Source organism: Rhodobacteraceae bacterium S2214 (genome assembly GCA_025141675.1).
Taxonomy (GTDB): domain Bacteria; phylum Pseudomonadota; class Alphaproteobacteria; order Rhodobacterales; family Rhodobacteraceae; genus Yoonia.
Window position 1 is genome coordinate 2,152,540 of sequence record CP081161.1, and the last position, 115,343, is coordinate 2,267,882.

The following is a 115,343-nucleotide window of genomic DNA, read 5'->3' on the forward strand; positions in this document are numbered from 1 at the left end:
CCGGGCAATGTGCGTCAGTTGAAAAACGTTGTCGAACGCGTGTTGATCCTTGGCGAAGGCAGCAGCGACATCAGCGCGAAAGAACTGCCATCCGCAGAAGAAGGCCCCGTTGACGAAGGTCGGATCGTGTTGTCAGGTGGTTTGGCGACATTGCCACTGCGCGAGGCCCGCGAATTGTTTGAACGTGAATATCTGTTGACCCAGATCAACCGTTTTGGTGGCAACATCAGCCGCACGGCGTCGTTTGTTGGCATGGAACGCTCTGCGTTGCACCGCAAGCTGAAGTCGCTCGGTGTGGCAACAACATCCAAAGCAGGCGCACGCGTCGCTTACGTGGAAGGTGAAGAAGCGTGAAGGTCATTATCTGCGGTGCGGGACAGGTCGGTTGGCAGATCGCCCGCCATTTGTCTGGGGAAAACAACGATGTAACAGTCGTTGATAACAACCCCGAACTGGTGCGCCGCGCCACAGATACGCTTGATGTGCAAGGGGTGGCGGGCTTTGCCAGTTATCCCGACGTGCTTGACCGCGCAGGCGCGCGCGATGCGGATATGATCATCGCTGCGACCTATTCGGACGAAGTGAACATGGTCACATGTCAGGTCGCGCATTCGGTGTTCAAAGTGCAGCGTAAAATCGCGCGGCTACGGGCACAAAATTACCTCGAATCCATCTATTCCGATCTCTATCGCCGCGATCATCTGCCCATCGACGTGGTCATTTCACCGGAAAAGGAAGTGGCAGAGGCCGCATTGCAGCGGCTCGCGTCTCCCGCAGCCTTCGACACAGAAAGCTTCCTTGAAGGCCGCGCTCAGTTGATCGGCATCACAATCGACGAAGACTGTCCGGTAATTAATACGCCTTTACGGCAACTTACGGACCTCTTTTCAACCTTGCGCGCCATTGTCGTTGGCATCAGACGTGATGGGGTTTTGTTCGTGCCAGCCCCCGGCGATCAAATCTTTCCGGAAGATGATTGCTACATTTTCACAGATACCAAAGACCTGACACGGACGCTCGAAATCTTCGGGAAAACACATGCCAAGCAAGAACGCATTGTCGTCGTCGGCGGCGGCAACGTTGGGCTAGGTGTCGCCAAAGTTCTGGAAGAGCGGACCGAACGTGTTCGGGTCAAAGTGATCGAAAAGGATCGCAGGATTGCCGAAAACGCGGCCGATGCGCTGAATCGCACAATCGTGCTGCACGGCGACGGGCTTGATTCCAGCCTTCTGGAAGAGGCGAACATCACCAATGCTGACGCCATTCTAGCCGTGACGGATGATGATAAGACCAACCTTTTGACGTCCGTACGTGCCAAGGAAATGGGCTGCAAAATGGCGATTTGTCTGATCAACGATCCGACGCTGATCCCATTGATGGGCCCGCTAGACGTCGATGCCTACATCAACCCGCGTGCAACGACCGTATCGTCTATCTTGCGCCATGTGCGTCATGGACGCGTGCGCGGCGTCTATTCGATTGGTGACGCCGAGGCCGAAGTCATCGAAGCGCAAGTGCTCAGCACATCGTCAATCGCCGGTAAAAAGATCAAAGACGTCGCATTCCCGGAAGGTGTCTTGGTCGGCGCGGTGCTAAAAGGCGATAAGTTTGTGAAACCAACCGGTGAAACGCGGATTGAAGAAGCCGACGTGATTTCCATTTTCGCGATGTCAGCCGACGTTCCAGAGGTCGAACGCCTGCTGCAAGTGACGATTGACTTCTTCTAATGATAAAAAGCCTGTCCCGCGTTCCATTTTTCGTCATCCTGATGGGGATCGGGTCGTTGGCGATGATCGTCCCCGCGGGCTTTGGCCTGTCGTTGGGGGATTACGTCACCATGCGTGTCTTCTTCTATGGTTTCATTCTGTTCGGCACGCTGACGCTTGTCATGGGGCTGGCCACCGCGGGCTATGAACCAAAGAACGTGGCGCGCAGCCAGCTTTTGTCGCTGCTTGCGGCGTTCACAGTCCTTCCGTTTATGTTGGCTATTCCGTTCTACGAGGCTGTCGGAAACACAACGATCCTCAACGCGTGGTTCGAAATGGTGTCGAGCCTGACAACCACGGGGGCGACACTTTACGATAACGCGGGCCAACTGACGCCAGCGCTGCACCTATGGCGGTCGCTTGTCGGGTGGCTTGGCGGGCTCTTGGTTTGGATCGCAGCGATTTCGATCTTCGCACCAATGAACCTTGGCGGTTTCGAAGTGCGTGCGACGTCGGTCGCGGGCAGGGGAACCGCTTATGGTGCCGCACAAGAAGCCCGTGCGGTTGATGCGGGCGAACGATTGACACGCTATGCGCTGCAACTGACGCCACTTTACGTGATGCTGACTGTCGCTCTTTGGGGCGGTCTGACGCTGCTTGGGGAATATTCCTACGTGGCCCTTTGCCATGCAATGGCGGTGCTATCCACGTCAGGGATCACGCCAATTGGCGGTTTCTATTACGCCGCTTCAGGGTTCTGGGGCGAAGTGCTGGTCTTTTGTTTCTTCGTGATCGCAATTAGCCGCCTTGTCTTTAGCAAAGGGCTCGCTGGTGAAAACGATGAAGGCTGGTTCCATGATCCCGAATTTCGCATCGGTATCACCCTAATTGTTCTGGCATCGGCGTTCCTATTTCTACGCCATTTTGTTGCGGCCATCGATGAAACCACCCAGACCGAACTTGGCGATAGCTTTCAGGCGATCTGGGGGGCACTGTTTACCGTTGCATCGTTTTTGACGACCACTGGTTTTGAGTCGGCAGATTGGGTGGAAACAACCAACTGGACAGGATTGCCGACTCCAGGACTATTACTGGCAGGCCTCGCCTTGATCGGTGGCGGGGTGGCCACAACGGCTGGCGGCATCAAACTGCTGCGTGTGTATGCGTTGTATCGTCACAGTGGCCGCGAACTCGAACGTTTGGTCCATCCATCTTCCGTAGGCGGTGGCGGCCGCGAAGCCCGCCGTATCAGACGGAAAGGCGCGTATATTTCGTGGATCTTCTTCATGCTGTTCTGCGTCAGCATCGCGGCGGTGATGGTTTTGTTGTCCTTGACCGGCGTGCAATTCGAAACCGCTATGGTTCTTGCCGTTTCGGCGCTTTCCACGACAGGCCCCTTAGCGATTGTGGCCGCAGAGACACCAATTGCGTATTCCGGCATCCCAGACCTCGCCAAAGTCATTCTTGCCATGGCAATGGTATTGGGTCGGCTGGAAACGTTAGCGATTATTGCATTGTTTAATCCAGAAATCTGGCGGAACTAATCAAAGACGGCCCTCAATTTCGGGGGTTTAACAATTTCGTAGCGCAGGACATACTGCCATTAACGAAGATGAGGACGGCCACGCGTGGCCATAATAACAATAAAGGGTTCACCTATGGCCTCAGATAAAGCCAACCTGCAAGACGCTTTCCTGAACAACGTGCGTAAGGCGAAAGTACCTGTCACCATATTTCTGGTGAACGGGGTCAAGCTTCAGGGCGTGATTACTTGGTTCGATAGCTTCTGCGTACTTCTGCGTCGTGATGGTCAGTCACAACTGGTCTACAAAAGCGCGATCTCAACGATCATGCCAGCGCAGCCGATTTCACTTTATGAAGGCGAAGAGTAACTTTGCTTGAACACGACCGGCCCATTACACGGGCTTGGGTGCTGCACCCAGACGTAAAGTCAAACCATTCACGCCGATTGGCTGAACCCGCTTTGGAAGAAGCGGTGTCTTTGGCCGCAGCTTTGCCTGACCTTCAAGTGGTCGGGTCTGAAGTTGTGCGCCTGCCAAAAATGCATGCGGGTATGTTGTTCGGCAAAGGCAAGATCGAAGAACTGAAGCAACGGATCAAATTAGCGGAAGTCGAGCTCGTACTTGTGGATGGCCCAGTTAGCCCCGTGCAGCAGCGCAACCTTGAAAAAGCGTGGGACGTGAAACTGCTGGACCGCACAGGTCTGATCCTCGAAATCTTTAGCGATCGTGCGCGCACCGCTGAAGGTGTTTTACAGGTTGAAATGGCCGCGCTGTCGTATCAGCGAACGCGACTTGTCCGTGCTTGGACCCACCTTGAACGCCAACGTGGTGGTCTTGGGTTCGTCGGTGGTCCGGGGGAAACCCAGATCGAAGCCGACCGTCGCGCCATTGATATGCAGTTGAAGGCCTTGCGGCAAAATCTTGATAAGGTTGTGAAAACCCGCACCTTGCACAGGGCAGGGCGCGCGAAGGTGCCATTCCCGATTGTAGCCCTTGTGGGCTACACCAACGCAGGCAAATCAACGCTGTTCAACAAACTGACCGGTGCGGAAGTTTTTGCGAAAGACATGTTATTTGCCACGCTCGATCCCACCATGCGCAAAATTACTTTGCCGTCCGGTGACGATGTCATCATGTCGGATACCGTGGGTTTTATCAGTGACTTGCCGACCGAACTTGTTGCCGCGTTCCGCGCCACCTTGGAAGAAGTGTTGGACGCCGATCTGATTGTGCATGTCCGCGATATTTCGCATGCGCAAAGCGAAGAACAATCCCACGATGTCATGCAAATTCTTGAATCACTTGGCGTCGCCGAAGGGTCACCGCTGATCGAAGTGTGGAACAAGATTGATCGCGTTGACGACGAAGCCCGCGAAGCGATGATCAAAACGGCAGACCGCACCGATGATCTCTACGCGGTATCAGCGATCACTGGCGAAGGAATGGCGGGTCTGCTGGATGATCTTGCCAGCAAACTGAAAGACCCGCGCAGTGAAGCCGTGCTTGAACTCAGCTTCGCACAGGGGCGCGAACGCGCTTGGTTGTTTGATCAGGGAATTGTCACCGATGATACCCAGACGGACGATGGGTACAAGCTGACGGTTTTCTGGACATCGCTGCAAAAAGCACGGTTCTCGCGTCTTTGATCACGATGCCTGCCGCATGGTGGACGGCACGTCTTTCCAATGCACAATTCGTCCGTGGCCAGCATCTTTTGCGCTGTAAAGTGCCGTATCCGCACGACTAAGCAACAGATCGATGGGATGATGCGGACCGGCTTGGACTACACCGATAGACATCGTTAACCGAACGCTGCGGCCCCCCATCGCATGCGTTTGTAGTGCCTTTAGCGATATCTCATCAGACATCGTATCGCACAATGCTCTGACATCAGTCTTTGACTGGACCGGAATGAAAGCCGCGAATTCTGTGCCGCTTAGCCTGCTGATCACATCTTGATCCGTCGTATTCTTACGCAGGACTTCGGCTATCTGACGCAAACACTGATCGCCGAACGCATGACCGTAGGCGTCGTTGATACGTTCGAAATTATCCGCGTCAAACAGTGCCATAACTCCTTGCGGGTATAGCAATCGCATCGTTTTGCTCCGGTTGATGAACGCAAGACGATTTGGCAAACCAGTCAGCGGGTCGCGCAATTCAGCTCCTTCAAGGCGGCGTTGCAGATGGCTTAGATATGTCACGACGCTCATTTGGAAGACCAGCACAGGTGCCGCCGCAAGTATGATAAGCCAAAATTCAGACGCCCAGCCCAACGCGCCAACGCTTGAAAACAGGTCGACATTGGACAGATAAGATACCGCAGTCACAAGCGCGCAGAACAGGATCAGCTTCAGTAAAAGATCCCGTAAGGATTTTATCGCAAAACCCGCCACGAGCCGCGGCATCAATTTGTCTAACCAAGTCATCCATTCCAGATAGCTTGGCGGTCTTAATAACTTGATAAGACTACTGCCCCGTTGGTGTCAGAGACGTCACACCTACCGCCGCCGCCCGTGCAAGTGCCGGATCAAGCGACATTGGCACGTATTCACCACGCCGCCATAGTTCACCCATGTTGTCGTAATAGCGCGATAGCGGGTGCCCTGATTGACCCGTGGCGCTGACAAAGACCGAACTATCGGGATCGGCAAAGTCATAGACACCGCGATACCCCGCCGCATGCACGTTCTGGAATGGGTTCGGTCCGGTGCCCGACGTTTTGCCCCGTTGCAAGGTATTATCACCGCCAGAGGTCGACTGCCGGATGTTCACAAACCAACTGAGCAGCGGCACATTCCCCAGAACTGGATGATCGTGTGTGGCTTGGTGGGCATCCCCCCAACGTAGCGCGGCGACTGTTGTTCCGTGGTTTTCATCAATCCAGATCAGCGCGTCATCAAGGGCTAGGCGTGAAATATCGGTGCAGGTCTCAACAGGTGCAGATTGTACAACGTCACACCATACAGATGCGCCGTCGATGTCGCGGAAAACGCGTTCAATAAACACGGGGTCTGCATGGGTGAACTCAGATGCAAGAGGCCCCAATTCATCGCGTGTCAGACGCTTGTGCAATTCACGCAGCCAAGCGGCGTAAATCAATGGTTCGGGCAGGTGTTCGTTCATTTCCCCGTTCCACGCGGCCAACAGCTCTAACGCTTGCTGTCTGCGGCGTTCAGGTGTGCCATCAGGGGCTGCTTCACCTGTGAACCATAGATCAGCGCCCATCAAAGGAAGCAGTGATCGCGCGGTATAGCTGACGGTATCCAACTGCGCCTCGATGAAGCTTTCACGGGTATGCACTTCGCGCGCTTGCATCAGACGTTGCCACCGTTTGATCCGCTGGGTGTCGCCCCACACGTAAGACACATGGTTCGGAAACGGGGCATCTGAGGTTTTGTTGTTTGTGTTACCCAAGATATCACCTGACGGATCGGTGAATTCAGGATTATCGGCATACGGCAGTCGGCCATACCAGCGGTTTGCATCGATATAACCGAAGCTTGGCAGGCGGCCTTGGCTTTGATGGTTGGGTGTACGGGCAGGGATCGCGCCAATGGTCTTTAGCCCAATCCGTGTGCGATCTGCGACCGTTAGGTTCTGCGACGGCGCGACGTAATCTTCTGCAGCTTCAAAAGCGTCCGCTATGTTCTTAGCCTGCATCATTTTGATCGCGGCGGACATCGTGGTGTCATCGCGCGACAATGCTGTCCACGCCAATGATACGACATGCCCCGGCGGCGTGATAGTCGACAGGTCGAACTGATCAGCTGGAATAACCGGCCCGTTCTCTGTCGCGCGCAAGCGGACAGTTACAGCTGATCCTTCACGGACGTTGATGATGCTGTCGCGTGTTGTGAAGGGCGCCCAGCCACCCGGCGTCCGGTATTCGCTGCGATCATCGGGGTTAACCTCTTCGATGAACAAATCCTGATCATCGAGGTAGCTGGACGTGATCCCCCAACCAATTTGATCACTCCGGCCAGTCATCACAGCGGGAACCCCCGGGATCGTGCCACCGATCACACCGCCCGACGCAAGCTCAAGCCGCGCCAGATACCAGACGGTCGGTGCGGTTAGTCCAAGATGCGGGTCATTCGCAAGCAAAGTACCGCCCGTCGCCGATCGTGTTGGTCCGGCAGCCCAAGCATTCGACGCACCTGCCAATGGGGCTGGTTTGACAGGGGACAACGGATCAAACGGCGCACGCGTGTTCGCGGCATAGCGCGGGACATTTGGGACAAGGGACGCATATTCGGGCAACATCGCAATGCCCATCCCGGGATCATCGGGCAGGATGTCGACGACCCGATCAGGCGGCAACATCAACGATGTGCGGGCCCGCAAAACTTCGTTCTCAAGATGCGACGACAGTTGCAATGCCATCAGTTTGATCACCGCAATGCTGTCTGCCGGCTGCCACGGCGCTATCGCATGGTTGAACATCCACATCTCGGGCGCACCGCGGCCTCGTGCGCCTTCACTCACTTTACCCAGCCAAGCGTTTACGCCGTCAGCATAGGCATCAAGCGCGACACGGGTCTGGTCGTCCTGATCTTCAACGGAATCAATCGCGGTCCGGTAAAGGTCGAGGTGGCGCAGCAACTTATCAATCGGCAGCGTCCGTTCCCCGAACAATTCGGACAACCGACCCTGTGCCGTGCGGCGCAGCATCGTCATCTGCCACATACGATCTTGGGCATGGGCATAGCCGAGCGCGAAATACACATCCGCGTCGTTTTCGCCAAAGATATGCGGCACATTCGCGTTATCGCGCACGATTTCAATCGGCGCGATGATGCCGGAGACGGCTTCGTCAGCTGTGTATTCCGGCAATGACCTGGACGCGAAGTAATAGGCGAGGACAAAAACGACCACACACAACGCAATCAGCCCAGTAATGAACCGCATCAGCCACCGAAAAACGAGCGCCATGTGTAACCCTTAACGTTATTTGCTTCGGGCCTTGTAACGCCTCGTGAAACCAAGGACCACTCCTTGGTTGCCACTACTTTTCGGGCATCAAACCACGCGGGCTAAACCGCAAAACCAACAGCATCACAACACCCATGGTCAACAGCCGCATATGCGCCCCAAATTCGGACATACGCACAGCGAACCAGTTTGTCGGATCAAGGCCAGCAGTAGTAACTTCCGCGACCCAAAGCCCCAAAGGTTCAACCATGACCCAAAGCCACCAGATCAGGAAACCGCCAAGCACGGCACCAAAGTTGTTACCGGACCCACCAACGATCACCATCACCCAGATCAGGAACGTAAAACGCAGGGGTTGATATGACGTTGGCGTCAACTGACCATCAATCGTGACCATCATCGCGCCAGCAATGCCGCAAATCGCGGACCCAAGGATGAAAATCTGCAAATGCCGTGCGGTGACGTTTTTACCCATCGCTTCAGCTGCGGTTTCGTTGTCGCGGATCGCGCGCATCATGCGGCCCCACGGAGAACTCAGCGCCAGTTGGGCCAATACTAACAGCACAACCAAGAACACGGTAAAGATCAATGAATACCCAACCTTGACCCACAACGTGGACGCTGTGACAGGATCAAGACCCCAGCTTGCAGCGCGTTCAATAAAGGTCGGATCACTTTGCAGATCGATCTCGTAAGGCACGGGACGGGGCAGGCCGGTGACGTTCTTCACGCCGCGCGACAACCAGTCTTCGTTCTTGATGACGGCAAGAATAATCTCGGCAATGCCCAAGGTCGCAATCGCCAAATAGTCTGACCGCAGCCCAAGCGCTGTCTTGCCAATGACCCAAGCGGCACCAGCTGCGAACAGACCACCAACAGGCCAAGCAACAATCGCCATCCAACCGTAGTCTTTGTAGTTTTCACCACCAAAATTCAGACCACCGATGTTGCCTGTCGATGCAGGATTGATCGCCTCAACACCCGCAACACCGCCGTCAAACACCCAACGAAACACGAAGAACCCGACGACGAGAATGCCAAGTGTGGTCAGTGTCCGCACGTGGCCCGGCGCCATTTTTGCACGGGCAAGGACCGTCAGCACAATCGTCGCAGCGCCCATAAGCAGACCTAGCAACACGCGCCAGCCACCTGCGGCCATCGCGCCTTCGGTTGGTGGCATCGAAATCAGAACGGCCGCCAAGCCTCCCAAGGCCACAAAGCCCATAATCCCGACATTGAACAAACCAGCAAAACCCCACTGCAGGTTGACGCCAAGCGCCATGATCGCAGCGATGAGGGCGAAATTCAGCATCTTAAGCGCGGAATCCGGCGATCCACTGAAAATCCAGAACTCGGTTGTGCCTTCCAGCAGGTATAGCCCTGCGACAAACAAAACGAGGAATGTGTTACGCAATGAAAGGCTCATATCGATTGCCCCTTAAACAGGCCGGTCGGTTTGAACAGCAGCACGATGATCAGGATCGCAAAGCTGACGGCAAATTTGTAATCGGTGGACATCAACTGGACGAGCCCATCGGGCTCGAGGTTCTCGGGCATGATGTAGACAAGGATCTTTTTCCAAGCGTAAGTGATCGTCACCTCTGCAAAGGCGATTGTGAAACCACCAGCAATCGCGCCCACTGGATTACCAATCCCGCCGACGATCGCAGAGGCGAATATGGGAAGAAGCAGTTGGAAATAGGTGAACGCTTTGAAAGACTTATCCAAACCGTACAACACACCCGCAGTCGTGGCCAAGGCAGCAACGATCAACCATGTGACCATCACAACCCGTTCTGGATTAATGCCGGACAGCAGCGCGAGATCCTCATTATCGGAAAAGGCCCGCATGGATTTACCCGTGCGCGTTTTGTTGAGGAAGTAGAACAACAGCGCCATGACGATGATCGCAACGACAAGCGTAATCGCCTGCGTGGATTTAATCGCCAAACCTTCGCGCAGGCCTGTCATCTCCTTGAAATCACGGGCGGAAATGATGAATCGTTCGCCATCTGCAAACCGAATATCGCGGACGCCGATCACGAAGCGTACGATGCCGTTCATCACAAACATCACACCAAGCGACACAATCACAAGGATCACAGGCTTGGCTTTCTGAGCGCGGTAGAACTTGTAGACCACTTTGTCCGTGCCAAGCAGCAACAACGCACAACCCGCGATCCCGAACGGTAGAGCAAGAAGGGCGGTCGGCAACGGCCCCAATGAGATGCCCCAAGACTGAAACAGCCATGTGAAAAGGATGGTGATCGCGGTCCCGAATGCCATCGTGTCGCCATGGGCAAAGTTTGAAAATCGCAAAATACCGTAGATCATCGTGACGCCCAAAGCGCCGATCGCAAGCTGGGCACCATAGGCCAGCCCCGGTACGATCACAAAATTCGCCAATGCGACTAGCGCGTTTAAATAGTCCATTAAATCAGACCCTTCGTCGTCATTTCTCATCCTTTCGGATGGTGCATTTTCCTGTGAGCCGCGTGCCGGCAAGGCTGTTGCTGACCACAGCATCGCCATTCGGTTGCATCACAAAAAGTGTTGTTGTTCCGCCTAGCCCCTCGGCCTCAAATCCGCGTGTGTCCCCGATTAGAAACGGGGTCGCTGGGAATTGCTGCGTACCATATGACACCACAGTCGCCGCACGGCGCGGTGGTTCATTAGCATCAACGGGGGCGGCAAAGTGGTTGCGATCTATGAAGAAATCCAAAGCCGCACCTTGCATATCACACAGCACAGTCTCGGCCGATACCGGACCCGCTGCCATCGCCATTGCTGATACCGCTTTCACCATCATCCGCCCAAGAAACTCGCGCGGACTTCGGGGTTGGCCAGTAGTTCTTTACCCGTACCTGTATGCGCATTGCGCCCCTGTACCAGAACATAGGCTTTATCCGCGATTTCAAGCGCTTGCCGCGCGTTCTGTTCCACCATCAGAATGGGGATACCTGTGCGGGCGACTTCGATGATCCGGTCGAACAATTCGTCCATGACGATAGGTGATACACCCGCTGTCGGCTCATCTAGCATCAAAACCTTGGGCTGGGTCATCAACGCCCGACCAACAGCAACCTGCTGACGTTGACCACCAGACAATTCGCCCGCGGCTTGATCACGTTTATCGCGCAGGATCGGAAACAGATCATAGATCTGTTCCATCGTCGGCTTGATATCGTCCGTGCGGATGAACCCACCCATTTCAAGGTTTTCTTCAACAGTCATCGACGGGAATATATTGCGAACCTGCGGCACAAACCCCATGCCCTTGATCACGCGGTCTTGCGGGGACAGGCTGGTGATATCCTCACCATCCAGACGCACGGATCCGGAATGCACGTTCAGCATCCCGAACACAGCCTTCATCGCCGTGGATTTACCCGCGCCATTCGGCCCCACGATCACAGCAATTTCGCCCTTTTCGACGGCAATGGTACAGCCGTGCAGAATATCAGGGCCTTTGCCGTAGCCGCCGGTCATTGTATCGCCAATCAAAAACGGCTCAGACATGTCGTGCTTCCAATTTCATCTGTCCAAAACAATCCACTGCGCACCCGATCACGTTGCAGCCAGCTTGTCTTTGTTCTTCAATCCAGTGCCCAAATAGGCCTCGATCACTTGTTCATTTGCTTTGATCTCTGCCAGTGTGCCTTCAGCGAGCACCTTGCCTTCGGCCATACAAATAACCGGATCGCAAAGCCGTTCGATGAAATCCATGTCGTGTTCGATGACGACGAAGGTGTAGCCGCGTTCTTTATTCAATCGGATGATCGCATCACCAATTGTGTTCAGCAGGGTACGATTCACGCCAGCCCCGACTTCGTCGAGGAACACAATTTTGGCATCGACCATCATCGTCCGGCCAAGTTCCAACAGCTTCTTCTGTCCACCGGACAAGTTGCCCGCTTTTTCATGGGTCAGATGATCAATTGTGAGGAATTCGAGAACTTCATCGGCTTTCGCGCCTAACGCTCGTTCTTCTTCGGCGATGCCGCGGCGCCCAAACCATGCGTTCCAGAGCGTTTCACCTGATTGGGCACCGGGCACCATCATTAGGTTTTCGCGAACAGTCATGGATGAAAATTCATGTGCGATTTGAAAGGTCCGCAGCAACCCTTTATGAAATAATTTATGCGGCGGCAGGCCTGTGATATCTTCACCCGCCATTGTCACACGACCCGCAGTTGGTTCATGTACGCCCGCGATCACATTGAAAAGCGTGGTTTTTCCGGCTCCGTTCGGGCCGATCAATCCTGTAATTGTCCCTTCGCCGATTTCCAACGACGCACCATCAACAGCGCGAAAACCACCAAAGGTTTTCACCAAATTCTCTACGACGATCATGATCCCCACCTACCCACGCAATCAGCGTGTCTTATCGTATGGGGCGGCGCGGGATAAACCCGCACCGTCCCAGTGTTTCAAGTCCGATTAACGGTAACCGATGGTGGAATATTCGCCGTCAGCGAATTCGATCTCTTGGTAGTTACCAGCAGATTCACCCGGTCCGATCAGTTCAACAGCGGATGCACCAACGTAGTCGATGTCTTCGCCAGCTGCGATCAGTTCAAGACCTTTGGCTAGTTCACCCGGCATGATTTCAACGCCCGGTGCGTTTGCGACGTCCATCACGTGATCTTTGAAGTCAGCAGAATCAGAAGACCCAGCCGCTTGCATCGCCAACATGATCAGGGCAGCAGCGTCATAAGATTCAGGTGCGAATGCGCCTGTACCGTCAAAGCCAGCAGCTTCAGCCAGTTCAACAAACTTGCCAGCACCTGCGTTGTCAGTACCCGGGTATGCGCCGTAAGAACCGTTCAGTTCCTCACCGAAGTTTTCGTTCAGCTTTGCGCCAACCATGCCGTCTGGGAAGTAGAACGTGTCAAACGCGCCAGAATCAAGCGCACCGCGCACAACGCCGGAACCGCCTTGGTCAACGTAGCCCGCAACAACCAGAACTTCGCCGCCAGCGGATGCCAATGCACCAACTTCAGCCGCGTAGTCAGCTTTGCCGTCTTCGTGTGCGGCAGAGATTGTCACCGTGCCGCCAGCTGCCTCAAAAGCACCTTGGAACGCATCAGCAAGACCCTTGCCGTAGTCGTTGTTTGTGTATGTCAAAGCAACTTCGGAAATGCCGCGATCTTGCAGGATTTCTGTGATGATCACGCCCTGACGTGCGTCAGACGGGGCTGTGCGGAAGAACAGACCGTTGTCTTCTGCTGTGGAGAGGCCCGGTGATGTCGCGGATGGCGAAATCATCACTGTGCCGTTTGGCAGTGCCACGTTGGACAGGATAGCACCTGTGACGCCGGAACAATCAGCGCCCATGATGGCGTTCACGCCTTCGGCTGTGATCAAACGTTCTGCAGCAGTTGTCGCCGCACCCGCATCGATACATGTGGAATCGCCGCGTACTGATGTGACGGTTGAACCGTCGAGCAATGCGCCGGATTCGCTGACTTCAGCCATGGCGAGTTCAGCACCAGCACCCATCGCAGGTGTGATGGATTCAAGTGGACCGGTAAAACCGAGGATCACACCAATTTTTACGTCTTCAGCAAAAGCCGCACCAGCAGTCATTGCAATGGCTGTTGAAGCCATCAAAAGATTTTTCATTTTTTGTCTCCCTAGTGGATGTATTTGTCATCCTGCCAAAAAGTTTACGCAGAGCATTTCAAAAAGGGAAGGGGAGCGCGTCTGATATGCCGTAGAAAGGCAGATTGACGTAAGGTTCACTCAAGATTGCGCGATTTTCCTAAAAGGGACGCATGCTTTAGACGGAAAACACTTTAGCGCAGCAGCGGTAAAACGTGGATTGCACGCCGTGTCGCCTGAAATGTCGCATCGGGACGTCCGCGCCGCGGCTCTCCTGGGGCTGCATAATTTAGTTCGTCATTCATGATCCGCGCACCATCGAAGAAGTCGATGTGATTGGTTCCACCGCTAAGTCGGTGAAAGTAGATGATTGCGGGTGTGTCGCGAATACGCGAGTAAATATCGCGGCCCGACATGCTGCGGTGGATGCTATAGGCCGTGAAATTCCAAAAACCCGAGATGTAATTGAAGACGCGGCGCGCACTTGCATCGTGCGCCTCCAAACCACCGCCGCACAGCGCAGAATTGGGGGAATGGACGTACAGTTCCCCGACGCGGCTTGGCGACAGGTGAAAGCCGATGTTGCACCGCGCCAATGCAATCGTCAGGCGGATAGCACATTGATGGGTGATTCCGCGTTGGCAAGGCTTGCCGCCAACCGCTGTGAATGCGCCGTATTGCTGGCGCAGTTGTGTACCAGTCGGCAATCTCGGTGTGCTGCGGGCTAATGTGGCCGGTGTCTCGACCGGTGGGGCTGCGGCGGCGGCGGTTGTGGGCGTTAAGGGGGCAATGTTTAGTGGAACAAGCAGGCTGTCCATCAACAACAACGTCTCGCGATCCGCAATGCCTGTGCCATTGCCTGTCGCACCACCGGCTGAATTATCGTGCTGGAATCTTTTGAGTGCGCGGAATGTTTCCCCGCCAAAGTCCCCGTCGAACATCCCGTCGGCCCCGATGGAACGCCGCATTGTGGCGACCTGCAGGTCGCGCAACGCTTGTTGCAACAACCGAACCGCATCGCGATCCGGCTCACCACGCCTGATCACCGGATTATTGTTGGCGGCGGCATTCAATCTTTGATTATTGATAAACAAACGGCTTCGCAGCATTGAGCAATCCAATCTGTGGCAGTGTGTATGCCAAGATCATTCAATGTGACGGTGCACCTGTAAAGGTCAGGAAATACTGACCCACGGACGATCACACGGGCGATGACGCCTGCGTTCCGCGTTCGCGGTAAGGTGTCGTATTGTAATGCGACCGATAGCATTTCGAGAAATGCGACGGTGACGCGAAACCACAGGCCAAGGCCACGTTAATCACCGTCATATCGGTTTGCATCAACAGGTTACGGGCACGGCCTAACCTTAGTTCCATGTAGTACCGTTTGGGGCTGCGGGACAGATACCGCCGGAACAAGCGTTCTAGTTGACGTGTCGACATGCCAACTTCTTTTGCTAGCACAGCAGGGCTGATCGGCTCTTCGATATTCTTTTCCATCATCTGAATGACACGGCTTAGCTTGGGATGCCGGACACCAATACGTGTCGGAACGGATAGACGTTGGGTATCTTGGTCGGTGCGGATGGACGAATAAATCAATTGATCGGCGACCGCGTTCGCCAAATCTTCGCCGTGGTCTTGGGCGATGATCTTGAGCATCAGATCAATAGATGCGGTGCCGCCCGCCGTGGTGATCCGGTTGCCATCAATCACGTAGACCGACTTCGTCAGTTCAATATCTTCGAATTCTTCGATAAAGCTGTCTTGGTTTTCCCAATGGATCGTCGCTTTCTTACCATCCAACAATCCGGCTTTGGCCAACGTATAACCAGCCGTACACAGCCCGGCCATCGTCACACCGCGTCTTGCTTCACGGCGCACCCAATTCAGAACCTTTTTCGTTGTGGCCGCTTGGATGTTCACGCCACCGCAAATCATGACGATATCGTCGCGGTTCAGCTCATCCAGATCGGCATCAAGCTGAAACGAACACCCGTTGGAACACGTCGCCATCCCGCTGTCTTCACCGATAAAACGCCAGTCATAAAGCGGCTGGCCAGCTGTCCGGTTTGCAATGCGCAAACTTTCAACAGCACTTGCAAAGCAAAGCATCGTGAATTGATCGAGCAGAACAAACACAAACCGTTTCGGTTTGCCCAAGTCATTCGTCAAAGTGGGGGTGTCAGAAACGCTCATATTTCACGCCTGTATCGTCGTTGTTCTGGCATCCTTTGCGACAAAATGCGCCTCTGACAAGTCATTTCGTCATGATGATGACATTTGACACCCTCAATTGCGGGACTTTGGCATTGGAAGCCTTGGCGTTACACAGTATAAGCAGAGACCGATCATCTTGGTCGTGTAGCAAAAACTGATAGAATTTGGAGCGAGACAATGACGACATGGCAAAAAACGGACTGGCGCAGCAAGCCCCGGATCCAAATGCCAACCTATACCGACGCGGCGGCTTTGAAAGCTGTCGAAGCGCGGTTGTCGTCATATCCACCATTGGTATTTGCAGGTGAAGCACGCCGTCTGCGCGATCATCTGGCAGCATGCGGACGCGGCGACGCGTTCTTGCTGCAAGGTGGGGATTGCGCGGAAAGCTTTGCTGAATTCTCAGCCGACGGCATCCGCGACACGTTCAAAGTGATGCTGCAGATGGCGATGGTGCTGACATACGGCGCAAAAGTACCTGTCGTAAAGGTTGGTCGCATGGCCGGCCAAATGGCGAAACCACGGTCCGCAGACACAGAGACAGTCGATGGCGTGGAACTGCCAAGCTACCGCGGCGACATCATCAACGGTTTTGATTTCACCGAAGCCGCACGTGTGCCTGATCCAGAACGCATGACACAGGCCTACATGCAGGCTGCTGCAACGTTGAACCTTCTGCGCGCTTTCTCAACTGGCGGCTACGCTGACGTGCACAAAGTCCACCAGTGGACATTGGGCTTCACAGACGCGGCTGGCGCTGCAAAATACCGTGATATGGCAGAGCGTATTTCAGATACGCTGGCCTTCATGGAAGCGGCTGGTATCTCAACAGAAACAAACCACGAGCTGAGCACTGTTGAATTCTACACATCCCACGAAGCCCTACTTCTGGAATATGAAGAAGCCCTGACACGTGTTGATTCAACATCTGGCAAAATGCTGGCTGGTTCCGGCCACATGATCTGGATCGGTGACCGGACACGTCAGCCTGACGGTGCGCATGTTGAATTCTGTTCTGGCGTGCAAAACCCGATCGGTCTGAAATGCGGTCCAACCATGACAACAGGGCACCTGAAGGCACTGATGGCAAAGCTGAACCCACACAACGAAGAAGGTCGTTTGACCCTCATCGCGCGTTTCGGTGCTGGCTCTGTTGGTGAACACCTGCCACGCTTGATCAAAGCCGTGCAGGAAGAAGGTGCGAACGTGACTTGGACGTGTGATGCGATGCACGGCAACACGATCAAATCGTCAACGGGCTACAAAACTCGTCCATTCGATAGCGTCCTGCGTGAAGTGAAGGAATTCTTCGGCGTGCATAACGCAGAAGGTACAATTCCGGGCGGTGTGCATTTCGAAATGACCGGCGCAGACGTTACTGAGTGCACAGGCGGTGTCCGTGCGGTGACGGACGAAAACCTAGCCGATCGGTATCACACTGCTTGCGATCCACGTTTGAACGCGTCTCAGTCTTTGGAACTTGCGTTCCTCGTTTCTGAAGAACTGTCCAACCGTCGCACACAGCTGAAAGCAGCTGCAGCAGGCTAAGCGCGCTGCGCACACGATATAAAAGAGGGCGGATCCAAATGGGTCGGCCCTTTTTCGTTTCAGGTGTTATCGACGACCAAACGCAAAGCTGGCGTAGGTGTCGAGGTAGGCTGTAACGCAGGCGGTTCCCATATCTGCGGGGAAGGGAGCGGCGGTGTGGCGACCGGTGCGACATCCGGATACTTCAGGATTTCGTGGACCGTGCGGATGACAGGCTGCACAGGTTCGCTGCGCAACGACTGTTCGCTATCAAATTCAAACCGAAGCGGACGCCGTCCCGCACGTCCGTCAATCACGATCGCGCCGAAAATACGGTTCACCGCCTCACCATCGTGCTTCAATGGCAGTAGCAACATCCGACCACGCAATGGGCTGCGGCCTAGGCCACGTGGCGCGACCAATGGGATTTCGCTAATTTCAGGCCCTTCACATACGTCGTAAATAATCGGCGCAACCATTTCACGGCCCATTGGTGTGAAAAGCGCGCTGATCGGCATGCCGCGTGGCTCAAGATTCAGTATTTGGTGAATAGCGCGACCAGCAACGCGAAAACGCGCGACGGACGGGGTGACACGTTCCAAGGTAAAACAATGCGCAAGGCTATCCGACAACGGTCCAGGTGTCATATCAACACGGTTTGGCAGGGCCGATCCTTTGCGCATATCCTGCCAATGCGCTTCGACACGCGTTAGAACGTCTTCGCCCGCCTGATCGTGAAACGGGGTGCGGTGTTGGGTTGTATACTCACGCTCATTGGGCATCTGACTGTCCTTCGTCGGCCTTCATCAATTGCGTACAAGTTAACAGAAAGTTACCACAAATCACTTAACAAAGGATTAATGGGTTAACGGACCACTGCGACGCCCCACCGCAAAAGCAAGCGAGTCTTGTTTGCCGACTCATTGATTTCGCAGTACGAATAACTGAGCCACACAGCAAAGCGAGACCACCATGATCCAATCAATGACAGCATTTGCCAGCCGGACAGGCCATGCGGATGGGGCAACTTGGGCGTGGGAGGTGCGGAGCGTGAACGCACGCGGATTGGATCTACGGCTACGACTGCCGGACGGCATTGATGGGCTGGAAGCCGACATTCGCGCGGCATTCACCAAGGCGATCAAACGCGGCAATGTCAGCCTGACATTGCGTCTTACAATGAATGATACAGCGCAAAACCTGTCTTTGGACGAAGCGCAATTGGACCGCGTGCTCGGCGCGCTGGACGTCATTCAGGAACGCGCATTTACGATGGGTGTGACCCTTGGCCAACCAACAACTGCGGATGTCCTGAACCAACGGGGCGTTGTGCAAAACGCGGGCAACGAAGGGCCGAGTGCTGAAATCGTGGCGGCGATCAAAGCAGATATCGGACCGCTTCTGCATGATCTGGTGAACATGCGGGAACGCGAAGGCCAAAGCCTGAACGCGATCATCGCAACACAATTGTCTGATATCGCAGGGAATATCGCAAACGCAGAAGCCGCTATCATCGAACGACGCCCTGAGGCGGAAAAAGCGCTGCAAACGGCGATGGAACGTGTGCTCAGCAATACCGACCTTGATCCGGACAAGCTGGCACAGGAAATGGCCGCATTGGCCGTCAAAACCGATGTGACCGAAGAAATCGACCGCCTGAAAGCACATGTCACCGCCGCGTCCGAACTGCTCGAAGTGGCGCAAAAAGAATATCACCCTGTGGGCCGGAAACTGGATTTCCTGTCACAGGAATTTAACCGCGAAGCTAATACGCTGTGTTCCAAAGCGCAGCACACAAAACTGACCGGGATCGGGCTTGAACTCAAAACACTTATCGATCAGATGCGCGAACAGATTCAGAATGTGGAGTAACTAATGGCGCGTCGTGGACTACTAATTATTTTGTCTTCTCCATCCGGTGCAGGCAAATCGACTTTGGCGCGCGCATTGCGGAAATGGGACGACACACTGCGGTTTTCCGTTTCGGCGACGACACGTGCTCCGCGTCAGGGTGAAGTCGATGGCCAAGACTATTTCTTCGTGACAGAAGAAACCTTTAAGCGACAGGTTTCAGACAAAGAAATGCTCGAACACGCTCGCGTTTTCGGAAATTACTACGGATCGCCACAAGGTCCCGTGTCAGAAGCAATCGAAGCGGGGCGTGATGTTTTGTTCGATATCGACTGGCAGGGCGCGCAGCAGATTTCCACATCTGCGTTGAAGGATCACGTGTTGTCGATCTTCATCCTGCCGCCGTCCATCACAGAACTGCACCGTCGCCTCGTCTCGCGTGGACAAGACGACGATGAGACAATCGAAAAGCGGATGCAAAAAAGCTGGGACGAAATCAGTCACTGGGACGGGTATGACTATGTTCTGGTGAACGATGATCTGGCCACCACCGAAGAACGACTGAAAACCATCATTTCCGCTGAACGTCTAAGGGCCAGTCAGCAACCTGATCTGATGGATCACGTCCGCACGCTGCAAGATCAATTCGAGGAACGCTAATGTTGTATGAAATCAATGACGTACGACCACAAGTCGATCCAACCGCATGGATAGCACCCGGCACGCATGTCATTGGTAATACGGCACTTCTTGCCAATTCATCGGTCTGGTTCGGGACAACGATCCGTGGCGATAACGAACCTATTGTGGTCGGTGAAGGCAGCAACGTGCAGGAAAACTGCGTTTTGCATACTGATCCGGGTAGCCCGCTGACCATCGGGACAAATTGCACCATCGGTCACAAAGCAATGCTGCACGGCTGTACCATCGGCGATAACAGTCTTGTCGGCATGGGCGCTACCATCCTGAACGGGGCCGTGATCGGGAAAAACTGCCTCATTGGGGCAGGGGCTTTGGTGACCGAAGGCAAGGTGATCCCGGATGGGTCGCTTGTCATGGGATCACCAGGCAAAATCGTGCGGGACCTTGATGCGGCTGCAATCAAAGGGCTGACGCTATCTGCAATCCACTACCAACAAAACGCAGCGCGTTTTCGGGATGGGCTGAAAGTAATCGCTGACTAATTCACAGACACCAATGTCGGCGGCATGATCACGATATCGAAATCAATTGCAGGTCCCACCGCCCTGATTTCATTACGGATCATCGTCAGATTCGGCAGCGTTTGTGAAATTGCGCGGTAACGTCCCTTATATGCGGCAGACGCCAAGAACCGAGTGACCTGATACGCATCAAAGCCGTCGGTCACGAGCGGTGACAGAACTACATCAGGTCGGATTGTCGCGATCGTGTCTTCGGATAGCTGATCGAAATCGACATAGGTCAGATCCTCGACATAAGGCATTGTCCGCCCTTCGGTCGTCCATTTGACAACATCACCCACGACAAGCGTCACCGCCCGATCTTCGCCAATGACGCGATCACGTAGGTTTTCTAGGAACTTCTTCCGTGGTAGTTGCTGCGCCGACATGGGATCTAATCCGTTTCAAACCGTAGGGTCATTGTAGATCGTTACATTGTTGAAACGAAACCGTGGTTAAGTTTGTTCCATTCAAGTGTGAGTTGATTCACACAATTTATGGATCGCTATAGAAAAGTGACATCAACATGTCGAACTTCCCGCTAAAGGTTCTGCTGAACTCAGTTAAATCACCTATCGTTATTATCGGTCCAGACCAACGGATCAGTATGCAAAACCCGGCTGCGACCGAACTACTCAATCTTGACTTTACGGGCCGCAATTATGTGACTGCTTTGCGGCAACCAGCGCTCTTGGATGCAATTGACCAAGCGCGACGCGATGGCTCTCAAAAGACGGCGCGATTTATCGTCCGTTCTGGCAATGCTGATCAAACATTCGAGGCAATCGTTGTGCCTGAATCCGGTCAAACGCTCATAATTCTTGAGGATCAGTCCGCAGAACAAGACGTCAATTCAGTCCGCCGCGACTTTGTTGCGAATGTCAGTCACGAACTGCGCACGCCGCTGACAGCGCTTCTTGGCTTCATTGAAACCCTGCAAGGACCGGCAAAAAATGACCCCAAAGCACAGGAACGGTTCCTTGGGATCATGGCGACTGAAGCGGACAGATTGCGCCGCTTGGTCGATGACCTTTTGTCTCTGTCCCGTGTTGAAGAAACAGAGCGCAGCAGGCCCACTGATCCCGTTGATCTGACAACCATCGTAGGGCAATCCGTCGACCTCCTTGACCCGCTTGCCTCAACCGCAGGCACGCACCTCACGGTTGAAGTGCCTGCGGACCCAGTCACTGTTCCCGGCGACGCGGCACAGCTACAACAAGTGCTTCACAACATTATCGAAAACGCGATCAAATACGGCGCCTCGGAAAGTGGAATCACCGTGGCAATCCACCCCGAACGGTTTGAGAAATCACTGCAACAGGACTGCGTTCGGATATCTGTGCAGGACTATGGCATCGGCATTCCGGCACGGCATCTCTTCCGGCTGACCGAACGCTTTTACCGTGTCGACGATCACCGCGACCGTGAAATGGGCGGGACGGGACTTGGCCTTGCGATTGTGAAACATATCCTTAACCGGCATCGCGGCCGGTTGGTGTTTGAAAGCGTCGAGGGGCAAGGAACAACTGTCACGATTCTCCTTCCAGTGAACGCCAAACAGGTCTCCCAGCAAATACAGGACGATTAACCGCATGGTTTTAAACAATTTCCGCCAAAAATCCGGACTGTCATAAAACCTTTACATTAGTGTCACAAAAGCTTTTGAAACGGGTCCTAAACGGTGCCCAAGGGTTCGGCGATACGCGCCTGCCTAACAAATGACTGACTTGGAGATACAAATGTCGTCTTTGAAAATTTCTGCTTCCGTTCTGGCTATCACGGCCATTTCTGCAACTGCTGCTGTTGCACGTGACAACGTTCAGGTTGCTGGTTCTTCTACTGTTTTGCCATACGCATCCATCGTTGCTGAAGCATTCGGCGAAAACTTCGACTTCCCAACACCAGTTGTTGAATCAGGCGGATCATCCGCTGGCCTGAAGCGTTTCTGTGAAGGTGTTGGCGAAAACACCATCGACATCGCAAACTCTTCCCGCCCAATCCGCGAAAGCGACATCGCGCTTTGCACCGAAAACGGCGTGAACGACATCATCGAAGTGCGCATCGGGTATGATGGCATCGTATTTGCATCCCAAATCGACGGTCCTGCATTCACTGCATTTGAAGCATCCGACATCTTCAACGCACTTGGCGAAAAAGTTCTGGTAGACGGCGCGATCGTTGAAAACCCACACACACAATGGGCTGACTTCAACGCTGAATTGCCAGCGGCTGACATCCTTGCGTTCATCCCGGGCACAAAGCACGGCACACGCGAAGTGTTCGAAGACAAAGTTCTGCTGCAAGGCTGTGAAGACACAGGTGCAATGGAAGCTATGATGGCTGGCGGCATGTCCGAAGACGACGCTGAAGACGCATGTATCTCCGTACGCGGCAACGGGATCACAGTCGACATCGACGGCGACTACACAGAGACACTCGCACGTGTAGATAGCAACCCGAACGGCATCGGCGTGTTTGGTCTGGCGTTCTACGAGAACAACACAGACTCACTGAAAGTGGCGACAATCGGCGGCGTTGAGCCAAAGACAGAAACCATCGCGTCCGGCGAATACCCGGTATCCCGTCCGTTGTTCTTCTTCATCAAGAAAGCGCACATCGGCGTGATCCCAGGTCTGAAAGAATTCGCTGAATTCTTCATCTCTAACGACATCGCTGGTCCGTCAGGCCCATTGTCCGACTACGGTCTGGTATCTGATCCAGAACTGTCCGCGACACAGGATGCTGTAGCGAACGAAGACACACTGTAAGGTGTACATGAACTTGGCCTTGAATTAGGTCACTGAAAAGACCGCGCCATGCTGACATAACGACAGCGTGGCGCATCATACTTAAAAGGGACGGGGGGTCCTGATGCCTGCAACTTGGCTTTTTGGTGTGTTACTGGTGCTGGCGGTTTTCGGCTATTATGCCGCAAAATCACGGGCCATGACCTCGGGCGGCGGTGACCGTCGCAATCTTCACTCTCTTCCTAGTTATTATGGCGCGAACACGGCGCTCGCGGCTGCGGTCCCAGCCATCGCTGTCTTGATGCTCTGGTTGATTACACAGCCAATGGCGATCAATTCGATGATCAGCGGCGACCTTGATCCCGCTGTTGCAACAGATGCGGGCGAACGGTCATTGGCCTTAGCTGATGTGCGCCGCGTTGCAGATGGCCTATCCCTCGCGGTAGAGCAGGGCGCATTGACCGCCGACCAAGCCGCATCGCTGAATGTGGAAACGGACGACATTCGCGGAACCTTGGGCAGCGTCGGCGTCGCACTCGGGTCTGACGTCGAACAGAATACGCTGGATATGGCGCAGCAATATCGCAGCCTGTCGGCCACGGGCGACACGCTACGCACCATCGTTGTCGTACTGATCGCGCTTGCTTGCGGGCTTGCCGCCTACATGATGACCAACAAAGATTTCCGGGCGCGCAACTATGTCGAACGCGCCGTGATGGTCGTTCTGATTGCAGCGGCCAGTGTCGCGGTTCTGACAACGATCGGTATTTTCCTATCGCTGATCACCAACACCATCGACTTTCTCGGACGTTACCCCTTCATGGACTTTTTGTTCGGCACCAAATGGGAACCGAGTTTTTCCGGTCGCGGTGGTCAATCTGATCTGGGGTTCTTGCCGCTGATCTGGGGTACGCTGTTCATTTCACTGATCGCGCTGATCGTGGCCGTGCCAATCGGGCTGTTTGCGGCGATCTACCTGTCCGAATATGCGTCAAACTCTGTACGGTCTGTGGCCAAACCAATGCTGGAACTGCTCGCAGGTATCCCGACCATCGTCTACGGTTTGTTTGCTTTGCTGACAGTCGGTCCATTGTTGCTTGATGCCTTCGGCGATGGCGGTTGGTTCGGCGTGGATTGGATGACCGGCGGGACTGCTGCGATGACCGCGGGTCTGGTCATGGGCATCATGTTGATCCCCTTTGTCAGCTCCCTATCCGATGACATCATTAACGCGGTGCCACAATCACTGCGTGACGGGTCCTTCGGCCTTGGGGCTACCCATTCCGAAACCGTCCGCCAAGTCGTCTTGCCAGCTGCATTGCCGGGCATCGTAGGCGCGATCCTGTTGGCCGCATCACGGGCCATCGGTGAGACCATGATCGTGGTCCTCGGGGCAGGGGCCGCGGCATCGCTGTCCATGAACCCATTCGAGGCAATGACAACCGTGACCGCCAAGATCGTCGCACAGCTGACAGGTGACGGGGAATTCAACAGCCCTGAAACGCTGGTGGCCTTCGCGCTTGGGATCACTCTTTTCGTTATCACACTAGGGCTGAACGTTGTCGCCCTGATCATCGTTCGTAAATATCGGGAGCAGTACGACTAATGTCTGACGCCACTGTGACACCATCCGCCGATCCGCACAAAAAGGGCAAATCGCTTCTCGTGAAGGATGCGCGCACCAAAAAGCGAGACGCGGCCGAAAAACGCTTCAAAGCCTACGGAATCGCGGCCATCATGGTGGGGGTTCTGTTCCTTGTTGCCCTGTTGTGGGCGATTATTCAGAACGGAACGCCTGCTTTCACACAAACCTATGTGACGCTCGACGTCGAATTGCTTGAAGAACGGCTCGATCCAAACGGCAATCGCGACATTGAAGAGCTAAAGAAGACGTCGACGTTTGGCTACAAACCGTTGATCGAAACAGCACTGATCAATGCGACCAGTGACATCGAAACAGAAGTTGACGACGGCGACCTTGCTAAAATCCTGTCATCGGGTGCAGCAGCAGTTATTCGTGATCACGTTCTGGCTAACCCAGCCACGATTGGTGAAACCGTCGCGTTTCGGGTCCTGACATCATCACGGGTCGATGGTTACATGAAAGGCCGCGTGCAACGTGAAGACCTTGCGCGGGACAAAAACCTTGATGCAGCACACCTCGATCTGATCGACGTGATGGTTGAACAAGGATCCGTCGAACGCGTGTTCAACTGGGCCTTCATCACAGGTGCCGACGCATCCGAAAGCCGACCAGAACAAGCAGGGATCGGTGTGTCCATGCTCGGGTCGTTCTTTATGATGATTGTTGTGCTGGTCTTGGCGTTGCCAATTGGTGTGGCCGCATCCATCTACCTCGAAGAATTCGCGCCGCAAAACTGGTTCACGGACCTGATCGAGGTGAACATCTCAAACCTCGCCGCTGTACCGTCAATTGTGTTTGGTATCCTTGGCTTGGCAGCGTTTATTCAAGTTGCACATCTACCGCAATCAGCCCCGCTGGTTGGTGGCCTGACCCTGACGCTGATGACTCTGCCGACGATCGTGATTTCGACACGGGCATCACTGAAATCCGTCCCACCATCCATCCGCGACGCGGCACTGGGTGTCGGGGCCAGCAAAATGCAGTCGGTGTTCCACCATGTGCTACCACTGGCCATGCCGGGTATCCTGACAGGGACCATCATCGGTCTGGCACAGGCGCTTGGTGAAACCGCACCGCTGCTGCTGATCGGCATGGTCGGCTACATCGCATCAAACTACCCCGACGGCGTGGCATCCGGTTTCTTGGACCCGAACTCTGCCATGCCTGCCCAAATCTACGAATGGGCAAAACGGGCAGACCCCGCTTATTATGAACGCGCATGGGGCGGCATTATCATCTTGCTCGTCTTCTTGATGACGATGAACCTGATCGCAATCATCCTGCGCCGCCGCTTTGAGCGCCGCTGGTAAGGGCAGGAGACAGAACAATGGAAGATATGTATCGAATGGATCGCGCTATGAGCACGCAACAGGACGTCAAAATCAGCGCCAAAGGCGTTCAGGTTCACTACGGTGAAACACATGCGATCAAGGACGTGAATGTCGAGATCGGCGATAAAACCGTAACGGCCTTCATCGGACCATCTGGCTGCGGCAAGTCTACTTTTCTGCGTTGTATCAACCGGATGAACGACACAATTGATATTTGCCGCGTGCAAGGTGACATCCTGATCGACGGCGAAGACATCTACGACAGCCGCGTTGATCCGGTCCAATTGCGGGCTAAAGTCGGCATGGTGTTTCAGAAACCGAACCCATTCCCGAAATCGATCTACGACAACGTAGCATACGGTCCTAAAATTCACGGCCTTGCACGTAACAAGGCTGATCTTGACGACATTGTTGAAAAGGCACTGCGCCGCGGCGCAATCTGGGACGAAGTCAAAGACCGGCTTCACGCACCGGGTACAGGCCTGTCAGGCGGTCAGCAGCAACGTCTGTGCATCGCACGGGCTGTGGCAACCGAACCCGAGGTTCTGCTGATGGATGAACCATGTTCAGCGCTGGACCCGATTGCGACGGCTCAGGTCGAAGAACTGATCGACGAACTGCGCCAGAACTACGCGGTGGTCATCGTCACACACTCTATGCAGCAGGCTGCACGTGTGTCGCAGAAGACGGCGTTCTTCCACCTTGGTAACTTGGTTGAATATTCCGACACCGACAAGATTTTCACGAACCCAGAAGACCCACGGACCGAGAGCTACATCTCTGGCCGGATCGGGTAAGGAGCAGGCATCATGGACAACCATATTTCATCCGCCTACGACCGCGATCTCGAAGAAATCCAGGCACTGGTGATGCGCATGGGCGGGCTTGTTGAACAGGCCATTCTGTCAGCTGCAGAAGCCTTGGCAAACCGCGACCTTGAACTGGCCGAAAACGTGCGGGCAGGGGATAAGGTTATCGACGCCCTAGAAATCCAGATCAACGACGAAGCGGCCCGCACCATCGCCCTACGCGCGCCTGTTTCCAAGGACTTACGCAGCATTCTTACAGTGCTTCGCATCGCAGCATCGCTCGAACGGATCGGCGATTACGCGAAAAACATGGCGAAACGGACTGGAACATTGGTCGATATGCCTGCGATCAACGGGTCAGACAAAGCGCTCCGTCGTATGGCCCGCGAAGTGCAGCTTATGCTCAAAGATGTGCTGGATTCTTACGTGCGTCGTGACGCGGATTTGGCTGAAGAAGTGCGTCAGCGCGACCACGAAGTCGACCAGATGTACAACGCATTGTTCCGTGAATTCCTGACCTTCATGATGGAAGACCCGCGCAACATCACAGCCTGTATGCACCTGCATTTCATGGCGAAAAACGTTGAACGGATGGGTGATCTGGCAACCAATATGGCCGAACAGGTGATCTATCTGGTCACCGGTGAAATGCCCGAAGAAGCACGGCCCAAGGGCGACGAAACATCCTTTGTTCGGACACCGGAGTAAGTCAGATGTCGCAGATTCCGCATGTACTTGTGGTAGATGATGAAGCGTCTCAGCGTGAAATGCTGATCTACAATATCGAAGCCGAAGGCTACCGCACGACCAAAGCCAGCAATGGCGAAGATGCGTTGCTCAGCGTCGCAGAAGATCCGCCTGACGTGATCATTCTGGACTGGATGATGCCAAAGCTGTCCGGTATCGAAGTGTGCCGTCAACTGAAGGTACGGTCAGACACACGCACGATCCCAGTGATCATGCTGTCAGCGCGGACTGAAGAAACAGACAAAGTGCGGGGTCTGGAAACCGGCGCCGACGACTACGTCGAGAAACCGTATTCTGTGACCGAACTGATGGCACGTGTACGCGCACAGCTGCGGCGCGCGCGACCAGCGACAGTCGGCCAGACGTTGACATATGATGACATCACACTGGACGCAGAAACGCACCGCGTGACACGTGGCGACGATGCGCTGAAACTTGGGCCGACAGAATTCAGATTGCTCAGCACGTTCATGGAAAAACCGGGACGCGTCTGGTCACGCGACCAATTGCTGGACCGTGTTTGGGGGCGTGACGTCTACGTGGACACTCGGACAGTCGACGTACACGTCGGACGATTGCGCAAGGCGCTGACAGTATCTGGTGGGCAAGATCCGCTACGGACAGTACGCGGAGCAGGCTACGCGCTCGGTTAATCCAGTGTTGGAACCAAGTAGAAATGTCCGTCGTTGCGCAAAGTAGAAATGTCCCACTTGGCGGAGTTCGAGCATGGCTGGGCAGGGCGGAGACTTCACATATCGCAGCCCGGACTAGCCATGCGGGCGTTGTTATTCTGCTGCTGTCTGCGTAGCTTCCGCCTGTTTCTTTTTGGCTCTAATGGCCAGCTTTGAACTCCAACCTTCTGTGTTGCGCCGCCCGGTTGGCTCGTAGCGTGTGCGCTGTTTGCCAGCGCGGCGCTTTTTAGGAGCGGCCTTGTCCTGTTCAGCTTTGATGTGTTCAAGCACGGCACCTAGGCGCTTGTTCTCAGTGATGGCCGCATGTGTGACGCGCTGATCCTTGTCGAAGACGGTGTAAGGGATTGAAACGCCTTTCCATCGGATGTCCAAGCTGCCGTCTGGAAAGGCGAAGGTATCCACATATTTGCCCGGCAGATCGCGGGTGATCTCATTCTCGGCCAGGATGATACGTTGGCGCTCATAGGAGAAGGCCAGTTGTTTGCTGACAAGCCGCTCGTCTCTGAAACAGAAGATGTCACGCAGACGATCCGGTTCGATGTTCATCGGACGGTGCAGGTTGTCGGCGCGACGGGGCACCTTTGCAAACTTGGCGTTATAGCGGTCCGTGAAGCCGGGCAGGAACGCATTCGCCTCCTCCATGTCTGAGATGCCTGCAAGCCTAAGTTCTTTAACCAAACGATCCTGCAAGGTGCGGTTGGCGCGTTCGACACGCCCTTTGGCCTGAGAGCTGTTTGCGCAGAGAATCTCGATGTTTAACGCGTTCAAAGCCCGACCAAACTGGGTCATGCCGTGCCCTGATTTGGCCGACTGATTGGCGACACGAAACACTGTGTGTTTGTCAGAATAGAACGCAACCGGCCGACCATGTGCTGCCAGATACAGATCCAGCGCTTCAAAGTAACTGAAGGTACTCTCAGAGGTCACAAACCGCAGTTGCATCAACGTACTGGTCGCATCGTCTATGAAAACGAGCAGAGTGCACGCTGGCCCGCGATTTTCGAACCAGCGATGATCTGAGCCATCAATCTGGATCAACTCGCCAAAGCATTCCCGGCGCAATCTGGGCTGATGGAATGTGCGACGTTGTTTGCGTGACAACCAGATTCCAGCGTCCTGCATCAACTTGCGAAGCGTCTCACGGGATACCTTCAGACCGTGATCCTCGGCCAGCTTCTCAGCTGCAAAGGTTGGCCCAAAGTCGATGTAGTTCTCTTTGACCAGCGTCACAGCAAACTCAAGCACCGCAGGATCAATACTGTTGTTCGATCTTCGGCCACGCGCTTTGTGACGGATCACTGCTGGGCCTTCTGCCTGGAAACTCTTCAACAGCCGATGGACTTGTCGTCGGCTCAGTCCCAGAACATTTGCCGCTGTCACTGCCGTCATCCGGCCTTGTGTCACTTGGCTCAGTACTTCTATGCGGTTCAGCTCGCGTTCGCTCATGATCACCAATCCCACGGCCACACTCCAATCCTGCTTCAACAGGGAAGTGTGACACTTCTACTTTGCAGATGTGAGACATTCTAACTTTGCAGCGACACCAGCAATCGTATAATCAGTATTATGTAATATATTTGGGTTGGAAGGCTGGCTGATTGCGGCCTCCCAGCATGACCCAACGTCAACTAAAGCGTATGCATTACCGGGTTTACTACCAGAGATTGATAATAACCTCTCACGGCTCAAAAATTGCATTTTCATTTTGCTAAACGCTAACAGACTGTTACTACCCATTTATGGGACACTCTTTCTTAGTACTTAACGGACCAAACTTAAATTTGCTTGGGACGCGTCAACCCGAGGTTTACGGGTCAACGACACTCGCTGATATCGAAGACACTTGCACAGCCAAAGCCACGCAAATGAACGTTGCCGTCAGCTTCCTGCAATCCAATCACGAAGGCGTTCTGATCGACGCAATCCACGCGGCACGCGGCGTGCATGACGGGATCATTCTGAACGCCGGCGCCTACACTCACACGTCGATTGCGATCATGGACGCGATTAAATCCGTTAGCCTTCCGGTGGTTGAGCTTCACCTCTCAAACATCCACCAACGCGAAGAATTTCGACACCTGTCCTATATTTCAAAAGTGGCCGTCGGCCAGATTTGCGGCTTTGGTGCAGCGGGTTATCCGTTGGCCATGGACGCGCTTGCCGGATACTTAGGGACAACTGAAACATGAGCCAGACAATTGCGAAATTGTACGAGCTAACGAATGCAAAGACTGTTGAAGAACTGTGGGAAATCCACACAAAACACATGGCAGCCTATGGGTTCAAACGGCTGATTTACGCCTTCACACGTTACTATTCATCTTCCGCCAAGGTCGCGATCGGAGACCCGCAAGACTGGGTTTTGCTGACCAATCTATCATCCAGTTACGTCGATAAGTTCGTCGAAGATGGTCACTACTTCCACGGCCCCATGATTCAATGGGCCTTGCGCAATGACGGCGCGTGTAGCTGGCGTTGGATGAAGGAAATGATCGGAACTGATCTGGAAAGCCAGAAAGAACACGAAGTCATTGAATTCAATAAATCTTATGGGATCGCAACCGGTTATACACTCAGTTTCCGGTCTGTTTCACAGCGCAGCAAAGGTGCCATTGCGCTGATCGGTGACGAAGGCATGTCGCAAGATAAGGTTGATCAAATCTGGGCTCAACATGGCGATGAACTGATGGTGTTGAACAACGTTATGCACCTTAAAATCCTCGCCCTGCCCCATTCCGGATCTCGCAAGTTGACGACACGCCAGCGCGAGGTGTTGCAATGGGTTGGTGATGGCAAAACGACGCAAGATATTGCGATCCTTCTTGGCCTCACGGCGGCAACCGTAGAGAAACATCTGCGTCTTGCACGTGAGTCTCTTGATGTAGAGACCACAGCTCAAGCGGTACTAAAGGCCGCCTTTTACAACCAGATGTTCGTCCTCGATAATTGATTTCCAGATAAAAGCCTGACCTTGCGGGGAAATTTTTCCAATTTTCGGCAAAAAGGTCAGGTTTCCCTTACTTTCCTTACGCAAGGTTAACGTCCATTGTGAAGGAGTTCCGTGAGTGGTGGCCTAAGGCCTGGGAACTGTGGGTCATACCCCCCGTTATTTCGGGGATAGGGTGATTTACGCGTCGGTGGTTTGGGGGTTTGCCTTCGGACGCCGGCAACCCGATCTTTTGCGCAATGTCCCCGTCCCAATGGACGCGCAAGGTATCATCGGTAAACACTGCGTTCTCCCGACGCTGTGTAGTTTTGGTTTCTTAACGAGTAGAACGATGGTCGCCCCCGGGCGACCATCGGCGTTTGTTAGACCATTAAGAAGTTAAAATCGTCTATGATGTCCGTCGGTGTTTCAGCGAAGGTATCGTAGTACGTTACAACCGGTGTTTCATCGGGCGCATAATCTGTGACCTTAAACAACCAGGTTTCAGAGTCGTTCCCATCATAATCGACACGCTGCTCTTTAGCGCCGTCGGCATAGTTGAAAACGAATTGATCGCCGGAATCCAGTTCCGTCCGCGTCTGCAGTCGTGTGCCATCGGCATCATACACAGTGGCCCGTTCCGAATAATTGTAGGCAAGACCATCCGCGGATTTGTCTTCGTCCGTCACAAACAAGACGACACCGTCTTCTTTTGCCTGTGTCCGAACGCGTCCATCATCGTAGGTCGTTTCACGGATTTCGATCCCAGCTGCCTGATCATAGAAAACATGCATCGCTTCGTAATTGAAGGCGTCAGTCGTATCCTCGATGACTGTGTGCGCCAAACGGCCCTCGTCGTAATAACTGTTCAGTGTCCGTCCATCATCATATGAGACGTTCCGCTCAGTCAGCACGCCATCAGCGCCGTAAACGGCTGCCTTCTGGATGTAATTGTAGGCGTCTGCCTGATCCTCTGTCACTTTGGCGGTCCGCACATTATCTTCAAAGTACTCGGTATCGTAGCGTCCGTCATCGTACTGGACGTATCGATTAACCAAGTCGCCATTCGCATCAAACACATCTGCCTTCAACACAAAGTCATACGCGTCCTGTTGATCGGTCGTGACACGGCTGTCACGAGTGCCGTTTGTATAACTGTCCACGACTTCACGGCCGTCATCATAGTGCGTGCGGCGTTCAGTTAACGCGCCAGTTTCGTCGTATGCATCCGCTTTTAGCGCGTAGCTAGCGATGTCCGGTGCATCAACGACAATTGTATTCTGCCGTACGCCCGAACTGTAGAAGAGCTCTGTCTGTTCTTGCCCGTTGTCGAAATACGTTTCGCGGGTGCTGATAACGCCGTTTTCATCGTAGTTTGTGTGTCGCTCTGAAAACGACTCAACATCGTAGCTACTATCAAATTCCATTGTTAATGTACGGATTCCATCCTCAAAACGTTCAACCTTCGAAGTGGTACCTAACCCAGACGCCGAAATTTCCGTAAGATTGCCGTTGTCATCATAGGAACGGCCTTCGCTGTAGATGTTTATACCGGCGGCATTCGTGATCCATATGGCCGAAGAACCCGACACGAAATTTTCATGTTTCATGCTTCCGTCATCATAGATCGTTTTGATTGACCCAGAGTAATCCGTGGCGAAGTCCGCTGTTATCGTTTCCCAATCATGGGCATCATTTTGGTCCGTGCTGACTTGATAATAGCCATACCCTCCCAGATCATCAGACGAATATTCGACGAGAACACCGTCATCATAAAGCGTTTCGGCTTCAATCAGATGGGTGACGTCTTCTGCCAGTGGATCAGTGAGGCTCAGGTCAACAATTAGGTGGACCTCGGTTTGATAAACGTAGTCTTGGCTGCCGCTAACGTCTTCCCGAGTGACAGTTTCATCGCGCCACGTCGGATGGTCAAATAGTGAAGAAATCTGAGACGTCTTTTCGTATACATCTCCATCATCATAAACGATCCGTGTCGATGAAATTCGAGGGTCTTGGTCATACGTCCGGACATAGCTGTCCCATGACTTCACGTCCCCCAAATCATATTGCGCGACACCCGTGATTGCGCCGTCTTCACCAAAGGTCGTGTTCTTTTCAAGTCCGGTGTCGTCGATTGTCTGTTGGAATAGACGTAGGCCAGGCGTGGTTTCTGAATAGTAGGTAAGAATGCTGTCCCAGCTATGCAGACTCCCTGCCCCGATCGGCAGATCCGACATCAACGTCACTTGGCCAATTGTCTCGGATACGATGTTCAGCGGATCGACATAACCAACGGGATAAAAGTCATCTTGTCGGGTCGTTCCACTATCATAAGTGGTCAATTTTGATGTCAGCAAACCACCGTCATCAAACGTGCTTTCAATTGTGGTCCAACCATAAATATCGTCCGGGTCGGTGCGGGTCTCAGTCGTTGGCATTCGTTAGTCTCCAAAAGGTTAACTCTTCCAGAGGTAGAACCGAAATGCGGTACGAATGTGGCAAACTAAACTTATGAAACCCCATAAAAAACGGCGCGTATGTCAAACATACGCGCCGTTTCAAAAGCTTGGAAAATGACAGCTTAGCTGTTCATTTTTGCAACTTCAGCGGCAAAGTCTTCAGCAACAACTTCGATGCCTTCGCCTTTTTCAAGACGCACGTAACCAGTGATTTCAACACCAGCTTCTTTGGCAGCTTCTGCAACTGTGTGATCAGGGTTCACAACGAACTGTTGGTTCAGCAGTGTCACTTCAGCCATGTATTTTTTCATACGGCCAACGATCATTTTTTCGATCACAGCTTCTGGCTTGCCAGACTCGCGTGCGATGTCCATCTGAACTTGCTTTTCTTTCTCAACAACAGCTGTGTCGAGGGATGCTTCGTCCAGTGCAGCAGGGTTCGTCGCAGCAATGTGCATCGCAACCTGACGACCAAATGCAGCGTTGTCGCCTTTCATAGCAACCAGAACGCCGATGTTGCCCATGTCTGTGGCAGCAGCGTTGTGGACGTAGGAAACCACGTTGTCGCCTTCCAGCGCTTCCATGCGGCGAACGCCCATGTTTTCGCCGATCACAGCAACAGCATCCGTCACAGTCTGCTCAACGGACTTGCCGTCCATGTCAGCTGCTTTCAGTTCTTCTGTTGTGTTCACGCCCAGTGCAACAGCCGCGATACCGCCAACCATTTTCTGGAAGTCAGCGTTTTTACCAACGAAGTCTGTTTCAGAGTTCACTTCAACAGCAACACCTTTGTTGCCGGAAACAGCAACAGCAACGAGACCTTCAGCAGCCGTACGGCCGGATTTCTTCGCAGCTTTTGCAAGGCCTTTGGTGCGCAGCCAGTCAACAGCCGCTTCCATGTCGCCGTCGTTTTCTGTCAGCGCCTTCTTGGCGTCCATCATGCCTGCGCCAGTGCTGTCGCGCAGTTCTTTTACCATTGCAGCAGTGATTGCCATCTGGTGTCTCCTAAATGGAATTTCGGGTCCGGACAGGAGATACCCCTGCCCGGTTACAATTTTGCGAAACGCAGTGCTTATTCAGCAGCAGCTTCTTCAGCTACAACTTCTTCAGCGAACTCTTCCATTGCGCCAAGATCAACGCCAGCCGCGCCCAGTTGAGCGGACATACCGTCAAGTGCTGCACGTGCTGCGAGGTCTGTGTACAATGCGATTGCGCGTGCCGCGTCATCGTTGCCTGGGATCACGTAGTCGACGCCAGCTGGGGAACAGTTGGTATCAACAACAGCGACCACTGGGATGCCCAGTTTCTGTGCTTCTGCGATGGCCAGGTCTTCTTTGTTTACGTCAATGACGAACAGAAGATCAGGAACACCGCCCATTTCGCGGATGCCGCCCAAAGACGCCTGCAGTTTGCCCTGCTCACGCTCCATGCCAAGACGTTCTTTCTTGGTCAGACCAGCAAAGCCGTTCTCGGATGCTTCGTCGATGGACTTCAGACGGTTGATAGACTGGGAAACAGTCTGCCAGTTTGTCAGTGTGCCGCCCAACCAACGGTGGTTCATGTAGAACTGAGCGGACTTTTCAGCAGCATCAGCGATTGGCTTTGCAGCCTGACGCTTTGTACCAACGAAAAGAACGCGGCCGCCTTTAGCGACTGTATCACGGATCACGTTCAACGCTTGGTCAAGCATTGGAACTGTCTGTGTCAGGTCCATGATGTGAATGCCGTTACGGGAACCATAAATGTATGGGCCCATCTTTGGGTTCCAGCGCGCTGTCTGGTGGCCAAAGTGTACGCCTGCTTCGAGCAGCTGACGCATGGTGAACTCAGGAAGAGCCATGTCTTATTCCTTTTCCGGTTTCTAACCTAGGACGGGGGTATCAATGCGGGTGCATCAACCGGTGGATTGTCTGGGATTTCTCCCCATTCAACCCGCCCCGTCTGGGGATTTCGTAGCGGTCCATTAGCGGTGGTTGGTGGGCATTGCAAGTGTCGGATGCCTCCGGCGGGGATATTTAGGGCCAAAAGAGGCCCGCGTCGCGCTGTAACGTCAAAATAGTTGATAATCGTCCCTGAAACCAGATCAACGATGGGTATGCGGCGAGCCATATCCAGAAGAATCGGTTCAGCCCGAACAGGCAGGCGTTTGCGAGGTGGAAACTGGCACCAATTCCCAGTCCTATGATCAGTGCGGTACCGTCCAACAAGGTCAATGGGAACAGAACCTCGAACAGCATCACCGCCCAGGACATCACCAACAGCAGCGATTTATGCTGCGCAAGACGGCGTAGTTGTTCACTGACCGGATAGGCCGAGAACGCGAACACGTCGACCAGCGCCTGACCGGATCGCCAAGCGGGGTTCACGATCTTGATCTGGCCCGAGATCAAATAGGATAGTGTTACCTGAACCGCGAGGTACGCCAGCGCCATTTCTTGCCAAAGCCGTACCGGCAGTCCGTGCGCCGCCGTCACACACCACAGGATCAGCAGGCTCATCTTATCGCTGCCGCCATTATATGGCCCGCCAAAACGTGACAAATTGCGCAGGCTGATAGCACAAAGCACCACCAGACAAAACGGCGTAGCTATACTAAAAAGCAACCCGACACAGGCGACAGCACGGCCCCCAAACCACAACCGATCACTGCGCGTACCGACGGCCAGATGTTCGGCGCACTGCTGGACGAAAGCCAAGGCCATCACGATCTCAGTTAGGCGCAACGCCACATCAAACTTCATGACGCTATCTCGGAGAACAACATCATTTCGGAGAGATAAGTCACCTCCGGCGCTGCCCGACTAACAAAGGCCAGCCGAAACTGGACCTGATCCGCAGGCTTCACACCCTGCCCCGCCAGATCACGTCCCAACCGGTTCCAAATCTCGTTCAGTGTCTGATCATCCGGCGCAACCGTCAGCCTCTCCGCCAAACTGACCATATAAAGCATATCATTCCACTGCGGGTTCCAGATCAGCCGTCGGGCCATCTGCCACCCCGAAACGGAAAAAGGACGCGGCCGGTATTCCCGCCACGTCCCTTTATTTATCATCCATTCCAGCCGCGGTGACGGTTCAACCGCTCTGAAGAACCGCCAAGACGGGATCAACGCAGGAAAAAGCAAGGACAATACGTGGGGCATGGCCTTGGCCTAACACCCACGCATTTACCAAGCCGTTAAGCGCTTAGAGGAACACCCGTTCGATGACCCAATAGATACCAATGACCGCAATAAACACGGACGCAGGGATCGTCACGATCCGGCGATACGCGTCGACGTGATCACGCATAACCACTGAACCAAAGCACAGAACGAAAATCATCAGCATTGGGGCCAAGAACACATATGGCGGGTTCTCGAGCACCTCGGCCATGCCGGAAGGCGACCAGACCAACAGCGCAATGGTTGCAGCAATCAGGACGGCGTAGACAGCCATACCCTGATTGGCCTCATTGGCACCGCGGTCGATACGGATCGCTTGCCAAACAGCCAAGAACATCACCGCAATTACAGCCAACTGACCAACTTCGACGCCGACGTTGAAGCCAATCAATGCAGGGACAAACGTCCCATCCGGCAGACCGAATTCCGCCAGAACGGACGCAAAGCCCAGACCGTGCAACAAACCGAAGCCAAAGATCACAACAGGCCGCCACGGGCTAAGATTACGCATAAAGATGTTTTCAATCGCAACATACGCGATGGACGCGGCGATCAACGGCTCAACAATAGCGCCGGAAATTGAAACGTAACCCAGTGCGGCAGCAGCTAGTGTGATCGTGTGGGCCAATGTGAACAATGTGACCTGTGTCAGCAGTGGGCGCATCCGTGTCGACAAGAAGAACAAGCCGAGGACAAACAGGATGTGATCCAAGCCCTTTGGCACGATGTGATCAAAACCAACGGGAATGTAGTTCACAAAGGTTTCCCAACCGCCGGCCTGATTGCCACCGGCCAATGCGATTGGATCCGTCAAAGCACCAGCTTCGAGGAAACCGTCATAGGGCGCATCGACGCCTTGCTGACGCAGCACAAGCGCGCCAAATTCTTTGGCCCAACCGACCTGTACAGTCTCAGGCGCAGTCCCATCCGGGAATGGCGCGATGAAAGAAACGTAAGTTTCACGGATCGTTTCAACATCGCCTGTTTCGGCGATTGTAAAACCGGACAACTCAGGCGTAACCGCTGCGCCGTCCATCAAAATCGTGACGCGATCCGCCATTTCCGGCCAGAACGCTTCAAACCGTGCGCCCAATTCTTCGGCGGACAACGCCCGCAAGGCGTCGTAGTCGGCGGCTTGTGGCGCATCATTTGTATCTGCGGTTTCGGTCAGATCGATTCCGGCGATAAAGCTTTCAACGTTCAAGCGAACATTGAACGCAAGACTATCATCAACCTGCTCCATATCCGCGATGGCAGGCAGAACTTCATGCGCTCGCGCCGGTAACGCTGTCGCGAGCCAGATCGCAATCATGGTTGACACGGCGGCCAGATGCCACAGGTTGTTGACCAAGTTAAAGGATTTTAAAATGCGCATCTCTGCCCTCGTTTTTGCACTGTCGTCTCTCACCGTTGCTCCAGCCGTTTCATCGGCGCATGAGCTTTGGTTAGAGCCACTTGCCTATCAGGTAGAGCGCGATGGTCAATTGCAAGCGCAGATCAAAAACGGCGAAGACTTTGCAGGGACAACCTTGCCCTATCTCGACCGCCGTTTCCGCCACTTCATCACCTTCAACGATGGCAGCGGGATCAAAGTGACAGGGCGCAATGGCGATATTCCTGCGCTGAACATGGCTGCCAGCCGCAACGGGCTTAACGTGTTGGCTTACCAGTCAACGCCAGCCACGATCACCTACGAAAGCTGGGAAAAGTTTCAAAAGTTCGTCGATCACAAAGATTTCGGCAATGTGCGGCCCGAGCATGACGCGCGCGGCCTGCCGGAATCAGATTTTACAGAAACATACGTGCGCTATTCCAAATCACTCATCGGCGTTGGCGACAGCACGGGTGCGGATCAACGGGTTGGGTTGGAAACTGAAATGGTCGCACTGACCAATCCATACACCGATGACTTGTCCGAAGGTTTCAAAGTTCAGTTGTTTTACGGACCAGACGTCCGTGCCAATGAGCAAATTGAAGTCTTTGCCAAAGCACCAGATGACACCGTGACTGTCAGCCTCGTGCGGACCGATGCAGATGGTATTGCCACGATTCCAGTGACGTCTGGCACAGCTTACCAACTGGACGCAGTTGTTTTGCGCGCAGCAACTGGTCAGGCCGAAGCCAACGGTTCGGCTTACGAAACGTTGTGGGCAAATATGACGTTTATGGCCCCCTGATCGTGCTTGTCCTTTCGTCTGCCCTAGGTCAGAAGTCGGGACATGACACAACAAACAGATATCCTTTGTATTGGATCGGTCCTGTGGGACGTGATCGGACGCGCAGCCAGCCATATGCGGGTCGGCAGCGATGTGCCGGGGCGGATTACACGTTTACCCGGCGGTGTGGCGATGAACATCGCAATGACGTTGTCGCGGTTTGGGCTGACACCTGCCCTTCTGACGGCAATCGGTAAAGACGCCGAAGGTGATGAACTCATCGCCGAAGCCATTCGTATGGGCATGATCACCGACTATGTGTACCGGTCCGACGATTTACCAACAGACGTTTACATGGCCATTGAGGGTGCGAACGGCTTGATTGCAGCCATCGCCGATGCGCATTCGCTCGAAGCGGCAGGCGCGAAAATCCTGCGTGCCATGGAAGACGGCCAGCTCGGCACGCCAGATGCGCCATTCGACGGACCCGTAGCACTGGACGGCAATTTGACGGAAGAACTGCTGCAACAGATCGCGACATCGCCTCTGTTCGCGAAGGCTGATCTGCGTGTGGCACCCGCATCACCGGGCAAAGCCAACCGCCTGCTTGCCCTGCTTGGTCATCCGTCAGCGACGCTTTACGTGAACCTCGAAGAAGCGGGTCTTTTGTGCCAGACGACCTTTGAAACCGCAAACGACGCGGTGCACGCCTTGTGCACGCGTGGTGCACACCGTGTGCTGGTCACTGATGGCGGTAAAACCGCAGCCGAAGGCACTGCTGGCGACGTGATCGAAGCAACCCCGCCCGCCGTTATGGTCACACGCGTGACGGGCGCTGGCGACACCTTTATGGCGGCCCATATTGCATCCGAAGTGCAAGGCATGGACCGCACCGCAGCCCTGACGCGCGCGCTGAACGCCGCCGCGACCTACGTATCCGGAGAAACACCCCTATGATCCCTATCAGCTATAGCGCCGAAGTCGCCGCAGCCCGTGAAAACGGCACACCTATTGTCGCGCTTGAAAGCACGATTATCACCCACGGCATGCCGTATCCGCAGAACGTGGAAACGGCACGGCTGGTTGAACAAGATGTACGCGATAACAACGCAGTACCGGCCACAATTGCGGTGATGAACGGCGTTCTGCACATCGGTCTATCTGACGACGAACTGGAAGCACTTGGCAAATCCGAAAACGTAGCAAAACTATCGCGCGCGGATATCGCCGCCTGTATCGCAACAGGTGGCACAGGTGCCACAACCGTTGCAGCCACGATGATCGGCGCGGCCCAAGCAGGCATTTCGGTCTTTGCGACAGGCGGTATCGGCGGGGTCCACAAAGGGGCCGAAGAAACCTTTGATATCTCTGCCGATTTGCAGGAACTGGCGCTGACACCCGTCACTGTGGTTGCAGCGGGTGCGAAAGCGATCCTCGACTTGAACAAAACCTACGAAGTCCTTGAAACCTTTGGTGTTCCCGTGATCACACTTGGGCAAGACATGCTGCCTGCATTCTGGTCCGCCACATCCGATTTGGCGTCGCCATTGCGTATGGACAGTGCAACCGACATCGCGAAATCACACGCGATGCGCGGTGAAATGGGCCTGTCCGGCGGTCAGCTTGTCTGTAATCCAATTCCCCAAGACGCCCAGATACCAGCAGAGGTTTTGGCACCCGTCATCGCACAGGCGCTCGCCGAAGCTGACGCGCAAAACATCAATGCCAAAGCGGTCACGCCATTCTTGTTGGGTCGCATTTTCGAGCTGACAGAGGGCCGATCGCTAACTGCAAACATCGCACTGGTGCGCAACAACGCACGGGTCGCCGCAGAAATCGCGGTCGCACTCAGCAAAACCTAACCAGCCCGCCCATCACTTCGGTCTGGCCTTGTGGCTTTCACTGCAAATCCCTACATCGATGGATAAGCAACTGGACCTCTTATGAAAAACGATCAAATTCCACAAACGCCTCCGCCCCCGCGCAAGCACGGTTTTTTTGCTGGTGTGCGGGGTAATTTTCTGGCCGGTTTGATCATCGTCGCGCCCATCGGGCTGACGTTCTATTTCATATGGACCATCGTTGGTTGGGTCGATGGGTGGGTCTGGCCGTTTGTGCCCAACGCCTACCACCCAGAAGCGCTAATCAACCGCTTTTTTGGTAATCCGGAAAACCCGATCAGTGTGAACGTGCGCGGGATCGGCGTTGTTATCTTCCTGCTGTTCACGATCCTAGTCGGTTGGATCGGTAAAGGGTTGATGGGTCGGTCGCTGATCCGGTTTGGCGAACGCTTTGTCGAACGGATGCCCGTCGTGCGTTCGATCTACAACGGTGTGAAGCAGATCGCAGAAACCGTTTTTTCCCAAAGAGATACGTCGTTTGATAAAGCCTGCCTGATCGAATACCCGCGCCGTGGCATTTGGGCGATTGCGTTCATTTCGACGAATGCAAAAGGTGAAATCCACACCAAACTATCGGATGGCGACGACATCGCGACAGTATTCCTGCCAACGACACCGAACCCGACATCCGGCTTTTTGCTGTTCCTACCGCGCAGAGATGTCAAAGAACTTGATATGACCGTCGAAGACGCGGCCAAACTGGTGATTTCTGCGGGTCTCGTGTACCCGAACACAACCGATCCAACAAAGCCGACATCACCATGATCTCAGCCGCCGTTACTGGGTTTGCCACTGCCTTTGCTTTGATCCTCGCCATCGGCGCGCAGAACGCCTTTGTCCTGCGGCAAGGGCTGCTGAAAACGCATGTTTTTCCATTGGCGTTATTCTGCGCGCTGTCTGACGCGGTTCTGATTATCGCTGGTGTCTGGGGCTTTGGGGCCATCGTCGCCCTCTGGCCAGCGCTTCCGACGGTCACGGCTTACGCGGGCGCCGCATTCCTGTTCTGTTATGGTTTTATGCGGTTTTGGGCTGCATACGTTGGCGATTATGACATGCAGCTCGCGGGTCAGTCAGGGACTTTGGCCGCGACCATTGCAACGGCGGCAGCCTTCACGTGGTTGAACCCGCATGTCTACCTCGACACGCTCGGGCTAATCGGCGCGATTTCAACGCAGTTCGAAGGCGCTGAAAAGCTTGGCTTCGGTATCGGTGCAGTCACGTCGTCCTTCGTGTTCTTCTTCAGCCTCGCCTACGGCGCGCGCCTCCTGGCACCGCTCATGCGATCCGCAAAAGCATGGCGGGTCTTGGACGTCCTTATCGGCATCGTCATGTGGGCTTTGGCGTTCAAGCTATTGTTTAGCTGAACATTTCTTCCAGATCGACGGTGCTGCGTTTGTTCAGATCAGCCTTGTGATTTTCCAAGAAGACCGTCGCCGCCGCCTGCCCGGCTTCAAACAAGCGTGCAAGAATAACTGGTGTCGGAATTGTCTTCGTCGCCACGTTCAATTCGTTCATCAATTCATCGTCCGCGATCATATGCACGAGCACGTTTTTCATGCTGCCTTCAGGCAGTTTGTGATCAACCAACAGTCGCTTCACAAACGCAATCGCCCGCAGTTCGCGCAGTAATGACGTATTAAAGCTGATTTCGTTGATCCGGTTCTGAATGGCCTGCGAATTCATCGGCAGTTCATGACGGCACAGCGGGTTGATGTTGATGACCAAGACGTCGTCGGGCAAATGTGGCTCAAACAAGGGAAACAGCGCAGGGTTTCCGGTATAACCACCGTCCCAATAGGCCTCCATCTTGCCCGTAGCGGGATCAACAAATTCGACGGCTTGAAAAAGGCTCGGCAGACAAGCTGACGCCATCAGCGCCTCGGGCGACACATCTTCCCCCGTGAACACACGGATCTTTCCTGTACGTACATTCGTCGCGCAAATGTTGATTTCCGGCCCTTCGGGATTGCACACCTCGTCGAAATGGAAATCGCGGACGATTTTTTCCAACGGATTCTGCAGCGCGGGTCCGTACAGGTACGGCGACATCAGTTTTGTCGTCAGATCAAAGGCTTGATACGCAGGTGACATCTCCAGCACCTTGGCCATAGCCGCAGCATTCGGTGTCAATCCGCTGATCCAACCGGTCCAGCGGTCGTCCGTGACCGCGCCGACCTGTTCCCAGAACCAACGCAAGTTGTCGCGGGCACCTTGGCGTCCCCCCGCGACCATACCGGCCTTAAGGGCGGCACCATTCAAAGCGCCCGCAGATGTGCCAGAAATGCCTGCAATTTCGATGTCTTCGTCTTGTAGGATGACATCAAGCACACCCCACGTGAACGCCCCATGGGCCCCGCCACCTTGCAGGGCCAGATTGATTTTCTTCGGTGCCATTACAGCGCCGTCCAGCCGCCATCGACGCTGATCGTTGTGCCGGTGATCTGTGCCGCAGCATCCGAGCACAAGAACGCGGCAGTGCCGCCCAGCTGTTCAGTGGTTGCGAATTCCTTGGATGGCTGACGTTCCAACAGAACCTCTTTGATGACAGTTTCGCGGTCCATGCCGTATTCCTTCATCGTCTCAGGGATTTGCGCATCCACCAGCGGCGTCAGCACGTAGCCCGGACAGATGGCATTTGCCGTGATCGGTTCCTGCGCAGTCTCAAGGGCCACCACTTTGGTCATGCCAACGATCCCGTGCTTCGCTGCGACATATGCGGATTTATACGGGGACGCTGTCAAACCGTGCGCGGACGCGATATTGATCACCCGCCCCCAACCTTTTTCGCGCATACCCGTCAGGGCAGCGGCAGTGGTATGAAACGCAGAGGACATGTTGATCGCAATGATCGCGTCCCACTTAGCTGCGGGAAATTCTTCAATCGGAGCCACGTGCTGAATACCAGCATTGTTGATCAGGATATCGCATCCACCTGATTCGACGATCAACCTCCGGCAGTCGTCGCCTTTGGACATATCAGCGGCGACATATTTCGCCTCAACGCCAAAATTCGTGGCGATCTCGGCGGCAAGCGCATGATCTTCGTCACGATCGGTAAATGAATTCAAAACAACATTCGCGCCCTGCTTCGCCAATTCGCGCGCGACGCCAAGGCCGATGCCTGAATTTGAACCTGTGATGACGGCAGTTTTACCTTGAAGGGACATGGGAGCTCCTGAATACGAAATAATGGGTATCTTTGGTGTTGCTTATACATGCTGCAACTGCGAAAGACACCAAACGTTCCGCACCCATCGGTCAATCAATGGGTGCATGACGGGAATGTGAAAATTCAAAAAACCACCCGGCCAAAAAAAACGCCCGCACAAGGCGGGCGTAAGTCATTGAGGCAGGTTTCATACAGGCAAGAAACCTATCGAGCAGTGACTTCTTTATAAGCAATGACTTGCACGAGTCCAAGCTAAAAGTTTGAAAACCCTGACAACCCTGTTTACGCTGAGGATCAACACACATTGGGACCAGGGGGATTGTCACCAAAATGATAACAGAGTTTTTCAAGCCACTTTCCAAGATCGGCGCCGCAACGGCACTGATTCTTACTGCGGGAATCGGCCATGCCGAACCGCAGCATGGCATCGCTATGTATGGTGAACCTGCACTTCCACCAGATTTCGTGTCTCTGCCCTACGCAAACCCTGACGCGCCGACTGGCGGCAAAATCGTCACGGCCAACGTCGGTAGCTTCGACAGCCTTAACCCGTACATCCTGAAAGGCTCTGTTCATTGGCAGATGCGTTACTTGATCGGTGAAAGCCTGATGGGCCGTTCTTTGGACGAACCATTCTCCCTTTACGGCGTTCTGGCCGAAACGATCGAAACCGGACCGAATCGCGAATGGGTTGAATTTGTGCTGCGTCCGGAAGCCAAATTCTCTGACGGCAGCCCCGTGACCGTCGAAGATGTGATCTGGTCTTTCGAAACCCTCGGGACCGTTGGCCACCCGCGCTACCACGGCTTCTACGGCAAGATCGACACGCTTGAACAAACGGGTGAACGATCCGTGAAATTCACGTTCAACACCGAAGACCGTGAATTGGCACTGCTCGCAGGCCTGCGCCCGATTCTGCAAAAAGCCCAGTGGGAAGGCGTTGATTTCGCCGAATCCGGTGTCGACATCCTGCCGATCACATCCGGTCCTTACGTGATCGACGATTTTGATGCGGGTCGTTTTATCTCGTTGAAGCGGAATCCCGATTACTGGGGCCGCGACGTTGTTCCGTTTATGAACGGTGTCCACAACATCGACGAAGTCCGTCTTGAATTCTTTGGGGATGAAACAGCCGCTTTCGAGGCCTTCAAAGTCGGCGAAGTTAACACGAACCGCGAATTCAACGTCGCGCGTTGGGATACGACATACAACTTCCCGTCCATCGAATCCGGCGACGTTGTGAAATCTGTCCTCCCACATGAACGCCCATCAGGCATGACCGGCTTTGTGATGAACACACGCCGCGATCAGTTCAAAGATTGGCGTGTGCGTGATGCGTTGATCCATGCGTTCAACTTTGAATTCATCAATGAATCAATGACCGGCTCAGCACAGCCACGGATCACATCCTACTGGTCCAATTCGCCACTCGCGATGGACGAAGGTCCGGCAACGGGGCGCGTCGCCGAATTCCTCGCACCATTCGCGGATGATCTGACACCTGGCACATTGGAAGGCTACACCCTGCCCGCCTCAGACGGATCCGAACGGAACCGCGCAAACATTGGTGCAGCACTCGCACAGTTCGAAGCCGCTGGCTGGACCGTTCAAGACGGTGCGTTGAAGGATGCGGACGGGAACGACTTCACGTTTGAAATCCTGTTGCAGGTGGGTGCTACTGAACCGCAAGCGATCATCGACATGTATGTCGAAGCCCTATCGCGGGTTGGTATCACGCCAACATTAGCCACGGCTGACAGCGCCCAGTTCAAAGAACGCACAGACGCCTTTGATTTCGACATGACGTACTACCGTCGTGGCGTGTCCCTGTCGCCGGGCAACGAACAGTACAGCTACTACGGGATGGATTCCGTCGATACTGTCGGTGGTCGCAACCTGATGGGCGTGAGTTCCGAAGCGGTGGATGCGATGATTGGGCGTTTGCTGACATCGGAAAGCCAAGACGACTTTGTCGCGGCTGTAAAGGCACTGGACCGCGTTCTGACCGCTGGCCGCTACGTGATCCCGATCTATCAGTGGAACATCAGCCGTATCGCGCATGCCAAAGAACTGCATTACCCTGAAAACTTGCCGATCTTCGGAGATTGGCCCGGTTGGCAGCCTGACGTTTGGTGGTATGAAGAATAACCGATCAACGTTTTGATCACGATTTTAGGGCCCGGCAGCGTTTGTTGCCGGGCTTTGTTTACGAAGGATAGAACATGAAAAAGCTCGTTTTAGTTGCAGTTATCGGCGCGGCAATGGCTGCCTGTACCCCAGTCCGCACCGTCGGCAACGTAGCCGTAGGCGCAGGCCAAGTCGCATTGGGCGCAGCCGACCTCGTCCTGTAAGTCCACGCCAAGGCGGAACGAATTCTGCGTCTGGTGGTTACGCTTCCAAACGCAAAAGGAGTTTCCCATGCAGTGGACAACGATTGAAACCAACTGGACCGCCTATGTACCCCGCCTGCTGACGCGCTGGCCTGATCTGAACGAAGACACGCTGCTGGCGACGGACGGACGTATGCCCGAAGTAGTGGAACACATTGGCGCGGTCGAACAGGCCGACACAGTTGTTGCCCGCGATATGCTCAAAGAATGGATGATGGGCGCTGAACCGGCAGACGCCGTCATGGACGAAACCCGTGACAACGCGCGTATTCTCAGCACCACCGCCGACGTATCTGATGGTGAAGACGTCTATTCAGACGATGCGAAATTCGGCGATGACAATGTCGCGGATACACCAATGGGCCGCAATTAAGACAGCGATGTCACCCAAAGGATGGTCGCATCCTCGACACTTACCGACACCACGTTGTGTCCCATGGCAGCGTCATAATAGGCGCTGTCACCACGTTTCATCTCTACCGGTTCGTAGAATTCAGTGTAGAGCTTGATTGCCCCCGTCAGGACATACAGGAATTCTTCCCCGTCGTGACGCACCCATCCGTCAAATTCATCCATACTGCGCGCACGGATCTGGGCGCGATACGGCAGCATTGCCTTTTGGGTTAAGGTTTCAGCCAGCAGATCATGCTCATAGGTCGTTGTGATCTGATGCGTCCCTTCTCCAGATTTCGTCAACGCCATGCGTCCGTTCACTTGCCCCTTAGACGGCGGCGTGAACAATTGCGGCACGGAAATCTCAAGACCCACGGCAAGTTTTTTCAACGCCTCATAGGTCGGTGACATCTGACCATTTTCGATCTTCGACAACGTAGATCGTGCCAATCCTGCTTGGTTCGCCGCTTGTTCCAACGTCCAGTCGCGGGCCTTGCGCAGTTCACGCACCCGCGCCCCTAGATCAAGCGGCTGCCCTTCGTCGTTCGCTCCGTTTTCACGGGCAATTTGGATTAGGCTTTTGGGATCAAGGTCAGTCATACGTCCTTGTATCCGAAACGCGCATTGGCTTGCAATGCAGCACCGCAGTGGATAGCAAATTCCTATGGACCAACACCCTTATCACACAGCAATTGGGACCGTTCCCGATCACTTTAACATGGCAAGCTATGTTCTTGGGAAAGCGAATGAAACGCCGACAAAGATTGCATTGAAAGTTATTGATGCGGCATCCGCTGACGCGTGGACGTTTCACGACATCGCCACGGCGGTACGCACAACGGCAACGGGGTTGGCAGCACACGGCGTGCAGACCGGCGATCATGTTCTGATGCGATTGGGCAATACGCCAGATTTTCCGGTTGTCTACCTTGCAACTATCTTGCTTGGCGCGGTTCCTATTCCTACTTCAACTCAGCTGACTACGCCCGAAATCACGGCCATAGCGCATGAAACCCAGCCGGTCCTTGTGGTAGCCGATGAAGGTATCAGCCGACCAGACGGACCTTGGAAAACGTTGGAACAAAGCGCGCTTGCGGGGTTTAGCAGCCTCGCGCCTGCTGAGCCGCACATGGGTGATCCGAACCGTCCGGCCTATATCATCTACACCTCTGGCACGTCCGGCAAACCACGCCCCGTTGTTCATGCACACCGCGCGATTTGGGCGCGACGTATGATGTGGGACGGTTGGTATGGTTTGGAATCCGAAGATGTGGTGCTGCACGCAGGCGCGTTCAATTGGACCTATACGCTGGGCACTGGCCTGATGGATCCGTGGGCAATCGGAGCTACCGCATTGATCCCGAAGGACGGAACACCAGCGGGTGACGTGCCCGCACTTCTGGCCAAGCACAATGCGACAATTTTTGCAGCTGCACCGGGGGTTTACCGCAGGCTTCTCAGGTCAGACATCCCGAAACTACCGTCCCTGCGCCACGGGTTATCAGCAGGTGAAAAGCTACCCAACACCACCGCAAAGGCGTGGCAGACCGCGACCGGAACCCCGATTTTCGAGGCCTACGGCATGTCCGAATGCTCAACCTTCATTTCAGCCCATCCCGGTGCGCAGACAGATGCGCTTGGTTGGCCACAAAAAGGCCGATCCATCGCACTGCTACAAGATGGCAATCCAGTGGCCGAAGGCCAAAACGGAACCATTGCCGTCCACAAAGACGACCCCGGCCTTATGCTGGGATATTACAACGCAAAAACTGAAACCGCCGCGCGATTTGACGGCGACTGGTTCCTGACCGGCGATATCGGCCGCAAAGGCCCTGACGGCGCGATCCATTACGCCGGACGTGACGATGACATGATGAATGCCGGAGGCTACCGTGTCAGCCCGATCGAAGTCGAAAACGCGCTGGCCGCCCACCCCGATATCGACGACATCGCGGCCTGCGAAATTCGTGTGTCAGCGGACACGAGTATCATCACGGCCTTTTATGTCAGCGTAGACGTGATAGACGATGCCCAACTGGCCGGTTTCGCGGCCAAACATCTCGCGCGTTACAAGGTGCCACGTCAATTCATCCAAATTGATGCCTTGCCGCGTGGGGCAAACAACAAGATACTCCGCCGCCAGCTGCGGCAAAACTGGGAGACCGCACATGGTCAAGCTTGATATCATTTCCGATCCGATCTGCCCGTGGTGCTACATCGGTAAGGCCAATCTGGACAAAGCCCTGTTGGATTTCCCCGACCACCCTTTTGTCATCGAATGGCACCCGTTCCAGCTGAACCCCGACATGCCCGCAGGCGGAATGGACCGGCGTGAATATCTTGAACGCAAGTTCGGCGGCAAAGAAGGTGCTGTGCGCGCTTACGCCCCAATCGTGGAGATGTCGGAAAAGATCGGCTTGGGGATCAATTTTGAGGCGATGAAAAAGACGCCCAATACTATCGACGCACATCGTCTGATCCATTGGGCGGGCATCGAGCAACGTCAAAGCTTTGTGGTGGATCTGTTGTTCAAAGCCTACTTCATCGAAGGCCGCGACATCGGCGATCATGAAGTTCTCGCAGACATCGCGGACACCGCAGAAATGGACGCCGCACTTGTCACCAAACTGCTGGAAACAGACAACGACATCGACGATATCCGCAAACGCGATGCGCATTCACGTGAGATGGGCGTGAATTCGGTGCCTACGTTTATTGTGGCCAATCAACATGCAGTCCCCGGCGCACAGCCGCCTGAAACCTGGGTCCAAGTCATCAAAGACATTCAAAGCCAACTCGACGTGGCTGAATAGCCCACGGATCGCTGCAAAGACGCGGCAAATTACATGAAGAAAGTCCGCTAAATGGCTGCTCCGAAAAATAGATTATCGCAGCCCGAATTTATCGGGTTGATGGCAATGACGTTGGCCACAACCGCGTTTTCGATTGATGCGATGTTGCCTGCATTGCCTGAAATCGCGGAAGACCTGTCGCCTGAAAACCCCAATCAGGTGCAGCTGATCATCACCAGCTTTGTCCTTGGATTGGGTCTTGGCACATTCTTTACGGGTCCCTTGTCGGATTCAATTGGCCGCCGCAAAGTCGTCATCGGTGGCGTTTTTCTGTTCATCATCGGCACCACAATTGCGTGGCTTTCCAACACGTTAGAATTCGTTTTGTTCGGCCGCGTTATCATGGGACTTGGGGCCGCAGGTCCACGGGTCGCCGCAGTCGCAATGACCCGCGACCTATATGACGGCCGCGACATGGCGCGGATCATGTCGTTTATCATGGTAGTGTTTTCGCTCGCCCCCGCATTGGCACCGACGATCGGGCATTACATCATTCTTGGCGCTGGCTGGCGCAGTATCTTTATCGCGTTTGGCATCTTTGCCGCGCTTCCGGCGCTCTGGCTTTATCTGAGACAACCCGAGTCGCTTGATCCGAAGAACCGTCGCCCCGTCCGGTTGGCGTCAATGCTTGCCGCTACTAAACAGATGTTCGCCCATCGCACCGCTCGCTTGTCCATCTTCGTACAAACGTTGACCTTCGGGATGTTGTTCACGGTCCTTTCGACCACCCAACAGGTGTTTGATGAAACCTTCGGTCAAGGCGAACATTTCCATCTATGGTTTGCGGTGATTGCCGTGTTGGCCGCAACTGGATCACTGCTGAACGCGCGTCTCGTTGGCGCGTTGGGGATGCGTGCGATGGTGAAAGGCATGTTCATTGCGCAAATCGGCCTCACCCTCGTCATGGTCGCAACGGCGACCGTTGACGCGCCATACTGGATCGCCTTCGGGACCTATCTTATCTGGGTGATCGGCAACTTTTTCCAAGTCGGCCTGACCATCGGCAACCTGAATGCCCTGGCGATGGAGGAAATGGGCCACATTGCGGGCCTCGCTGCGTCCGTTATCGCCGCGTTTTCCACCGTTGGCGCAGTCATGTTGGCCGCACCTACGGCCCTGCTATACGACGGAACGCCGCTACCAATGGGCATCGCAACGCTTGTGATGGCAAGCGCTGCATTATGGCTTACCACGCTCATCAAACGGCCCGGTGAAACCTAGGCCTTCGTTTTCTTACGTTCGTCTGCCAATTTTTGGGCCAGATCCCGTGCAATGTTGAATGCGCCTTGGATCTTGTCACGGTCCTTGGCCCAATCGCGTCGTACAACGATCTTGTTGTCTTTCACCTTCGCCAGCCCCTTTTGGTCGTGGATAAAGGCAACCAGCCCTTCAGGTGATGCGAATTTATCGTTGTGGAACTGGATCGTGGCACCCTTTGGTCCCGCGTCCAACTTACCGATTCCGGCTTTCTTACACATCGCCTTGATCCGCACGACCAGCATCAGCGTGTTGACCTCCTTCGGCAGTTTCCCGAACCGATCGATCAGCTCGGCGGCGAAACCTTCCAATTCAACCTTTGTCGTCAGTTCAGACAAACGTCGATACAGCCCTAGACGAACGTCCAGATCAGGCACGTATGCATCTGGTATTAGAACGGGCACACCGAGGTTAATCTGCGGCGACCATTCGCCGTCGTCGATGATCCCTTCAGCGGCGCCGGATTTGATCGCGTTGATCTGATCCTCGAGCATCTGTTGATACAGCTCGTACCCGACCTCACGCATCTGACCGGATTGTTCTTCGCCCAACAGATTGCCCGCACCACGAATATCAAGGTCTTGCGACGCAAGCGTGAACCCTGCCCCAAGGCTATCGAGCGACCCCAGCACGCGCAGACGCTTTTGCGCCGTATCGGTCAGTTTCTGGCGCGGTTTAGTCGTCAGATAGGCGTAAGCGCGGGTTTTAGATCGCCCAACACGCCCGCGAATTTGGTAAAGCTGCGACAGACCAAACATGTCGGCGCGCCACACGATCATCGTGTTGGCCGTTGGAATATCGAGACCAGATTCCACAATCGTCGTTGCCAACAACACATCATACTTGCCGTCGTAAAACGCGTTCATCCGATCATCGAGCTCACCTGCCGCCATCTGTCCGGTGGCCGCGATAACGCTGACCTCAGGCACTTCACGCTTCAGGAAATCTTCCATTTCGGCCATGTCGCTGATGCGCGGCACAACCATAAACGACTGCCCCCCACGGTAATGTTCACGCAACAGCGCTTCGCGGATCGTGATCGTATCAAATTCGGACACATACGTGCGGATGGCAAGCCGGTCGATGGGCGGCGTACCAATGATCGAAAGATCGCGCACACCGGACAAAGAAAGTTGCAATGTCCGCGGGATAGGCGTCGCAGTTAATGTCAAAACGTGGACATCCGTCCGCAACTGTTTCAACCGTTCTTTGTGCTGCACACCGAACTTTTGCTCTTCATCGATCACCAACAAACCAAGGTTCTTGAAACGGATGGATTTGGCCAGAAGCGCATGTGTGCCAACAACAATATCAACTGTGCCCTTGGTAATCCCGTCACGCGTCTTCGTCGCATCGCCTGCAGTAACAAACCGCGACAATGGGGCCACGTTGATCGGGAAACCACGGAACCGCTCCGCGAAGCTTTGGTAATGCTGCCGCGCGAGCAATGTCGTCGGTGCAATAATCGCAACTTGGACGCCGCACATCGCAGCGACAAAAGCAGCACGGATCGCGACCTCGGTTTTCCCGAAACCAACATCGCCGCAGATCAATCTGTCCATCGGACGGCCCGACGCAAGGTCGTCTAGCACATCTTCAATCGCCGACAGTTGATCGTCCGTTTCAGCGTAAGGAAAGCGCGCAAGGAACTGATCCCAAAGTGTTTCTGGCGGATCAAGCGATGGTGCCGTTCGCAATTCGCGTTCCGCCGCGACACGGATCAGACGTTCAGCAATCTGGCGGATTCGTTCCTTAAGACGCGCCTTTTTCGCCTGCCATGCACCGCCACCAAGCTTATCAAGCAGCCCTTCGTCGTGGCCGTATTTCGACAGCAGTTCGATATTCTCGACTGGCAGATAAAGCTTTGAACTCTCTGCATATTCGATCAGCAGGCATTCGTGGGCAGCACCGGCAGCCGTGATGACTTCCATGCCTTTGAACCGACCAACCCCGTGGTCCACATGCACCACCAGATCGCCGATGTTCAGACTGTTGGCTTCTGAAAGGAAATTCTCGGCACGCCGCTTGCGTTTCGTCGTACGGATCAACCGATCACCCAGCACGTCCTGCTCGGAAATCACCGTCATTCCGGGCGCAGTAAACCCGTGATCGAGCGGCCAAACCGCCAAATGCACGCCGGACTTACCGACACGACTATGGTCGCTGACGGGAATGACTTCGCCGATGCCTTCGTCTTCGATCAAGCCTGTCAGGCGTTCACGTGCACCTTCCGAATAGCTGGCAATGACAACCGGACCATCCACCATCTTGGCCTTAATATGATCCGCCAGCGCACTGAAAAGGTTGATCGTTTCGCTTTGTCGTTCTGGCGCAAAATTACGACCAATACGACCGCCAGCATCAACGACACCCATACCTGTGGCTTGCGGCAATGGCGCGAATTGGACGACACGCTTGTCGGCCACCCCTGCAGACCAAGCAGCATCATCCAAATACAACAGCGCAGGCGGTGCCGGTTTATAAACCGTGTCCACGCGGCCCTTTTGCGACAGGGCGTGCATCCGTGTCTCGTATTGATCCACGATGCTGTCCCACCGCGCGATCCGCGACGGCGTCAGTTGATCATCCAATGTAATCGACGCGGACCCAGTGTAGTCAAAAATCGTCTCAAGATCGTCGTTGAAAAAGCCCAACCAATGCTCGATCCCCGCATGTTTGCGGCCCGCACTAACGGCTTCATAAAGCGGATCATCGGTGCCAGCGGCCCCAAATTCGATCCGGTAATTCTGCCGGAACCGCGTGATCGCCGCATCATCAAGGATCACCTCGGATACAGGCGCCAGTTCGATCTCTTTCAGCTTTTCGGTGGTCCGTTGCGACGCCGGATCGAACCGCCGCGCGCCGTCCAGAACGTCACCGAACATATCCAAACGGATCGGTCCTGACTGGCCTGGTGGGAAAATATCAATGATCCCGCCGCGCACCGCGTAATCGCCAGCCTCCATCACTGTAGGGGCCTGGGTAAAGCCCATGCGGACCAAAAACGCCCGCAGGCCTTTTTCATCAATCCGGTCGCCGACCGTCGCCTTGAACGCCGCCTCACGCAGCAAAGATCGTGGTGGCACTCGCTGGGCCGCCGCGTTCAAAGACGTCAACAGAACGTATTTGGCAGGCATACCGTGTGACAGTGCGGCTAGCGTGGCCATCCGCGCCGCCGAAATATCTGCATTCGGAGAAACGCGATCATAAGGCAAGCAGTCCCATGCCGGGAACGTAAACACGGGCATATCGGGCGCAAAGAACCGCAGGGCCGCTTCCATCGCAGCCAACCGCTTATCGTCGCGTGCAATATGCACAACGGGACCGCCGGACTTTGAGATTTCCTGCAAGATCAGCTGGGCGTCGAACCCTTCGGGTGCGCCAGCGATCGTGATGTGATGAGACTTTGACATGACGACTGACCTACCCCGCGTGAAGGGCTTGTCAACTGTCTACCAGAACGGAACCGTCAAGTTATGGTACATCCCGTACATCGAGGTGACAAAAATCGACACCATCCCGATGATCTGCGTCCACAGCCTGTGACGCAGCAACATCTTATAAAGCGACTGTGCGTCTGTCGCATTGGTCTCGATGTTCTGGGCGCTCGACAGGCTGACAGCCCCTACGATGCTTAACGGAAATACGATGAAAAGCAGCGCTTGGGCAAATTCGATCCAGTAGAAAAAAGCCAGCACAAACAAAACAGTGTTTGCAAAACTGACGAACATCAAAAGCCAAGGCCCCGAAAACCGCGCGATGCCCAATAAGCGGTTCACATTCACACGGACGATATCAATAAGGTCTTGTTCGGCCTCGCCACCCCGTTTTCGCGCACGTTGGATCAGGTCAAACGGCACGCCCAGAACCCAATGGCTCATGGATGACCAAAGCACAGCGATTCCGATCCAATACCAAAGATTGGAGAACGATCGCATATCAATGACGTCGAAAAGGGCTTCAGTCCAATTCACGGGTGGCAGCCTCGTGCGCAGGTGTTATTTTTGGCGACACTAGCGGGCGCATTCATGGATGCCCAGACTTGTGAAGGGCCGAATTTGATGTATCCAAGAACCTGTGACCAGAAAGGCCCGATCATGACACCAGTTGTACCTCCATTTCCCGCCGCACGTCTGCGCCGGATGCGCCAAACCCCGGCTTTGCGGGCAATGATGCGCGAGAATACGGTGACCGTGGATGATCTGATCTGGCCTGTGTTTGTGATGGCAGGCACGGATGATGAAACGCCTGTAGCATCCATGCCAGGCGTTGTGCGGCGGACTGTAGACCGTGTGGCGAAAGCAGCGAAGGAAGCGCAAGACCTTGGTATTCCCGCGATCTGCCTGTTTCCATACACGGGCATGGAAAGCCGGACGGAGGATTGCGCAGAAGCATGGTCGCCCGATAACCTGACCAACCAAGCAATCCGCGCGATCAAAGACGCGGCCCCCGAGATTGCCGTGATGACCGACATCGCCCTTGATCCGTACAATATCAACGGCCACGACGGGTTTGTCGAAGACGGCGTGATTGTGAACGACCGCACGGTCGATGCCTTGGTCAAAATGGCACTGGCACAGGCCGATGCGGGGGCTGATATCCTTGGGCCGTCAGACATGATGGACGGGCGTATCGGCGCGATCCGAAAAGCACTCGAAACTGAGGGACATCAAGGCGTTACGATCCTGTCTTACACCGCCAAATATGCCTCCGCCTTCTATGGTCCTTTCCGCGATGCGGTGGGCGCATCCGCAGCCCTCAAAGGCGATAAGAACACCTACCAAATGAATCCGGCCAACAGTGATGAAGCGATGCGGCTTGTCCAACGCGACCTGCAAGAAGGCGCAGACATGATTATGGTCAAACCGGGCATGCCCTACCTGGACATCTGCCGCCGCGTGAAAACCGAATTTGGCGTGCCGACCTTCGCCTACCAAGTCTCCGGCGAATACGCGATGATCCAAGCGGGCGCACAAAACGGCTGGGTTGATGGCGACAAAGTCATGATGGAATCGATGATGGCGTTCAAACGCGCGGGCTGCGACGGGGTTCTCACCTACTTTGCGCCGCAAATCGCGCGCCTTCTCAACGGCTAGACCGCGACCCTGCTTCTTTTGGCTCCAAATATCCTCGCCGAAGGCTTGGGATCTGCAAGATCCCAAATCCAACGCCCGCCAAACGCACCGATGACTGATCTTACAGGTGACAGCACAGCTATTTCCCTTTAGGATAACGCCCAAGGCCCGAGAAACGGGTCATCAAAAACAACTGAGGCGACATATGAGCACTTTTTCCAGACGGCAGTTTGGCCTCGCGGCATTGGCAGGGACAACCTTGGCGGCCTGCGGCAATGGCATTGGCACCAACGGGGCCGCAACAATTGACGCGCGCGTCGATAGCACCTTGGCCTTCATGTACGAAACCTATCCAGGCACCCGTGATCTGGCACAACGATCAGCTGGTCAGTTGATCATGCCCCTTGTGACCGAATTGGGTCTGGGTGTGGGCGGATCATTCGGGCGCGGGGCGTTGCGCGTTGGCCCTTCAACCGTTGATTATTATTCTTCAACGTCCGGGTCTGCGGGGCTTCAGATCGGAGCACAACAATTCAGCCATGTGTTGTTCTTCATGACACAAGAAGCGCTTGTTGAGTTCCGCCAGTCGCCCGGTTGGGCAGCTGGTGCAGACCTTGAATACGCCTTGAGTTCACAGGGCGAGACATTGCGCGCCGAAACAACCACGTCGCTGTCCCCTGTGATTGCCGTTGTGTTTGGCCAAACAGGTCTGCGCATCGGTGCAACGCTTGAAGGCACCAAATATACGCGGATCATCCCGTAAGGCGCACCAATGACGCTCCCGATCCTGATCCTTGCCGCTGGCCAGTCATCACGGATGCGCGGGACGGATAAACTATTGGAAAAGATCGACGGCGTGGCTTTACTGCGCCGTCAGATTGACGCGGGACGACAGGTGTCTCCCAACGTCTTTGTCACGTTACCACGACCTGATCATCCCCGCGCGGCACTCCTGTCAGGCACGTCTGCACGCGCTGTCATCGTCGCGGATGCTGCGGATGGTATGGCAGTTTCATTGCGAACAGGTGTCGCCGCCCTACCCGACTGTCCTGCCTTTATGGTGCTGCTGGCTGATCTGGCAGCTCTGACGCCCGCGGACTTGGAAACAATGCTGACGACACGCGATGAGCGCCCCGATCATCTGATTTGGCGCGGGGCAACGGACGCAGGCAAACCCGGACATCCCGTGATCTTTGACGCAAGTTTACGACCCGCATTTGCCGATCTATCTGGCGACACAGGCGGCGCGCCGATCCTCAAGGCCAATAAAGACCAGACCTGTCTGGTCCCATTGCCGGACAAGCATGCCCTTCTTGATCTGGACACACCCGAAGACTGGGCCGCGTGGCGTCGCGCCACTGGACGCTAGTGTTTTGCCAGAATGGCCGCTTCGTGTTTCTTCAACACGCGACGTGCCGAACCAAAGCCTGCTTTTTCCGTCGCAAGATGTGCCAAGTCAGGGAACAGCTTGAAAATTTCGTTGCGCTGGGACGTGCCAACGCCCTTCAAAGCATAATCACCCGGTTGGAAACTTTCGGTCCATGTGCCGTTTGACAAGATCACTTCGTGCCGTTCAAACATCAGGTGGATATAGGTCACGCCGCTGGACTGCACCTGATCAACGCCGTCAGCAGTTGTCATGTGCTTTGCAGCCGCAAAGACTTCGGTGTCTTCAAAGTGCAGTGCGGCGCGTTGCCCGCTCAACAGCAAACGGTGGTTTGGTGACAGCAGCAGATCCTGTTCTGGTACGTTTGCACCCAGCGATCCGGCTCGTACCAACACAGGCTGTAAATCCGGTGATTGCACAAGTTCATCCCCAGACAAAGTCCGGCTACCCGCCCACGTGATCTCCTGAATGCCGTTGTCTCGCGTAAACACCTTGTCGCCTGGTTGCAGGGTTTCGACAGCGACTTCGCCCTTTGGCGTCGCAATCTTGGTGCCCGGCGTGAAACAGATCACGACGTTCTCAATTTCGGAATATTCCACGCGCCGCGTGATGTTCCCGTTTGCATCCAGCAGTTCGACACGCCCTGCCTCAGCATCATTTGGATCACGGATCAGGTTGAAATCCGCGTATGCGGTGCCCAAGCCAGCGGTCAGGTCCAGCACATCAACGTCAGACCCGTCCGCGTCTTCGCCGCCGACGATCACATGATTGCCAGCACCACCAATAGTAAACAGGTCTGAATTGTCGCCACCGAACAAACGATCGTTGTCAGGACCTGCCACAAGCACGTCTTCGCCCACACCGCCAAACAATTGATCGTCGCCTGTACCACCGTTAAGCGTATCTGCGCCCTCGCCGCCTTCCAATACGTCTTGGCCTTGACCACCGTCCAGAACATCGTCGCCCGCGCCGCCGAACAGTTTGTCGTCGCCGTCGTCACCCATCAAAGTGTCATTGCCGCCCTGACCAAAGATCGTGTCTTGGCCAGATCCGCCAGAAATCACATCATTGCCCGGCTCGATTGGTGTCACGACCGCATCTTCGATCAGATCACCATTCATAGTGAAACCAGACCCAGTCGTCCGTGTCTCAAGCGTAAATTCGATAAATGTCCGGTCGCTGAATTCAGCGCTAAACCATGCGTCTTGGTCGTCGGGGCTATTCGCCTCGCCACCAGCTGCTGTTACGGAACCGGGCGCTGAACTGACCAGCAAAGACGTATCAGCCGCTGTGCCAAAGGCGCTAAAGCTATCCGCGTCCAGTGTGACGCTTTCCTGATCGCCGGCGCTGTTGCGGTCCAGATCGTTGAATGTCGCCGTAGAATTCAGCGCAATTGGCTGGCCTGTCGCTGGATCAAAGAACTCCATCCGAAAACTAGCCGTTTCGCCGCCATCCGTTGGTGTCGTGCCGTTACGGGCGTTCAGTAGAATTTCGTAGCCACGTCCGCCAGACAGATCAATGTTCAGATCAGGATCAGACGTTCCAACAAGGATCAAGCGTGCAGACACCTGCGTCCCATCATCCAACTGCGCAACATTCGCATAGACGGCCACATCACCTACCTGCGCGTTGTCATTGCCCGAAGAAGTGTCGCTAACCAGATTGTTGATATTCAGCGATAGCGGGGTTGCATCAGAGCCGGGCGCTGTCCCTTCGCCGTTATCCCCATAAAGGATATCGTCGCCGTCGCCGCCCAAAATGCTGTCGTCGCCGCCTTCACCAGAAATCGTGTCCTGACCATTAAAGCCATTGATGGTGTCATCCTCGGATGTGCCCTGAATGACGTCTGTATTTGAAGTACCGTTGATCTCAGCCATGATAGTTCCCCATCGTGCATATCTATGTCCGCTGCAGTGCGGCGATTGGGCTCTATCTATTAAGCTCACTTAGAAAATACAGGGGGAATAAGTCCGGATGCCACTCAAGGGGCAACGTTTTGCCTTGTTTTATGGGTTTTGGCTAATTTTGACGTTGGGTTACGAAACAATTCAGCGCATCTGAAATAATTGTTCCCCACGTGCCAACGCCCGCTGTTTTTTTGTATCCAGCGGGCGTTGTTTTTGTGTTTTTTGTTTTTGCGCTTATTTGAGCAGGAGTTTTGCTTCGTGTTTTTTGAGCGCTTTGCGTGCTGACTGGTAGTTTTCCAGGCCGGTTTTGGACTGCAGTTCAGGGAAGAGATCGAAGATTTCGTTCCGCTGGCTGTTGCCGATACCTTTCAAGGAATAGTCCCCTGGCTGGAAGCTTTCCGTCCATGCCCCGTTTGACAGCACCACTTCGTGCCGCTCAAACATGAAGTGCACGTAAGTTGTCTGCATCACGTTGACCGTGTGGATGCCTTCCGCGCCGACCATGTGCTTGGCTGCAGCCAGCACTTCGCTTTCTTCGAAGTACAGCTGCGTTTTGTCTGACGACACAAGCACGCGGTGGTTTGGTGACACCATCATGTCACGTTCCGGCAGACCGTGGCCCAGTGCCCCTGCCTTGATCAGAACAGGCTGCAGGTGCGGGTTTTGCACCAGCTGCTGGCCTGACATCGGCTTGTGGCCCATCCATGCGATTTCCTGGATGCCATTGTCGCGGGTGATGATCCGGTCGCCGACTTGCAGTTCTTCGACCAGACGCTCGCCTTTTGGTGTCGCGATCAATGTGCCCGGTGTGAAGCACGGGATGACGTTTTCGATTTCCGAGAAGGTCATCGTGGACCCGTCGAGGAACGTCACCGTACCTGCTTCCGGGTCGCCGTCTACGTAATCGATCCGGTCAACGTTCGACCCAGTCAGGTCGAGGACATCGATGTCCTGGCCATCAGCGTCTTCGCCACCCGTGACCACATCACCGCCGTTACCGCCGAAGAATGTGTCCGAGCCTGTGCCACCGGACAGGTCATCAACACCCTCACCACCGTAGATCAGGTCTTCACCCTCACCACCGTCGATCGTGTCGTTGCCCAGACCACCTTCGAGGTCGTCGTTGCCGGCACCGCCAAAGATCGTGTCTTCGCCAGTTCCGCCATCGATGCTGTCGTTGCCCTGACCACCGATCAAAACATCGTCGCCGTCGCCGCCAACCAGAAGGTCGTCGTCCACGCCGCCGTCCAGCACGTCGTTGCCAGCGCCACCAAACAGCGTGTCATCGTCGTCTTGGCCGAAGATCGTATCGTTGCCGTCACCGCCAAAGATCGTGTCCCCGTTGTTCTCAGGAACAAGATCCTGGAAGCCCGCGGCGTCCGGTTCGTCATCCGGGAAGCTGACCGCATCGGCCAGTGGATCTTCGAGACCACCGTAGATGGTGTCGTCGCCCGCACCGCCTTCGATCACGTCGTTGCCTTCGCCACCTTCGATGAAGTCATCGCCTGTGCCGCCGTCAACAGTATCGTCGTCAAAGCCTGCGTTGATCGTGTCGTTGCCGGACCCACCGATGATGCTGTCGTCGTCATCACCTGTGTTGATGATGTCGTTGCCAGCCCCGCCGTCGACAAAGTCTTTGTCGTCGTTTGGATCCTCGTCCGCATCATAGCCCGGGAACACAAGACCCGGGATCGTCGCAGATGGCTGCTCCGGATAGCCCACGTCTGGCGCTTCATCCCCTTGGGTCGAGCCCACGTTGATGATGTCGTCGCCGTCGCCTGCATCGACTGTGTCGCTGCCTTCACGGTCTTCGATCACATCGTTGCCTGCACCGCCAAAGAACGTGTCGTCGCCAAGGCCGCCGTGCAATTCATCGTCGCCAGTTTCACCGGCCACAGTATCATTGCCGGCACCACCGATGACGGTGTCATCATCCTGGCCTCCCCAGAGATCGTCGTCACCTGTGCCACCGAACAAGGTGTCTTCACCCTCAGAGCCTTCGATGATGTCATTGCCTGACCCACCGCGCAGCTCATCGTCACCTGCACCGCCATTGATGTTGTCGTTGCCTGCACCACCCGCGATGGTGTCGTCACCATCCTGGCCGTTCAGCTGATCGTCGTCCGCACCACCGTTGATGGTGTCGTTGCCAAGACCACCGTTGATGGTGTCTTCGCCTTGACCGCCGAACAGGTTGTCGTCGCCTTGGTTGCCATTGATCGTGTCGTTGCCGTCACCGCCAAACACATCATCCGACCCGGCACCCGCCGAGATCACGTCATCGCCACCAAAGCCTTCGATCACGTCGTTGTCTGTGCCTTCGTCACCCGGCAAGATACCGTCGCCGGCATCAACGATGTCACCATCCGCATCCACATAAGGAATGTTCGGGTTGATCACATCGTTACCATCGGTGCCTTGGACTGTCCCGTCATTGATGCCGGTCACTGTGAAGGTCACGTTTGCCGTGTCTGTCGCACCGTTTTCATCAACGATCGTGTAGGTGACAGACGTGTCGCGTGTCGCCCCCAGACCCAGATCGTCAAAGTCGTCGCCTGCGTCAAAGTCCACAGTCCCGTCAGCGTTGATCGTGAATGTGCCGCCATTATCGCCCGCAACCACGTTGCCAACGTTGGCCGCGTCACCGTCAACCGCCACAACCGTCAGGGCGTCGCCTTCCGGATCGCTGTCCACACCGTTACCAGTGTCACCCGTAATGACGTTTCCGTCCACATCGCCCGCAGTCTCTGTCAAGGACACCACATAGGCGTTGTCTGTCGCATCAGGGCCGTCGTTCACGCCGTTCACTGTGATGGTCACAGTTTCCGTGGATGTCGCACCTGACGGGTCAGTCACGGTGTATGTGACAGTGGTCTCAGCAGTTTCACCCGGGGCAAGGTCTTCAAAGTCGCCGTTTGGATCAAAGCTGATGCTGCCATCTGGGTTGATTGTAACCAAGCCACCGTTTGAGCCGTCCACAGGTGTGCCAACAAGGGTTTCATCCCCGTTCACCGCACCAACCGTCAGCGGATCACCGTCCGGATCACTGTCGTTGTCCAGCACGTTGCCCAGATCGGTCACGTCGTCCTCATTAGCGTCAAACGTATCCGCGACTGCTGTTGGGCCGTCGTTTGTACCCGTCACTGTGACAGTCACTGTTGTGCTGTCTGTCGCACCGTTTTCATCCGTGACGGTGTAGGTCACTGTGGTGTCAGCGGTTTCGCCTGCACCCAGATCATCAAAGTCGCCGTTTGGATCGAAGCTGGCAGTGCCATCGGCGTTGATCGTGACCAGACCGCCGTTGTCACCTGCAACAGGTGCCCCGACAAGGGTCTCATCACCGTTGACCGCGCCAACCGTCAGGTCATCGCCTTCCGGATCGCTGTCGTTGCCCAAGACGTTGTCCAGATCGATGACAGTGTCCTGATCGGTTGTGTCCGTATCCGCCACAGCCACTGGCGCGTCATTTGTCCCCGTCACTGTGATCGTCACAGTTTCTGTGGATGTTGCACCGGATGGATCGGTCACAGTGTACGTGACCGTTGTTGTGGCCTCTTCACCCTCACCCAGATCGTCAAAGTCGCCATTCGGATCGAATGTAACCGTGCCGTCCGGATTGATCGTGACCAAGCCACCGTCAGAGCCGTCAACAGGTGTGCCAACAAGCGTTTCATCGCCGTTCACCGCACCCACTGTCAGCGGATCACCATCCGGATCAGAGTCGTTGTCCAGCACATTGCCGATCACGCCCGCAGGATCATCTTCACCCGCTGTCAGATCGTCCGCCACGGCCACAGGACCGTCGTTCGATCCAGTCACCGTAAAGGTCACAGTCGCTGTGTCTTCCAGACCGTTCTCGTCTGCGATGGTGTAAGTGATCGTTGTGGTCGCGTCTTCGCCCGCGCCCAGATCGTCAAACTCGCCGTTGGCATCAAAGTCCACAGACCCGTCTGCGTTCACAGTGAACAGACCACCATTGTCGCCAGCAACCGCGTTGCCCACGTTACCAGTCTGGTTGTCCACACGCACAACTGTCAGATCATCGCCTTCAGGATCGCTGTCCGCGCCTTCACCTGTATCGTCAGTGATCGCATTGGCATCCACATCGCCGGATGTTTCATCCTGCGAGACCACATAAGCGCTATCCACAGCATTTGGCGCATCATTCACGCCAGTCACTGTCACAGTCACCGTAGTGGTTGATGTGGCCCCTGATGGATCCGTCACAGTGTAAGTCACTGTGGTCTCGGCTGTTTCGCCTTCACCCAATGCTTCAAAGTCACCGTTTGGATCAAAGCTGGCTGTGCCATCCTCGTTGATCGTGACCAGACCGCCATTGTCGCCCGCTACAGGCGTGCCAACAAGTGCCTCATCGCCGTTCACCGCACCAACCGTCAGATCGTCGCCGTCAACGTCCGTGTCATTCCCCAGCACGTTGTCCAGATCGGTCACACCGTCTTCAGTCGCGTCACCCGTGTCAGCTACCGCAACAGGGTCATCGTTTGTACCCGTGACAGTGATCGTCACAGTCGCCGTATCAGTCGCACCGTTCTCGTCTGTCAGTGTGTAAGTCACTGTGGTGGTGGCTGTGTCGCCTTCACCCAATGCGTCAAACTCACCATTGGCATCAAAGTAGATGTTGCCGCCGTTGTTGATCGTCACCAGACCACCATTGTCGCCCGCAACAGTCACACCCTGGCCAAAGGCACCAAATGGATCTGTGATATCAGCGCTGTCTGTGCCGTTCGTCACAGACGTCACACGGATCGTGTCACCTTCAGGATCGCTGTCTTGGCCCGCACCTGTGTTGTCACCGATGACATTGCCAATCGCAGGGCTACCGTCTGCGTCTTGATCTTGTGTGTAAACATCCGCCGTCGCATCTGGCGCATCGTTTGTACCGGTCACTGTGATGGTCACAGTCGCCGTGTCGGTGCCGCCGTTGCCGTCATCAACCGTGTACGTCACTGTTGTTGTAGCTGTTTCACCTTCCCCAAGCGCCTCAAAGTCGCCGTTTGGATCAAAGGATGCAGTCCCGTCCGGGTTGATTGTGACAAGACCGCCGTCAGACCCTTCAACAGGTGTGCCGACAAGTGTCTCGTCCCCGTTCACAGCACCCACTGTCAGCGTGTCGCCCGCATTTGCGTCCGTGTCGTTGTCCAGCACGTTGCCCAGATCGGACACACCGTCTTCGGTTGCATCAACAACATCATCCAGCGCATCAGGGTCAAAGTTCGTGACCTCATCACCCACAATCTCTTCGATTTCGGTGAAGGAGATCGTCTCGCCTGTTGGGTTGCCATCGGCGTCCACAAACACAACCTGACCATCAAGGCCATTGCCGTTGCTATCAGGGATCGGGCTACCTGTGCCGTCCGGACCTGTCAGGATGAACGATCCCTGACCCGTCAGGTCAAGCACGTCGTTATCGTCGCCGCCTGCACCACCATCGACCACATCACCGGCACCGCCAATGATCGTATCCGCGTCGTCGCCGCCATAGATTTCATCTGCGCCAGTACCACCCGTGATGACATCGTCACCACCTTTGCCGTAGATCACATCATCGCCGGCGTCCCCGTTCAGAACGTCGTTGCCAGCCTCGGATGTGCCCTCGGATGCGGTTGTGAAGAAGTTGATGTCAGACACGTCAACGCGCTGATCTGTCGTCTCGCCGTTGTCGTAATCAATCTCGATCCGCGCAACAGGGCCTGCGATTTCAAACAGAACCGATCCGGCCTGTGCCGCTGGTGTCACGCCATCTGTGTGCTCAACACCACCCGTCACTGTGTTGCCGTTGATGATCTGCGCACCGGATTCAGCTGTGATCGTGACCGCAATCTCTTCGCCAGCCGCGTTATAGGCCCGCACTGTCACGATATCGATGTGGTCGTCCGCATCAGTCCCGTTATCAATGTCGTTGATCCGGAAAGACACGTCCTGCACTTCGTCGCCGTACGCTGCATCATTTGATGCAAAGCTCAGTGTCGTGGTGGACGTGTTATCAACACCGCCCTCGCCGCCCAGACCGTGCAGGTGCAAACCGGAGTTCGGATCAAACGCTTCGCCCGCTTCCACATACATCGCTGTGTTTTCAACGTCGGCTGTCGCACCTTCGTCTTCTTGCGCAAAACCGATCGTGACGTTCATGCCGTCAACCGCAACCGTCTGCGTCGCACCAAGGGCCGTGCCCGCTGGCAAAGCTTCGGTCCACTGCAGTGTCAGCTGATCAACGCGGCCCGTGGCCCCGTCTTCATCATCACCGCAGATCAGGTCATCGCCTGCGCCGCCGTTGATGGTGTCGTCGCCCGCACCGCCGTAAAGTTCGTCATTACCAGCCGCACCGGTATCGTCTTTATACAGCGCGTCGCCTTCGATCACGTCGTTGCCGGATCCGCCGTAAACTGTGTCGTCATTTGATCCGCCGGAAAGCGTGTCGTTGCCCGCGTCACCGTAAACCGTGTCCTGACCGTGGCCGCCGTAGACGCTATCGTCGCCTGTGCCGCCGTAAACAAGATCGTTATCCGCAGACGCCCACAGGTTATCATTGCCCGCATCGCCGTAGATCGTGTCGTTGCCGTAAGAGGCTTCAACCATGTCGTCGCCGTCGCCGCCGTAGAACACGTCGTTGCCGCGATCAGCACCGCCCAATACGTCGTTGCCCGCGCCGCCAAACTGGGTGTCGTCGCCGTCGTTGCCAAACAAACGGTCATCGCCGTCGCCACCTTCCAGCGTGTCGTTGCCGATACCGCCGTCAAGGTTGTCGTTGCCGCCATTGCCCAGCAGCACATCATCACCTGCGCCGCCCATCAGGACATCGTTGCCGTCAACACCGTCTGCAATCGCAGGGATTTCAAACGTGATGTCTGTGACTGCAACCGTGCCGGAATAATCCCGCTCCGGACCGTCATCCAGAACAATCCAAAGATGCTGGATCGGACCTGCAATGGTCACTTCAACATCCTGGCCGTTGTTATCTGCACCCGGGCCCGCAGCATTCGTCTGGGACCCAATAATCATGTTGCCGTTCACTGTGTGAACGCCCGTATCTTCGAACTGGACCTCAACAAGGTTGCCCTGTGCGTCCTTCGCCATAATCGTAATCTTATCAAGCGCATCCACGTCCAAAAGCGTGAACGATACGTTCGAGACTTCGGTGTCAAAATGCATGTCCGCTGTGGTCGGTTCTGTCACGTCCCACGCTTTGAGCATGCCGTTCTCGACGAACCATTCTTTGCCGCCCGCACTTTGTGGCGTGCCCACGCTGACGTTCACAGACTGGCCATCAACCGTCAGCGTCTGGTTGCCGTCAGATCCCAACTGATCCCAATCGATCAGGAATTCTGTCGTGCCTGCAGTATCCGCACCATCGCCAACGAGAATATCGTTGCCCGCGCCGCCCTTCAGAAGGTCATCGCCTGACCCGCCAAACAGCGTGTCCGTGCCCGCGTCCCCATACAGGTCGTCGTTGCCCGCATCACCGTAAAGCAGATCGTTGTTGTTCATCCCCTCAAGGATGTCGTCGCCATTGCCGCCAAACAGCACATCGTCGCCGTCCTGACCACACAGCGTATCATCACCGTCTTCGCCCATCAGCGTGTCGTGACCTGTGCCACCAAACACCAGATCATCACCGTTCCCGGCTTTGACCAGATCATCGCCAGCGCCCGCAACAATCAAATCGTCGTCGCCCACGTCGCCTGCCAAAATAGCATCGTTATTGTCCACACGGTCACCATCCGGGTCACCGTCGTAGTTCACGTCAATCACATCGTTGCCAGCCGTGCCTTCAACCGTGCCGTCCAGATCAGGACCAATGTCATCATAAACCAGATTATCAACAGCGCCCGACCCGTGCAGCTGCACGTCCATCGTATAAACGCCTTCAACATCAAACGTCGCAATGTACTGACCATTGTCACCCGTCGTCGGGATCTGACGTGTCGCAATCAGCTGACCATGTTCATTGTAGAAACGAACCGTCGCACCTTCTTCGTTATCAAGGAAAGTCAGAGACTTCAGATCAGCGCCATCCGCAAAACGGAACCGGAATGTCCCGCCAATCGCATCATCCGGATCGTGGCTGTCGCCATCCTCCGACACAATCAAAGCATTGCCCAAGTTCGACGTCGCAAGATCGTAATCACCACCCGTCGGGTTCGACGTGTCAAAAATCATCGCCCGATTTCCAACACCACCAGCCGTCCAAGCCTGAATAGTCACACCCGCAGACTGGTACTCATTATCAACAATCGTACCACCAGATAGATCATTAAAATCAATCGTCTTCGTCATAACTTGTTCTCCTAAGACCTTGGAAAGGCCACGCAAACCAAATGGGAAGACCCACTCGTATTAGATTTCTTTTGCAATCCTGACCAACTGGCAACATCGCAGACATTTACTATTCACACCTTGCTCCGCCACGACGGAACACATGTCGGATTCCCCAAAAACCCGGACCCCACCCAGAGTCACCCTGTCGTATAACAAGCAAAGTGGCGACAAAAAGGGAAAAAATGGCGCAAAAAGACCACAAACAACCCTGACGTGATCTGCCTTTAGGGCCGCTCACCCGCGTTATGTCATTTGGACGACAAGTCATTGTTTCCAAATCTAAAACAATAATTCCAACCAAAAGTGTTAACAGATTGTTAACAAAGGAATTACAGTCGAATCCTTTCAGAATGAAACCGAATTTCGTAAAGATTTTTTCAATTTCAGAACCAATCAAAGCCCATTAACCCTACGTCAACGAATTGCGGCGGAAAAATGGCCCATCACTGAAAATTGTTTCCAGCACGGCAGGCAATACTAGGGGAAAGCCTGAACTGTCATGAAATTAGAAACAGAAATAGAATCGCACGGCCCAATTCCTGCCCCATTCGGGCAAGCGTTGTTAAAGCCTACGATTTCCAGAAAATTGGTACCGGTGGCCGGACTCGAACCGGCACGTTGTCACCAACGGGGGATTTTGAATCCCCTGCGTCTACCATTCCGCCACACCGGCGTACCAATGCCGCTCTCCTAAGAGGTCTGAACGGGATCGTCAATCACCCTAACGCACTGAAATGCGATTAAAGTTGATCGACGGAAAAAGTATCGCAAATTGTCAGGTCACCACTCTCAAATCCGCGTTGGAACCATCTTTGCCGTTGCGCGCTTGTGCCATGGGTGAACGTGTGTGGCCGCACGGCCCGTCCTGCGTTGCGTGCAAGCGTATCGTCACCGATCTGGGCCGCTGCATTCATCGCTTCAGCGATATCACCACGTTCCAAGGTCCCGAACTTTTCCTGCACGGTCCGCGCCCAGATTCCGGAAAAACAATCTGCCTGCAGCTCAACCCGTACAGACAAGGCATTTGACGTTTCCGCGTCCGACTGCGCGCGAATCCTGTTCACCTGCGGCAAGATCCCCAATTCATTCTGAACGTGATGGGCAATTTCATGGGCCACGACATAAGCAGCGGCAAAGTCGCCCCCTGCACCTAATCGCTGTTCCATGGTGACGAAGAAGTCTGTGTCCAAAAATGCTTTTTCTTCGGGTGGGCAATAGAACGGCCCTGTCGCCGCAGACGCGCCACCACACGCCGATTGCGTTTGCCCTTTGAACAGTACTAGCGTCGGGGCCTCGTAAGGTTCGCCAACTTGGCGCGCAAAAATATCCGTCCATACGTCTTCTGTGTCCGCCAATGTCACGGACACAAATTGTGCTACGCGTTCATCGGCAGGTGTAATTTCAACACTGCGTTCGGTTGCGATGCCATCGGTGGCACCTCCATTCAATAACGGCGTCACATCGACACCTAGAAAATAACCGATCACAACAACAGCGATCAGGCCGAGACCACTTAGGCCACCTGCCCCCGCTTTGCGCCGTGACGGGCGCCTGCGCCGATCTTCGATATTATTGCTTCCACGCCGACCTTGCCACTTCATAAGAACCCTCACCTCTCAAACATGACTATGTTGCGGCACTTTGCGCTGTGACACAAGCTTGACCCCGTCTCAAACCCGTGGCCTAAGCAGCGCAACAAATCGGAGACGATCAATGCTACAACGCCTTTATGCTTGGACCCTGTCGTTGGCCCAATCGCCATACGCCTTGTGGGCGCTCGCTGTCGTAGCGTTCGTCGAATCGTCTTTTTTCCCGATCCCGCCAGATGTGATCATGATCCCGATGATCATCGCAGCACCGCGCCGTGCGTTTCTGATTGCTGGTGTGGCCACAGTTGCATCGGTTCTTGGCGGTCTATTCGGGTATTTCATCGGCTACGCGTTGTTTGAAACGATCGGCCAGCCAATCTTCGATTTCTATGGCAAAGCGGATGCGGTCGCCGAGTTCAGCGAAAAGTTCAACGCATATGGCGCATGGGCAGTGTTGATCGCAGGTGTGACCCCCTTCCCGTTCAAGGTCATCACGATCATGTCTGGCGTAACAGCGCTTTCGTTGCCGGTGTTTATCATCTCGGCCATCGTCGCGCGCGCCCTGCGGTTTTTTATTGTTGCCGCATTGCTTTGGAAATTTGGTGAACCCATACGCGATTTCATCGAAAAACGTCTGGGCCTGATGTTTATCGTTTTCTGTGTGCTGCTGCTAGGCGGCTTTGCACTGGTAGGACTACTATAATGAACCGTTTGCACGTCATCATCGCAGCAGGCGTGTCTGTCGCCCTTCTGGGCGGTGCTTATGTGTTCCAATACTTCGGCTATCCGCCGTGTACGATGTGCTACTGGCAACGTTGGCCACATATGGCCGCCATCGCCATCGGTGTTCTGGCCCTGATCATTCCGGCACGCATTCTGGGTTATCTCGGCGCTCTCGCCGCCCTGATAACGGCAGCCATCGGCGTTTTCCATTCCGGCGTTGAACGCAAATACTGGCCGGGCCCATCTTCCTGCACAGGCGGCGGGTTGGATGCGTCATCAGGCGCGGATCTGCTGTCTATCGACGGCCCCGTGTTGGTGATGTGCGATCAAGTCAGCTGGGAAATGCTGGGTCTATCCATGGCATCTTGGAATGCAGTCTTTTCGTTGATTGCCGTTTGGTTATGGATCGCTGCAGCCCGTCGTTAAAGTGATCTAGCGACGGCTGCTTAACAACAAATTCGTCTCTGATTTCGTAATCCCGTCATTACGGCGAATATCCGTCAACACGCGATCAAATTGTTCAAGCGTATCGGTGCCGATCTCTGCGATCAGGTCCCAAATTCCGTTCGTCGAATGCACGGCCTGAACTTCAGGAATCTTGGACAACAGGCGTGACACTTTTTCCGCGCTACGCCCCGCGATCTCAAGCATCATCAAACCACGGACGGGATGTGTCGCCGCATCGCTGCGGGTTAGCACCGTAAAGCCGATGATCTCGCCATCGGTCTGCAACCGCTCCAGCCGATTACGGGCTGTCGTGCGCGTCACCCCAAGGCTTGCTGCAAGGTCAGAAATGCCTGCACGCCCGTTTTGCCGTAAATGCGCGATCAGTCGTCTATCCGTATCGTCCATTTCAACTGTCCATTTCGATCAATGACCGCCCAAATAGCACAAAATACGCACTTCAAAAAGCACGAAAGGCATCAGACCATCTGATCATGAAACAGAACATGACAGAACAGAACTGCATCCTCATCGGTGCGCCCGTCGATTGCGGTAAACGCCGCCAAGGGTGCCTGATGGGTCCAGATGCCTATCGCACCGCCGGAATCACCGAAGCGCTGACTGACCTTGGCCACAGTGTTGCGGATCTTGGGAACTTAACGCCTGCGGATGTTGACGTGCCTGAGCCGAAGAACCCGCTTGTGCACGATCTGAAACGCACAGTTGGCTGGACTAAGACGCTATCAGAAGCCGCCGAAAATGCGGCACAATCGGGCATGCCGATTTTCTTGGGCGGCGATCACGCGCTGGCCGCTGGCACGGTATCCGGTATGGCCGCGCATTACGCCAAACAGGACCGCCCGTTCTTCGTTCTCTGGCTCGATGCGCACACCGATTTTCACACGCCTGACACAACGGACAGCGGCAACTTGCACGGAACACCAGTCGGATATTTCACAGGCCGCGAAGGTTTCGATGCTTTCCCGCCCCTGAAATCACCTGTGCCGCTTGAAAACATCTGCATGATCGGCCTCCGGTCAGTCGATCCCGCCGAACGTGCCGCTCTTGCTGGCACAGATGCCATCCTGCACGACATGCGGTCCATTGACGAACAAGGGATCAGCGCACCATTGTCAGCGTTTCTTGACCGCGTCGCTTCCGTCAACGGCGCGCTGCACGTGTCGCTTGATGTTGATTTCCTTGACCCAAGCATAGCCCCCGGCGTCGGCACAACCGTTCCTGGCGGTGCTACCACCCGCGAAGCGCACTTGATCATGGAAATGTTGTGTGACAGCGGCTTAGTCGGTTCTCTTGATCTTGTTGAACTGAACCCATTCCTTGATGATCGCGGTATGACCGCCAACCTGATGGTTGATCTAGTCGCCAGCCTGATGGGCCGCCGCGTCTTTGATCGCCTGACACGGAGCCGGAAATGAACCAACCTTCCCACCTTGCCCTCGTCCCGTTTGTTTCAGTCGAAAACATGATGAAACTGGTCCACCATGTGGGTCTCGAAACATTCCTGAAAGAACTCGCCACTGAAGTCGAAACCGACTTCAAACGGTGGCCGATCTTCGACAAAGCACCGCGCGTGCCGTCACACTCCGACGTTGGCGTGATCGAATTGATGCCGACATCCGACGGTGAACTCTATGGGTTCAAATACGTGAACGGCCACCCAAAGAATATGAAAGAAGGCCTGCAAACCGTCACGGGGTTTGGTCTTTTGGCCAATGTGAACACAGGCTACCCCGTTCTGTTTTCGGAAATGACCGTTCTAACCGCACTGCGTACCGCGGCGACGTCAGCAATGGCGACAAAACACCTTGCGCGGCCGGATTCCAAAACCTTGGCCATGATCGGCAACGGCGCGCAATCCGAATTTCAAACCATCGCGTTGAAAGCAGTCTGCGGCATCGACACGGTACGTCTTTACGATATCGATCAGGCGGCGACGGCCAAGTGTGCGGCTAACCTTGCGGGGCGCGGGATCACCGTCATCCAATGTAAATCGCCCGAAGAAGCCATCGAAGGCGCGGACGTCATCACCACCGCGACCGCCGACAAAGAAATGCAAACCATCCTGACCGACAACATGGTCGGCAACGGCGTGCACATTAACGCCATTGGCGGCGACTGTCCGGGCAAGACCGAATTGCACAGCGATATCGTGGCCCGCGCATCTATGTTCGTGGAATACCCCGAACAAACGCGGATCGAAGGCGAACTGCAGCAAATGCCGCTCGATCACCCGTTTACGGAACTGTGGGAAGTCATCAATGGCACGGCCACAGGTCGCAAAGATGCTGCGGAAATCACGCTGTTCGACGGCGTCGGTTTTGCGATCGAAGACTTTTCTGCCCTGCGCTACGTCCACGATAAAATCAAAGGGACAGAGTTCTTCAAAAACCTCGATATGATCGCCGATCCGGACGATCCACGGGACCTTTTCGGCATGGTCATGCGGGCGAAATAGGCATCAAGGCGTACGGGGCATTGCACACGCGATCTGGTATCTGTTACATTCTGATCAACAAATTATAGTAGATCCAGAATCTTAGGCGGACCACGTGAGCGATACCCCGGAAACCCCTGAAAACGCAGACGAAAATCGGCCTGAAAAGCCTGTATATGATGGCCCAGCCGTCACAATCGAACACGAGCTGAAAACCAGCTATCTCGATTATGCGATGTCGGTCATCGTCAGCCGTGCGATTCCGGACCTGCGGGACGGTCTAAAACCGGTTCACCGTCGTATTTTATACGCGATGAACGAAACCAATAACACGCACGACAAACCGTACCGGAAATCATCGCGTCCGGTTGCCGAAACCATGGGTAAATACCACCCGCACGGTGACAGCGCGATCTATGACGCACTTGTACGGATGGCGCAGGATTTCTCGATGTCGTTGGTCCTGCTTGATGGTCAGGGCAACTTTGGCTCTATGGACGGCGACCGCGCCGCGGCCTACCGATATACCGAAGTCCGGATGAAAAAGGTGGCACTAGCGCTGCTTGATGACATCGACAAGGACACGGTCGATTTCCAAGACAACTACGACGGCAAGGACAAAGAACCGACCGTCTTGCCCGCCAAATACCCGAACATGCTTGTCAATGGCGCTGGCGGCATCGCCGTGGGTATGGCGACGAACATTCCGCCACATAACCTAGGCGAAGTCATCAACGCGACGCTTGCGCTCATCGACAGCCCTGATTTGTCTATCGAAGAGCTGATCGAATACGTACCGGGCCCCGATTTCCCGACAGGCGGCGTTATGCTGGGCCGTTCTGGCGCGCGCAAAGCCTACCTTGAAGGTCGCGGCTCCGTCATCGTTCGCGCGAAAACCCACATCGAAGAAATCCGCAAGGATCGCTGGGCGATTATCATCGACGAAATCCCCTATCAGGTGAACAAATCCGCGATGATCGACAAGATTGCGGAAGCGGCGCGTGACAAGAAAATTGAAGGCATCGCCCACGTCCAAGATGAAAGCGATCGCAACGGTGTACGGGTCGTTGTTGAACTGAAACGGGACGCAACGGCAGAGGTCGTTTTGAACCAATTGTTCCGCTTCACACCGATGCAGACCTACTTTGGCTGTAACATGCTGGCGTTGAACGGCGGTAAGCCGGAACAACTGACGCTGCGCAGCTTCCTGACCAACTTCATCGACTTCCGCGAAGACGTTGTAGCCCGCCGCACCGCCTATCTGCTGCGCAAAGCCCGCGAACGGTCGCATATCTTGTGCGGCTTGGCGGTTGCGGTCACCAACATCGACGAAATCGTCGCCACAATCCGGTCGTCCGCTGACGCCTCTGAAGCCCGCGAAAAGCTGATGACACGTCGCTGGCCAGCTGAATCGATCCTCGAATATATCGCACTGATCGACGATCCGACCCACACGGCGAACGACGATGGCACTTACAATCTGTCCGAAACACAGGCCCGCGCGATCCTTGAACTCCGTCTGCAGCGCTTGACGCAGATCGGTGTGAAAGAAGTGACGGACGAACTCGAAGAGCTCGCCAAGAAGATCAAAGAATACCTCGAAATTCTTGGGTCTCGCGAACGGATCATGCAAATCATCCGCGATGAGATGATCGAAATTCGTGACAACTACGCCGTGCCGCGTCGGACAGAGATTGTCGACTGGTCTGGCGACATGGAAGACGAAGATCTCATCGAAAAAGAGGACATGGTCGTGACCGTGACCTCCGGTGGTTACATCAAACGGACCGCCCTCGCCGACTTCCGCGCACAGCGGCGCGGCGGCAAAGGTCTGTCGTCGATGCAAACCAAAGAAGAAGACGTCGTCACGACGCTTTTCGTCGCCAACACCCACACGCAACTGCTGTTCTTCACAACAGACGGCATGGTCTACAAGCTCAAGACATGGCGTCTGCCACTTGGGTCACGGACCGCAAAAGGCAAAGCCATCGTCAACATCCTGCCGATCCCGGCTGGTGTGTCGATCGCGGCCATTATGCCAGTCGATCGCCCCGAAGAAGAATGGGCCGATCTGCAAGTCGTCTTTGCGACATCCGCAGGAACTGTGCGCCGTAACGCCCTGTCAGACTTCACAAATGTGATGCGCAACGGCAAGATTGCGATGAAGTTCGAAGGCGAACACGAAAACACGACGCTGATCAATGCCCGTATCGCATCCAACGATGACGACGTAATGCTGGTCACAAATTCGGGCCGCGCGATCCGCTTCCCAGCCACCGATGTGCGCGTGTTCAACTCGCGTAACTCCGTCGGTGTGCGCGGCATCAAGCTGCAAGGCGACGACAAAATCGTTTCCATGTCGATCATCCGTCACTTCGACGCAGAGGCAGATGAACGTGCCGCTTACCTTAAAATGCGCCGCGCAATGGCAGGTCTGGCCGACGACGCAGAGGTCGAAGACGAAGAAGCACCTGCCGGTGCGATCAGCCAAGAACGCTACGCAGAAATGTCCGCATCCGAAAACCTGATCCTCACGATCACATCAAAAGGGTCTGGTAAACTATCGTCTTCACACGATTATCCGGTACGCGGGCGTGGCGGTATGGGCGTCACTGCGATGGACAAAGCGATGCGCGGCGGTGAAATCGTATCCAGCTTCCCAGTTGATACGGGCGATCAAATCATGCTCGTCACATCGGCGGGCCAATCCATCCGCGTCCCCGTCGAAGGTATTAGCTTCCGGTCACGATCTGCAGGCGGCGTAAAGGTCTTTGATACGGCCAAAGGCGAAGAAGTCGTCAGCGTGGCATGGATCGCCGAGCAAGAAGACGCCGACGATGCCACCGAAGGTGATGCAGACGCGTAACAGACGATTGCCCGCGTCACGGATGCGATTGCGACGACGCGGGCAATCACTTATCCACAACCTCAAGGAACGCGCATCGACGTTCTACCAACTTGAGGTGACAAAATGATTTACAAAACACTTTTGGCCAGCAGCATCGCACTTGCTGCCTGCGCGTCAGGCGCATCCGCACAAAACTTCAGCGGTAACCTCGGCTTTAACTACGCACATCCTTCCGAAAGCGACGACCTCTCAGCGACCGAATATTTCGGTGGTTTGGAATATGCGATCAACCGCAACTTCGCGATCGCTCTTGATCTGTCCGGCTACAGCATCGAAGACGTCGATGCGACGATCGTCAGTTCCACATGGCACCTGATCTACCACCTGAACGAAACCGCGTCCTTCGGGGCGTTTGCTGGCGCTGATGTTCTCGCCGCTGACACCGAGGTTGGCACTGTTGCCGAAAGCCTCAGCTTCGCAGGTCTTGAAGCAGGTGCCGAATTCGGTGAAGGCGAAGCCGAAGGTTACATTGGTTTTTCAACCACTGAAGGTGCAGAAGAAGATTTCACAATGTTCGGCGCATCCGGCGCATATACATTCGCACCAGCTTTCTCGGCAATCGCATCTGGTGATTTCATCAATGCGGATTCCGCTGATCTCAGCAATCTGGCCGTTGGCGTCCAATATGAAATCTCTGGTGGTCCAGAAATATACGGTAAAATTGGTCGTAGAGCTGCTGAAGATGATGACGGTGAAGTCACAAGCAGCTACGTCGAAATTGGCGCGACTATCAGTTTTGGCGCGAACCGCGGCACCACCTTTAACGGTCGGAGCTATTTCGAACAGTTCTGATCCGATCTAACGCTACTATACAAGAGGCGTCGTTCAGATGAACGGCGCCTCTTTGCAATTCGAGTAGATCACTATACATCGCGGACCATGACACACACACTCAATATCATTGGCGGCGGCATGGCCGGCTCCGAAGCCGCATGGCAGGCTGCAAACGCTGGCATCAACGTGGTGATCCACGAAATGCGGCCTAAGGTCGAAACCTTTGCCCATCGCACTGGTAATCTGGGCGAGATGGTATGTTCGAATTCATTCCGGTCAGATGATCACGAACAAAATGCTGTAGGCCTGCTGCATTGGGAAATGCGCGCGGCTGGCGGCTTGATCATGGACATGGCGAACAAGCACCGTATTCCTGCGGGCGGCGCATTGGCCGTTGATCGCGATCCCTTTGCCGAAAGCGTCACTGCAGCATTAAAAGCGCATCCTAACATTTCGATTTCATACGATGAAATCACATCGCTGCCCGACGATGGATTGTGGATCATTGCGACTGGCCCACTGACGTCAGGCAACCTTGCCGAAGCGATTCAATCAGAGACAAGCGCCCAAGCGCTCGCGTTCTTCGACGCCATTGCCCCCATTATCTACCACGATTCCATCAACATGGACATCGCGTGGATGCAGTCGCGCTATGACAAAGGTGAAACGCTGGAAGAGCAGACAGCCTACCTGAACTGCCCGATGACCAAAGACCAATACGAAGGCTTCATCGACGCGCTACTGGCCGCCGAAAAGACCGAGTTCAAAGAAGGCGAAACCGCGGGATATTTCGACGGCTGTCTACCCATCGAAGTCATGGCGGAACGTGGCCGCGAAACCCTACGATTTGGTCCGATGAAGCCCGTTGGCCTAACCAACGCGCATGATCCTGAAAACAAACCCTACGCAGTTGTGCAGCTACGTCGCGACAACGCCCTTGGCACACTCTACAACATCGTCGGCTTTCAGACCAAGATGAAGTACGGCGCGCAAAAGACTGTTCTTAAAATGATTCCGGGTCTGGAAGATGCAGAATTTGCACGGCTTGGCGGCATCCACCGGAACACATTCATCAATTCACCCACGCTTCTTGATCACGAGATGCGGCTTCGGTCGAAACCAAATCTGCGGTTTGCGGGTCAAATCACAGGCGTTGAAGGCTACGTCGAAAGCGCCGCGATGGGGCTGCTTGCTGGACGCATGGCAGTGGCGGAACTGACTGGGCAAACTCTCGCGCCGGTACCAAACACGACCGCGATGGGCGCCCTCGTCACCCACATCACGGGCGGTGCGGAGGCAAAAACGTTCCAACCAATGAATGTCAATTTCGGCCTTTTCCCACCGTTGGAAGGCATGAAATCAGGACGTCGCGGGCGCAAAGAACGCTACAAAGGCTACACAGATCGCGCGAAGATCGATTGGCAAGCATGGCTCGGCCAACAGGCTGAAACCGCTGCGTGATTACGCGCTTTGCACCTTCGCCGACTGGGCCGCTGCACATCGGGCACGCCTATTCGGCGCTGTTGGCGCATGACACGGCGCGGGCGCAGAACGGGAGCTTCCTGCTACGGATCGAAGATTTCGATAGCACGCGCAGTCGCCCAGACCACATCGCGCAGATACTGGATGATCTGGCATGGCTCGGCTGCACTTGGGACGCACCCCCGCGCATACAATCTGAACACCTGCCCGATTATGCTTATGTGATTGACACGCTAGCGGCCAAAAACCTCGTTTTCCCGTGCGATTGTGATCGTAAACGCATTCTGAATACGGGCGCAAAACCGGGTCCAGACGGACCAATCTATCCGTACACTTGCGCCGCTCGCACGATGGCGTCGGCCGCACCAACCGACGCAATCCGGCTTAACTTAAAGGCGGCCCTCAGCCACCTGCCCGCCCAATTGCGTTACATGAACAACGACGAAGAAGTCTTTATACTTACGTCCGAAATGCCAGACATCATCGGCGCACCGATCCTGCGACGCAAAGACACTGGCGACCCCGCTTATCACCTGACCTGCACGCACGACGACGCCCTACAAAACGTCACGCATGTGATCCGTGGCGAAGACGTTGCACCGCTCACGCCGATTCACGTCATCCTGCAACAACTCATGGGCTGGCCGACGCCGACCTACCGGCACCACGGCCTGATCACCGATGCCACAGGCAAACGTCTCGCCAAAATCGACAAATCGAAATCTATTGCGAGCTACCGCGCCGAAGGTGCCACACCAGACGACATTCGCCGCATGGTTGGGCTACCGGCATAGCCGCGCTTTATAACTCAGGAGCCATCAGCTCGACTTCTTCGCCAGTCTCGACACCCGTGTAGAAACACGTCCGGCGCATCGTGTGGCACGCAGCCCCAATCTGGCGGACCGTCACAAGCAGACAATCACGATCACAATCCACGCGCATCGCCACTAAGGCCTGCGTATGACCGGATGTTTCACCTTTGATCCAGAACGCCTGCCGCGACCGCGACCAATAGGTCACTTTTCCAGTCTCAAGCGTCTTGGCCACCGCTTCCGCGTTCATCCACGCCATCATCAAGACTTCAAGCGTTTCAGCGTCTTGCGCAATCACAGGGATCAGGCCTGCGTCATTGTACGTCAGTGTTGTTGGATCAAATGTCATCGTCTTGGCCTTTGCAAAATCCATCCTGCGGCCTATCTATGGGGGACAACGCGAAAGGGCAAACGCCGTGACAGCCGAAAACGACATGATCAAACTCTATTCGGGCCGTATTCTGGCGCTGGCAGCCGACATGCCACGGACAACACGCCTGCAACAACCGGATGGAACCGCCAAAAAAAGGTCCCCTCTGTGCGGATCAACGGTAACTGTTGATGTGACCTTGACGGATGGTAAGATCAGCGACTACGCCCAAGACGTCAAAGCCTGCGCATTAGGTCAAGCAGCCGCATCTGTGATCGGATCAGCGATCGTGGGGCTCACACCTGAACAAATCCAACATGGACGTGATCAGCTCCTTGCGATGCTCAAGGAAAATGGAACCGTGCCAGACGCACCGTTCGATGGACTTGATGTTTTGGAACCTGCGAAAGACTACAAAAACCGTCATGCGTCGATCCTGCTTGCATTTGACGCGACACTTGACGCGATCCACGCGGCCAAAACCACTGCCTAAACGCCCTGTCCCATAACCGTGCCCCTAAAAAAAAACCGCCGCACATCCGGGCAAGGATGGCGGCGGCAGGAAGTTGGATCGCATGTCCGGCTCTAAATCCTAAGGGAGAGGCAAATCCCCAAATCAGGACGGGACGGGCAGGTCAGCAATTGCGAGGTGGGACAGGCAAATTACGTGAACCGAACATGCGTTCCAGGCAGGTCAGACCATCGCGGGCAGCGATAGACCAACAAAAAGCATCACACACAAAGCAGCAACACCAAGCGCGTCAGAGATGATCGTATCGCTGCTGCGGATCAGTGCGGATTTGATATCTTTGGCCATGTCGGCGCTCCTTGTTGCTCGTTTGTTCTGTTGCTACTTTGTTCCCATATTGGAAACCTTCTGTAAAGAACTTTGTGAGAACATTTGTGAACTTTTTAGAACAAACAGGCTAACCCACTGAAATCAAACGGATCGCTTTATCCTGTTCCATTAACCAAAGTAGCACGCGCGCCGCCTTGCCCCGATCTGTTTCCAAAGATGGATCATCCGTCAGCAGTTTTCTGGCATCCGTCTGCGCCACCGCCATCAAATCAGATTGCCGTTCCAAATCCGCGATCCGGAAACGCGGTAGCCCTGATTGCGCCGTCCCGATCACGTCGCCAGCACCGCGCATGGCTAAATCTTCTTCCGAAATCCGGAACCCGTCTTCGGTTTCGCGTAGAATTTCCAGTCGCCGCCGACCTGTTTCGGACATCGGTTCTTGGAACAACAACAGACACGTCGATGCCGCAGCCCCACGCCCGACCCTGCCCCGTAGCTGGTGCAACTGCGCTAGACCAAAGCTTTCCGCGCGTTCGATCATCATGATCGACGCATTTGGGACGTTCACGCCGACCTCGATCACCGTTGTCGCGACGAGAACCTTCGTTTCGCCTGCCACGAACTTCGCCATCGCAGCATCTTTGTCTGCAGGCGGCATTTGACCGTGAACCAGCCCCACAACGCCTTCGCCCAACGCCGCGCGCAACCGTTTGAACCGTTCCTCAGCGGCGGTCATGTCCACAACCTCGGATTCCTCAACCAGTGGACAAACCCAATAGGCTTGCTTTCCGTCCGCAACCGCTTTGCGTAGTTTCTCAACAACTTCGTCCATGCGCCCGGTCGAAATAAGCGCCGTTTGGACTGGCGTCCGTCCTGGCGGTTTTTCATCCAACACCGACACATCCATGTCACCATATTGCGCCAGCGCGAGGCTGCGTGGGATCGGCGTCGCCGTCATGACCAACACATCAACCGCCTGCCCCTTGGCCCCTAATTCCATCCGCTGCGCCACCCCAAACCGGTGTTGTTCGTCAATAACCGCGAGCCGAAGATCATGAAAATGCACGTCTTTCTGGAACACCGCATGGGTGCCCACCAAGATCTGAATATCCCCGTCGGCCAGCGCCTGCAGTTTCTCGCGACGCGCCACACCTTTGTCGCGGCCAGTCAAAAGCTCCAATCGGATACCCGCGTCCGCCGCCAACGGCTGCAACCCTTCCAGATGCTGCCGCGCCAAAATCTCGGTCGGGGCCATCATCACGCCCTGCCCGCCAGCTTCAACCACGCATAGCAACGCCATCAACGCTACAAGCGTCTTGCCCGATCCCACATCCCCTTGCAAAAGCCGGTTCATCTTTAGCGGTTTCGCGATATCTGCCGCGATCTCAGCAATGGCACGGGTCTGTGCCCCCGTCGGCTGATAAGGCAACGCATCCAACACCTTACGCTGCAAAACTCCGGTGCCTTTGGACCCGATCCCCTTGCCACGCCGCGCCACAGCCCGTGCCAAAGCCAGTGTAATCTGATGCGCAAAAAGTTCGTCATACGCCAACCGCGCACGGGCCGGATGTTCAGGCGAAAGGTCCTGCATAGCGGTCGGCGCATGGGCCTGCGACAAAGCATCTGCCCAATCCCGCCACCCCTCGCGATCCTTTAACGCAGGATCAATCCATTCAACCACGTCCGGCAATTTTTCCAACGCAGACCGCGTGGCTTTCCACATCAATTTCTGCGTAATCCCCGCATGCAGCGGATAAACTGGTTCAAATGCCGGAAAAGTCGCGGCCTCGTCTGGGGTGACGACATGATCAGGATGAACCATCTGAGCGACACTATCGAAAATCTCGACCTTGCCCGATACGATCCGCTTTTGCCCCGTCGGCAAAAGCCGCTGCAGATAATCGCCGCGTGCGTGAAAAAACACGAGCTGGAATTCGGTCTGCTCGTCCGTCACATGAATGCGGTACGGCCTTCCCCGCGTTTTTGGCGGATAATGCGCGCCGACCGTCACCGTAACAGTCGCCACTGCAGGTGCCACGACGTCACGGACAGAGCCACGCAATTGACGATCCACCCCAGACACCGGCAAAGTCATCAAGATATCGCGCGGCTTTTCAACGCCCACGTCCTGCAAGGTCAAAGCCGTCTTCGGGCCAATCCCATCAAGCGTTTGAAGCCCCGCAAAGAGCGGAAAAAGGACGTCCGGACGCCCGCTCATGCGTCGCCAATCAGCGCCAGCCAGCCGTCCTCGTCCAGTGTTTCCACGCCCAACGACGCGGCCTTCGTCGCTTTTGACCCTGCACCCGGTCCCGCAATCAAGATGTCTGTTTTGGCACTGACGGACCCGGATACTTTCGCACCCAGCGCCTCTGCGCGCGCCTTTGCTTCGGCCCGCGTCATTTTCTCTAGAGTTCCTGAAAACACAACCGTTTTGCCGGCGACAGGGCTGCCGGACGTGTCGCGCACAACGGCGTCCTGCACTTGCAATTCGGCCATCAAACGATCAATCGACGCGCGTTCGGCGTCATTGTGAAACGCCTCTAAAAACGATGTCGCCATCACCGCGCCGACCCCATCGATGCCCAAAAGATCGTCCCAAGCGGGTCCTTCACCGATAACCGCCCGATCCACGGCCTGCGCGAGCGCATCCCAGCTGCCATAATGATTAGCGAGCAACTGCGCACCTGAATCGCCGACATGCCGGATCCCTAACGAGAACAGCAATTTCGGAAGCGGGATTTCACGTTTATCATCAATGGCATCCAGCAGATTCTTCACGCTGGTTTTGCCGAATCCATCGCGGTTTTCCAGCTTTGCCAAAGCCGCATCATTGCGGGCGCGAAGTGTGAAAATGTCCGCAGGTTCCTTAATCGGCAAAGCGTCGTCATGATAGAACATTTCGACCTGTTTGGCACCCAACCCATCGATATCAAACGCACCACGACTGACGAAGTGCTTTAACTTTTCAACGGCTTGCGCAGGACAAATCAATCCACCAGTGCAGCGTCGCACAGCATCCCCCGCTTCACGCACCGCAGGCGATCCGCATTCGGGACACACCTCTGGAAATACATAAGGCACCGCATCATCGGGGCGTTTTGAAAGGTCCACATCCTTGATCTTCGGAATTACATCGCCCGCGCGGTAAATCTGAACCAGATCGCCGACACGCAAATCGCCCCCTTCGCGGATCGCTTCGCCATCGCCGCCCAATCCCGCGATATAATCTTCATTATGCAACGTCGCATTCGACACTACGACACCGCCAACCGTCACCGGCGTCAGCCGCGCAACCGGTGACAAAGCCCCAGTGCGCCCGACCTGAATGTCGATCGCATCCAACGTCGTCCACGCAAGTTCGGCGGGGAATTTGTGGGCAATGGCCCAACGCGGCGTCGTGGACCGAAACCCCAAACGCCGCTGCAATTCCAAATCATCCACCTTGTAGACAACCCCGTCGATGTCATACCCAAGGTCCGCCCGATCATGCCCGATCTGTTCATAATGCGCGATCATATCCGCCGCCGTATCGCATGTCCGCGTTAACGGGTTCGTGCTAAATCCAAGCGCCTTGAGCCGCGCAATCGCGCCGGATTGCGTGTCTGCCAACGGTTCGGACAATTCGCCCCATGCGTAGGCGAAAAACTCCAACGGGCGCGCCGCCGTGATCTTAGAATCCAACTGTCGCAAAGATCCGGCCGCCGCATTGCGCGGGTTCGCAAACGGCTTTTCGTCCTTTTCCACCTGTCGCGCGTTCAACGCGGCGAAATCGGCATGGCTCATGTAAACTTCGCCGCGCACTTCAAGCACCGCAGGTGCACCCGAGATCCGATGCGGTACATCGGTAATCGTCAGCGCGTTCGCCAACACATTTTCGCCGACCGCGCCATCACCCCGCGTGGCAGCTTGTTTCAGCACTCCGTCTTCATACCGTAGCGACAACGATAGTCCGTCAATCTTGGGTTCGGCCGTAAACGCCAAGGGCGTCGTCTGGTCCAAATTCAGGAACTTGCGCACGCTCTTTTCGAAGTCGACGACATCATCAGCGTTAAACGCATTGCCCAGAGACAACATCGGAACCGCATGCGCAATCTTGCCGAACTTGTCAGCAACAGCAGCCCCAACTTGATCGCTTGGACTGTTCGGCAATTTCTGGTCTGGGTAGGCCGCTTCAATCGCGGCGTTCAATCGCTTTAGCCGGTCGTAGGTCGCGTCATCAATCTCTGGTGCATCGTTCGTATGATACGCTGTATTCGCATCACCCAGAACGGCAGCCAGACGCGACAGGACCGCCGCGGCATCCTCTTTACCGACATCCGCCGCGTCGATCTCAAGCAAATCGTTCAGGTCGGTTTGAGCGGTGGTTGGCGCCATTGGTCAGTCCCTTGCAGTTTGGTGCCCCCATGGCCCCTCTGCAAAGTTTTAGGGCGACCCTTCTAGCTCGTCCAGCCAGATCGGTCGCCCTTTGTCATTCTCTTTATCCATCGCACCGACGGCTTAGGCCCCGATAGCAAGCCGTTCTTCATTCGCACCAACTTCCGGATCACGCAGCACATAACCACGGCCCCAAACAGTTTCGATGTGATTTTCGCCATTCGTCGCGTTGCTCAACTTTTTGCGCAATTTACAAATGAACACGTCAATAATTTTCAGTTCCGGTTCATCCATCCCGCCATAGAGATGGTTCAAGAACATCTCTTTCGTCAGCGTTGTTCCTTTACGCAACGAAAGTAATTCGAGCATCTGGTATTCTTTGCCGGTCAGATGGACAGTGTTCCCGCCAACATCCACGGTTTTCGCGTCTAGATTGACTGCAATCCGTCCGGTTTTGATGATGGACTGGGCGTGCCCTTTCGACCTGCGAATAATCGCATGAATCCGCGCGATCAGTTCTTCGCGATGGAAAGGTTTCGTTAGATAATCATCCGCGCCGAAGCCAAATCCCTTGATTTTTCCTTCGGTGCTGTCATCGCCCGTCAGGATCAGGATTGGTGTATCAATCCGGCTCATCCTCAGCTGACGCAGCACTTCGTGACCGTTCATATCAGGCAAATTCAGGTCCAGAAGGATCAGGTCATAATCGTACAGCTTGGCAAGATCGATCCCTTCTTCCCCGAGATCGGTCGCATAAACGTTTAGGTTCGCATGAGTGAGCATCAATTCGATGCTTTTTGAAGTCGTCGGGTCGTCTTCAACCAGCAGTACGCGCATCTGTTTTCTCCGCTTTTTCTTGGCACCACCAACATATTGCAAGAATAGTTAATGACACGTTACCGGTAACAAAAAAGATGCCACTTCTCCCTAGGGTTGTCTATAGCGCTGCAACGACGTCGTCTTTAATGCGGCCTCCCCGTGTTCGGCGACTGCGGTTTCCCATTCCGCAAACTCTTCATCGGACAAACTGTACATCTCCAACGCCTCGGGCCGTGTCAGCAGCCCTGCGGCAACGGCTCTAATGACGGACGCCTTGCGCGATGCCACCCAACGTCGTGTATCGGTCGGTGGCAAATCAGCGCGGGTCATGACAGACCCATCGGGCAGCGTCACGGAACGTGGCCCATCAATCTTTCGCAAATACATCTTGCTTCCCTTTGCATTTTGCACTGGGACGCACATATGAAGAAAATCGCTTAAGTTTCGGTAAGCTTGCCGAAACGGAGTAACTTGCAATTTCAGCAAATTTGTTGGAAACGCCCTGAAAGCCCATAAAAAATTGGTGTGATATGTCTTTGGATCAACCGTTAAATTCCCTTGGTTTTGCAAAACCGCCGTCGGAAACCCGCGTCGTCGTAGCGATGTCCGGTGGAGTGGACAGCTCTGTTGTCGCGGCAAAGTTGCACGAAGAAGGCTATGACGTCGTCGGTGTGACCTTACAATTGTACGATCACGGGGCCGCTTTGGCCAAAAAAGGGGCATGTTGCGCGGGGCGTGATATCCATGATGCACGCCGCGTCGCCGAAGAGATGGGGTTCCCCCACTACGTCTTAGACTACGAAAACACCTTCAAAGAAGCCGTGATGGACGAATTCGCCGATAGCTATCTGGCTGGTGCAACGCCTGTGCCCTGCATCCGCTGCAACGAGCGTGTGAAATTCAAAGACCTGTTGGAAACGGCCCGCGACCTCGACGCGGATTGCATGGCGACCGGTCACTACATCCAGCGCATGATGGGTGGAGCGGGCTCCGAACTGCATTCCGCAGGCGACCCAACCAAAGACCAAAGCTACTTCCTGTTCTCGACCACCCGTGAACAGCTTGATTACCTGCGTTTTCCGCTTGGGCATCACACGTCCAAAGAAGAAACACGTGCGCTCGCCGCGAAATACGGGCTAAGCGTTGCGGACAAACCCGACAGCCAAGACATCTGCTTTGTACCCAACGGCAACTATGCAGCCGTGATCGAAAAACTGCGTCCCGGTGCTGCCGAACCTGGCGATATCGTGGATACGAACGGGAACGTCCTCGGCCAGCATCGCGGTGTCATCCATTACACCATCGGTCAGCGCCGCGGTCTGGGGATCGGCGGTTTGGCCGATCCGTTGTATGTCGTGCGGCTGGATGTGGACAAAAAGCACGTGATCGTCGGGCCGAAAGACCTGCTCGCAACACGCAAGGTCCCCCTGCGGGAAATCAATTGGCTGGGCGATGGCGACTTGATGGACGGCGGCGAACGGACAATCGCGGTAAAGGTTCGGTCAACCAAGCCCCCTATTGACGCCGTTCTGCGGCCAATTTCGAATACCGAAGCCGAAGTCGAACTGCTCGTCGCAGAAGAAGGCGTATCACCCGGGCAAGCTTGCGTGTTTTATGACCCTGACGGGACACGCGTTCTTGGCGGCGGCTGGATCTGGCGCGGTTATTGAGCTGCACCCAGCATGACGCCTCTGCCAAGTAACCTTCAGGAATTGACGTCAGTACGGGCCTTGGCCGCATTCATTGTGGTGATTTTTCATCAGTTCTTTGACGCGGCCAATCCCCCTAGCATTGGAAACAACCTGATCGCCGACGGCCATTTAGGCGTTGATCTATTTTTCATGTTGAGCGGCTATATTCTGGCGCATGTCTACCTCTCGGCATGGCGAGAGGGCACGTTTTCCTACAAACGCTTCCTTACAAACCGCTTCGCCCGTCTTTACCCCCTTCACCTGACGATGACGTTGATCTTTGTCGCGGCTTATCAGGCGCTTGCAATCATGGGCGCGGAAACGGTCGCCGAAGGGCAAAACTGGGCGCATTTGCCGTGGCACCTCGCGCTAATGCATGCGTGGGGGGTGACGGATGGGCATTCTTGGAACTTCCCGTCTTGGTCAGTCAGCGCGGAAACCTTTGCCTACCTGATGTTTCCAATCAGTCTGACAATCGCATTGATCTTTCGACCGGTTGTCACGCTTGTTCTGGCGATTTGCCTCTTCGCCGCCGCATCCCTGTTCACCTTGGCCGTCCTTGACCGTTCCATCACCAAACTGATGTTTGATTTCGGGATCATCCGCGTCATGACCGAATTCCTCATCGGCTTGGCGATATATCTGGTCATGGAGAAACGACGGCTCCCCGATGTCTGGATCAGACCTTGCCTTTGGATCAGCGTCGCTGCAGTTGGGCTTCTGTCTGCATTCCAAGCCGATGAACGGTTGATTGTCATGGCCCTCGCCGTGTTCCTTGCGACACTGGCGCATTTGGCCACGCAAGAGCGATCCAACATCCTGCGCCATCCCGTCTTGATCTATCTGGGCGAGATTTCGTACGCGACCTACATGGTACACATCCTCGTACTATTTGCCGTCCCTGTTGTCGCTCAACGGGTTGGTGGACTTAGCGAACAGATGACCGCTGTCATTTCGATCACCACGATCTACGTGGCGTCCGCGATCCTGTATCACCTTATTGAACGACCCGGCCGGCGCTGGATCAGACGCCTGTTAGGATCACCCGCTTGACACCGGACGACCATCCGCCATGGTCTCCGCAAGAAATACCGCGCGGTGCGCAAGCCCAAATGAACAGGACAGGACAACCGGATGAGCCGACCGCACCCCATTTGGAGCTTCCTGCGCAATCATCTTGGCGTATTCGCCATCTTGATCATCGCTTGTGCCGCCGGCCTTTGGTTCGCCGCCGACATCTTCTTGGATTTTCTGCATTTCAATGATCCGCGACATCAGGATGAAGCCCTGAAACCATGGATGACGCCGCGCTACGTTGGCATGTCCTATGATCTGCCACGGCCCGTTGTTGGCGAAATCTTTGGGCTCACCGAAGGTGGGCCGCGCGGCATGACCATGCGTACCATTGCAGTTGAACAAAACATGTCACTGGACGCGCTGACCGAAAAAGTCCGTGCTGCTGCAGAAGCTTTCCGTGCGGAGACCCAAAAATGACCGCAGCGGTGATCGGCCTCGTTCCGGAATACGGGCTTTTCCTCTTGTTTGGTGTGGTATCGTTAGCGTGCCTCGCGATGCCGCTGCCGTCGTCTGTTCTTGTGCTGACGTCAGGGGCGTTTGCGGCGTCGGACGACCTGACGCTGTGGCAGGTTTTTGTCGTTGCGTTTGTAGCGTTCCTCATTGGCGACCAAATTGCATTTATGATCGCATCCCGATTTGGGCCGCGCATTTTGGATTGGATGCGCAGCAAACCGCGCCTGCTGCCCGTTCTGGAAAAAAGCGAAGCCTTGCTGCATTCCAAGGGCCACGTCGCGGTGCTGCTTAGCCACACGGTCCTCAGCCCGACCTGCCCTTACATTAGCTATCTGTGCGGTGCGGGCGGTATGCGATGGCTGAAATTCACGATCATGGCCGCGATCGGGGCCGCGATCTGGACAGCCGCATATGTGTCCTTGGGCTACATGTTTGCATCCCAGCTATCGCAGGTCGCAGATATCCTCAGCAACTTCTTTGGGATCATCTTTGCGGGCTTGCTGGTGCTCTATTGCGTGATCTGGCTGCGCCGTAAATGGCGGGCACATCTGGCAGACATCGCAGCTGAACACGGCCAATAACCCTGCCTGACCTCGATTTGTCGCCTGAGAAACGGGCCGCGACGGAAACGCTGCCCTGCTGCGTTCAATGCTTAACGGTATGACCCAAAACGTCGGTTAGGTTATTTTTGCGCCCCAATTCCCCGCGACCAACAAATGCACCGACGTTAATCTTTTTGAAAAAGGAAACGACACGTGAATCGCATAGCTGAACTTCTAGCCGAGACTTTAACGTCCGCCGAACGCGGCGTGCTCAGCAGTATTGCGCATTCAAAGCTGCAACACGACGCAGACACGATCGCGAAACTGAAAAGCCTGCGACTGATCTGCGATGCCGACACACCCGCACTCTATACCTTGACCAGCCTTGGCGGCGAAGTCGCCTATATCGTCCGCGTCAAACTCGCAGCGTAAGACCTTAGTCTTTGCGTGTCCGGCAGTGTCACAGCACCGTAATGCGGTAGCCTGCACGCGGGAAATGCACCGCGACCTCGCCAACATCATCACCCTTGCGATCAATGCTGACAGTTTCGGCGTCCGCATAGCGTAACGTCCCTTCCACAGGCTGTTCGCCCCCATCTACGTCGGGGTTGATCGAAACACGATCGCCGACCTTCAAACCTTGCGGATCATTTGGAGCCACACCAATCAACGACTTTGGCGCGGCATCTCGCGCCGTTTCCACCGCATCCTGCGCATCCAAAGGCGTTGGCGCCCCATGGCCCAATGCGGCAACGTCAGCTTCCCAACGGGTCAATGCAGTGAATTCGGACAACATCTCGGGGCCACCAGACCAGCGGCCTTTGATGAACCAGATGATATGATAAACCTGCGCATCAATCGCGGCTGGCGCATCGCCCAACAGGTATTTGCGCCCATCACTGAACACGCTGTTAATCCACGACAACGGGGCACGCAATTGCGCCACGATATGCGGCAGATCAGCGTTGGCTTTCTTCAGCCCCTCTGCCCAGTCTTCCCCCAAATACAAACGCCCGCGGTCTTCGGCAAAGTCACGCGGAAGATTGTCACCCTGCGCGCCAAGAACCAACTTCAAGGCAAGCGTAAACAACTCCCCGTCCGTCCAGCGGCTTAGACACCACATCAGCCCCGCATCAGCGGTGGGCATATAACTCGGCTCCGGATAACGACGCTCCAATTCACGCAAGATGCACTGGCTGTCGCAATAAATATCCGCCCCGATTTGCATCACAGGCGTACGCCGATACCCGCCAGTCAATGCAGTCAGCATCGGCTTTGGCGGCAAACGGGGAATCTCAACATCGCGCCAAGCAAGCCCCTTGATCCCAAAGGCCACACGCACCTTTTCGGCGACCGGAGACTGAGGGTAGTTGTGAAAGATAATCTCGGGCGTCGTGTCAGTCATTCGGTTACCTTTTCAAAGTACGGGTCTGGTCGTGTCGCACCGTGCAAGCGTCTTTGGCAAAAGTCCACCGGACACACACAGACACGAACACACCGCGATGTGGTTTTTTCCCTAGCGCCCACCCCGGTCCGCGCATATTCCTGCGCTTATGATTTACGAAACCGCAGCCGAATGGCGTAACGCCCCCCAGAAACGTGTCCTCATCTTTGCGATGTCAGGGCTTGGGAAAACCTATCTGTCCACCATGCTGCGCGACGGCGGCGATTGGTTTCATTACTCGATCGATTACCGGATCGGCACACGGTACATGGGCGAAGCGATTGCGGACAACGCCAAACGCGAGGCGATGAAAGTTCCGTTCCTGCGCGATCTGCTGCGGTCCAATTCGATCTACATCGGGTCGAACATCTCGTTCGATGATCTCAAACCGATGTCATCCTATCTTGGCAAACCGGGCAATCCGGCGCTGGGCGGTCTGGATTGGGATGAATACACCAAACGGCAGGACCAGTTTCAACGCTCAGAAATCGCAGCCTTGCACGACACCGGCCATTTTATCGACCGTGCGACCGATCTGTACCAATACCCGCATTTTATCTGCGACACAGGCGGATCAATCTGCGAATGGGTCAACACAGACGACGATAAAGACCCGATCATGACGGACCTCGCGTCCAAGACGCTGATGGTTTGGATCGAAGGCACCGACGCGCATACGGCCGAACTGATCCGCAGGTTCGACAAAGAACCAAAACCGATGTCCTATGATCCGGTCTTTCTGTTAAACACTTGGCAAGCTTATCTGGCCGAATTTAACAAAGCGCCCGATCAGGTTGATCCGGATGACTTTATCCGCTGGGCCTTTGCAAAGGCGCTCGCCCATCGTCAGCCGCGCTACAAGGCGATGGCAGATAAATGGGGCATCACAGTCCCCCAAGACGCGGTCACACGTGTTCACGATCAGGAGGGTTTTGTTGGCATGATCGCTGACGCCCTTGAGATGCGCAGGGGTTAGCCCTATCTCTGCCATCCGACCCACGTGAGGTTACACTATGCCGATTAAACTACCCGCCGCCCTGCCCGCTTTTGACGTTCTGACCAACGAAGGCGTCATGGTGCTTGATGAAGACCAAGCCGGTCATCAGGACATCCGCCCGTTGCGGATCGCTTTGCTGAACCTGATGCCCAAGAAAATCCAGACAGAGAACCAGTTCGCACGATTGATCGGGGCGACCCCGCTACAGATTGAACTGACACTTATCCGGATGTCTGAACACCAGACAAAGAATACTGCGGCCGAACATATGGCGGAGTTCTACCAGCCGTTCCAAGACGTGAAGGACCAGAAATTCGATGGTCTGATCATCACAGGCGCGCCAATCGAACACCTCGACTTTACCGACGTGACCTACTGGGACGAACTGCGCGAAGTCATGGACTGGACCCAAACCAACGTGCATTCCACCTTCGGGGTGTGCTGGGGCGGCATGGCGATGATCAACTACTTCCACGATGTGAAAAAACATCTGCTGGATCACAAAGCCTTCGGATGCTTCCGGCACCGTGTCTGTGATGCGGCGTCGCCGTACCTACGCGGCTTCTCAGATGATTGCGTGATCCCGGTCAGTCGATGGACCGAAATGCGTCAGGATGAAATTGACGCAGCGTCGGGGCTGAAAACCCTGATCACAAGTGACGATTCTGGTCCCGCACTGGTTGAAGATCCGACACATCGTGCTCTGTATATATTCAACCACTTTGAATACGACAGTGGGACGCTGAAACAGGAATATGATCGCGATGTTGCTGAAGGCACGCCGATCAATGTGCCTACCAACTATTATCCGGGGGATGATCCGACCCAGCCACCTCTGAACAAATGGCGTTCACACGCGCATCTGCTCTACGGGAACTGGATCAACGAGATCTACCAGACCACGCATTATGACATTGATAAAATCGGCACTTAAGGGACTTTCATACACGGGCGCGGCGCTGGGCCTGTCGGCATTGCTGACGGGCTGTGTGTCATCCGCACGGACCCAAGCCACCGAAGAGGCGTTCCCGCCTGTCGGCCAATTCACCGAAGTCACAGGTGGGCGCGTGCACTACGTGCAAAAAGGGTCCGGCCCGCATGTCGTCCTGCTGCATGGTGCGGGCGGTAACCTGCGCGATTTTACCTTTGATCTGCTAGACCGGCTAGCGGATGACTTCACCGTAACCGCATTTGACCGTCCGGGTCTTGGATACACCGACCGCGTGCCACAGGTAGAAACCGGACCGCTTGCCACGGATGGTGACAGCCCAGCTGATCAAGCGCGGATGCTACGCGAAGCCGCAACCCAACTTGGCATCGAAAATCCAATCGTCGCGGGTCATAGCTTCGGTGGTATCGTCGCCATGGCTTGGGCAGACATTGGTTTAGGTGAAGAAGCACCTGTAAACGCCTCTGGCATCGTATCTTTTGGCGGTGTTCTAATGCCGTGGCCTGACGATCTGGGGGCCTATTACACCGTGAACGGCAGCCCCGTTGGCGGCGCCGTCGTGATCCCGCTGATTTCAGCCTTTGCGCCGCTCAGCACCATCGAAGGCGCGGTAGAAGGCATCTTTGCACCGGACCCCGTCCCCGAAGGCTACGTCGCCCACATCGGTGCGCCCTTAGCCGTGCGGCAAGAAACATTCCGCGCGAACGTCCGCCAAGTAAACACCCTGCGCCCGCATGTCGTCGAAATGACGACGCGCTATCCGCAGCTAACGCTTCCGATCGAAATCCTCCACGGGACGGCGGACACAACTGTCCCTGACTTCGTTCACCCGATTGAATTTGTAAAAATCGTAGATACGGCACGTTTGACCAGCCTGCCCGGTGTCGGCCACATGCCGCACCATGCTGACCCGCAAGCCGCAGTCGACGCGATTGTACGCGCAGCAGACCGCGCCGGATTGCGTTAAGCCTCTAAAATCGCCATAACTAGCGAAATTCAGGGAGTTTTATCATGTCTAAACCGCTTGATGGTGGGATCAGTGCCTACTTCAAAAACGAAGCGCCGGACGATGTGGTTGATCTGATCAAATCCGCCAAGAAAAAGCGGATCATCAACCCCGATTACCCCTACGACACGGCGTGGGACAAAGACGACTACGAAGCCGAAATCGAAGCGCTGCAAATCCAGCTCGTGCAGATGCAGGCATGGGTCAAAGAGACTGGCCAACGCGTTGCAGTCGTTTTCGAAGGCCGTGATGCGGCTGGCAAAGGCGGGACGATCAAACGGTTCCGCGAAAATCTGAACCCGCGCGGCGCACGTGTGGTAGCACTTTCCAAGCCGACTGAAGTCGAAGCAACGCAATGGTATTTCCAACGTTATATCAAACACCTACCCGCCGCTGGTGAAGTCGTTTTCTTCGACCGCAGCTGGTACAATCGCGGCGTTGTGGAACACGTGTTCGACTTCTGTACGCCAAATCAACGCCAACACTGGTTCAACCAAGTCGGCGACTTCGAAAAAATGTTGGCCGACGACGGCATCAAACTGTTCAAAATCTGGCTCAATGTCGGGCGTGCAACGCAATTGAAACGTTTCCTCGACCGCGAAAGCGATCCGCTCAAGCAGTGGAAACTCAGCTGGATCGACGTCGCTGGCCTTGCGAAATGGGACGCCTACACCACGGCCATCGACGAGACGTTGACGCGCACCCACTCAGATTACGCACCGTGGACCGTAGTGCGGTCCGACGACAAAAAACGCGCCCGTGTGAACGCCATTAAGTCCGTCCTGCAAGGTCTTGATTACCCAAACAAAGACCTGCCCAAGATCGACGATAAAATCGCTGGCGGACCGGATCTGTGGCATGCCTAAACAGGGCTATCATCACGGCAATCTCCGCGAGGCACTTGTCAAATCCTGCCTCACGCTGATCGAAGCCAAAGGCCCGACCGGTTTCTCCCTCTCCGAAGCCGCACGCGAAGCAGGTGTGACACCCGCTGCCGTCTACCGCCATTTTGCAGGCCGCGAAGACCTGATCGCGGAAGCGGCGCACCAAGGTTACGACATCTTCGGCGACCTGATGGAACACGCCTATAACGGCGGCAAACCCTCTGCGTTGACGGCGTTCCTCAAAACAGGCCGCGCCTATCTGGCCTTCGCAAACAAATTTCCGGGCCATTACGTGGCCATGTTCGAATCCGGCATTTCGATCCAGCGAAACCCAGCACTCAACGCCTCCGCGACCCGCGCGCTGGGCGTCTTGGAAAAAGCGGCAACAGACCTTAGCAACCACATCCCAGCGGACCGCCGTCCGCCGCCACAGATGTTCTCGGCCCACATCTGGGCGTTGTCGCACGGTGTCGTCGAACTTTTCGCCCGCGGCTCCCCCGGCACCAAAAGCCCCTTTCCCCCCGAAGACCTGCTCGAAACGGGCATCGGCATCTACCTGCGCGGACTTGGCCTTTTGCCGCCCGACGCCTGACCTCATTTGCACATAGGACACCACCAATGGACGGAACCCTTGCCCTTATCTGGTTGCTGACAAGCGTCGCTGACATGACGGCGAATGACTGCCCGAACGAAGGCTGCCTGATCAAAGAACCCGCGCAAGCGCGCCTGTCCTACCAATTCGCCGACGTGCAATTCAACGATGAAAGCATCGCCGAAGAATTCTACATGGGCTACGACAGCCACCGCCGCAAAGGACCGTTCCAACCGACCTATGGACTGTCCCTGACAACGGACGGATCGGCATGGTTTGGTGTCGGCTGGAAATGGACATCGCAAAACGTCTTTGACAGCCCGCTGTTCATTGAAACATCCATGATGCCGGGCCTTTACGCGCCACGCGAAGGAATTGACCTTGGCGGCGCGCTGCAATTCCGGTCAGCTTTTGGGATCGGGTATGAATTCGACAACGGCAGCACAATCACAGTCGCCTATGATCACAGATCCAACGCAGACACCCACGCACGTAACCCGGGGCTTGAGACTCTGTCCATCCGCTACGCAGTCGAATGGGAAAACGGACCGCAGATCACGTCACGGTTCTAGCAACTGTGATCAGAATGGCACCGCCCCGAAACAGAGCGGTGCCAACATCACTTTACGTCAAACGATAGCGCAAGCTCGGCAACCACGACAGGATGAACGCATCCACCGCCAGCACACAAAGCAACGCAATCCCAGCCATCGGGAACGCCATCGAGACGGCCAACCCCACGAACATTGCGCCCTGCCATAACGGCAGCTCTTTCGGCATTGGCGGCGCAGAAAGCCGGCCAGCGTGCGCGGGCTTGCGTTTCCACCACAGCACGACCGAACTGACGCACAGGAACAAGACGGACAGACAGATGATCGTGTTGGCCAGAACGCTCCATAACCCCAAGGTCCCCATGTGCAGCGCGATCCCAACTGCCATGGCTTTCCCCGCGACCGAATAATCATCGAACCGCACGTCAGCCAAAATCTTGCCTGAATACTGATCCACATGAACAGTCCGGTCGGACATCGGGTCAGTGCTATCCGTATTCATGGAATCGCGGCTTAGCGTCCACACACCCGTTGCCGAACGCGGCACGTTCAACTGATAGCGGGCATCGAACCCGATTTCACGCGCAAGCCGATCCACCGTGTCGATCGTCACCGGACCAGCATCCACACCAGCAACACCCGCATCACTCCCAGACGCAGGCAATGGTGTCTGCTCCAACGCCCACGGCACTTCACGGCGGTCGTGGTTCAAACTGGCATGGGTTTCATCCGACAATGGAACTTCGCTCCATTTTTCCGCAGGAAACTGGCTCCACGCTTGAACCATTTTACCGCCCCAGATTCCTGCCCACGACAGGCCTGAAATCAGGAAGAACACCAAAAACAAGGATAACCAGATGCCAACAACGCCATGCAGCGATTTCCACAACGCGCGACCGCGGCCAAAAGTTGGAACAAACGCACGACGCCATCCCGCACCGCGTGGCCACCACATATAAAGACCCGTGGCAATCAGGACCAACGCCAACGACGCGGCCGTCTCCAGCATCCGGTCCCCTGTGACACCAAGCATCAGATCACTGTGGATACCGTCGACGAAATCATACCATCCGCTCCGGCGTGGAAAAGTCTCGATCACCTCTGCGGTGTATAGATCAACGGCGACCATCGTGGCATCGCCACCAGAATCGACGCGAAACAACGCCGCCACATCGGGTGTACGTGGGGCGACGTACTGCTTCAGCGTCCCGTCGGGTATGGCGGCCACAGCAGCATCCGCTTGTACGGAAACCGGCTGGATAATGTCCTGTGGGATCACGGCTGTCCGTTCCCCGTCTCTCCCGTCAATCCACGCGATCCACAGCATGGCCATCCCTGTGACCGCCAATACGGTCAGGAACGGAATTACAAATAAGCCAGCGTAGAAATGCCAGCGCCACGCGGCGAAATAGAGTTTGTTCACGCGGCCCTCGGGCGGCGCGGTAATGTCGGTTGCTTTCATGATTTGGCTCCAAGCCTTGAGACCCGCTTGCAAGCGGGCGAAATTGAACTCTGTTGGGTGAAGAGATCAGGCTTGGGGTGGTGCGCGTGTCAGTCGCGCAGGATCAAGTGGGCGCGCGTTGTGCAGTTGAACGGCGACAAAGGTTTGAATGCGCGTCTGTTCCAGCAGACGCATTGGAATGCCGTGGCAATCACGCGGAATAAGCGCGCCACCCGCCAGACGGCAGGCCTCGCACTTTTGACCCACGGCATTGTCCTGCCCGCCTGTATCGCCACAAATGTCAGACAACGAACCGCCAGCAGCGACATAGGCTGCAAGCTCGGGCGTCATTTCAGATTGAACTGCGGGAGAATGGGCAAATCCGGACATCACCATCGCGCAAATCAGCGCAACGGGCGTCAAAAGACTGGAAATGATCCGCAACGCTTTGAACATGCCACGCGACCTAGATCATTTCGAAGGCGGACACGAGAGGCCATTTACCAAAAAGGGCGCCCAACCGGACGCCCTTTCCACAGCAATCGGCCCACCAACAACAAGGTCCGCACGTCACGATCAAATCACGACATCATCAAGATCAAATAAACCGCCGTCGTCAGCACCGCATGAACGCGGGGCCAACGATCAGTCGCGGCCCACATAGCCAAGACCGCAAAAACCGCATTAATAACCACATCCTGAGCCAGCATCGCATTGGCCCACTCAATGAAAAGTTGTAGATACCACATCATAGGATAATCTCCCGTTACGCGGCGAGGCCCCGCCTGAGTTTCAGACGTTGTCCGGACAAGACTAAAATCGCAGATCAGGGGCGAACGAACGAGATGAACAGAGTTGGCGTTGGTGGAACAGGGTTGGTAAGAGTTGGCTAAAGTTGAACGGGCAACAATGGTGGCTTTCGGCAAAGCCGTTCGCGCAGCAAGAATTGACAAAGGATGGTCCCATCCTCAGCTCGATCGACAGACCCAAGACGGTATCGACAAATCGCACTTGTCCGCGATCGAAACAGGAAAACGGAAGGGTTTGAGCCCCGTCACCGTCTCGCGCCTCGTCACCGCGCTAGAGATGGACAAACAATGGGTGGATAGCTTCGTATCTGGCTCACCTGCGCCCGACAGTTCACCAAAGAATCCCCAGACCGCAGAAGAAAAGGAAAAACAGGAACAGACCGCGCAGCGGTTGACGGACAAGATCCACAAAGACCCAACCGCCCCGCCAGTCGCAGAAGCACTGCTCACAACACTGGCGTATGAATTTGCTGGCGGACATTACCTCGACTTGCACACGGCCTATACGGCGCTGCGCCAAGCCCTCGAAGCCGCAGAAAACATTCGCAAACGCGGGGAAATGCCGCCGGACAATACGGGCAGCCAGTTGAATGCCGTGATGGCTGAGGTGGCAAAACTCAATGACAAAGGCGAGACGGAAGACGCCGACGCATTGCTGGATGCCGAAGAGGCCCGCCGACGCGAAGAGCGCGCAGCGGAGCGGGATCGGATGGAACAGGACGCACAAGCTTGGCTGACTGAACGGATCAACCAAGACCGCCTACGCAACCGCCCCGATCTGGCCGCGGAACGTATCGTGAGAAACCTGCGCGAATTTCCGAAAGGGAAACTGTTTTGGGCTGTCGATGACACGGCCGACAAATGGAAAAACCAAGGCGACAAGGCTGGTGATATCTTCGCCCTCGAAGTTGCGCTGGCGTTGGCGCAGGACAATTACAACAGGGCAAAAACCAAAAAACCGCTGGCCGCCAACGCACTCAAAACGCTTGGCTGGTGCCGTCTTCGTCTGGCGGAACGATCCAGTGAGGGTCACCATCTGATTAATGCACACCGCGCCCTTCGTGCTGCGGTTCAGAAGACGAGTAAGACCAAAGCCCCCCAGAATTGGTCTGCTCGTCAAGATGGCCTCGGTGGGGTTCTAAGGGAAATGGGCAAGCGCGAGAGAAACAAAGACCTACTAAAAAACGCCGTTTCCGCCCACCGCGCAGCGTTGAAGTTAGATCAAAAATCAGATTCAGATTATGTCAAACATCGCTGGAACAATCTCGGCATTGCACTTCAAGAATTGGGCGAGGTGACAGAAGACGCCGACATTCTTCGCGAGGCGGAAGCGACACTGACTGAAGCCCTCGCTCTCAAAGAAAAAGATCAAGATCATGATCTACTGGATTGGGAAATGAGCCAGTCCAACCTAGCCATTGCCCAACGATGGTTGGGCGCAGTCACGCGTGATCCGGCAAAGCTGCGAGAGGCCCGTGCGGGCTATACCGCTTGCGAAGATTTAGCATTTGAGACAGACGCACCGTTCGACTGGGCACGGCTCCAATGGAACATCGCCGATCTAGCCTTGGCCCGCTATCAGCTTGATCCCAATCCAGATTTTTTGGTCGAGGCACGCGCCTATCTCGCCCGCGCCCGCGCCTTTTTCGTCGATGGCTCAGACTACCAAACAGAACGCTGCGATGACCTCTCAGTCCAAATCGAAGCCGCCGAAGCCGCCGCATAACCCCATCGCAAACAAAAAGGGCGCCCAACCGGACGCCCCTTCCAAAACCATAGACCCAAAGCTTAACGCTTGGAGAACTGGAAGCTCTTACGCGCTTTTGCTTTACCGTACTTCTTACGCTCAACAACACGGCTATCGCGTGTGAGGAAGCCAGCAGCTTTCAGCGCAGGACGCAGGGCCGGATCATAAAGCTGAAGCGCTTTAGACACACCGTGTTTCACCGCACCAGCTTGACCGGAAAGACCACCGCCTTTGACAGTTGCGACAACGTCGAACTGACCAGCAACACCAGCAACAGAGAATGGCTGCGCCAAGATCATCTGCAGCACTGGACGTGCAAAGTAAGTGTTCATTTCTTTGCCGTTCACTGTGACCTTACCAGAACCTGGCTTGATCCAAACACGGGCAACAGCGTCTTTACGCTTACCAGTGGCATATGAACGACCCAGTTCGTCACGAACTGGTTCACGGTTGATTTGAACTTCAGCAACAGGTGCGTCAGCGACAACGCCTTCTGCAACCGCGCCGAGCTCTTCGAGAGAGTTGATCTGATCGGCCATTATGCAGTCCTCGTGTTCTTTTTGTTCATGGACTTAACGTCCAGAACTTCAGGCTTCTGGGCTTCCATGCCGTGCTCTGCACCAGCGAAGACGCGGATGTTTGTCATCTGCTTCTTGGACAGTGGACCACCAGGCAACATGCGCTGAACAGCTTTCATCAGAACGCGCTCAGGGTGCTTGCCTTCAAGGATCTCGCCTTTGGTGCGGGATTTGATCCCACCCACGTGGCCAGTGTGCCAGTAGTATTTTTCATCACGCTTGTTACCAGTCATCTGAACTTTGTCAGCGTTGATAACGATCACGTTGTCGCCCATGTCCATGGACGGCGTGAAGGATGCTTTGTGCTTGCCGCGCAAGCGCATGGCAATGATGGACGCCAAACGGCCCAGAACAACGCCTTCAGCGTCGATCAAGATCCATTTCTTGTCTACATCTGCCGGAGTCGCAGAAAAGGTTTTCATATCTCACCAAAAAGGTTTGGGGGGACCATTACGGCCCCGTCATTCGGATAACGGGCTTATAAAGGTGTGCAGGACACAAACAAGAGAAAAAGAAGCAATTAAATCGTTGTATTTCAGCGGGTTAAAAATAAGGTATCAAAATACCCCACGCAATTATCACGCTACGGACGTTTCCGCACCGAAACTCACACCATTCCCCCTCATCCCCACCACAGCGAACGCTTCGCTTCGCATGCACGCGCATGGAATGCTCAACGGACCAACTCGCTTATCGGTGCTTTGACATCGCTTCAATCACCGTCGCCCGATGCTGAACCGCGCCCGTTTGCAGGTATTCCATCGCTTTGAGTGCCGCGTCATGCGCCTCAACGGATGATCCACCGACACAGTCGGTCACGACGCGGCAGAAATAGTTAGACTGATGCCCATCAACAAACGTATAGTGGACGCAGACATCGGTCAGCCCGCCGCACAGCAAAAGCGTGTCGACCTTCAGCCCCCGCAGCAGAATTTCCAGATCAGTTCCAAAAAACGCGGAGTAACGCCGCTTCGGAATGATGTAGTCGCCTTTGCGATATCCCATTTCCTCTTTGGCGACATCTGTACGCGGGTCACCTTCCAGACAGTGAACGTCCTCGTCCCCGTCCAGCTCGCGTCCGAAATCAATAAGGTCAGATCGATGGATTTCCTGAATGAAAATCACCGGCACGTCGTTCTCATGGGCGGCATCCACCAAGTCGCGCGCAGCGATCATCCGATCCTTGTAGCCCGGCATGTTATCGATGGACCGCACTTCACTATCGTCAATGAAGGTGCTTTTCTGAATGTCGATCACGATCAGTGCAGGCCGGCCTTCGATCAGATTTCTTGCTGTTTTGGTTGCTGTCGTCATTTTCGTGTCCCTTCGTATTAATGCGCATCTGATCCGATGAGAAACATCCCAATCATCAGAAAAATCAGACCTGCTATTCCGGCCATGCTAAGATTTTGATTGAACGCCATCACGCCCACAATCACCGATCCGACTGAACCGATCCCGGTCCAAATCGGATAGGCAATCCCAAGCGGTAGACGTGCCATCGCGGCATAAAGAGCCACAAGGCTCGCGATCATCGCAACAAGCGTCAAAACGCCAAGCGTCCAAGAGAAACCAATACCAAGCTTCTTGAGCCCCGCGGCCCACGCGACTTCCAATGCACCTGCGATGAAAAGATAAAACCAAGCCATTTCGACCTCCACTATCCGCAGGTCGTCCTGACTAGTGCCCTGTCATGGCCGGGTCGTCCCGGCAGGCCTACGTCAAAGGGTTAAACGTGACATCAGGACTTGTCAATTTACCGGTCGACTAGGAATGGCGGCAAAAGAAACATCCTGTCGTGAGTCTTCAAAATCGGCTCAATCCACGTGCCGAACCGCCCGTAGCACCCCCAGTCAAACCGAAATAATATCCGGCGGATTATCCAGCATCTCGCGTAGCGTTTGCATCCCCGACGCAAAGTGTTCGTGGCTCACCTGCCCGTTAATCGCAATCCGCACCGCATGGTTTGATCGCCCATCACGCAAAGCAAAATCCTCTGCCGATTTGATCAACACGCCCGCGGTTTCAGCCTGCTGTTTGAACTCGCCAGCACGCCAGCCCATGGGCAGCTCTAACCACAAAAACGGGACCTGTTCAGACCACGTCAGCTTATGACCGCCGAGGATATTCACCGCCGCACGCACATCTTCGGCAATCCGGCCTTTAATCCGCTCAATAATGTCCGGCAATTCGGGCTGGGCCATAATGTATGCATACATATCCGTTACAAGCCGCGTCACACCAAACGAATGGAACGTGGACGTGCGGGCAAGGTTCGCGCCCCAATCCAAAGGGGCAACCGCAAATCCGATCCGCAGCGCGGCTGTCAGCGACTTTGACGGTGACGTCACATACCACCCCAAATCCGGCGCCAACGCGCGATAACTTGGTCCGTTATGTTCGGTCCGCATCAACCGATAACAATCGTCATCAATGATATGGATACCGTAACGCTGCGCCAGCTTCGCAATCTGCTTACGGCGCGGCGTCGATGTTGTGCGCACAGTCGGATTGCAGACCTCGGCAGAGGTGCAAAACACCTGCACACCCTGCGTTTTGATCAAATCCTCAAGCACCGCCGGATCAGGCCCCTCGTCATCCCAAGGCACCCCCACAACTTGAGCGCGCGACATGACAGCAGCCGACCTGAACCCACCATAGCTAAGCTCATCCACGGCAATAACAGGTGAAGGTCCATGCAGAACCGTTTGTAAAATCATGATAATCGCGCTTTGGCCGCCATGCGACGTAATCACATCGTTTTCATCAAACGGACCGACGGGGGTATCGGTCAAAGATGCCTTAAACGCGCGCCGTGCCGCGATATCTGTGACGCGGCTTGGGTAGTTCAACAGATGTTCGGGCACCATATCCGTGGCGAGCGCTTGTAAAGCCCCCCGCATGATCGCACCCTGCCCGACCTCCGGCATTTTCGGGCTCAACAGATGAACCCGCTCCGATAACTCAGCGACGTTATCCAACATCGCAGGCGCGTCCCAGACCGATTGCGCAACAGCTTTGCGTTCCGTCACGAACGTACCGCGGCCAACACCAGCGGTCAGACGCCCTTCATCTGTCAAGACAGCATAGGCCCGCGCCACGGTGCCCGGTGTGACATTGATTCGATACGCAAGATCACGCACAGGCGGCAGTTGTTCACCGGCAGACAATTGTCCCGATACAATCGCTTCGCGAATGGCCTGCGCCAACGCCTTATACTTCGCACGCCCCGCACCAGACAGACTTGGTTGCCATTTTGTATCGGATACAATCATTCTCTCGACCCACGCATGCAGTACAATGTACCAAATAGATACGAAACAACTGCAAATGTGTCAATACAATTTGAAAGGGACGCATCATGTCATCAAACGCTATCCACCCCGCCCAACTCGCTCTCCTCAACTCTCAGGCACAGCTTCCAACGCTGGCCCGTGTTGCTGTGACCGTGGCGGTGATGGCGACGAAATGGGACATGAATTGGCGAACCCGCAAGGCGCTTGGTCGTCTTGATCCATACGAATTGGACGACATCGGCCTCACGTCAGCTGAGGCCAAGCGCGAAGCGAACAAGCGCTTCTACCAACGTTAAGATCTTCCTGACTGGGCCGGATATTTTCCGGCCCCTTTTTTTAGTGCTTTGGGATCGAATACGTCAGCGACGCCCGCGCAACAGGGTCCGTCTGCCCTTCGCTGAACAGCAGAACATCCCCCACAGCCAAAACGCGCCCCAACTTCAGAACCCGCGCTTTTGCAATCAGATCAACGCCAGCGGCAGGTTTACGCATAAAATCAATGCCGCAATTGGTCGTCACCGCCAACCCGACCGGCCCGATCCGCGCCAAAATCGCAAGATACATCGCCACATCCGCGAGCGCGAACATCGACGGACCTGATACAGTCCCGCCCGGACGCAAGTGCTGTTCTTGAACACGTAGCCGCACCGTCAATTCCGTCTCATCCAGCGCATCGAGCCCGAACATGTCCGCGACTTGCGTGAAATCCCGTTCCAAAAACGCCTCTAGCGCCGGAATATCCATTTTCAAAATGTCAGACATGTCTTCCCTCACTCCCAATCACGGCCTAAGCTTCCGTGAAACCAACCTAAAGGCAAGCCTATGACATTGCTCTCACGCGACGTTACTGACCATATCGCACATATTGAAATGACGGCGCCCGCACGGCTGAACGCGCTGTCCGACGCGATGCTGGCAGCGCTTCACGCCGAACTCGATACAATCGCGGAAGACGATACAATCCGTGTTGTGATCCTATCCGGCAGTGGAAAAGCGTTCTGCGCAGGCCACGATTTAAAGGAAATGCAGGCCGGACGCAGCGCCGATGATGGCGGGGCCGCCTATTTCAAAGACCTATTTGGCCGTTGTGGGGCCCTGATGCAGCGCATTCAAACGCTTCCGCAACCTGTGATCGCTCAGGTCCACGGCATCGCCACAGCCGCCGGTTGCCAACTTGTCGCGACATGCGACATGGCAGTCGCGGCTGATACGACAAAATTTGGTGTTAACGGGGTCAACATCGGACTGTTCTGCTCAACGCCGATGGTGGCATTAACGCGCAACATCCCAACGAAATCCGCATTTGAAATGCTGACAACGGGTCGTTTCATTGACGCGACAGAAGCACAACAACTTGGCCTGATAAACCGTTCTGTTCCAACAGAAAATCTGCAATCAGCCACCCGCGCTTTGGCCGCAAGCATTGCCGCGAAATTGCCCGCCGCTGTCCGTTACGGTAAGGCGGCATTTTACGCGCAATCCCACATGGCGACGCAGGATGCCTATGCCTTCACCGCCGACGTTATGGCCGCAAACATGCAGGATCGCGACACCAACGAAGGCATCGCTGCCTTCTTGGAGAAACGTAAACCGGACTGGTCCTAACTTCTTTTGGTCAGAAATATTTTGCGCGGTCTGGGGTGCAAAACCCCAGATGGCCCCGCAGGGCCATTCTACAGATCGTAAATATCGCCAAACTTTGCTTCGAGGTAATCCAGCAATGGCGCCTCGCTCGGCGCTGCACCGGTCGCGCGCGTGATCAAATCTTTGGGTTCATAAAGACCACCAAAGCGTTGAACATTCTCGCGTAACCATCCAGTGGCCGCACCTGTGTCGCCATTTGCAAGATCGGCATCGACCGCAGGGACTGCCGTCCGCATCGCTGTATTCAAGCAACCCGCATAGACATTCCCAAGCGTATACGTTGGGAAATACCCAAACAAACCTTCGGACCAATGCACGTCCTGCAACACCCCGTTTGACGGCTTGTCCACGGCATACCCAAAATCAGCCAAGAACCGATCGTTCCACGCGGCCTCTAGATCCGCGACGGCCAAATCGCCTGACATCAGCGCCCGTTCCAGATCGAACCGCAGCAGAACGTGCAAGTTATATTGCACCTCGTCGGCTTCGGTACGGATAAACCCGTCCGTCACACGGTTCACGCAGGCATAAAACGCACGCGCATCCGCGATCCCAAAGTCCCCAAACGCATCACGCATCTGACCATAGAGCCATCCAGTGAACGCCTCCGACCGCGCAAGCTGGTTTTCGTAAATCCGGCTTTGGCTTTCATGCACACCCATCGACACGCCGCCACCCAGCGGCGTCAGTAGATGCTGTTTGTCGATCCCTTGCTCATAACACGCATGGCCGACTTCATGGATTGTCGAGTAAAAACAATTGAATGGATCACGTTCCTCAGTGCGCGTCGTGATCCGCACATCCAAACCGGACCCGCTCGAAAACGGGTGAACGGCCTTATCAATCCGTCCGCTTTTCAGGCCATACCCAAAGGTTTGCGCCAGCTTAGTCGACAAAGCCAGCTGTGCCGCCTCGTTAAAGGAACCGGACAATGCGGCAGGCGCAGGTTTGTCCAGGATCGCAGCACGCAGCGCCACCAGACGCGGACGCAACGCGTCAAACATCGCACCCAGTTCAGCACCCGTCGCACCCGGTTCATAGTCGTCCAGCAAGGCGTCATAGGCATCCGCATCGCCCGCAACCGCAGCGGCTTCTTCCCGCCGAAGCGCCACAACCTTGTCCAACATTGGCAGGAACGCTGCGACGTCTTCATTGGCCCGTGCAACCGCCCACACGCGATGCGCAAGCGACGTGGTTTTTGCAAGTTCCGCCGCTAGTTTAGCAGGCACTTTTAACGTCCGCGTATACGATCGTTTGACCTGCCGTAGGTTTGCAGCTTCAACATCGTTTGCAGCCTTTGCGGTCTCAAGCCAGTCACCAATCCGCGGATCAATCCGCCGCGCATGTAGCACGTTCGCCATCGCACCATGTTCTTCGGCGCGTTGGTCAGTTGCCCCTTCCGGCATCATCGTTTCCTGATCCCAGCCCAAACGGCCAGCGACCTGAGACAGCGCTTCGGTTTCACGCTGAAACGCCATCAATTCTGCATAAGCGGACATCTACACAGCCCCCCGAACAGATTGCGGCAACGGATAAGTCGCCAAGAACCGCGCCCGCAGGACCAGAACCCACAGCACAACCGCGCCAAACTGATGCACAATCGCGATTTGCCACGGCGCAGAATACAACACGGTCACAATACCCAGCAGCATCTGAACAACCATCATCGCCAACACCAAATTAAAACCAAACCGTGTTTGCGCATTGGCCGATTTGCGCGCACGCAGCCAGACGACGATCCCGAAGACAAACAGGACATAGCCCGCCATCCGGTGCATAAACTGGACCAGCCCCGCGTCCTCAAAGAAGTTGCGCCAAACAGGTTCAAGCACAAACGGATCAGGCGGTAAAAACCCACCTGCCATCAGCGGCCATTGCGGAAAAGCGCGGCCCGCATCAATGCCGGCGACCAAAGCGCCCAACAATATCTGGATGAACGTCAGTCCAACCAAAACCGACGCCCATTTCGCAAGTGTCGGATTTCCCAAACGACGCGCCTGCAGCAGGTCCGCTTCGCGACGCGAAAGCCGCAGAATGTACCACGCAATAAACCCGAAAATCACAAACGCGAGGCCCAGATGCGTGGCAAGCCGGTAAGACGCCACATCCAGCATCCCCGCTTCAAGTCCACTGGACACCATCCACCAGCCAATCGCGCCTTGCAGGCCGCCCAAGGCGCCGATGAACAACAACTTCCCCGTCCAACCTGTTGGAATATTGCGGGTAATCGCAAACCCAAGGAAACCAAGCGCCCAGACAACACCAATGAAACGGCCCAACTGACGGTGTCCCCATTCCCACCAGTAGATGAACTGGAATTCAGTCAGGGACATGCCTTTATTCTGTTCTTGGTACTCGGGTATTTGACGGTATTTATCAAATTCGACCTGCCAATCCGCGGCATTCATCGGCGGCAACGCACCCGACACGGGGTTCCATTCCGTGATCGACAATCCGCTGTCGGTCAACCGCGTCAAACCACCAACAGCGATCATGACCGCGACAAGCGCAAACAAAACGTAAAGCCACGCGCGAATGCCCTTACGCGCGCCCTGTCCTTTCGCGTCGATCCCGCCAGTCGTGACGGCTTTCTTTTCGGTCGTATTGACCTCTTCAAAAATATTGCGGGGCTTGGTCGCCATTTACGGGATCTCCGGATGTGTCAGTGCACGCATTGTGCACGGGTTGTGCACGCGAGTCACAGGGCAATTTGGGGCTTAATCGCGCTCTTTCCAGCGCACCATTTGTCGCATCACGCCGTGCAACATTTGCACATCCGCGCGGGTCAACGGCAGACGCGACCACAGGTTACGCAAATTGATCTTCATGCTCGGCGCTTTGTGTTCGGGATAGAAGAAACCGGCGGTTTCCATCCGGTCTTCGTAATGGGTCGCCAGCGCTTCCATTTCCGCGTGTGACGCCCATTCACCCTCCATGGAAACTGTGGATGGCACGGTGTCCACGGTCGCCTGACGCCATTCATAAGCGGTCAGCAGCACACATTGCGCAAGATTCAGCGACGCAAATTCAGGGTTCACAGGGACCGAGATAATCGCGTTCGCCTTGGCGATGTCGTCGTTTTCCATCCCTGCCCGTTCAGGTCCAAACAGGATTGCAACTTTTTCACCATTTGCAATACGTTGCGCGGCGTCCTTCATGGCGAATGCGGGCGTAAATACTGGCTTTGTCAGCTCGCGGGGACGCGCAGTCGTGGCATAGACATAGGTACAATCGGCAATTGCATCGGCAGTGCTGTCGCACATCACAGCTTCGTCCAACAGCCGCCCCGCACCGCTGGCCATCGCAACGGCCTTTTGGTTTGGCCACCCATCTCGCGGACTTGTAATCCGCATCCGGTCCAATCCGAAATTCCACATCGCGCGCGCAGCCGCACCAATATTTTCACCCATCTGCGGACGGATCAGAACAAACGCGGGTTGAGGCGTATCTTGGGGCATTTCGGTTCCTTTAAAGATCGCCCGCCTGATACGTGGCACGCGCGGTTAAGACAAGCGTAACAGCTTTGCGACACTGATAGCCAAGCGGCAAAAATCCAGCTAAAGGGGGGCAACACAAGATAAAAGACGGAATTTACCCATGGCCGACTCAGACGTAGAACTGCCCCAGCTGTACCTGATCACCCCGTCAGAGGTCGAATTGATGACCTATCCGGATATTCTCGGCGCCTGTCTTGATGCCGCAGAGGTCGGATGCGTCAGATTGGCCTTAGGCACAAAAGACGAAGACGTGATCGCCCGCACGGCAGACGCCCTACGCGAAGTGACCCACGCGCGCGACGTCGCATTGGTGATCGACACACATATCCAACTGGTCGAACGTCTGGGCCTTGATGGCGTTCACCTGACAGACGGCGCACGTTCTGTGAAGAAAGTCCGTAAAGAGCTGGGTGATGATGCCATTGTCGGCAGTTTCTGCGGGAATTCTCGCCACGACGGTATGACAGCCGGTGAACTGGGCGTGGATTATGTGGCGTTCGGCCCCTGCGGACAGACGTCGCTGGGAGATGGATCACAAGCAGAAGTCGACCTGTTCGAATGGTGGTCCATGATGATCGAAGTACCGGTTGTCGCGGAAGGGGCGTTGACCAAAGAATTGATCACCAAGATTTCGCCGCACACTGATTTCTTCGGTATCGGCAACGAAATATGGTCCGCAGAAGATCCAATTGCAGCTTTTGCCGATCTACGTTCAGCGATCGTGGCTTAGGCCCGCGCGCACCGCAGTTTCAACAGCAAGGCTTAGGTCTTTACGGTTTTCGAAATCGCGCACGTTTACGGGTTCATGATACCGCACACTGGCCGCGCCCTGACGGGTTGCGGCCAGTGTGGCCAGCAGATGCGGACCAAAGTCCATATCGCCCCACCAACCGTAGATACGGGGATCGCTGCTTTCATCCGGAATATATTTGACCGTTACCGGCTGGATGCGCATAGTCTCGCGCAGATCATCGTCAAAAAACGCGGCAAACAGCGTCGGCTTGAACCCAAGAACCTGAAGCCCATCCGTCGACGTACCTTCAGGGAAAAACAACAGCTTATGGCCCGCCCTTAATCGTTCCTGAAAAACAGAAACCTGCGTTTTTGCACTTTTCCGATCACGCTGAATAAAAACCGTTCCGGTGGCCCGTGCGAGCCAGCCGATACCGGGCCATTTGGCAACTTCTGACTTCGACACGAAGTAAATCCGCTTAGTCGCGTTCAGCGCAAAGATATCCAGCCAAGACACATGATTGGCGACAACAGCACCGGGTCCGCGCATCACTGTGCCCTGAACTTCGTGCCGTATACCCATGATATAAAACGCGTTCTTGCAAACGAACTGCGTGATGAACGGCGTGATCGGGCGCTTGGCCTTCCAGATTGGAGCTTCGATCAATCGCACGACCAAGAGCAACACCAAACACACCGCGATCATAAAGATCAGCGGCACGCCCCGTCGGACAATGTGAAACCAACCGATCATCCCGATTGCGGGCATTGTCGGATGGTCGACCGAATCCCAAGGTTTCGTCACGTTATTGGGCCCCCAGCATGGCGCGCTGACGCGCTGACAACTGCGCAGTTTCCAAGATCATGCACACATCCGTCGTTTGAAAATCGAGATCAACAAACGCCCCAGCCCCCACAACGCCACCCATTCGAAGGTACGCTTTGATCAAAGACGGCATCGCGACCATAGCGGCCCGATGATCATCCACGTCGCCCGCAAATTCGGACGGATCAACGGCTCCGTCACCATGCGCACAGGGACGTATATCTGCGGGTGCCAGATGCTTCGCATGCAAGTACCGAATTGCGTTCCGGTGAACTCCCAAATCGACGCCCGGAAAGGACGCAACGCCAAACAAATACGAAATATGATGGGTCTCGACGTAACGGGCCAATGCCTGCCACAGGTGCATCAAAGACAATCCGCCGCGATAATCCGCCCGAATACAGGATCGGCTTAGTTCCAACACATCGTCGCGTCCGTCGGTCAAAGATGACAGGTCAAATTCGCGAGCCGAGTAAAAACCGCCCGCTTCAATCGCCTGCTTATTTCGCATAAGACGATATGTTCCAATGACTTGCGCTGCACCTTTCAATGACAAATCACGCAAAATCAGATGATCGGCAAACGTATCAAAAGGGTCACCTTCGGTTTGCGCAGCGTGGTCAGTTCCAGCGCTATCAGCTCCCATTTCCTTGCAGAAGACATCATAACGTAACCGTTGCACCGCGTGCAGGTCTTCTGGTCCTTGGGCCAACGAGACCGCAAATCGGGAAGGTGGAGAAACGATATTCATGGGACTGGCATTATGTCCTGAGATGGAAATTGATGGTTAGCGATTGTTAACACTCTATCAACTTTCTGCAGCTACACAAAACAGACATGAGTTGACAGAATTACTGCTTACGCTACCCTTGGTTGCAAGATATTTCAGAAGGTGACTATTTCAAGAATGACGTGTGCGGCATCCATAACGACCTTTCCTTCTTCGCGAAAATTGACCGTGATTTTTCCTGCAATATTCGATTGGACCTGCCCATCGCCCCACTCTGGCTTTTCAGTGTGACGGACGATCATGCCCGGCTCAAGTATCGCGTTCATCTCAGACATCGTATCTCTTTCACGTTAGGCCCAAATCATGCGCAATGATATCGCAGCACTGGTCGGATCTCGTATATGCCATGACCTTATCAGTCCAATTGGGGCAATCGGCAATGGGGTCGAATTGATTGGACTGACTGAATCGACTTCGGGGCCGGAAATGGCGCTGATCAGCGAAAGTGTCGAGAACGCAAATGCACGGATCAGGTTTTTTCGCGTGGCCTTTGGTGCCGCCAGTGCCGATCAGATCATTGGCCGGACCGAAGTCCTGTCGATCCTGTCAGCCACCGCAAAATCAGGACGGTTTACGTATTACTGGCAGGTCGACAACGATCATGCGCGGCGCGACGTGCGCATCGCGTTTCTACTGCTGCAATGTTTTGAAACCGCGTTTCCTGTCGGTGGCGACATCACCATTATCCAAGACGCCGATACATGGACCCTAACGGCCCATGGCGACCGGATGAACTATGACCAAAGCCTGTGGGACAGCCTGACCCGGCCCCGATTGGGATACGAACATTCCGCCGCCGAAGTGCAATTCGCCCTGCTTCCCATTGTGCTGCAAGAGGCGCGCCGCACCCTGAATGTCGCAGTAACAGGTGACCAAATCACCGCGACATTCCGGTAACTGCGATTAAGATCGGATCGTTCCGTCGCCCGTGACGAGGTACTTAAAGCTCGTCAATTGGGTTGCGCCAACGGGTCCACGGGCGTGAAGCTTGCCCGTCGCGATCCCAATTTCCGCACCCATCCCGAATTCGCCACCATCGGCAAACTGCGTAGAAGCGTTGCGCATCAGGATCGCACTGTCGAGTTGCGTGAAGAAAGTTTGCGCAACAACGTCATCTTCGCAGATAATTGCGTCTGTGTGGTTGGACCCGTGTTCCCGAATATGCGCAATCGCACCGTCGACACCGTCAACAACGCGTGCCGCGATGATCATGTCCAAAAATTCGCGGCCAAAATCATCTGGTTTCGCGGGTATCGTTCCTTCGACTTTTGCCAAGGGTCCGTCCGCGCGGACTTCGACACCTGCCGCGATCAGATCATTCACCAGTCCGGCGCCTTGCGCGTCAAAAAAGGCTTGGTCGATCAGAACCGTTTCTGCAGATCCGCAAATCCCGGTCCGGCGCGTTTTCGCGTTCAACAAGACCGCGCGCGCCTTTTCCAAGTCCGCAGATCCATCTACGTAGACATGGCAAATCCCTTCAAGATGCGCAAAAACAGGCACCCGGGCTTCTTTTTGCACCAACCCAACAAGACCTTTGCCACCACGCGGCACGATCACGTCGATGTGGTCAACGGCTTGTAACATCGCGCTGACGGCTTCGCGGTCGCGGGTGGGGACCAATTGGATGGCCGCCTCCGGCAGCCCTGCCGCACGGAGCCCTTCTTGCAAACACGCATTGATGGCCGTTGCTGAATGAAAACTTTCCGACCCGCCCCGTAGAATCACAGCGTTGCCGGATTTCAGACAAAGCGCGCCTGCGTCCGCCGTCACATTCGGGCGGCTTTCGTAGATCACACCAATCACGCCAATCGGCGTGCGGACACGTTGAATGTGCAGGCCACTGGGTTGCGTCCATTCTTCGGTCACTTCGCCAACGGGATCGTCTTGCGCGGCCACCGCACGCAACCCATCGACCATGCCTTTGATGCGGTCCTCGTCCAGCATGAGGCGGTCCATCATCGCAGGGCTGAGGCCCTTGTTCGCGCCAAAAGCCATGTCTTTGACGTTCTCTGCAATAATGTGGTCACGCTGTGCCCAGACGGCGCCTGCTGCGGCCTCCAATGCTTTGCGCTTTGCCGGTGCCGGAGTTGCTGCGAGGATCGCTGCTGCGGCGCGTGCGTTTGCGCCAATTTCATGCATCATATCTTTGATTTCAGTCATTTTTTTCCTCACAGCACCATGTCATCGCGATGGATCAAGGCGGTGCGCCCTTTGTAACCCAGCACGTCTTCAATATCTTGCGTCCGGCAGCCTTTGATCTGGCGGGCCTCGGCGCTTGTGTAACGTGACAGCCCCACGCCAAGCACTTGGCCTGCTTCATTTTCTATCGCGACTGGGTCGCCACGCCCGAAACTGCCACTGACCGCGACAACGCCTGCCGGTAGCAGGCTTTTGCCACGTCGCAGCGCGTCCAGCGCACCCGCATCAATCACCACCTGCGCATTTGGTTTCATTGTGGCAATCCACCGTTTGCGGGCGGCTTGTGGGTCGGTCTGTGCGGTGAACCACGTGCACGGTGCACCGTTATCCAGCGTTTTCAATGGGTTTAATGGCGACCCTAATGTGATCGCCATGGCGCAGCCTGCTTCAACCGCGACGCGTGCTGCCATGACTTTTGTCTTCATCCCACCCTTTGACAAGCCTGAACCCGCATCGCCCGCCATCGTTTCGATCTCGGGTGTGATGGTGTCGATCACGTCCAGCCGCTTGGCCGTGGCGTCTTGTTGCGGGTTCGCCGTGTAGAAACCATCGACGTCTGATAGTAACACCAGCTGATCCGCGCCGATGGTCACGGCCACCTGTGCTGCCAGTCGATCATTATCGCCGTAGCGAATTTCGTCCGTCGCGATCGTGTCGTTTTCGTTCACAATCGGCGTCACGCCCAGCGACAACAGCGTTTCCATCGTGGCACGCGTGTTCAGATAGCGCCGCCTGTCCATCGAATCCTCAAGCGTGACAAGGATTTGCGCCGCCGACAGCCCGTGTTTGGCCAATGCTTCTTCGTAGTAACGTGCGAGCCGGATTTGCCCGACAGCGGCTGCCGCTTGGGATTGCTCTAGCGGCAGTGGCCCCGCTGGCAGGTCCAAGACCCCGCGCCCCAACGCGATTGATCCGGAAGATACCAGCACCACGTCGGTGCCGCGTGCGCGCAGAACGGCCACATCATCCACCAGCGATTGCAGCCAGTCACCGCGGAAATCGCCCGTGTCCCGATCAACCAGTAGCGCTGATCCGATCTTTACAACTAATCGTTTTGCGTCTGTTAAGGCTGCCACGGTGCGTCCTCGTCTTCTTCCTCGGCCGCCTCCGCAATACGGTGGCGCAGCTTGTCCGCGTCAATCTGGTCACGCAACGCGCGCAACACATCGGTCACGCCTTCGGTGCTGACGCCGGACATCAGCATGACGGGAGACCCTGTCGCTGCTTCCAGTTCTTCTTTGATGAATTCACGTTCTTCATCGTCGAGCGCGTCGATTTTGTTCAACACGGTTACGCGCGGCTTATCCGCAAGGTCTCCGCCGTAGGCTTCGAGTTCACCGATGATCGTTTCGTAGTCTTTCACCGGATCGCCAGACGCGCCATCGACAAGGTGCAGCAGTACTGAACAGCGTTCAACGTGACCCAAGAACAGATCGCCAAGACCGCGCCCTTCGGATGCGCCTTCGATCAAGCCCGGAATATCAGCAACAACAAATTCAACGTTATCAACGCCGACGACGCCCAAGTTAGGCACAAGCGTCGTAAATGGATAATCTGCAACCTTCGGCCGTGCATTGGATGTGGCAGCGAGGAACGTGGATTTGCCGGCATTTGGCATCCCCAACAGTCCGACGTCCGCAATAAGTTTCAACCGCAGCCAGATCGTGCGTTCGATGCCTTCTTGGCCTTGGTTTGCACGGCGTGGTGCTTGGTTTGTGGACGATTTAAAGTGCAGGTTACCCCAGCCGCCGTTACCACCCTTGGCGATCACAAACCGCTGGCCGACCTCTGTCATATCACACAGGATCGTTTCTTCGTCTTCGTCGATAATTTCGGTCCCGACGGGTACGCGCAGGATGATGTCGTCACCTGTGGCCCCTGTACGCTGTGACCCCATGCCATGCTGGCCGTTCTTCGCAAAGAAGTGCTGCTGGTAGCGGAAATCGATCAGCGTGTTCAGGCTTTCGACAGCCACTGCAATGACCGACCCGCCGTTGCCGCCGTCGCCGCCGTCAGGGCCACCGTATTCGATAAACTTTTCGCGGCGGAAAGACACACAGCCACCGCCGCCGCTGCCCGAGCGGATATAGACTTTGGCGAGATCGAGGAACTTCATAGGATCGGGTGCTTTCTACCAG

Annotated in this window: 108 protein-coding genes and 1 tRNA gene (1 of these 109 running past the window's edge); 56 read left to right on the top strand and 53 right to left on the bottom strand. The window is 55.3% G+C overall.

Annotated features, from left to right (window positions below):
- From K3729_10755 to hflX, 5 genes are all read left to right on the top strand, one after another.
- Positions 1 to 354: the end of a sigma-54 dependent transcriptional regulator gene (locus K3729_10755; protein ID UWR01019.1), read on the top strand. The gene continues 1,050 nt to the left of window position 1, outside the view; only the last 354 of its 1,404 coding nucleotides appear in the window; its start codon lies beyond the left edge, outside the window; its stop codon occupies positions 352 to 354.
- The gene (trkA, locus tag K3729_10760; GenBank protein UWQ97955.1) at positions 351 to 1,727 is read left to right on the top strand and encodes a Trk system potassium transporter TrkA; all 1,377 of its coding nucleotides are present in this window, start codon (positions 351 to 353) and stop codon (positions 1,725 to 1,727) included. The genes K3729_10755 and trkA overlap by 4 nt, the downstream gene beginning before the upstream one ends.
- Before the next feature lie 2 nt (positions 1,728 to 1,729).
- A complete protein-coding gene (locus K3729_10765; GenBank protein ID UWR01020.1) occupies positions 1,730 to 3,250 on the top strand; it encodes a TrkH family potassium uptake protein in 1,521 nt (506 codons plus the stop codon).
- Positions 3,251 to 3,364: 114 nt separating this feature from the next.
- The gene (hfq, locus tag K3729_10770) at positions 3,365 to 3,598 is read left to right on the top strand and encodes an RNA chaperone Hfq (GenBank protein ID UWQ97956.1); all 234 of its coding nucleotides are present in this window, start codon (positions 3,365 to 3,367) and stop codon (positions 3,596 to 3,598) included.
- A gap of 38 nt (positions 3,599 to 3,636) precedes the next feature.
- The gene (gene hflX / locus K3729_10775) at positions 3,637 to 4,875 is read left to right on the top strand and encodes a GTPase HflX (GenBank protein ID UWR01021.1); all 1,239 of its coding nucleotides are present in this window, start codon (positions 3,637 to 3,639) and stop codon (positions 4,873 to 4,875) included.
- On the opposite strand, the gene K3729_10780 is transcribed toward hflX, so the two are convergent.
- The 10 genes from K3729_10780 to K3729_10825 form a co-directional block, all read right to left on the bottom strand.
- The gene (locus tag K3729_10780) at positions 4,876 to 5,658 is read right to left on the bottom strand and encodes a GGDEF domain-containing protein (GenBank protein UWQ97957.1); all 783 of its coding nucleotides are present in this window, start codon (positions 5,656 to 5,658) and stop codon (positions 4,876 to 4,878) included.
- A gap of 40 nt (positions 5,659 to 5,698) precedes the next feature.
- On the bottom strand, positions 5,699 to 8,164 hold the full coding sequence (locus K3729_10785) for a penicillin acylase family protein (GenBank protein UWQ97958.1): 2,466 nt from the start codon (positions 8,162 to 8,164) through the stop codon (positions 5,699 to 5,701).
- A 73-nt stretch (positions 8,165 to 8,237) separates the two neighbouring features.
- Positions 8,238 to 9,590: a branched-chain amino acid ABC transporter permease gene (locus K3729_10790; protein ID UWQ97959.1), complete on the bottom strand. Its 1,353-nt coding sequence runs from the start codon at positions 9,588 to 9,590 to the stop codon at positions 8,238 to 8,240.
- Positions 9,587 to 10,597 (bottom strand): branched-chain amino acid ABC transporter permease, encoded by a 1,011-nt coding sequence (locus tag K3729_10795; GenBank protein ID UWQ97960.1) that lies wholly within the window; start codon positions 10,595 to 10,597, stop codon positions 9,587 to 9,589. The genes K3729_10790 and K3729_10795 overlap by 4 nt, the downstream gene beginning before the upstream one ends.
- 19 nt (positions 10,598 to 10,616) lie before the next feature.
- A complete protein-coding gene (locus K3729_10800) occupies positions 10,617 to 10,949 on the bottom strand; it encodes a hypothetical protein (GenBank protein UWQ97961.1) in 333 nt (110 codons plus the stop codon).
- 20 nt (positions 10,950 to 10,969) lie between these two features.
- Complete coding sequence (locus K3729_10805; protein ID UWQ97962.1) at positions 10,970 to 11,683, bottom strand: ABC transporter ATP-binding protein; 714 nt, start codon at positions 11,681 to 11,683, stop codon at positions 10,970 to 10,972.
- A gap of 48 nt (positions 11,684 to 11,731) precedes the next feature.
- The gene (locus tag K3729_10810; protein UWQ97963.1) at positions 11,732 to 12,517 is read right to left on the bottom strand and encodes an ABC transporter ATP-binding protein; all 786 of its coding nucleotides are present in this window, start codon (positions 12,515 to 12,517) and stop codon (positions 11,732 to 11,734) included.
- Positions 12,518 to 12,604: 87 nt separating this feature from the next.
- Positions 12,605 to 13,789 carry an ABC transporter substrate-binding protein gene (locus tag K3729_10815; GenBank protein UWQ97964.1) on the bottom strand — a complete coding sequence of 395 codons (1,185 nt, stop codon included), beginning with the start codon at positions 13,787 to 13,789 and terminating at the stop codon, positions 12,605 to 12,607.
- 173 nt (positions 13,790 to 13,962) lie between these two features.
- Positions 13,963 to 14,877: a peptidoglycan-binding protein gene (locus tag K3729_10820; protein UWQ97965.1), complete on the bottom strand. Its 915-nt coding sequence runs from the start codon at positions 14,875 to 14,877 to the stop codon at positions 13,963 to 13,965.
- Positions 14,878 to 14,968: 91 nt separating this feature from the next.
- Positions 14,969 to 15,967 (bottom strand): GlxA family transcriptional regulator, encoded by a 999-nt coding sequence (locus tag K3729_10825; GenBank protein UWQ97966.1) that lies wholly within the window; start codon positions 15,965 to 15,967, stop codon positions 14,969 to 14,971.
- 198 nt (positions 15,968 to 16,165) lie between these two features.
- Here K3729_10825 and K3729_10830 point away from each other — a divergent pair, with 198 nt between their 5' ends.
- Complete coding sequence (locus tag K3729_10830) at positions 16,166 to 17,536, top strand: 3-deoxy-7-phosphoheptulonate synthase class II (GenBank protein ID UWQ97967.1); 1,371 nt, start codon at positions 16,166 to 16,168, stop codon at positions 17,534 to 17,536.
- Positions 17,537 to 17,595: 59 nt separating this feature from the next.
- On the opposite strand, the gene K3729_10835 is transcribed toward K3729_10830, so the two are convergent.
- Positions 17,596 to 18,297: a PAS domain-containing protein gene (locus K3729_10835; GenBank protein ID UWQ97968.1), complete on the bottom strand. Its 702-nt coding sequence runs from the start codon at positions 18,295 to 18,297 to the stop codon at positions 17,596 to 17,598.
- A gap of 190 nt (positions 18,298 to 18,487) precedes the next feature.
- Between K3729_10835 and K3729_10840 the strand changes: the two genes are divergently transcribed.
- The 3 genes from K3729_10840 to K3729_10850 are packed head-to-tail and all read left to right on the top strand — an operon-like array spanning position 18,488 to position 20,550.
- On the top strand, positions 18,488 to 19,387 hold the full coding sequence (locus K3729_10840; GenBank protein ID UWQ97969.1) for a YicC family protein: 900 nt from the start codon (positions 18,488 to 18,490) through the stop codon (positions 19,385 to 19,387).
- A 3-nt stretch (positions 19,388 to 19,390) separates the two neighbouring features.
- Entirely contained in the window at positions 19,391 to 20,026 is a 636-nt protein-coding gene (gene gmk / locus K3729_10845; GenBank protein ID UWQ97970.1) for a guanylate kinase, read from the top strand.
- A complete protein-coding gene (locus K3729_10850; protein ID UWQ97971.1) occupies positions 20,026 to 20,550 on the top strand; it encodes a gamma carbonic anhydrase family protein in 525 nt (174 codons plus the stop codon). The genes gmk and K3729_10850 overlap by 1 nt, the downstream gene beginning before the upstream one ends.
- Here K3729_10850 and K3729_10855 read toward each other — a convergent pair.
- Positions 20,547 to 20,957, bottom strand: coding sequence for a hypothetical protein (locus K3729_10855; protein ID UWQ97972.1), 411 nt, complete (start codon positions 20,955 to 20,957; stop codon positions 20,547 to 20,549). The genes K3729_10850 and K3729_10855 overlap by 4 nt on opposite strands.
- 137 nt (positions 20,958 to 21,094) lie before the next feature.
- Between K3729_10855 and K3729_10860 the strand changes: the two genes are divergently transcribed.
- The 7 genes from K3729_10860 (at position 21,095) to phoB (ending at position 28,500) form a co-directional block, all read left to right on the top strand.
- Positions 21,095 to 22,156 carry a two-component sensor histidine kinase gene (locus K3729_10860; protein ID UWQ97973.1) on the top strand — a complete coding sequence of 354 codons (1,062 nt, stop codon included), beginning with the start codon at positions 21,095 to 21,097 and terminating at the stop codon, positions 22,154 to 22,156.
- Between the two features lie 151 nt (positions 22,157 to 22,307).
- Positions 22,308 to 23,336 carry a substrate-binding domain-containing protein gene (locus tag K3729_10865; GenBank protein UWQ97974.1) on the top strand — a complete coding sequence of 343 codons (1,029 nt, stop codon included), beginning with the start codon at positions 22,308 to 22,310 and terminating at the stop codon, positions 23,334 to 23,336.
- Positions 23,337 to 23,439: 103 nt separating this feature from the next.
- Positions 23,440 to 24,921, top strand: coding sequence for a phosphate ABC transporter permease subunit PstC (gene pstC, locus K3729_10870; GenBank protein UWQ97975.1), 1,482 nt, complete (start codon positions 23,440 to 23,442; stop codon positions 24,919 to 24,921).
- On the top strand, positions 24,921 to 26,270 hold the full coding sequence (gene pstA, locus K3729_10875; protein ID UWQ97976.1) for a phosphate ABC transporter permease PstA: 1,350 nt from the start codon (positions 24,921 to 24,923) through the stop codon (positions 26,268 to 26,270). Before pstC ends, pstA begins: the two co-directional genes overlap by 1 nt.
- 17 nt (positions 26,271 to 26,287) lie before the next feature.
- Positions 26,288 to 27,088, top strand: a complete 801-nt coding sequence (pstB, locus tag K3729_10880) for a phosphate ABC transporter ATP-binding protein PstB (protein ID UWQ97977.1) — start codon at positions 26,288 to 26,290, stop codon at positions 27,086 to 27,088.
- Positions 27,089 to 27,100: 12 nt separating this feature from the next.
- Positions 27,101 to 27,808 carry a phosphate signaling complex protein PhoU gene (gene phoU / locus K3729_10885; protein ID UWQ97978.1) on the top strand — a complete coding sequence of 236 codons (708 nt, stop codon included), beginning with the start codon at positions 27,101 to 27,103 and terminating at the stop codon, positions 27,806 to 27,808.
- A 5-nt stretch (positions 27,809 to 27,813) separates the two neighbouring features.
- Positions 27,814 to 28,500 (top strand): phosphate regulon transcriptional regulator PhoB, encoded by a 687-nt coding sequence (gene phoB, locus K3729_10890; protein UWQ97979.1) that lies wholly within the window; start codon positions 27,814 to 27,816, stop codon positions 28,498 to 28,500.
- Positions 28,501 to 28,632: 132 nt separating this feature from the next.
- Here phoB and K3729_10895 read toward each other — a convergent pair whose 3' ends face one another.
- Entirely contained in the window at positions 28,633 to 30,000 is a 1,368-nt protein-coding gene (locus K3729_10895; protein UWR01022.1) for an ISNCY family transposase, read from the bottom strand.
- Between the two features lie 278 nt (positions 30,001 to 30,278).
- Here K3729_10895 and aroQ point away from each other — a divergent pair, with 278 nt between their 5' ends.
- Complete coding sequence (gene aroQ, locus K3729_10900; GenBank protein UWQ97980.1) at positions 30,279 to 30,728, top strand: type II 3-dehydroquinate dehydratase; 450 nt, start codon at positions 30,279 to 30,281, stop codon at positions 30,726 to 30,728.
- Positions 30,725 to 31,489: a LuxR family transcriptional regulator gene (locus K3729_10905; GenBank protein UWQ97981.1), complete on the top strand. Its 765-nt coding sequence runs from the start codon at positions 30,725 to 30,727 to the stop codon at positions 31,487 to 31,489. Before aroQ ends, K3729_10905 begins: the two co-directional genes overlap by 4 nt.
- A gap of 359 nt (positions 31,490 to 31,848) precedes the next feature.
- On the opposite strand, the gene K3729_10910 is transcribed toward K3729_10905, so the two are convergent.
- The 6 genes from K3729_10910 to K3729_10935 form a co-directional block, all read right to left on the bottom strand.
- On the bottom strand, positions 31,849 to 33,903 hold the full coding sequence (locus K3729_10910) for a hypothetical protein (GenBank protein ID UWQ97982.1): 2,055 nt from the start codon (positions 33,901 to 33,903) through the stop codon (positions 31,849 to 31,851).
- A 143-nt stretch (positions 33,904 to 34,046) separates the two neighbouring features.
- Entirely contained in the window at positions 34,047 to 34,919 is an 873-nt protein-coding gene (gene tsf / locus K3729_10915) for a translation elongation factor Ts (protein ID UWQ97983.1), read from the bottom strand.
- A gap of 77 nt (positions 34,920 to 34,996) precedes the next feature.
- The gene (rpsB, locus tag K3729_10920) at positions 34,997 to 35,764 is read right to left on the bottom strand and encodes a 30S ribosomal protein S2 (GenBank protein ID UWQ97984.1); all 768 of its coding nucleotides are present in this window, start codon (positions 35,762 to 35,764) and stop codon (positions 34,997 to 34,999) included.
- 175 nt (positions 35,765 to 35,939) lie between these two features.
- Positions 35,940 to 36,665 carry an HTTM domain-containing protein gene (locus K3729_10925; protein ID UWQ97985.1) on the bottom strand — a complete coding sequence of 242 codons (726 nt, stop codon included), beginning with the start codon at positions 36,663 to 36,665 and terminating at the stop codon, positions 35,940 to 35,942.
- Positions 36,662 to 37,066 carry a hypothetical protein gene (locus K3729_10930; GenBank protein UWQ97986.1) on the bottom strand — a complete coding sequence of 135 codons (405 nt, stop codon included), beginning with the start codon at positions 37,064 to 37,066 and terminating at the stop codon, positions 36,662 to 36,664. Before K3729_10930 ends, K3729_10925 begins: the two co-directional genes overlap by 4 nt.
- Before the next feature lie 43 nt (positions 37,067 to 37,109).
- Complete coding sequence (locus K3729_10935) at positions 37,110 to 38,399, bottom strand: HupE/UreJ family protein (GenBank protein UWR01023.1); 1,290 nt, start codon at positions 38,397 to 38,399, stop codon at positions 37,110 to 37,112.
- Between K3729_10935 and K3729_10940 the strand changes: the two genes are divergently transcribed.
- The 5 genes from K3729_10940 to K3729_10960 all read left to right on the top strand — a co-directional run bounded on the left by K3729_10940 (position 38,338) and on the right by K3729_10960 (position 42,508).
- Positions 38,338 to 39,264: a DUF4198 domain-containing protein gene (locus K3729_10940; GenBank protein ID UWQ97987.1), complete on the top strand. Its 927-nt coding sequence runs from the start codon at positions 38,338 to 38,340 to the stop codon at positions 39,262 to 39,264. The two genes, K3729_10935 and K3729_10940, sit on opposite strands and share 62 nt — an antisense overlap.
- 42 nt (positions 39,265 to 39,306) lie before the next feature.
- Positions 39,307 to 40,200, top strand: coding sequence for a kinase (locus K3729_10945; protein UWQ97988.1), 894 nt, complete (start codon positions 39,307 to 39,309; stop codon positions 40,198 to 40,200).
- The gene (locus K3729_10950) at positions 40,197 to 41,105 is read left to right on the top strand and encodes a pseudouridine-5'-phosphate glycosidase (protein ID UWQ97989.1); all 909 of its coding nucleotides are present in this window, start codon (positions 40,197 to 40,199) and stop codon (positions 41,103 to 41,105) included. Before K3729_10945 ends, K3729_10950 begins: the two co-directional genes overlap by 4 nt.
- Before the next feature lie 81 nt (positions 41,106 to 41,186).
- Positions 41,187 to 41,909, top strand: coding sequence for a DUF502 domain-containing protein (locus K3729_10955; GenBank protein UWQ97990.1), 723 nt, complete (start codon positions 41,187 to 41,189; stop codon positions 41,907 to 41,909).
- Positions 41,906 to 42,508 (top strand): LysE/ArgO family amino acid transporter, encoded by a 603-nt coding sequence (locus K3729_10960; protein UWQ97991.1) that lies wholly within the window; start codon positions 41,906 to 41,908, stop codon positions 42,506 to 42,508. Before K3729_10955 ends, K3729_10960 begins: the two co-directional genes overlap by 4 nt.
- Here K3729_10960 and K3729_10965 read toward each other — a convergent pair.
- Together K3729_10965 and K3729_10970 are read right to left on the bottom strand one after the other, a co-directional pair.
- Positions 42,501 to 43,538, bottom strand: a complete 1,038-nt coding sequence (locus K3729_10965) for a patatin-like phospholipase family protein (protein UWQ97992.1) — start codon at positions 43,536 to 43,538, stop codon at positions 42,501 to 42,503. The genes K3729_10960 and K3729_10965 overlap by 8 nt on opposite strands.
- On the bottom strand, positions 43,538 to 44,311 hold the full coding sequence (locus K3729_10970; GenBank protein UWQ97993.1) for a 3-hydroxybutyrate dehydrogenase: 774 nt from the start codon (positions 44,309 to 44,311) through the stop codon (positions 43,538 to 43,540). The genes K3729_10965 and K3729_10970 overlap by 1 nt, the downstream gene beginning before the upstream one ends.
- Positions 44,312 to 44,643: 332 nt before the next feature.
- Between K3729_10970 and K3729_10975 the strand changes: the two genes are divergently transcribed.
- Entirely contained in the window at positions 44,644 to 46,461 is a 1,818-nt protein-coding gene (locus tag K3729_10975) for an extracellular solute-binding protein (GenBank protein ID UWQ97994.1), read from the top strand.
- A gap of 270 nt (positions 46,462 to 46,731) precedes the next feature.
- Positions 46,732 to 47,076 carry a hypothetical protein gene (locus K3729_10980; protein ID UWQ97995.1) on the top strand — a complete coding sequence of 115 codons (345 nt, stop codon included), beginning with the start codon at positions 46,732 to 46,734 and terminating at the stop codon, positions 47,074 to 47,076.
- Here the strand turns inward: K3729_10980 and K3729_10985 are convergent.
- Positions 47,073 to 47,696, bottom strand: a complete 624-nt coding sequence (locus tag K3729_10985) for an XRE family transcriptional regulator (GenBank protein UWQ97996.1) — start codon at positions 47,694 to 47,696, stop codon at positions 47,073 to 47,075. The genes K3729_10980 and K3729_10985 overlap by 4 nt on opposite strands.
- Before the next feature lie 64 nt (positions 47,697 to 47,760).
- Between K3729_10985 and K3729_10990 the strand changes: the two genes are divergently transcribed.
- Genes K3729_10990 through K3729_11000 form a run of 3 tightly spaced genes read left to right on the top strand, consistent with a single transcriptional unit; the run spans position 47,761 to position 51,169 of the window.
- Entirely contained in the window at positions 47,761 to 49,278 is a 1,518-nt protein-coding gene (locus K3729_10990; GenBank protein ID UWQ97997.1) for an acyl--CoA ligase, read from the top strand.
- Positions 49,265 to 49,909, top strand: a complete 645-nt coding sequence (locus tag K3729_10995) for a DsbA family oxidoreductase (protein UWQ97998.1) — start codon at positions 49,265 to 49,267, stop codon at positions 49,907 to 49,909. The genes K3729_10990 and K3729_10995 overlap by 14 nt, the downstream gene beginning before the upstream one ends.
- A gap of 51 nt (positions 49,910 to 49,960) precedes the next feature.
- Positions 49,961 to 51,169, top strand: a complete 1,209-nt coding sequence (locus tag K3729_11000; protein UWQ97999.1) for a multidrug effflux MFS transporter — start codon at positions 49,961 to 49,963, stop codon at positions 51,167 to 51,169.
- Here K3729_11000 and mfd read toward each other — a convergent pair.
- Both mfd and K3729_11010 read right to left on the bottom strand, forming a co-directional pair.
- A complete protein-coding gene (gene mfd, locus K3729_11005) occupies positions 51,166 to 54,618 on the bottom strand; it encodes a transcription-repair coupling factor (GenBank protein ID UWQ98000.1) in 3,453 nt (1,150 codons plus the stop codon). The genes K3729_11000 and mfd overlap by 4 nt on opposite strands.
- Before the next feature lie 39 nt (positions 54,619 to 54,657).
- Positions 54,658 to 55,179, bottom strand: a complete 522-nt coding sequence (locus tag K3729_11010) for a component of SufBCD complex (GenBank protein ID UWQ98001.1) — start codon at positions 55,177 to 55,179, stop codon at positions 54,658 to 54,660.
- Positions 55,180 to 55,302: 123 nt separating this feature from the next.
- Here K3729_11010 and hemB point away from each other — a divergent pair, with 123 nt between their 5' ends.
- The 3 genes from hemB to K3729_11025 all read left to right on the top strand — a co-directional run bounded on the left by hemB (position 55,303) and on the right by K3729_11025 (position 57,649).
- Positions 55,303 to 56,301 (top strand): porphobilinogen synthase, encoded by a 999-nt coding sequence (gene hemB / locus K3729_11015; GenBank protein UWQ98002.1) that lies wholly within the window; start codon positions 55,303 to 55,305, stop codon positions 56,299 to 56,301.
- 184 nt (positions 56,302 to 56,485) lie between these two features.
- Positions 56,486 to 57,043, top strand: a complete 558-nt coding sequence (locus K3729_11020) for a twin-arginine translocation pathway signal (protein UWQ98003.1) — start codon at positions 56,486 to 56,488, stop codon at positions 57,041 to 57,043.
- A gap of 9 nt (positions 57,044 to 57,052) precedes the next feature.
- Entirely contained in the window at positions 57,053 to 57,649 is a 597-nt protein-coding gene (locus K3729_11025) for a nucleotidyltransferase family protein (GenBank protein UWQ98004.1), read from the top strand.
- On the opposite strand, the gene K3729_11030 is transcribed toward K3729_11025, so the two are convergent.
- The 4 genes from K3729_11030 to K3729_11045 all read right to left on the bottom strand — a co-directional run bounded on the left by K3729_11030 (position 57,646) and on the right by K3729_11045 (position 69,512).
- The gene (locus K3729_11030; GenBank protein ID UWQ98005.1) at positions 57,646 to 59,544 is read right to left on the bottom strand and encodes a Hint domain-containing protein; all 1,899 of its coding nucleotides are present in this window, start codon (positions 59,542 to 59,544) and stop codon (positions 57,646 to 57,648) included. The two genes, K3729_11025 and K3729_11030, sit on opposite strands and share 4 nt — an antisense overlap.
- A gap of 264 nt (positions 59,545 to 59,808) precedes the next feature.
- Entirely contained in the window at positions 59,809 to 67,869 is an 8,061-nt protein-coding gene (locus K3729_11035) for a tandem-95 repeat protein (GenBank protein UWQ98006.1), read from the bottom strand.
- Between the two features lie 629 nt (positions 67,870 to 68,498).
- Positions 68,499 to 68,584: transfer RNA gene (locus K3729_11040), tRNA-Leu, on the bottom strand.
- Positions 68,585 to 68,651: 67 nt separating this feature from the next.
- The gene (locus K3729_11045) at positions 68,652 to 69,512 is read right to left on the bottom strand and encodes a neutral zinc metallopeptidase (protein UWQ98007.1); all 861 of its coding nucleotides are present in this window, start codon (positions 69,510 to 69,512) and stop codon (positions 68,652 to 68,654) included.
- 112 nt (positions 69,513 to 69,624) lie between these two features.
- Here K3729_11045 and K3729_11050 point away from each other — a divergent pair, with 112 nt between their 5' ends.
- Both K3729_11050 and K3729_11055 read left to right on the top strand, forming a co-directional pair.
- Complete coding sequence (locus tag K3729_11050) at positions 69,625 to 70,203, top strand: DedA family protein (GenBank protein ID UWQ98008.1); 579 nt, start codon at positions 69,625 to 69,627, stop codon at positions 70,201 to 70,203.
- A complete protein-coding gene (locus tag K3729_11055; GenBank protein ID UWQ98009.1) occupies positions 70,203 to 70,649 on the top strand; it encodes a disulfide bond formation protein B in 447 nt (148 codons plus the stop codon). Before K3729_11050 ends, K3729_11055 begins: the two co-directional genes overlap by 1 nt.
- Before the next feature lie 6 nt (positions 70,650 to 70,655).
- Here K3729_11055 and K3729_11060 read toward each other — a convergent pair whose 3' ends face one another.
- Positions 70,656 to 71,075 carry an Lrp/AsnC family transcriptional regulator gene (locus K3729_11060; GenBank protein UWQ98010.1) on the bottom strand — a complete coding sequence of 140 codons (420 nt, stop codon included), beginning with the start codon at positions 71,073 to 71,075 and terminating at the stop codon, positions 70,656 to 70,658.
- Positions 71,076 to 71,173: 98 nt separating this feature from the next.
- Between K3729_11060 and rocF the strand changes: the two genes are divergently transcribed.
- From rocF to gluQRS, 6 genes are all read left to right on the top strand, one after another.
- Entirely contained in the window at positions 71,174 to 72,103 is a 930-nt protein-coding gene (gene rocF / locus K3729_11065) for an arginase (GenBank protein UWQ98011.1), read from the top strand.
- Complete coding sequence (locus K3729_11070; protein UWQ98012.1) at positions 72,100 to 73,143, top strand: ornithine cyclodeaminase; 1,044 nt, start codon at positions 72,100 to 72,102, stop codon at positions 73,141 to 73,143. Before rocF ends, K3729_11070 begins: the two co-directional genes overlap by 4 nt.
- Before the next feature lie 94 nt (positions 73,144 to 73,237).
- Entirely contained in the window at positions 73,238 to 75,988 is a 2,751-nt protein-coding gene (gene gyrA / locus K3729_11075; GenBank protein UWQ98013.1) for a DNA gyrase subunit A, read from the top strand.
- 105 nt (positions 75,989 to 76,093) lie between these two features.
- Positions 76,094 to 76,822: a hypothetical protein gene (locus tag K3729_11080; GenBank protein UWQ98014.1), complete on the top strand. Its 729-nt coding sequence runs from the start codon at positions 76,094 to 76,096 to the stop codon at positions 76,820 to 76,822.
- A gap of 87 nt (positions 76,823 to 76,909) precedes the next feature.
- Entirely contained in the window at positions 76,910 to 78,265 is a 1,356-nt protein-coding gene (gene trmFO / locus K3729_11085; GenBank protein ID UWQ98015.1) for a methylenetetrahydrofolate--tRNA-(uracil(54)-C(5))-methyltransferase (FADH(2)-oxidizing) TrmFO, read from the top strand.
- Complete coding sequence (gene gluQRS / locus K3729_11090) at positions 78,262 to 79,080, top strand: tRNA glutamyl-Q(34) synthetase GluQRS (protein UWQ98016.1); 819 nt, start codon at positions 78,262 to 78,264, stop codon at positions 79,078 to 79,080. The genes trmFO and gluQRS overlap by 4 nt, the downstream gene beginning before the upstream one ends.
- A 7-nt stretch (positions 79,081 to 79,087) precedes the next feature.
- Here gluQRS and hisI read toward each other — a convergent pair whose 3' ends face one another.
- The gene (gene hisI, locus K3729_11095) at positions 79,088 to 79,447 is read right to left on the bottom strand and encodes a phosphoribosyl-AMP cyclohydrolase (GenBank protein UWQ98017.1); all 360 of its coding nucleotides are present in this window, start codon (positions 79,445 to 79,447) and stop codon (positions 79,088 to 79,090) included.
- Positions 79,448 to 79,514: 67 nt separating this feature from the next.
- On the opposite strand from hisI, the gene K3729_11100 reads away from it, so the two are divergent.
- Entirely contained in the window at positions 79,515 to 79,961 is a 447-nt protein-coding gene (locus tag K3729_11100) for an iron-sulfur cluster assembly scaffold protein (GenBank protein UWQ98018.1), read from the top strand.
- A gap of 433 nt (positions 79,962 to 80,394) precedes the next feature.
- On the opposite strand, the gene recG is transcribed toward K3729_11100, so the two are convergent.
- The 4 genes from recG to K3729_11120 form a co-directional block, all read right to left on the bottom strand.
- Positions 80,395 to 82,485: an ATP-dependent DNA helicase RecG gene (recG, locus tag K3729_11105; GenBank protein UWQ98019.1), complete on the bottom strand. Its 2,091-nt coding sequence runs from the start codon at positions 82,483 to 82,485 to the stop codon at positions 80,395 to 80,397.
- A complete protein-coding gene (ligA, locus tag K3729_11110; GenBank protein ID UWQ98020.1) occupies positions 82,482 to 84,641 on the bottom strand; it encodes an NAD-dependent DNA ligase LigA in 2,160 nt (719 codons plus the stop codon). The genes recG and ligA overlap by 4 nt, the downstream gene beginning before the upstream one ends.
- A gap of 123 nt (positions 84,642 to 84,764) precedes the next feature.
- Positions 84,765 to 85,478 (bottom strand): response regulator transcription factor, encoded by a 714-nt coding sequence (locus K3729_11115; protein UWQ98021.1) that lies wholly within the window; start codon positions 85,476 to 85,478, stop codon positions 84,765 to 84,767.
- 90 nt (positions 85,479 to 85,568) lie between these two features.
- Positions 85,569 to 85,847, bottom strand: coding sequence for a DUF1153 domain-containing protein (locus K3729_11120; protein UWQ98022.1), 279 nt, complete (start codon positions 85,845 to 85,847; stop codon positions 85,569 to 85,571).
- 143 nt (positions 85,848 to 85,990) lie between these two features.
- On the opposite strand from K3729_11120, the gene mnmA reads away from it, so the two are divergent.
- The 5 genes from mnmA to K3729_11145 all read left to right on the top strand — a co-directional run bounded on the left by mnmA (position 85,991) and on the right by K3729_11145 (position 89,655).
- On the top strand, positions 85,991 to 87,130 hold the full coding sequence (gene mnmA, locus K3729_11125) for a tRNA 2-thiouridine(34) synthase MnmA (GenBank protein ID UWQ98023.1): 1,140 nt from the start codon (positions 85,991 to 85,993) through the stop codon (positions 87,128 to 87,130).
- Positions 87,131 to 87,142: 12 nt separating this feature from the next.
- A complete protein-coding gene (locus tag K3729_11130; GenBank protein UWQ98024.1) occupies positions 87,143 to 88,204 on the top strand; it encodes an acyltransferase in 1,062 nt (353 codons plus the stop codon).
- Positions 88,205 to 88,285: 81 nt separating this feature from the next.
- Positions 88,286 to 88,645 (top strand): hypothetical protein, encoded by a 360-nt coding sequence (locus K3729_11135; GenBank protein UWQ98025.1) that lies wholly within the window; start codon positions 88,286 to 88,288, stop codon positions 88,643 to 88,645.
- Positions 88,642 to 89,262 carry a DedA family protein gene (locus K3729_11140; GenBank protein ID UWQ98026.1) on the top strand — a complete coding sequence of 207 codons (621 nt, stop codon included), beginning with the start codon at positions 88,642 to 88,644 and terminating at the stop codon, positions 89,260 to 89,262. The genes K3729_11135 and K3729_11140 overlap by 4 nt, the downstream gene beginning before the upstream one ends.
- A 174-nt stretch (positions 89,263 to 89,436) precedes the next feature.
- Entirely contained in the window at positions 89,437 to 89,655 is a 219-nt protein-coding gene (locus K3729_11145; GenBank protein UWQ98027.1) for a hypothetical protein, read from the top strand.
- A gap of 28 nt (positions 89,656 to 89,683) precedes the next feature.
- Here the strand turns inward: K3729_11145 and K3729_11150 are convergent, their stop codons facing one another.
- The gene (locus tag K3729_11150; protein UWQ98028.1) at positions 89,684 to 90,628 is read right to left on the bottom strand and encodes a glutathione S-transferase N-terminal domain-containing protein; all 945 of its coding nucleotides are present in this window, start codon (positions 90,626 to 90,628) and stop codon (positions 89,684 to 89,686) included.
- Positions 90,629 to 90,776: 148 nt separating this feature from the next.
- On the opposite strand from K3729_11150, the gene K3729_11155 reads away from it, so the two are divergent.
- Genes K3729_11155 through K3729_11180 form a run of 6 tightly spaced genes read left to right on the top strand, consistent with a single transcriptional unit; the run spans position 90,777 to position 95,667 of the window.
- Positions 90,777 to 91,643, top strand: coding sequence for an ATPase (locus tag K3729_11155; protein ID UWQ98029.1), 867 nt, complete (start codon positions 90,777 to 90,779; stop codon positions 91,641 to 91,643).
- A gap of 37 nt (positions 91,644 to 91,680) precedes the next feature.
- Complete coding sequence (gene metA, locus K3729_11160) at positions 91,681 to 92,598, top strand: homoserine O-succinyltransferase (protein UWQ98030.1); 918 nt, start codon at positions 91,681 to 91,683, stop codon at positions 92,596 to 92,598.
- A complete protein-coding gene (locus K3729_11165) occupies positions 92,573 to 93,580 on the top strand; it encodes an alpha/beta hydrolase (GenBank protein ID UWQ98031.1) in 1,008 nt (335 codons plus the stop codon). The genes metA and K3729_11165 overlap by 26 nt, the downstream gene beginning before the upstream one ends.
- 44 nt (positions 93,581 to 93,624) lie before the next feature.
- The gene (gene ppk2, locus K3729_11170) at positions 93,625 to 94,485 is read left to right on the top strand and encodes a polyphosphate kinase 2 (protein ID UWQ98032.1); all 861 of its coding nucleotides are present in this window, start codon (positions 93,625 to 93,627) and stop codon (positions 94,483 to 94,485) included.
- Positions 94,478 to 95,095, top strand: coding sequence for a TetR/AcrR family transcriptional regulator (locus K3729_11175; protein UWQ98033.1), 618 nt, complete (start codon positions 94,478 to 94,480; stop codon positions 95,093 to 95,095). Before ppk2 ends, K3729_11175 begins: the two co-directional genes overlap by 8 nt.
- Positions 95,096 to 95,121: 26 nt before the next feature.
- Positions 95,122 to 95,667, top strand: coding sequence for an acyloxyacyl hydrolase (locus K3729_11180; GenBank protein UWQ98034.1), 546 nt, complete (start codon positions 95,122 to 95,124; stop codon positions 95,665 to 95,667).
- Between the two features lie 52 nt (positions 95,668 to 95,719).
- On the opposite strand, the gene K3729_11185 is transcribed toward K3729_11180, so the two are convergent.
- From K3729_11185 to K3729_11195, 3 genes are all read right to left on the bottom strand, one after another.
- Positions 95,720 to 97,108 carry a PepSY domain-containing protein gene (locus K3729_11185; protein ID UWQ98035.1) on the bottom strand — a complete coding sequence of 463 codons (1,389 nt, stop codon included), beginning with the start codon at positions 97,106 to 97,108 and terminating at the stop codon, positions 95,720 to 95,722.
- Positions 97,109 to 97,174: 66 nt separating this feature from the next.
- A complete protein-coding gene (locus tag K3729_11190) occupies positions 97,175 to 97,543 on the bottom strand; it encodes a hypothetical protein (GenBank protein ID UWQ98036.1) in 369 nt (122 codons plus the stop codon).
- A 125-nt stretch (positions 97,544 to 97,668) separates the two neighbouring features.
- Positions 97,669 to 98,040, bottom strand: coding sequence for a hypothetical protein (locus K3729_11195; GenBank protein UWQ98037.1), 372 nt, complete (start codon positions 98,038 to 98,040; stop codon positions 97,669 to 97,671).
- A gap of 91 nt (positions 98,041 to 98,131) precedes the next feature.
- On the opposite strand from K3729_11195, the gene K3729_11200 reads away from it, so the two are divergent.
- Entirely contained in the window at positions 98,132 to 99,622 is a 1,491-nt protein-coding gene (locus K3729_11200; protein UWQ98038.1) for a hypothetical protein, read from the top strand.
- 62 nt (positions 99,623 to 99,684) lie between these two features.
- On the opposite strand, the gene rpsI is transcribed toward K3729_11200, so the two are convergent.
- The 5 genes from rpsI to K3729_11225 form a co-directional block, all read right to left on the bottom strand.
- The gene (rpsI, locus tag K3729_11205; GenBank protein UWQ98039.1) at positions 99,685 to 100,182 is read right to left on the bottom strand and encodes a 30S ribosomal protein S9; all 498 of its coding nucleotides are present in this window, start codon (positions 100,180 to 100,182) and stop codon (positions 99,685 to 99,687) included.
- Positions 100,182 to 100,643 carry a 50S ribosomal protein L13 gene (rplM, locus tag K3729_11210; GenBank protein UWQ98040.1) on the bottom strand — a complete coding sequence of 154 codons (462 nt, stop codon included), beginning with the start codon at positions 100,641 to 100,643 and terminating at the stop codon, positions 100,182 to 100,184. Before rplM ends, rpsI begins: the two co-directional genes overlap by 1 nt.
- Positions 100,644 to 100,911: 268 nt before the next feature.
- Positions 100,912 to 101,535 (bottom strand): cysteine hydrolase, encoded by a 624-nt coding sequence (locus K3729_11215; protein ID UWQ98041.1) that lies wholly within the window; start codon positions 101,533 to 101,535, stop codon positions 100,912 to 100,914.
- A gap of 17 nt (positions 101,536 to 101,552) precedes the next feature.
- A complete protein-coding gene (locus K3729_11220; protein ID UWQ98042.1) occupies positions 101,553 to 101,870 on the bottom strand; it encodes a multidrug efflux SMR transporter in 318 nt (105 codons plus the stop codon).
- 204 nt (positions 101,871 to 102,074) lie between these two features.
- A complete protein-coding gene (locus K3729_11225) occupies positions 102,075 to 103,496 on the bottom strand; it encodes a PLP-dependent aminotransferase family protein (protein ID UWQ98043.1) in 1,422 nt (473 codons plus the stop codon).
- A gap of 86 nt (positions 103,497 to 103,582) precedes the next feature.
- Here K3729_11225 and K3729_11230 point away from each other — a divergent pair, with 86 nt between their 5' ends.
- Positions 103,583 to 103,813, top strand: coding sequence for a DUF1127 domain-containing protein (locus K3729_11230; protein UWQ98044.1), 231 nt, complete (start codon positions 103,583 to 103,585; stop codon positions 103,811 to 103,813).
- Positions 103,814 to 103,853: 40 nt separating this feature from the next.
- On the opposite strand, the gene K3729_11235 is transcribed toward K3729_11230, so the two are convergent.
- Positions 103,854 to 104,279: a PaaI family thioesterase gene (locus K3729_11235; protein ID UWQ98045.1), complete on the bottom strand. Its 426-nt coding sequence runs from the start codon at positions 104,277 to 104,279 to the stop codon at positions 103,854 to 103,856.
- Positions 104,280 to 104,339: 60 nt separating this feature from the next.
- On the opposite strand from K3729_11235, the gene K3729_11240 reads away from it, so the two are divergent.
- Positions 104,340 to 105,122, top strand: coding sequence for an enoyl-CoA hydratase (locus tag K3729_11240; protein UWQ98046.1), 783 nt, complete (start codon positions 104,340 to 104,342; stop codon positions 105,120 to 105,122).
- 68 nt (positions 105,123 to 105,190) lie between these two features.
- On the opposite strand, the gene K3729_11245 is transcribed toward K3729_11240, so the two are convergent.
- The 3 genes from K3729_11245 to K3729_11255 all read right to left on the bottom strand — a co-directional run bounded on the left by K3729_11245 (position 105,191) and on the right by K3729_11255 (position 108,619).
- Positions 105,191 to 106,660, bottom strand: coding sequence for a carboxypeptidase M32 (locus K3729_11245; protein UWQ98047.1), 1,470 nt, complete (start codon positions 106,658 to 106,660; stop codon positions 105,191 to 105,193).
- On the bottom strand, positions 106,661 to 107,803 hold the full coding sequence (locus tag K3729_11250; protein UWQ98048.1) for a COX15/CtaA family protein: 1,143 nt from the start codon (positions 107,801 to 107,803) through the stop codon (positions 106,661 to 106,663).
- A gap of 75 nt (positions 107,804 to 107,878) precedes the next feature.
- Positions 107,879 to 108,619: an RNA methyltransferase gene (locus K3729_11255; protein ID UWQ98049.1), complete on the bottom strand. Its 741-nt coding sequence runs from the start codon at positions 108,617 to 108,619 to the stop codon at positions 107,879 to 107,881.
- Positions 108,620 to 108,758: 139 nt separating this feature from the next.
- Between K3729_11255 and K3729_11260 the strand changes: the two genes are divergently transcribed.
- Complete coding sequence (locus tag K3729_11260; protein UWQ98050.1) at positions 108,759 to 109,388, top strand: thiamine phosphate synthase; 630 nt, start codon at positions 108,759 to 108,761, stop codon at positions 109,386 to 109,388.
- On the opposite strand, the gene K3729_11265 is transcribed toward K3729_11260, so the two are convergent.
- The 3 genes from K3729_11265 to K3729_11275 all read right to left on the bottom strand — a co-directional run bounded on the left by K3729_11265 (position 109,371) and on the right by K3729_11275 (position 111,281).
- Positions 109,371 to 110,159: a 1-acyl-sn-glycerol-3-phosphate acyltransferase gene (locus K3729_11265; protein UWR01024.1), complete on the bottom strand. Its 789-nt coding sequence runs from the start codon at positions 110,157 to 110,159 to the stop codon at positions 109,371 to 109,373. The genes K3729_11260 and K3729_11265 overlap by 18 nt on opposite strands.
- 37 nt (positions 110,160 to 110,196) lie before the next feature.
- Positions 110,197 to 110,967 (bottom strand): GNAT family N-acetyltransferase, encoded by a 771-nt coding sequence (locus K3729_11270; GenBank protein ID UWQ98051.1) that lies wholly within the window; start codon positions 110,965 to 110,967, stop codon positions 110,197 to 110,199.
- A 134-nt stretch (positions 110,968 to 111,101) separates the two neighbouring features.
- Positions 111,102 to 111,281, bottom strand: coding sequence for a DUF3553 domain-containing protein (locus K3729_11275; GenBank protein UWQ98052.1), 180 nt, complete (start codon positions 111,279 to 111,281; stop codon positions 111,102 to 111,104).
- A 28-nt stretch (positions 111,282 to 111,309) separates the two neighbouring features.
- Here K3729_11275 and K3729_11280 point away from each other — a divergent pair, with 28 nt between their 5' ends.
- Complete coding sequence (locus K3729_11280) at positions 111,310 to 111,903, top strand: histidine phosphotransferase (protein ID UWQ98053.1); 594 nt, start codon at positions 111,310 to 111,312, stop codon at positions 111,901 to 111,903.
- Positions 111,904 to 111,909: 6 nt separating this feature from the next.
- Here the strand turns inward: K3729_11280 and K3729_11285 are convergent, their stop codons facing one another.
- From K3729_11285 to obgE, 3 genes are read right to left on the bottom strand one after another with little or no spacing between them, the layout of a single operon-like run.
- Positions 111,910 to 113,166 (bottom strand): glutamate-5-semialdehyde dehydrogenase, encoded by a 1,257-nt coding sequence (locus K3729_11285; protein ID UWQ98054.1) that lies wholly within the window; start codon positions 113,164 to 113,166, stop codon positions 111,910 to 111,912.
- An 8-nt stretch (positions 113,167 to 113,174) separates the two neighbouring features.
- Complete coding sequence (gene proB, locus K3729_11290) at positions 113,175 to 114,281, bottom strand: glutamate 5-kinase (protein UWQ98055.1); 1,107 nt, start codon at positions 114,279 to 114,281, stop codon at positions 113,175 to 113,177.
- Entirely contained in the window at positions 114,269 to 115,321 is a 1,053-nt protein-coding gene (gene obgE / locus K3729_11295; protein UWQ98056.1) for a GTPase ObgE, read from the bottom strand. Before obgE ends, proB begins: the two co-directional genes overlap by 13 nt.
- Positions 115,322 to 115,343 lie beyond the last annotated feature (22 nt).

Excerpts from the sequence above, each read along its gene's own strand:
- K3729_10835 (UWQ97968.1), bottom strand. The coding sequence starts at position 18,297 with ATGCCCAATGAGCGTGAGTATACAACCCAACACCGCACCCCGTTTCAC.
- K3729_10815 (UWQ97964.1), bottom strand. The coding sequence starts at position 13,789 with ATGAAAAATCTTTTGATGGCTTCAACAGCCATTGCAATGACTGCTGGT.
- K3729_10805 (UWQ97962.1), bottom strand. The coding sequence starts at position 11,683 with ATGTCTGAGCCGTTTTTGATTGGCGATACAATGACCGGCGGCTACGGC.
- K3729_11150 (UWQ98028.1), bottom strand. The coding sequence starts at position 90,628 with ATGACTGACACGACGCCCGAGATTATCTTTCACAACTACCCTCAGTCT.
- K3729_10810 (UWQ97963.1), bottom strand. The coding sequence starts at position 12,517 with ATGATCGTCGTAGAGAATTTGGTGAAAACCTTTGGTGGTTTTCGCGCT.
- K3729_11135 (UWQ98025.1), top strand. The coding sequence starts at position 88,286 with ATGAGCCGACCGCACCCCATTTGGAGCTTCCTGCGCAATCATCTTGGC.
- K3729_11060 (UWQ98010.1), bottom strand. The coding sequence starts at position 71,075 with ATGGACGATACGGATAGACGACTGATCGCGCATTTACGGCAAAACGGG.
- K3729_10950 (UWQ97989.1), top strand. The coding sequence starts at position 40,197 with ATGATCCCTATCAGCTATAGCGCCGAAGTCGCCGCAGCCCGTGAAAAC.
- K3729_10955 (UWQ97990.1), top strand. The coding sequence starts at position 41,187 with ATGAAAAACGATCAAATTCCACAAACGCCTCCGCCCCCGCGCAAGCAC.
- K3729_11190 (UWQ98036.1), bottom strand. The coding sequence starts at position 97,543 with ATGTTCAAAGCGTTGCGGATCATTTCCAGTCTTTTGACGCCCGTTGCG.
- K3729_11235 (UWQ98045.1), bottom strand. The coding sequence starts at position 104,279 with ATGTCTGACATTTTGAAAATGGATATTCCGGCGCTAGAGGCGTTTTTG.
- K3729_11070 (UWQ98012.1), top strand. The coding sequence starts at position 72,100 with ATGAACCAACCTTCCCACCTTGCCCTCGTCCCGTTTGTTTCAGTCGAA.
- K3729_10970 (UWQ97993.1), bottom strand. The coding sequence starts at position 44,311 with ATGTCCCTTCAAGGTAAAACTGCCGTCATCACAGGTTCAAATTCAGGC.
- tsf (UWQ97983.1), bottom strand. The coding sequence starts at position 34,919 with ATGGCAATCACTGCTGCAATGGTAAAAGAACTGCGCGACAGCACTGGC.
- mfd (UWQ98000.1), bottom strand. The coding sequence starts at position 54,618 with ATGTCAAAGTCTCATCACATCACGATCGCTGGCGCACCCGAAGGGTTC.
- K3729_10840 (UWQ97969.1), top strand. The coding sequence starts at position 18,488 with ATGATCCAATCAATGACAGCATTTGCCAGCCGGACAGGCCATGCGGAT.
- K3729_10975 (UWQ97994.1), top strand. The coding sequence starts at position 44,644 with ATGATAACAGAGTTTTTCAAGCCACTTTCCAAGATCGGCGCCGCAACG.
- K3729_10860 (UWQ97973.1), top strand. The coding sequence starts at position 21,095 with ATGTCGAACTTCCCGCTAAAGGTTCTGCTGAACTCAGTTAAATCACCT.
- mnmA (UWQ98023.1), top strand. The coding sequence starts at position 85,991 with ATGTCTTTGGATCAACCGTTAAATTCCCTTGGTTTTGCAAAACCGCCG.
- pstB (UWQ97977.1), top strand. The coding sequence starts at position 26,288 with ATGGAAGATATGTATCGAATGGATCGCGCTATGAGCACGCAACAGGAC.
- K3729_10865 (UWQ97974.1), top strand. The coding sequence starts at position 22,308 with ATGTCGTCTTTGAAAATTTCTGCTTCCGTTCTGGCTATCACGGCCATT.
- K3729_10935 (UWR01023.1), bottom strand. The coding sequence starts at position 38,399 with ATGATTGCGATCTGGCTCGCGACAGCGTTACCGGCGCGAGCGCATGAA.
- K3729_10945 (UWQ97988.1), top strand. The coding sequence starts at position 39,307 with ATGACACAACAAACAGATATCCTTTGTATTGGATCGGTCCTGTGGGAC.
- K3729_10960 (UWQ97991.1), top strand. The coding sequence starts at position 41,906 with ATGATCTCAGCCGCCGTTACTGGGTTTGCCACTGCCTTTGCTTTGATC.
- K3729_11260 (UWQ98050.1), top strand. The coding sequence starts at position 108,759 with ATGGCCGACTCAGACGTAGAACTGCCCCAGCTGTACCTGATCACCCCG.
- hfq (UWQ97956.1), top strand. The coding sequence starts at position 3,365 with ATGGCCTCAGATAAAGCCAACCTGCAAGACGCTTTCCTGAACAACGTG.
- ligA (UWQ98020.1), bottom strand. The coding sequence starts at position 84,641 with ATGGCGCCAACCACCGCTCAAACCGACCTGAACGATTTGCTTGAGATC.
- K3729_11130 (UWQ98024.1), top strand. The coding sequence starts at position 87,143 with ATGACGCCTCTGCCAAGTAACCTTCAGGAATTGACGTCAGTACGGGCC.
- K3729_11215 (UWQ98041.1), bottom strand. The coding sequence starts at position 101,535 with ATGACGACAGCAACCAAAACAGCAAGAAATCTGATCGAAGGCCGGCCT.
- K3729_10820 (UWQ97965.1), bottom strand. The coding sequence starts at position 14,877 with ATGCTGCGAAGCCGTTTGTTTATCAATAATCAAAGATTGAATGCCGCC.
- K3729_11025 (UWQ98004.1), top strand. The coding sequence starts at position 57,053 with ATGACGCTCCCGATCCTGATCCTTGCCGCTGGCCAGTCATCACGGATG.
- hisI (UWQ98017.1), bottom strand. The coding sequence starts at position 79,447 with ATGACATTTGATCCAACAACACTGACGTACAATGACGCAGGCCTGATC.
- rocF (UWQ98011.1), top strand. The coding sequence starts at position 71,174 with ATGACAGAACAGAACTGCATCCTCATCGGTGCGCCCGTCGATTGCGGT.
- trmFO (UWQ98015.1), top strand. The coding sequence starts at position 76,910 with ATGACACACACACTCAATATCATTGGCGGCGGCATGGCCGGCTCCGAA.
- pstA (UWQ97976.1), top strand. The coding sequence starts at position 24,921 with ATGTCTGACGCCACTGTGACACCATCCGCCGATCCGCACAAAAAGGGC.
- K3729_11265 (UWR01024.1), bottom strand. The coding sequence starts at position 110,159 with ATGCCCGCAATCGGGATGATCGGTTGGTTTCACATTGTCCGACGGGGC.
- K3729_11140 (UWQ98026.1), top strand. The coding sequence starts at position 88,642 with ATGACCGCAGCGGTGATCGGCCTCGTTCCGGAATACGGGCTTTTCCTC.
- K3729_10965 (UWQ97992.1), bottom strand. The coding sequence starts at position 43,538 with ATGGCACCGAAGAAAATCAATCTGGCCCTGCAAGGTGGCGGGGCCCAT.
- K3729_10850 (UWQ97971.1), top strand. The coding sequence starts at position 20,026 with ATGTTGTATGAAATCAATGACGTACGACCACAAGTCGATCCAACCGCA.
- K3729_10800 (UWQ97961.1), bottom strand. The coding sequence starts at position 10,949 with ATGGCGATGGCAGCGGGTCCGGTATCGGCCGAGACTGTGCTGTGTGAT.
- K3729_11050 (UWQ98008.1), top strand. The coding sequence starts at position 69,625 with ATGCTACAACGCCTTTATGCTTGGACCCTGTCGTTGGCCCAATCGCCA.
- hemB (UWQ98002.1), top strand. The coding sequence starts at position 55,303 with ATGACACCAGTTGTACCTCCATTTCCCGCCGCACGTCTGCGCCGGATG.
- phoU (UWQ97978.1), top strand. The coding sequence starts at position 27,101 with ATGGACAACCATATTTCATCCGCCTACGACCGCGATCTCGAAGAAATC.
- K3729_11155 (UWQ98029.1), top strand. The coding sequence starts at position 90,777 with ATGATTTACGAAACCGCAGCCGAATGGCGTAACGCCCCCCAGAAACGT.
- K3729_11165 (UWQ98031.1), top strand. The coding sequence starts at position 92,573 with ATGACATTGATAAAATCGGCACTTAAGGGACTTTCATACACGGGCGCG.
- K3729_11030 (UWQ98005.1), bottom strand. The coding sequence starts at position 59,544 with ATGGCTGAGATCAACGGTACTTCAAATACAGACGTCATTCAGGGCACA.
- K3729_10825 (UWQ97966.1), bottom strand. The coding sequence starts at position 15,967 with ATGAGCGTTTCTGACACCCCCACTTTGACGAATGACTTGGGCAAACCG.
- K3729_11055 (UWQ98009.1), top strand. The coding sequence starts at position 70,203 with ATGAACCGTTTGCACGTCATCATCGCAGCAGGCGTGTCTGTCGCCCTT.
- K3729_11045 (UWQ98007.1), bottom strand. The coding sequence starts at position 69,512 with ATGAAGTGGCAAGGTCGGCGTGGAAGCAATAATATCGAAGATCGGCGC.
- K3729_10995 (UWQ97998.1), top strand. The coding sequence starts at position 49,265 with ATGGTCAAGCTTGATATCATTTCCGATCCGATCTGCCCGTGGTGCTAC.
- K3729_10790 (UWQ97959.1), bottom strand. The coding sequence starts at position 9,590 with ATGAGCCTTTCATTGCGTAACACATTCCTCGTTTTGTTTGTCGCAGGG.
- ppk2 (UWQ98032.1), top strand. The coding sequence starts at position 93,625 with ATGTCTAAACCGCTTGATGGTGGGATCAGTGCCTACTTCAAAAACGAA.
- metA (UWQ98030.1), top strand. The coding sequence starts at position 91,681 with ATGCCGATTAAACTACCCGCCGCCCTGCCCGCTTTTGACGTTCTGACC.
- K3729_11080 (UWQ98014.1), top strand. The coding sequence starts at position 76,094 with ATGATTTACAAAACACTTTTGGCCAGCAGCATCGCACTTGCTGCCTGC.
- K3729_10985 (UWQ97996.1), bottom strand. The coding sequence starts at position 47,696 with ATGACTGACCTTGATCCCAAAAGCCTAATCCAAATTGCCCGTGAAAAC.
- phoB (UWQ97979.1), top strand. The coding sequence starts at position 27,814 with ATGTCGCAGATTCCGCATGTACTTGTGGTAGATGATGAAGCGTCTCAG.
- K3729_11275 (UWQ98052.1), bottom strand. The coding sequence starts at position 111,281 with ATGTCTGAGATGAACGCGATACTTGAGCCGGGCATGATCGTCCGTCAC.
- pstC (UWQ97975.1), top strand. The coding sequence starts at position 23,440 with ATGCCTGCAACTTGGCTTTTTGGTGTGTTACTGGTGCTGGCGGTTTTC.
- recG (UWQ98019.1), bottom strand. The coding sequence starts at position 82,485 with ATGAGCGGGCGTCCGGACGTCCTTTTTCCGCTCTTTGCGGGGCTTCAA.
- K3729_11225 (UWQ98043.1), bottom strand. The coding sequence starts at position 103,496 with ATGATTGTATCCGATACAAAATGGCAACCAAGTCTGTCTGGTGCGGGG.
- K3729_11270 (UWQ98051.1), bottom strand. The coding sequence starts at position 110,967 with ATGAATATCGTTTCTCCACCTTCCCGATTTGCGGTCTCGTTGGCCCAA.
- K3729_11035 (UWQ98006.1), bottom strand. The coding sequence starts at position 67,869 with ATGACGAAGACGATTGATTTTAATGATCTATCTGGTGGTACGATTGTT.
- K3729_10930 (UWQ97986.1), bottom strand. The coding sequence starts at position 37,066 with ATGCCCCACGTATTGTCCTTGCTTTTTCCTGCGTTGATCCCGTCTTGG.
- K3729_10905 (UWQ97981.1), top strand. The coding sequence starts at position 30,725 with ATGAGCCAGACAATTGCGAAATTGTACGAGCTAACGAATGCAAAGACT.
- K3729_10780 (UWQ97957.1), bottom strand. The coding sequence starts at position 5,658 with ATGACTTGGTTAGACAAATTGATGCCGCGGCTCGTGGCGGGTTTTGCG.
- K3729_10795 (UWQ97960.1), bottom strand. The coding sequence starts at position 10,597 with ATGGACTATTTAAACGCGCTAGTCGCATTGGCGAATTTTGTGATCGTA.
- K3729_11250 (UWQ98048.1), bottom strand. The coding sequence starts at position 107,803 with ATGGCGACCAAGCCCCGCAATATTTTTGAAGAGGTCAATACGACCGAA.
- K3729_10990 (UWQ97997.1), top strand. The coding sequence starts at position 47,761 with ATGGACCAACACCCTTATCACACAGCAATTGGGACCGTTCCCGATCAC.
- aroQ (UWQ97980.1), top strand. The coding sequence starts at position 30,279 with ATGGGACACTCTTTCTTAGTACTTAACGGACCAAACTTAAATTTGCTT.
- K3729_11185 (UWQ98035.1), bottom strand. The coding sequence starts at position 97,108 with ATGAAAGCAACCGACATTACCGCGCCGCCCGAGGGCCGCGTGAACAAA.
- K3729_11255 (UWQ98049.1), bottom strand. The coding sequence starts at position 108,619 with ATGCCCCAAGATACGCCTCAACCCGCGTTTGTTCTGATCCGTCCGCAG.
- K3729_11280 (UWQ98053.1), top strand. The coding sequence starts at position 111,310 with ATGCGCAATGATATCGCAGCACTGGTCGGATCTCGTATATGCCATGAC.
- obgE (UWQ98056.1), bottom strand. The coding sequence starts at position 115,321 with ATGAAGTTCCTCGATCTCGCCAAAGTCTATATCCGCTCGGGCAGCGGC.
- gmk (UWQ97970.1), top strand. The coding sequence starts at position 19,391 with ATGGCGCGTCGTGGACTACTAATTATTTTGTCTTCTCCATCCGGTGCA.
- K3729_11120 (UWQ98022.1), bottom strand. The coding sequence starts at position 85,847 with ATGTATTTGCGAAAGATTGATGGGCCACGTTCCGTGACGCTGCCCGAT.
- K3729_11000 (UWQ97999.1), top strand. The coding sequence starts at position 49,961 with ATGGCTGCTCCGAAAAATAGATTATCGCAGCCCGAATTTATCGGGTTG.
- K3729_10830 (UWQ97967.1), top strand. The coding sequence starts at position 16,166 with ATGACGACATGGCAAAAAACGGACTGGCGCAGCAAGCCCCGGATCCAA.
- K3729_11240 (UWQ98046.1), top strand. The coding sequence starts at position 104,340 with ATGACATTGCTCTCACGCGACGTTACTGACCATATCGCACATATTGAA.
- K3729_10855 (UWQ97972.1), bottom strand. The coding sequence starts at position 20,957 with ATGTCGGCGCAGCAACTACCACGGAAGAAGTTCCTAGAAAACCTACGT.
- K3729_11020 (UWQ98003.1), top strand. The coding sequence starts at position 56,486 with ATGAGCACTTTTTCCAGACGGCAGTTTGGCCTCGCGGCATTGGCAGGG.
- K3729_11115 (UWQ98021.1), bottom strand. The coding sequence starts at position 85,478 with ATGCGCGTACTGCTGGTTGAAGACGACCCGACGACTTCAAAAAGCATC.
- K3729_10940 (UWQ97987.1), top strand. The coding sequence starts at position 38,338 with ATGGCAGGCAGAACTTCATGCGCTCGCGCCGGTAACGCTGTCGCGAGC.
- K3729_11220 (UWQ98042.1), bottom strand. The coding sequence starts at position 101,870 with ATGGCTTGGTTTTATCTTTTCATCGCAGGTGCATTGGAAGTCGCGTGG.
- rplM (UWQ98040.1), bottom strand. The coding sequence starts at position 100,643 with ATGAAAACCTTTTCTGCGACTCCGGCAGATGTAGACAAGAAATGGATC.
- K3729_11180 (UWQ98034.1), top strand. The coding sequence starts at position 95,122 with ATGGACGGAACCCTTGCCCTTATCTGGTTGCTGACAAGCGTCGCTGAC.
- K3729_11245 (UWQ98047.1), bottom strand. The coding sequence starts at position 106,660 with ATGTCCGCTTATGCAGAATTGATGGCGTTTCAGCGTGAAACCGAAGCG.
- rpsB (UWQ97984.1), bottom strand. The coding sequence starts at position 35,764 with ATGGCTCTTCCTGAGTTCACCATGCGTCAGCTGCTCGAAGCAGGCGTA.
- K3729_10980 (UWQ97995.1), top strand. The coding sequence starts at position 46,732 with ATGCAGTGGACAACGATTGAAACCAACTGGACCGCCTATGTACCCCGC.
- K3729_11285 (UWQ98054.1), bottom strand. The coding sequence starts at position 113,166 with ATGACTGAAATCAAAGATATGATGCATGAAATTGGCGCAAACGCACGC.
- rpsI (UWQ98039.1), bottom strand. The coding sequence starts at position 100,182 with ATGGCCGATCAGATCAACTCTCTCGAAGAGCTCGGCGCGGTTGCAGAA.
- K3729_10785 (UWQ97958.1), bottom strand. The coding sequence starts at position 8,164 with ATGGCGCTCGTTTTTCGGTGGCTGATGCGGTTCATTACTGGGCTGATT.
- K3729_10910 (UWQ97982.1), bottom strand. The coding sequence starts at position 33,903 with ATGCCAACGACTGAGACCCGCACCGACCCGGACGATATTTATGGTTGG.
- K3729_11230 (UWQ98044.1), top strand. The coding sequence starts at position 103,583 with ATGTCATCAAACGCTATCCACCCCGCCCAACTCGCTCTCCTCAACTCT.
- K3729_11175 (UWQ98033.1), top strand. The coding sequence starts at position 94,478 with ATGCCTAAACAGGGCTATCATCACGGCAATCTCCGCGAGGCACTTGTC.
- K3729_10925 (UWQ97985.1), bottom strand. The coding sequence starts at position 36,665 with ATGAAGTTTGATGTGGCGTTGCGCCTAACTGAGATCGTGATGGCCTTG.